The organism is Candidatus Nitrosopumilus sediminis (assembly GCF_000299395.1).
Lineage (GTDB): Archaea > Thermoproteota > Nitrososphaeria > Nitrososphaerales > Nitrosopumilaceae > Nitrosopumilus > Nitrosopumilus sediminis.
The window spans coordinates 57,672-169,802 of record NC_018656.1; the positions used below are offsets into that span (position 1 = coordinate 57,672).

Sequence of the window (112,131 nt, forward strand, 5' to 3'; positions counted from 1 at the left end):
AATTTTTAGATCTTTAAAGAATATTCGATTTAACTCTGGTGTGAAATTTTGATTGGTGTTAACCATAATATGTTCAAAATTAGTTTCTAATTTGGCAAAAATTCTACTTAATCTTATTATTTCAGGCCTAGTTCCAAAAATTGACATAACTTTCATATTTTTCTTTGATTCTGTAGATGAATTAAAACTTTCAATAGTTTTTACAGCCTAAATGCTGAAATAGATTCTAAAATAATTATTCGAATTGAATACGACTAATTTATTAATTCATAATTTTAAATCAGTTTGATTTGAAATATTCTAATGTTTTGAATAACAAAAATATCTTGATAACTGGAGGTACGGGTAGTTTTGGACATCAAATGATTAAAGAATTAATGCCTTACAAACCTAAAACTGTTAGAATTTTTAGTCGAGATGAAGATAAACAGCATTCAATGAAAATGGAATTAGAAAAGGAACCTATCTTTAAAAAAATAGAATTCGTTATTGGTGATGTTCGTGATTATGATAGAATGTATACTGTTACAAAAGATATTGATATAGTTTTTCATGCTGCTGCTCTTAAACAAGTACCTACTGTGGAATCACATCCATATGAAGCTGTAAAAACAAATATTTTTGGAGCATATAATGTTGTTAAAGCCTCTGTAGTAAGAAAAGTCAAAAATGTTATTGCGGTTAGTACTGACAAAGCAGTTAAACCAGTAAATGCTATGGGAATGACTAAAGCCTTACAAGAAAAAATTATTCTTTCTGATGATTTATCAAAAGATGGAACAAAATTTTGTTGTGTAAGATATGGAAATGTTCTTGGAAGTAGAGGAAGCGTAATCCCATTATGGAATTCAAAAATAGAAGCAAAACAACCTTTGCCAATAACTCATAAAGAAATGACTCGATTTTTACTTACATTATCTGATGCCATAGATTTAGTATTTTATTCTCTTAAACATGGAAAAGGTGGGGAAATTTTTGTTAAAAAAGCTCCAGCTGCAAAAATGACTGATCTTGCATTAGCATATGCTGAATTGAAAACAGGAAAGAAAGACTATCCTCTAGAATTTATTGGTGTAAGAGCTGGAGAAAAAATTGATGAAGTACTTGTTTCTCATGAAGAGATGAGACGTGCTCAAGAAAGGAAAGATCATTTTGTTATTAATCGAGAAAATGATTTTGATATAACATCTTTAAAGAAATCTCTAAAAAATATTGAATATGATTCAAGCAATGCAAATCATTTGAGTATAAAAGAACTAAAAGAAATTATGAAAAAACTCAATTGGGTTTTGTAAGTTTACATTTTTGATTATTTTTTAATTGTATTAAAATAAATTTTAAATATATTATCTGTGATTGATTTTGGCAATTTTTTTACTATTTTGTCTCTTATCAAATGTCTAATTTTAATTGATATTGGTTTTCTTCTTACCTTTTCTTTTAATGCATTTTGATATTTTTCTCGTTCTTTCAATTCTAATTTATCAAGAATCATTTTTCTAATACTATTTGCTTTATCTAACGATTCTCCAATTTTTGATTGGGTAAGTTGTTCCTCATGAACTCTGTATTTTGCTAGAATTTTTGGAATTAAATGCAATCTACATCCATAAATAACACAAAACCTTAACCACAATTCATAATCTTCAGCATAACCAATTGTTTCATTAAATCCTCCATATCGTTCTAATGCTGATTTGTGAATTAAACTTGTAATTCCATTACCAATATGATGATCTAATAAAATAATATTAAAATCAAATAGATCTAGATTATTGTAATTTGGCTCAATAAATTGTTTGATTGTTTTACTATTTGAATCAATTATGTCGTAATTAGAGTATAGTATCGTATTTTGTTTATTTTCAATTTTTTCAGACTCTGTTATTAATTCCTCAACTGCATTAGGATATAATACATCATCTGCACTCATCCATTTAAACCAGTCTCCTGTCATTTTTTCTATTGCTAAATTAAATGCAGATGCTGTCCCTCCATTTAATTTTGAAATTATTTTAATTCTATCCGAATACTCTTTTAGAATTTCTAAAGAGTTATCTGTTGAACCATCATTAACTGCAATTATTTCAATATTCTTGTATGTTTGATTTAAAACAGATTCAATACATTCTTTTAAATATTTTTCAGCATTATAAACTGGAATAATGATTGAAACTTTCATTTTTGATTATTTTTTTTCTGGAAAACTATGACCTTTAATTAATAGATCTAATTTCCTTTCAATTTCTTTGATTCTTTTAATATCCTCTTCTGATAATTTCTCATTTTGAAGAATTTTAACATTTGTTCTCAAAAGTTCTACATACAGTGGAGCAAACACTTCTTTCCAAAAGCCAGGAGGTAATCTATAGAAATATGGATTTATTTCTGTTTCAACTTCTATTTGAGATCTCTGAGCTCTACTTCGTTTAACATGCCAATATCCCATACTGATACTTAGAGGTACCGCAATCGCCATTACGACAATTATCCATTCTGTAAAACCAGGAAATATATTCTTTAGAGTAGGAATGTTTTGAACAGCTAAATAATATGTGGTAACCATCATGTTTGCAACTGCTATCACAAAAACAAGATACATCGAGTATCCCTGCCTTAAGTAATACCATACTCTAAAAGGATTAACCTTCTTTACATTCATGATCGATTTCTCCTAAACACTCTCATTTTACTCTTTTATCCTATTTATGTAAACTTAAATAACAATTATCTGTTTATGAAATTTCTTTAATTGCCAAAGTATTTTTATCTGGTTCTGGAAATGTGACATTATATCCTCGTTTTTCAAAAATTTCTGGCTTAATGAGAGATTTATGTAATTGATAAGGATTTTTGCCCATTCCCCATGCATCCTCTTCATTTTTCTCATTTAATTCAAATTGTTTAGGTGTGTATATAATCACTTTTCTTCTTGATATCCTTTCCATTTCATCAAGAAGCTTTAAACTTGTTTCTTCATTCATATGTTCTAAAACATCTAGAGAAATAACTATATCAAAACTATTATCTAAAAAAATCTCTGTATTTTCCACATTTGATTTTAAAACAATATATCGCTCTTTGTTTTTTTCTAGATATTTTTCCCAAATATCTACCCCTACTATCATTTTGCAATTAAGATTGGCAGGAATTGATTTTTTACCTTTTAATCTTTCTAATGTGGATAATTCTGGATGTTTTTCAATGGAATCTGTAGTTGCCTGCATAATTCCACATCCTAAATCTAAAACAATATCTGAACTATTAACATGATTCTGAATAATCTCTCCTAACCAATTCATCACATTTAGTTAATACTAGTAATAATAATTGTTTTCTCAAACATATTGAAATATTACAAGATATATTAAAATTAGTTTGAAAATGTCTATTGCAATTCTAGGTCAGAATTAAAAAGATTATTTCTTATATGATGATTAAGTAATCATAATCTCTTCAATAAATTCAAGTATATTTCTTTGAAATTTTTTGGTTTGAAATTTTTCTATATGTCTTTTTAATTCTGGCAGATATTTGTCAAAATCTCCTCTCAATGCTGCCTCAATTTTCATTTTAGCATCATTTTCATCATTTTCTTTATAACGTAATTCTTCAAATGGGACTGTCTCTTTATGTGCAGAATTATCAGGAACAATTGGTATGCATCCTGATGCTATACTTTCTACAACGGAAATCCCAAAAGTCTCTATGGATGGATGAAAGTATACCTTTGATGAAAACAATATTTCTATCAGACTTTTTTGTGAAATATTATTATAAAGATGGATGTTTTTATAATTTTCTAGTTGTTTTTTTAGATCATCATAAAATTCAATTTGTTTAAGCTTTGAATTTCCAATAACGCTAAAATCTACTTCACAGCATTTTAATATTTTACTAAAAAAAGTAAAATTCTTTTCAGGAGCATATCTTGTAATTGAAACCACTTTCTCTGTTTTCACTATCTTATTTGAAAATAATTCTAAATTGACTGGAGGATAAATAATCTTAGAATCTACACCAAATAATTTTTTAATACTATTTTTTGTAAACTCTGAATTTGATATTAAATGAATATTTTCTTCGTTAAAATGTTTGAGATTATTTTTTATGTCATTTTGTACAATCTTATATAATATACCGCGCCAACCTGGAATTTTTTGATCAATAAATTTTTTTTCATACTCAAATGTACTATGACAATAAAGAATAATTTTTTTTCTTGGTAAAAACCTGAACCCAAATCCTCCATCCATCACAATAATTAAATCTTGATCATTTACTTTTGAATAAATTTTTTTATTTTCAATCTGTTTTTTTAACTTCCATAGATATGGCATGGTAGAATTAATTTTCTTAATTTCAAATTTTTTTGATTTTTCAAATTCAGTGTCAGTAGAAGTGTATAAAGTGATATCATGATTTGTTTTTTTTAATGCATCAATTAATGCAGAAGTTGTCCTCTCAGCTCCCCCTAATAGATCTAGAAATTGATGAATTATCCCAATTTTCATTATATATCTTCAAAATTATCTAGAATATAATTTGAATATTGTTGAAAACAATTCAATTGGATAAAAACTAATTATTTTAAATATGGATGAAAAATTTCTAATTTATGGATGACAAAACCATAATAGATTCATCACTTCGAACAGTAGAATGGAAAGACAACAAAGTGATTATGATTGACCAGACCCAATTACCGAATGAACTAGTATTTGTAGAATATGACGATTTTAACCAAGTTGCAAATGCCATCAAAACTTTGATAGTCAGAGGTGCACCTGCAATTGGTGTATCTGGTGCATTTGGTTTAGCATTAGCCTCTTTACAAAGCAAAGCAACAACAAAAGAAGAATTACTATCTGATTTGAAGAATGCAAGAAAAATTCTCTTTGCAACAAGACCCACTGCAGTAAATCTGGGATGGGGATTGGAAAAAATTATGAATATCGCTAAAACTGGTGAAACAGTTGAACAAATTAAAGATCTAGTAATCTCTACTGCTAAAAAAATGGCAGATGAAGATATAGAAATAAACAAAGCTATGGGAAAGAATGGTTCTGTTTTATTTGATGATAATGATACAATAATGACTCACTGCAATGCTGGTGCTCTAGCTACTGTTGCATATGGAACAGCATTAGGTGTAATTAGAGCAGCCAGAGAAAGTGGAAAAAATGTCAAGGTTATAGCAACTGAGACCAGACCGATTCAACAAGGATCACGATTAACAGCATTTGAGTTAAAACATGATGGATTTGATGTTAGTTTGGTTCCTGACACTGCAGTAGGATATTCGATGGCAAATGGATTAGTAAACAAAGTTGTAGTCGGAGCTGATAGAATTGTAAAGACAGGCCATGTCTTTAACAAAATTGGCACATATCAGGTAGCAACAATGGCCAAACAACACGGAATTCCATTTTATGTTGCAGCCCCATTATCAACAATTGATCTAAAAACAAAGGCTGAAGATGTCATTATTGAAATGCGTAATGGGACAGAAGTTACAGGAATTGGTGAAAAAAAAACAGCCCCCGATGATATTGGAGTTATTAATCCTGCATTTGATATGACTCCCCCAGAATTAATTTCTGGAATAATTACTGAAAAAGGTGTGGCTACAGCCCCTTATGAGGAATCAATCCCAAAATTATTTGAAGCTAATAATTAGAAAGTTTTTATTGTTTTTCAAACTGCCCTATACAATATGAGTACTGTTTCTGCACAGGCAATTGAGGATTCACTAAAACAATGCATGGATCCTGAAGTTCCACTAAATATTGTAGAAATGGGATTGATCTATGGAATTGATGTTACTGAAAACAATGATGTTAATATCAAAATGACAATGACCACACAAGGATGTCCTTTACATGAGACTTTAATTCAAGATGCAACAAGATACGCAAAAAAAGTTCCAGGAGTAAATAATGTGAAAATAGACATTGTATGGGAGCCTGCATGGTCAATGGATAAAATGACTGAAGAGGGAAAATTAAAAATCAAAAACATGGGTGCTGCAATGAATACTCCTGCTCCAATTAATTATGAAACTGCATTACCTCAAGGAGTTGGAAAACTAGTACAACAAGAAGACGGCTCTATGGTTTTGGCAAATGAGCATGAACAAGGATTTATGGTTAATCAAGCAATTGTTGACTTTTGGAAGTCTTGTAATGGACAACGTAAAGTCACCGAACTGGTTGAAGTGTTTGCTCAACAGACAGGACTACAAAGAAAGCAAGTTGAAAAAGAAGTCATGCAGTTATTACAACAACTACGTGAGGGTGGATTGATTGCAATTGCAGGTCAGCCAGACTCACCAAATGTAGAGTTTAAAAAATAATTCTAAAAAATATAGTCTGAATTTGCACCATCAAAGTTTATTGTGACTCCTGAAAGATATTTGATCTTATTTTGAATAATTGATTTGACAAAATTACCTATCTCTTCTGGCTCACCTAGTCTTTTCATAGGCAATGTTTTTTCAAATTCTTTGACATTTTCAATTAATTCTTGAGTTCTGTCTGTGTTAATAGGGCCAGGTGCTATGTTGATGCAAGAAATATTTTTTCCTGCATATTCTTTACTTAATACTTTGAAAACTTCTGCAAATGCAGCACGATATGCTGATGATATTATCAACTTTGCATTTGGCTCTTTAATTACACTAGAACTAATCAAAAAAATGTATCCTCCATCATTAATTTTGATATTTTGTAAAATGGTGATAAATCCTAGAAATAATTGATTGTGATATAGTTTCCAATCCTCTTCAGTTATTGTAGGAAATGGTTTTGGAGCTGGTCCCCCTGTGTTTAAAACTAGAATGTCTGTTTGAGTATTTTTTTCTAAAAATCCTTTAACACTATCCATATTTGATGTGTCAATATCATTTTTGGATGTTGCAAAAACATCAATGTCTATTGATTTAAGTGAATCTGAAATGGCTTGACCTATTCCACGTGAACCTCCAAGAACGATTGCACTAGTCATAATATTTCAAAAAACATTTGATAATTAAATTTCTTTACTAAAATTTCTTAAAATGTTGTATGCTTGTATTAAAACAATCAGTATGATTTAATCTAATAATTTCTACGTATTCTTCTTAAGCATTTTTTTGTGTTTGTATGTAATGACAAAATTACTGTATGCCACAATCATTACTTCTATAATTATAATGTCTGTTTTCAATACTAACGCATTTGCACAGTCAGATTTTAAAAAAATCAATAATGATGAAATACAAAATAATCTGGTTGCACAAGATATTCTTGCAAAAATAGAGCTATCAAAAAAACAGTTCTTGCAAGCAAAAGAGATTGAAAACAAACGTAACGCACAACAAAAATTCATTGATGAGCAACGAACTATTGCACAAAAATCACTTCAACAAGAACTACAAAGAATGGAAAAAACATATGAAGAATTTACACCTCGAAATGCCTTTACAAAATATGTTTCAAATCTTAATGTCACAAACCATGAGATATTCTGGGATCAATTTGATTATCTCCATACAAAAATATCTCTGGCAAGAGACGCAAGGGATTCTGTTCTTAAACAGGGTGGAACATTTTCTGATGCCATGAAGCAATATGTTCAGTTTGCAAAGATGCCAAAAATTGAAATGCAAAATATTGTGAAAGAACTTAACATAAAACACAATCTTGCACAAAAAGACATTCAATCAAATTTTGATATCAATGGAAAATTACCAAGATACGAAAATGATCTTGAAGCTCCATGCTATGGTTGTACTGCAAAAATCTCTAAAGTCAAAATTGATTCTGAACAATCAGTTCCTATAACAAGAACTGTTTTGGAACCAAAGCCTACAGAGATCACTGAACTAAAAGACTCTCTTTCAGATCTCCAAAACCAGTTCTTGGAATCAAAAAATATTATAGCTCAGAAAAAAATGGTATTTGAGATGAATGAAATCCTAAAACGAATTCAAATTCTTGAATAACCCTTTTCTCTTATTTTTGTAGATAAATTTTAATTTAATTAGAATATTTTTACTATTTAGATTTCTTTAATTTCTGTTATGGTGCCTAACACTGAATCCATTTGAATAATTGCCTTTTTCTCATCCCATCCTAATGCAACATACCAATCTCCTGCATCATCATGATATTTCGTTTCCAGCGTTTTGAGAACTTCAGGCTTTACATCATATTTTTTTGCAATACCTGAAACTGCTAATGCAATTGCATCTTTTTCCTTTTCTAGGCGCCTTTTCATTAATCCTATACCTGGACTCATAATCAAACTTGGATTGTTTCATCTAATATAGTTAATTCATAAAATTACCCACAAGCTGAATTTTTCTAATTGAAATCTTTACAATATTTCAAATAGCCCTACTATTGTAGATACAAAATGAAACTAATTCAAAGATTTTCAAATTCCGCACTTGCAAAATCAAGCACTCTTGTATCACTAGTATCAATTTTGGCAGTTATTGGCCCTATAGTTATTGTTTCAGCAGGATTTTGGGATGCTATATCCCATCTCCAAAAAGAACCAGAGTTTTTCTGGAGCCCTTCTCATATTGTAGTATACTTTGGAGTTTCAATGACTAGTTGCGCTGCAATCATGGGATCTATTCTAATAGTTAGAAAATCAGTTCGCGGTTCTCTAAAATCTGGAATCAAATTAGTAATTGTAGGATCTGTTTTACAAATTGTTTCAGGATTTGGGGATTCTTTGTCTCATGATGTATTTGGAATTGATGGATTAATCTCATGGTCTCACCAACCACTAGAATTAGGGCTGGTACTTGCATCATTGGGAGCTGTTTTGATATTAAAAAATAGAGAACACACTAAACTCAAAATATTTCTTCCATTCTCAATTGTAGCATTTTTATTTTTTACAACTTGGCTGATTTTTAATCTTGTATTGTTTTTTGGTCATACAATACAATGCATTCAGATCTATGAGATATTCTCTTCTGGCTGTTCTATATTGTAATTTTTAATTTTCAAGTATGATATCATAATAATAACAACAGCACCAACAAGTATCATCATCCCAGATGGAAACATTTTCTGAGAATTTGTATTCCCAAATTCTATTTGAAGATTAATTGGATTTTTTGCAATATTTGTAATTTTCATTGTATACTCGCCATCTTCATTAAAATCAAAATATCCTACTGACATTTTTGTTTGTACCATTTGTTCTTGAATCACATTGTCTTTTGTATCTAAGATCTGAACAAATACTTCTTCTCCTGAAAATTCAGGCATGTATAGTTTGAAATACCCTATGTCTATTCCTGAGAATTCTGATTTTGCTTCAAATGAACTTGATTCTTTTAGTATGACTGAGTCATATTTTTTTTCAGTTTCATCAAAAATTAATGCTGTCCAAACCATTCCTATAATGACTATTATCAATCCAATCTTCAATGGTGATATCTTCATTTCACCATGCTGAGAAATTATTTACTTAATAAGATAATCTAAAGGGCTCGGAGGGCTTCGATCCCTCGACCTAGCGGTTCGAAGCCGCTCGCACTATCCAGACTGTGCAACGAGTCCAAACAAGTAAGATTTTAACAGGTGTAAATATCTGTCTAGATACTTTGAAGGTATCAAAAAAAGTAGTTGGAGTAGAATATGCAATTAGAGATATTGTTCTAGCTGCTAGAAAAGTAGAACAAAAAGGAATGCAAGTTGACTATCTGAACATTGGTGATCCTGTACAGTTTGGATTTCAGCCCCCTGAGAATGTAAAACAAGCTTTGATTGATGCAATTAACAGAGGTGATAATTTCTATTCTACATCTGAGGGACTATTGGAATTAAGGCAAGAAATTGCCAAAAAAGAAAATGCTAAAGGACTCTCAATTGGTGCAGATGAAATTCTAATCACAAATGGAGTTTCAGAAGGACTGGATATGGTAATCTCCTCAATTGTTGAAGAAGGTGATGAAGTGCTGCTCCCTGGCCCTTACTATCCTCCATATGCTTCATACGTCAGATTACACGGCGGAATTCCTGTAGAGTTTGCAGTAGACTTGAACAATTCAACTCCTGATATTGATGATATAAAATCTAAAATTACCTCAAAGACTGTGGCTATCTGTTTAATCAGCCCAAACAATCCTACAGGTGTTGTATTTAATGAAAAAGCACTCAAAGAACTAGTAGAGATTGCAAATCAACATAATCTTTACATCATCTGTGATGAAATTTATGATCAAATAATTTTTGATGAAAAATTTGTTGGAATTGGTAAAGTTGCAGGTGATTCTCCTGTAATTATTCTTAATGGATTCTCCAAAGTACATCTAATGTCTGGCTGGAGAATTGGATACATTGCATTTAATCAATCACCACAACTTGATGAATTACGTGAACATCTTCCTAAACTAGCTAGAGTTAGAATTGCAACCAGTCTTCCTGTTCAGTATGCTGCTTTGGAATCTCTTCGCGGTCCGCAAGATTACATTAGTGACTTTGTTTCAGAAATGAAAAAACATAGAGACTTTGTTGTCAAACGACTAAATGAAATGCCTGGATTGTCATGTCCTACTCCAAAAGGAGCATTTTATGCATTTCCAAAAATTGAAGATAAAAAATTTGGAACAGACAAAGAATTTGTTACAAAATTGTTAGAGCAAAAAGGTGTGCTTACTGTTCACGGTTCGGGATTTGGAGAGCAATATGGAAGTGGACATTTCAGACTTGTTTATCTTCCTGATCTGAAAATATTAGATTCAGCGATGAACAAAATTCAAAAGTTTGTCAGTTAGTAATTCCAAACTGTGACTTTGTCAGGAACTATCTCAATAATGCAGTCAGTATCATCTAACAATTCTTTTGCTGACTTGTTTTGTAATGTTTTAAAATATCTTAACAAAATCTTTTTTGCAATTGTTTTTACCTTGGAATTTTCTAAGATTAGATTGGCATTTCCTTGTCCCATCACTCCATAGATATTTGGAGCACTAATTCCTACATCTACACAAAATGAGACCCTGTTGTTTCTTTTGAGATTTTTTACTTTTTGCCTGCTGGTGTTTGTTCCAATATAGAATTTTTTACCGCTGTACCTATACCAAACAGGTGAAATATGTGGAGTCTTGTTTTTGCCTACTGTAGCTAAACGTAATACTTTCTGCTCTGTTAGAAATTCATCTCTTTTGTTCATTTTTTCTAAATCCTAACGCTATCATAAAAAGCCCAAAGCCTATCATTGCCACAGAAACTTTTTCATTTGTAAATTCAGCATTAAACAAAAAATCCTCTACAAAATCTATCCCCCATATCAGTAATTGTTGAATGAGAACTATTCCTCCCATTATGCAAAATAATACCCCGATGGCTGTAAACCAGTTCCTTCCCCGTCTATAGTACTCGTGACTCATGATAAATGAGACTTAGATGATCTTGATACCTGGATTCTTTATCTTGTTTCTAATCATTGCATTAAGTAGCAATGGAGTAGACATTTCTGCAAGATATGATAATTCAATTGGTCCCAAGTAGATTGATCTTAACCCCTTGATTTCATCAATTAGACTATTTACAACCTCGACTGATTCTTTATCATCTCCACAAACAAAGATGTCATAGTCTAGTTCTAGTGTTGGATTGATTAGTTTTTTTTCAGAAATTACATGAAATGCTGAAACAAGTTTTGATTTGTCTTTCATATGTTCTAAAACAAGTTTGTATGAGAATGGCTTGTTATCTTTAATTGAAACACACTCAAATCCAACATCTGTTTTTGTCATTGGGACAATTGGTGATACTACAACACAACTGTCTTTAACTTCTGATAAAATCCCTGAACATACAGAATCAATATTCTCATATGGTATTGATAAAATTAAAACATCACTTTCTTTTGCAACTGAAACATTATCGTTTCCCGTAATTGATCCTTTAATTTCACCAAATGCTTCTTTTGCAAGATTAGTATATTCTACAGCTGATTCAGATGCTCTTGCAGCATCTCTAGATCCAACAATTACGTCATTGTTTTGCGACCATCTTAATGCAAATCCTTTGCCCATTCCACCAGTTCCACCAATAATTCCTACTTTCATGATTACCTATCTGACAATGTTATTATTATCTCTATTTGAAAATCGATCAAATTGGGGCAGATAATCTTCCTTAGACACGGACAGGCAAAAAATAACACTGAGAGAATACTAGCTGGACGAACAGAAGGTGTTCCATTAACTGAAATTGGAGTAAAACAAGCAGAACATACTGCCGAACTACTTGAACACATGAATGTATCAGCAATCTATTCTAGTCCAATTCAAAGAGCAAAGCATACTGCTGAAATTGTTGGGAAACACAATTCAATTGATGTTACAATTGATGAGAGATTAATTGAACTTGACATGGGAAAATTTACTGGAATGCCATATGATGAGATTTTTAATAGTCATGGTAATGTCTTTATGAAATTCTACAATGGTGAATTGGAAATTGCTCACAACGGAGTAGAGACTTTTGATCAAGTCAAAAAACGAGTCTTAGGAATAGTAAATCATGTAACTGAAAAACATCCTGGTGAAAATGTCGTTTTGGTAACTCATATGGATCCTATCAAAGCAATGCTTTCAACTATTGTTGATCTGTCTCCTACAAACCTCTTTGAATTAATCATTGCAAATGCATCACTTAACATCTTTAGAGAAAAAGAACAAAAGTTTACTCTGTCAGGACTTAACGTAATGCATCCTTCTCGATTCGATCAAGGTTGGTAGTTAATAATCTTGAAAACCCTTAAATAGAAATTATAGGCCACGTCATTCAATCACTATGAAGAAATTCGTTGGATTATTCTTGGTATTGGGAGTTTTAATGATAATTCCTGCTGTGGACTTGGCGTTTGCTGCAGGTGATGAACCTGGAGAATATCTTGATCGTAGAGTGGTTATTTGGAATTTATTTTATAGATTGATGACAGTCGGATTTACTGTAGGTGCAGTAGTATCTGGAACAATTATTTGGCAATGCTGGAGATTCAGAGAATCTCACCCAAAAGCAAAACCAACTCCATATGAGGGCACGGACTGGTAATAATGGGCGGACATTCTAACTGGCCTGAATGGATTTACATTGGTGTGGTAGTAGCACTAATGGTTTGGGTAGGTGCAGAAGCTTGGGAAGCAGAAAGACTAGTTGAACATGTTCCAGAAGGTGCTGAAACAATTATTGTAACTGGTCAACAGTGGTTCTGGACTTTTGAACATGAAGATGGAACAAAAGAAATTGGTGAATTACATGTTGAAGTAGGAAAAGCTTACAAACTTGAAATAGTTTCTAAAGATGTCAATCATTCATTTAACATTCACGATTATGTTGTTTTGATGGATGCAATTCCTGGTAGAGTTAATACAGTATGGTTTGCTCCAACTGATGCAGGAGAACATGATATTCAATGTAGAGAATATTGTGGTCTGATACACTATAACATGAGAGGAAAATTAATTGTGGAGGATCCAACGGCTTGACAACGCTTTTATCACAACTTTCACTGGTTCAGACTGAGGAGACTATCTCATGGTTCTAGAATTACAAAAGCCACGTCCAATTTGGCAAATAATGTTTTCAACACATCACACTGATGTTGGTTTACTTTATCTAATTACATCGCTAGGATTCTTGTTCTTAGGTGGAGCCTTGGCTCTTGCAATCAGAGCAGAACTGTTCTTACCGGGAGCACAAATCATTGGCGATGCCATGACGTTTAACAGAATTTTTACAGTTCACGGTACAACATTAATTTTCTTGTTTATCATTCCATTTGCATCTTCAGTTGGTAACTACTATGTTCCAATTATGGTCAGATACAAAGACATGGCATATCCAAAACTAAACGCAATTGCATTTTGGATGATTCCTCCTGGTGGAGCACTCATCTGGCTAGGCTTTGCTGACTTTACTTGGTATGCAACCCCGCCATATTCTATCATTAGTGCTCCAGGACCAGCAGCTGACATGTGGATTTTTGGATTAAAGATTCTAGGTATTTCATCAGTGTTAGGTGCAATCAACTTTATCGTTACCATTCTAAAGTGTAAACATCCGGATATGTCAATTGGACAAGTTCCGCTGTTAGCATGGTCTTTCTTATCATCATCATTGATTATACTCGTTGCAATTCCAACATTTGCAGCAGCACTATTGATGTTGCTCACTGATAGACTCGGTGTAAGTGGATTCTTCAATCCTGCAATGGGAGGAGATCCAATAGCATATGCACACTTGTTCTGGTTTACATTCCATCCTGAAGTGTATGTATTGGTAATTCCAGCAATTGGTATGATGTATGAAATCATTCCAAGATTCTCAAGAAAACCAATCTACAGCTATAATTCTGGTGTCTTTGCATTTGTCTTGTTATCTATCGTCGGTTTCTCATCCTGGGCACATCACATGTATGCAACTGGAATGTCCTTTACTGAAAAAACCGTATTCATGGTAGGAACTCTTGCAGCAGTTCCGGCATCTGCCATGCACGTATTCAACTTTGTAGCAACCATGTGGAATGCAAGAATCAAATTCCTAACACCAATGATGTGGTCAGTAGGTGGAATTGCATTATTCTTCTCTGCAGGTGCAGGCGGTGTTGCAAATGCCGCTATGCCATTAGACTTTACAACACACGATACATACTGGGTAGTAGGACACTTCCATCTCTTCGTGATGGGAACAATCGCATTTGGCTCCATTGGTTTCCTATACTACATGTTCCCATATGTGACTGGAAGAATGTACAATGAGACAATGGGTAAAATTCACTTTATCATGTCCTTTGTAGGTACTGTACTCGTATTCTTTACACAACACGTACTTGGATTATATGGAATGCCAAGAAGAATTTTCGATTATCCGCCAATCCCAGAATGGATTGCTATGAACCAAATTGCAACAGTAGGAGCAATGATTATTGGTGTCAGTATGGCAATCTTCTTAGCAAATATGATTTACAGTTCCGGAAAAGGAAAACCTGCAAATACCGAAGATCCATTTGGAGTCGGTGGGAAATACTATTATCCATTTGAGGCAAAGAACCCATCACACTAGGAGATATATGAAATGAGTCACGATAATTCCCAAGTTTACAGAACAACTTCAGCTAGAACTGGAAAAATGATGGCAATCATGTTAGGTATCTGTATCGTAGGTGGGGCCATCTTCTTTGGAATGTGGGACTATTGGATATCTCAACCTGCTCCAGTTGTAGCAATGATGGCAGGTGGCGATGATCATGCTGCTCCTGCAACACAAACTGGAAAAACTATCACACAAGATCTTCGATTTATTGAGTCATCAGACTTTAGGACTTTGGCATTTAATGCACTTCCTGGGGAACCCGATAACAATCCAACAATTAATATGAACGTTGGAGACAAAGTAATCTTTAATGTCGAAAATGCAGGAAAATCATTCCATTCATTCGGTGTTACAAAAGATGCTGAAGGCTTTGGAGGAATTATTCCTGGCAGTGAAGTTGCATTAGCATCAAATCCATTAAAACCAGGTGAAGGTGGTACATCAGAATTTGTTGCAGGTGAGGAAGGAACTTACTACTACATTTGTACAGTTCCGGGTCATAGAGACCAAGGAATGGTAGGAGAAATTATTGTAGGACCTGCGCAAGCTGGTTCATCAGGAGTAGCAGCTGCCCCAACAGGAGTATCACATGACTTTACTTTGGACTTTGTAGAATCTGCAGATTTCAGAACTTTGGCATTTAACGCATTACCAGGAGAAGAAGGACACAATCCAGACATTCGTGTTAACTCAGGAGATAAAGTAACTGTAACTGCAAATAATTTGGGAAAATCATTTCATGCATTTGGAGTAGTCTCAAATCCTGAAGACTTTAACAGCATAGTAATGGATTCTGCAATTGCAGCTGCAACAAACCCATTAAAACCAGGTGAAGGTGGCAGTGTCACATTTACTGCTGGTGCACCAGGAACTTACTACTACATTTGTACAGTTCCAGGACATGCATTACAAGGCATGCAAGGTACTTTCATAGTAGAATAATTTTGGCAATTCAGTATCTTGCATTAGCAACAATGATTGTTTTGTATTCTCTGATGTTTATCGGTGGATATATTTCAGCTGCAGGACTTGGATTGACTTGTCCTGAATGGCCTCTGTGTCCTAACGGAGTAATGCCATCTGAAGAATATCTTATTGAGTGGATTCATAGAACAACTGCTGCAACTACTGGAGTACTGGTAGTTTCAACCATGATTGCAAGTCTAATTAACAAGAATTCTGATTTGAAAATAAAAATTACAAGCTCACTTGCAACAGGTTTGGTAATTACACAAATTACACTGGGCGCTCTAGTCATTGACACAAAACTACATGCAGTACTGGTTGCAATTCATTTGGGAATTGGAATATGGCTGTTTGCTATGGTGTTGTTGACTGTACTCTTTGCATTTAGAATTTCAAAGTCTTCTAAGGCAATCACTGCTTAGACTTTTTCAATAATTTTGGCAAATAGATGTATAGCATTACTCCTAGAAATACAAAAGCCCCTGTAGTAATTGCGCCGATAAACACTATCCCAAACGGACTCTGTGTTCCCATGTTAAATGTATAAGTTAAAACTCCATCTGTTCCTTCCATGTCATACAAATCTACTTTGACAATATGATTTCCTATATTCCTCCAAACATAATCAAAATCCCAATGAGAACTCTGTACAGATGTGGGAGGAATAGCATCTACTTGCTGATCGTTGTAGAATACTCTGATTCCCATTGTAAAACTATCTACTTCATCATAATCAAACCCTTTAGTGACTTTGATGAGAAATTGAGATGGTTCATCAATTTGTGGGAACTCTGGGGCTGTAGCAACTTGGACTCTGTAGCCACCATATGATTGCTCAGCAGAATTGAACATGGAATGGGCATAAGCTGAACTAAATCCTGAAAATGATGAAAACATCAAAACAAAGATCAAAAAACATGATCGCTTTATCGTCATTCAGTTTTATGTATGGAATAGATGAATATATTGTAAGTCAAATTTATGAGGAAAATCTTCAAAACCTTTAAATCCTTATTGGCAAGAAACTCAATCGTTGACCCTCGTTACAAAATCAATCGATATCAAAACACCTGTAGAGAATGTTTTCACCTACTTTGCAAGACCAGAACATGTTTCTGATCAAATCAAAAATGACACTGTAGGCATGACAGTCGTTCCTATGGACATTAAAGAAGGAATGGGTGTTGGTACAACCTTTAGAATTATCGGTGACTTTAGCGGAAAACGTTTAGAGTGGGATTGTGAAACAACTGAATTCATCAGAAATGAAAAAATCACTGCCAAACAAATTGAAGGTCCTTTCAAGAACTGGCAAATTACCAACGAATTCAAAGCACTAGGTAATAACCTCACAAGAGTAACCATGTCAGTAGACTATGAAATGCCATTTGGTCCCCTAGGAGCAATTTTGGATAAAGCAAAGTTTGCAAAATCTGCTGAGAAAGGAATGGAAACTGCTCTATACAACGTTAGAGGACTACTAGAAGGAAACGGTTCAATTCCAGTATACATTACACTAGATGCATACCAAAAACTTCTAGCCGAAAAGAAAAAGATGAACGATGTTCCAGTTTCAACTGCACTTACAGCAATCATTGAAAAGTACAATGAAATTGAAGCTAAAGCACAAAACTAAAAATTTTCATTTATTTTAAAACTTAAGATTAATAACAACTCTAGGCTTATCCATTTTGGTGGGTCTATGGCGCAGCCAGGTAGCGCACCGGACTCTTAATCCGGTTGTCAAGGGTCCGAATCCCTTTAGACCCGCTTTTTAATTTTAAAATAAACTTCTAAAATTGATATTTTTTCTAAATGAAATTATTTTTCCACTTTAATTTGATTGTATTTTTTCGCAAGGGCAAGCAATTCGTTAATTCCCAATGGTTTTGAAATCACTTTGATTAATCCCTGTTTAATTGCCTCTTTGTTTTTTAAATCAGATTCTGAGAATCCTGTAATGATTACAACATTTGCCTTATTGTCAATTTCTTTAATTTGTTTGAATGCTTGATATCCATCAAGTATTGGCATATCTCCGTCCATGATTGTCAGATGTGGTCTGAATTCTTTGAATTTCTTTACCCCTTCTTCTCCATTAAACGCCATTTCTACATCAAACTCATGCATCTCTAAAATCTCTCTGTAAATTTGAATTAAATCTTCATCATCCTCTACGATTAGAACTGTCCCACTCATGACCAGATAAGACTATCATATTTTGTTATTAAAGAATAAGTCAGTATTGATTATAACATATTCCTCATTATCTATTATTTTTATCTATAAATTTTGGGAAAAATGCTATTGATTTTATGTGAAAATGTATATTCATCAATTCTAGAATATATGTCAAATCAGGAGAGTTGAACTTTGAGTGAGTCTATTTTAAAAACAAATTTGATTGATAATAAACGGATCTTAATCTGGCTAATTGTAACTCTGGTAGGATTTACCATTCTTTATCAATTAAGACCATTTCTTGATGATGATCAATTTATGTGGATCTCAATTCCTGCATATGCGATCCTTCCTGCATTAATGGCATCTTTTGCTATGTTTATTGCAGTAAAATTACATAAGCAAAAAAATCCAAACGCAAAGGCTTTTGTATTTTTTGCTTTAGGTTCCGTATTTTGGTTTATTGCTGAACAATTATGGCAATTATATGATCATGTGTGGCAAGGTGATCCATTTCCATCAGAAGCTGATATTTTTTACATTGCATCATATCCATGTTATGTTATATTTTTACTCATTCATCTAAAACCTACACTAAAATCAGTTAACAGAAATGTTTGGTTATTTGCAATTGCACTTTCTTTTTCTTTTCTGATCCCCTCTATTATGGCAGCATATGAAGACATGCAAGGAGAGGATCTATTTTCTACATCTATAGCACTTGCATATCCAATATTATCATCAGTACAATTGGTTCCTGCCATTGTTGGTATCATGTATCTTGTCAAAAAATCATCTCATGTTTTCTGGGTGTTAATTATAATTGGATTTATTATGTATAATATTGCAGATACTTATTTTTTATTTGCTGAATTAGATGGAACATATTATGATGGTCATCCTGTAGATTTGATTTTTGTTTATGGTTTCATATTTTTCATTTTCTCATTGTATCACCGTTCAAAATTCATACCTATCTCTGATTACAGTGATGATCTTTTTTCTGAAAAAGTTAAATTTGAAACAATAACTAAATTTGGAATTCCACTTACTGTAGCAATTGTTTGCATGGTTGTCTTGACCATTCTTATCAATTCAACTTTTGACACTGTTGAGCAAGATATTTCTCATAATCTTTTCTTTGGAGTTGTGGCGATATTAGGTGTTGTAGCAGTTATTGTATTTACAATCAACAAGAATCTCTCTCGTCTGGTTAAAATGAGAACTGCTGAACTTACTGAGCAAAGAGACAACCTTGAAAATCTAGTTGAAGAAAAAACTCAACAAGTGCTAAAATCTGAACGATTATCTGCAATTGGAGAATTATCTGGACGACTTGCACATGACTTGAGAAATCCATTATCTGTAATGAAAATGTCTGTAGATTTGATTAAACAAAGTCCACAGGATTTAAAAATATCTGATCCTAATATTGTAAAACGAGTTGAGTTAATCGAAAAGAGTATTAATAGAATATCTCACCAAGTTAATGATGTTTTAGGCTATGTCAGGCTTTCTCCATTAAAATTATCAAATGTCTCTTTGTATGATGCTATTAGTGGGTCATTGAAAAAAATAAATATTCCATCTGACGTCCAAGTGGTTCTTCCTCAAAATGATATGCGTGTTGATTGTGATGTCATAAAACTTGACGCAGTTTTTATCAATCTAATTGTCAATGCAATACAGGAATTACCTCAAGGAGGAAAAATTACAATTCAAATCTCAGAAAAAGATAATGCAGCAATTTTAAAATTTATTGATTCAGGAAAAGGAATTCCTGATGAAGACATATCCAAAGTATTTGAGCCCCTATTCACTACTAAACAAAAGGGCACTGGACTAGGTCTGGCAAGTTGTAAAAATATTATTGAACAACACCATGGAGAAATTAGTGTCACAAATAATCCTACAACTTTTACTATAATTTTGCCAAAAATGTTGTCAATTAAACACAAAAAATCTAAATAAAATTACAACTTTTTTAATAAAGTAAATCTTGGCTTTTCAGGCTCTATGTCTTCATGCATATCTACATTACTGACAAATTTTACGTTATAATCTAGCCATCTTTGTTTCATGTTGCGAAACTTTTGATTTTCATCAATTTGTTTTTCTGTCTCTTCAAACTTTTCACAATTCATTATGTATTTGCATGCAACCCTGAACATTTCTGAAATTCCTTTTTCTAGCGTATCATCATCCAAATAGTTCATTAATCCATGAGTAAACACAAAATCTACTGAGCTGTCTTCAAACGGTAATTCCACAATTGAGCCTTTTTTGAAATCTGCAATAGATAATTTTTCTTTTGCTATGTTTAATGCATTATCATTTAGATCAACGCCATAAATTTGAAATGTATTTGGAAATAATCTTAGATCAATTCCTGTACCGCACCCGATTTCTAGAACACTTGTACATCTCAAAGAAATGGCTAAATCCCGAACAAATTTAGAAAATTCTTCATTATACCTTGTTTCATTCTCATTAGAGTATATGTTCCAAAATTCTTCGTTGTAACTCATAGAATTTTTTAAACAAAGCTGTATTTGATACTAATTGTTTAGTGATTGCATTTGCATGGGATAAGTTTCGTATCAAAAGTGCAATCATGGGGTCCATCTGATTTTCCTTGCGTTGGAATTTCTTTCATACAGTCATTATGGCGACCTTTTCTACAAAACCAGCATATTTCTTGCGTGTCACCAGTAGCGCATGAATCCATAATTTCTAGTCTCTCTTGTGGCTAAAAAACTTCATGGAATTTAGATAAATGTCAACCATGGCAAGAATCTCTCATCTTTTCCCATGACTACGTCTGTAAATGATTTTTGTAATGCTTTAGTGATACTGCCCATCTTTCCATTTCCAATCTTTACTTTGTCTACTTGAGTTACAGATTTTACTTCAGCTGCTGTACCTGTCATGAAAATTTCATCTGCATTATAGAGATCGTCTCGTTCTAGATCCCGCTCAATAACAAATCCTCCATTCTCTTCAATCATTTGAATAATGCTATCTCTAGTAATCCCTTCCAATCCTCCTGCTGAGAGTGGTGGAGTTTGAATAATGTCGTCTTTAATGATGAAAATATTTTCTGCACTGCCTTCTGCAACTTTGCCGTGATAGTTTAACATAATCGCTTCATCATATCCATTTTCTAATGCTTCCATTCTTGCAAGTGCAGCATTTGCATAGTTTGATGCAGCTTTTGCTTGCATTGGCTGAGATCTTGAATCAATCTTAGTCCAACTTGACACTTTACATTTTGCTCCTGAAAATTTACCTGCTTTTGACTCGCCCATCTTCCATTCCCAACATGAAATTGAGACATCTACTTTATTGGTAGTGGGAGTTAATCCCATTGTTCCATATCCATAATATGCTAATGGTCTAATGTATGACTCTTTGAGCCCTCCAGCTTTTACAGTTTGTACAATTGCATCTGAAATTACTTTTTTTGAAAATTGCATTTTCATTGAATAGAGTTTTGCTGATTTGAAAAATCTATCAACATGTTCAGGCAATCTAAAAATTGCAGATCCTTTTGGGGTGTCATAGCATCTAATTCCCTCAAAAATTGATGTTGAATAATGTAAGGCATGAGTCAATACGTGAACTTTGGCATCTTTGAATGGTACTAATTTTCCATTCATCCAAATTTTTCCAATCTCTTTCATAGGAGAGCAAAAAAACAATGCTAATTTAAAGAATTATCTTTTTACCTACTTTTGAAGCATCTCAAACTTCATATTCTATTTATTATTAGTTCAAGTATGGAGTGGGCTCTAGGATTTGCTGGAATTGCATGTCTTGTCGTAGGTTTAGTTGGTCAGGCATTTGAAATGAGAAAAATTCGTCTGACCACATACAAAGATGAGGATTTAGGCTCAGTCAATATTTTCATGAATAAGAAAAACTACAAGTGGTATGCCTTGCTAGGAATAGGAATTGTTTTGTGGTACGCAGCTGAACGTATGTGAATGGATCTATATAGATCAGGTCTAAATACTATGAATTGTAATGTATAATATCGCGTGTTTTGGGTAACGCCGGACTAACTCTAGATAAAGGTCCAAGAACAAACCCACGAATGGTGATTACAGGTGAAAGCCCGTAACGCCACTTTTACATTAAACAAAATTAATCTTTGAAATTTCTTGATGTACTGCTTTGATAGCTTTTGTAATGTTGTCATGTGAATCTTCTACAACAATAATTATTCGTGAAGTTTCTTCTTGTGCATCCATGTTCAAAATGTTTAATCCTGATTCACCAATCTTTGCACTAGTTCTAGAGGCTACTTGCTGAACTCTCCACATCTCATCACCGATTAATGTAATGACGCCCCGGTTGTATGTAATCGTGGCAAGTGAATCAAATGCTAAAAGATACTTTTCATTCCTCTTAACATACTCTCCATCTAAGAATAATATTCTGGAGAATTCTATTCCATCTTTTGTAAATGGTGATAATATGATGAATTCACTGTAATGCTTGTCCTTTTCCAAAGATGTCAATAATCTTTGAATTGAATTAGTTTCAATTCTAAATATCGCGCAATTCTTTTTTCCTGTTACTATTTTGATTGGATGTCCTTTCTGCTCTTGTAGACTTCTTTTAATCGTGGTAATTTTTTCGGGATTTTTCATATTTGTAATTATGATTGGCATATCTACACCATTCTCAACAATCTCTTTAATTGCAATTGGATCTAAAATTTTCATTCCAAACATTCCTGCCAGTCTTGCTTCGTTATATGACAATTGAATTACTTCTCTTAATTCGGAATCTACTATTTTTGGATCTGCAGAAACTACTGCACTGTCCTTCTCAAAGTCTATGCTAGTTTCATATTTTTTATGAAATAATATTCCTAAATCTGCTGCAGTTCTGTCTGATCCTCCACGCTCGTATGTTGTGGTAATTCCATCTATTGTTTTACCAATAAACCCGCCTATAGTAACTACTTGATTATTATCTACCAGTTCTGCAATCTTACCCATTTTCTCTTTGGATTCTGTTCTGAGAAAATTTGTAAATTCTATATTGTGATCAGTAATAATTGGCCAGTCATCAAATTTCACTGCCTCCGTCCTGATATCGTTACTTCTTAGAATATGGGTCATTACATGTGACATTAAAATTTCTCCTGAAAACGCCAATGCATTTGAACGCACTTCGTTGACAAATTCTTTACTGTCAAATGCCTGATCTAGTGCTTTTTGTGCTTTTTTTAAGTGAAAATCAATTGTTTTTTTACAATTTTCTTTATTATCTTCATCAACCATATCCAGGATTTTTTGATAAGTTGATTTTACAATATCTAGAGATGGTTTTATTCCATTTTCTGCGTTTTTACCCTGCTCTAAAATAATATCTGTCAACGAACGCTTTTTTTCATTGTAAATTGTTAATGGGGCTGAAAAAACTGCAATTACTTTGGAATCTGTTTTTAAATCAGAAATTCTTTGAATTATTTTTGGAATTGTCTCACCATTTTGACCTATGGCACTACCGCCGAATTTGGCAACTATTAGCTTAGTCATAGTACTTTATCAAAACCAAATGGCCTTCTATTAAGCATTTGATTGCTAATTCGTTAGTTTCTGAATAATTTTTGCTGCAACTTTTGCACCATCTGTATTTACTTGGTTTCTTTTGGCTTCTAATTTTTCTAAAATTAATTCTTCTAATCTATTAATATCTCCAGACTCAAATCCCTCTTCTTTTGCATTGTCTTCTTGTTCAAAATGTCCTTTGATTGGTATGAATATTGCAGGAGTTCCATATGCGTTAGCCTCGTCTATAGTTGATTTTCCTGCCAATGAAATAACCACATCTGCTGCAAAAATTAATTCATGCAGATTATCAACAAATCCCAAATTTTTTACATTCTCAAATTTTTTGTTTAGTGTTGGACCTGAAACCAAAATCACGTCTACATCTTGATTAATTTTTGCAATAGCCCCTAGTGCTTTTTCGATTAGAAATAATCCTGCACTAGTTCCACCTATGGATATGATTATGGTCTTTTTTCCAAAAGAGAATCTCTTTCTTAATTCTTCCCTAGTGTAATTAGTTTCTCTGACAATAGGCCCAACTCTTTTAATATTGTCATGATCGTCTCCTAGTTCAGGAATTATCACTGTATCGCATTTTTTAATTATCACTTGCATCGACTTGTTCATCTTTTTTTCTACAAATGATGCTATTCCTTTAGTAAAGTGGGTTTCTAAGACATCTGTAATTAACACTGTTGGAATTTTCATCTCCTGTGATACAGTTAGTGATGCAAAATCTTCATCACTAATAACCAAATTTGGTTTGTCATTTTGTAGAATTTTTTCTGAAATATTTTTACAATCTCTATAATATTGATAATAATTCCATAACCACTTTGCTGGATTCTTTAGAGTTCCGTTTTCGATAGTAAACAAAGGTGGATTGTATGCATCTTGTACACTATAATCTAATTTTTTTAGAATTCTTGCAGCACCGCTTCCAGTTACAAAATTTGTTGAAATATTTTCAAAATTGTTTACTATTGCAATATCGCGAGTCACATGACCCAATCCAATTGGACTGGAAAAAAAACTAAAATTCATGATTTTCTTGATTTTTGATCAAATTTCTAGATTCTCTCTTGTCTCAAAGTTTAAATGGATTTTAACAAGGTAGGTTTCTGGGCTCATAGTCCAGGTCGGTTATGACGTCGCCCTTACACGGCGAAGATCCGGGGTTCAAATCCCCGTGGGCCCATTTTACGCCTAATTTAATGACTGAAATGAACCATCCTAAAAAATAGATTTTTGAAGTCATTATCTCACAAACTACTTTAAATTAAAAACACAATAAATTTCATGATCAAAAAAAGTCCAAAAGATCTCGTTCCAATGTTTTTCAATGATACTTCTAATTCATATGATAAAATAGTAAATTATACTACTTTTGGAAAAGATAGTTTTTGGAAACATAAAATCCTAGAACAGTTATCTGCTGAAAAAACTGTATTGGATCTTGCTTGTGGTACTGGTATTCTTACAAAACAAATTGCAGAAAAACTCCCTCATGCAGAAATAATGGGTGTAGATGTTACCAAAAACTATCTTGAAAAAGCAAAAGAAAAGTTAATTTCATTTCAAAAAGTATCTTTTGTGAATCAAGATGCTGAAAAACTTGATCTAGGAAAAAAATTTGACTGTATTACTGCATCATACTTGCCAAAATATTGTATATCTGATGTTCTGGTCAAAAATTGTATAAATCATCTTAATGATGGTGGAAAAATGGTTTTACATGATTTTACATATCCAAAAAATAAATTAGTTCAAAAACTATGGGATTTTTATTTCAAAGTTCTTTATTTAATAGGATTCTTTATCCCTAATTGGAAACAAGTTTTCCTTGATCTACCTAATCTAATAAAAACCACAAATTGGGTAGAAGATTATAAAGAGACTATGAAAAATTATGGTCTAAAAATACATACACAAGATTTGACATGGGGATCTTCAACTATTATTGTTGGAACTAAGATTGTCTAATCTTATTTCTTCTATAATGTTAAACCAAATTATTCCATTATGAATAATCTCATATTCTCTTGTTACTTTGCTCTCATCATGATTACGATTCAAGGAAATTATCTTTCTAGTAGCATTGATCTTATTTGCATTAAGAATATCACCAATACCTTGTTTTTTCTTTAAAATCTCAGCCATAATTAATTCTGGTAAAACAGTAGAGTCAAATTCCACATTAGCTTTTATCACTGGAAATCCATCTGCAGTAATTGAGACTTTTCTCACAAATTGATTTGGGGTTATGGCATTTTGTTCAATTACTTCTAGTTTGATATTATTATCAAGAATCTCTCTAAGAATAGTAATTACATTGCCTACTGGAGCATCTAATATTTTATTTAACAGATTCTCAGAAAATTTATTCATACTATCTTATCTTATTTTAATAAATTAAAGGTACCTTAACATGAAAAATAAAATTGTACTAAATATTACACTCAAACTTATGCTTTTTAGAATTATTTCATTTTTGTAATATGTTTTCTGATTTTCTTTTTTTAGTTGTTTATATTTCCTAGATGTAACTATCAAAATATAACTTAGAAAACCAGCAATTATAGAAAACATAATTGTTTCAACAGTTATAGAATTAGATTGAATTACAGCTCCTGCAAAAACAGGTAAAATCCCCCAGGAAATTACAAATGATAAATTATTATGAAATTTACCACGAAATAATTCAAGATTATATGCAAAAAGAAAAAACCCTTCTGCTATTCCTATAGGAATTAGTAACCAAGAATCTAAAAATGCGTAATACAATCCAATAGAAAAAGATATGATTAAGAAAACTATTGCTGTTGACCATAACTTTGAGTGTGATATGTCTCCCCAAGGTTTTTTCTTACTTCCGACTGCATCAAGGCAATGTGCTGATATGCCAATTGCAAAAAAATAAAGTAAACTGATGGATGCTAACCTATCCAGACTAAATCCTGCTGAAAGAGAACCCCATATGGCAAAAGATACTACCATTCCAGTGTATGGTAGAAATAAAATCCCTATTGATAATCTAAAATTTCTAGAACCAAATTTTGGGACAAACCATTCAGACAATCTGTCTTCTTGCATTACTTTTTAATGATAATCTAACATTAAATGATTTGAAAAAATTAATTTCATTCCTAACTGCGTCTCATTTTATCCCCAAAACAGTAGTCAAATCCCCGTGGGCCCATTTTTGTTCCCAAAAATAGCATTTTGTTGTTGTATCATTTGAACACAATTTACTTTTTGAGGCGATATTCATGACTATGATTTGTGCCTAAAAACGATGATAAACTCACTATTGAATTAGAATGTGAAGAAAAAATTATTTCTGAAAAACACAGGTTTGGACGAGTTCGCTCAAAGATGATGTCTCAATTAAGATCAGAATATGGATCAGAAATAGCAAATCGATCATTAGCAAGAATTAACAAAAGGATTTCTCTTGGATCAAAGATGACAAAAATTCATTCTGATGAATTTTCAATCTGAAAATCATCTCATTTCATTTTAATTCAACTTTGTTCATTCAAGTTCCCTTTCAAGAAAATTTTTTGTTCAAATATACAGCGGTGATTTTATGACAAATTCAATTACTGTGTGATTAATGACAAAAAGATTAGCAATAACTGCAATCACAATGTTTGCAATTATGATGGGAATTTCCGCAATCGCTCCTGCAATGGCAGACAAAGCCACAGCACCAGGACACAACAAAATTGACATTTGTCATTTTGATGATGAGGAAATGCAATATGTTCTAATCAGTATTCCAGAAAAAGCAGTACAAGCTCATGAGAAAAACCATGACATGGATATCATTCCAGCACCTGAAGATGGTTGTCCAGTCATTGAACCAGAGCCAGTAGATACTGATGGAGATGGATTAACTGATGACGAAGAAATTGTTTTAGGAACTGATCCATTAGTTGCAGATACTGATGAAGGTGGTGTATCTGATGGTCAAGAAGTTCTTGATGGAACTGATCCATTAGATGGTTCAGATGATTTGGTGATTATTACACCATAATCTCTTTTTTATTTTTCAATACTTTCTATTTTCATCCCTAATTTGGCTGACGCTTAGATAGTAAGACACCTACACCCATTGCAAAGAACACTACTAAAGGTACAAACCTGTATGGCTGATTTGTCTGTGTAGTAAAGCCTGTGAGAATTGGTGCAACTAGCAGCATTCCTGAGATAAATACCATCATAGATTCTCCATGTTTGACTCCTTTTCTTGATACAATGAAGAGCCCCACCATTAATGGAATCATGAATAGCATTACTGCACCATCTGATCTTAACTGGTATGCAAAGGATGTCAAGCCCATCTGAAACTCTTTTGCATCAAATGCTTCCTCTGTGCCTTGTGTCGGAGATAGGCTTCCAGTAGCTGCCAGTCCTCCAGCTAGAATCATTCCTGCAGTAATACTCGATACTATGATCTTCTGCTTTCTTGGGATCTGACTGCGTAAAATAAAATAAATTGACATTGGCAGAAACGCTACAGTTAGTGCCTTTGATAGAATGGATAACATATATGCTACAGGTGAGAGCGGCCAGAATCTATACACTGCATACAGTGATGCCAAATAAAATAGAATCCAAAAGTTTGTGTAAGACACTGTCGTGTCATATGTTAGAAACACTGAACTCTGCAGTAAAATTATTGTAGATATGATGCCTGCAAATCTCTTATTGGTAATCTTTGTTGTAATAAGATATGTTGTGATTAGTAATGCTATGCTTGCAAGAAATGGAATTATCTTGTAGCTTCCAAATAGATTCATTGATGCAGACAATAGTGCATATCTTACATGCGGCTCAAATGATGTTATTTTGTCAACTGACCAAGTTTCTAGTCTATTTTTCACTCCAACATAGTCTTCCAAGTTTTCTTGAGTTGCCAACTCTCCAGCTGATGATATGATATAGATTGTAAGTAATATTACTAAAACTATCAAAGATGTCTTTTTTGATATCTCAAATGAGAATATCTTTTCAAATAGTTTGGATAGTGCTGGAATCTTTTTTTTGTGGTGGAGTATTGCCAGACTGAAAATTATGATGCTTGTAATAATTACACCACCAGACCAAACTCCAGTTTCAAACGGATCAGGCGTTATTGGCTGTATCCCTGGAATTCTTACAGTATCTGAAGCTAAAATTAGCGCTGGAAATATCACAGAGATGAAGCTAATCAGTACAATTGATATGGAAAATAAAAACACAATCCATGGAATTATGGTGCTATTTGTGCTCGAATCTGTGATTTTGCCTTCCATCAAGATCATATTCATGTAAAAATTGGTCCGTTATATCCTCAACGGTACAGTAAATGGGATATTCTAACTATTATTGTCTGTCAGTTCATGTGTCTGCAATTCGCACTATACTGCCTGAACAATGGAAAGCATGGGATAAGATCCGTGAAGCAAGATTCAAGCTGGTAAATATGCCACGAAATACAAGATACAATACAAGGCTTGCAAGATACAACGATCAGAAAATGTGGAATAAACTGATTGGAAAAGACTAATTGTTATATTGTTTCAATTTTTTTACAATTGTGTTGCTTGATGTAAAAACAATGGATGCGATTGACACTCAAGGAATGTACAAGGTCTATGATAGATGGCCTGAGATTGCCAGAGATGCATACCATACTGATTTAGAACCAGTCAATTACAGTGGAATAGATCACATTGTCTTTGCGGGAATGGGTGGCTCTGGAGCTATCGGAGATTTGTTTGCATCTATACTGTCCAAGAATGACATTCACGTAAACGTGGTAAAGGGATATCTTTTGCCAAAGACAGTAGATGCAAACACGCTTGTGGTATGTACTAGTATCTCTGGAAACACTGTAGAAACCCTCACAGTACTGGAATCCGCATCAAGACTTCCATGCAAAGTAACTGCCTTTTCATCTGGCGGCATAATGGAAACAATTTGTCATTCCAACAAAATCGTGTTTCGTAAAATTCCAATGACCCACTCCCCTAGAGCTTCCTTTGTTGCTTTTGTTTACTCAATGTTGCATGTGCTAGATTCTGTTCTGCCAATCCAGAAATCTGACATTTTGGAATCAATTGAAAATCTTGTAGAGCAGTCTGCAAAAATATCGTCTGCAAATCTATCCCAAAATAATATGTCATTGAACTTGGCAGAATTCCTAGAGGGTATGCCATGTATCTATTACCCGCATGGTCTGTATGCTGCAGCCATTCGTTTTAAGAACTCGCTGCAGGAAAACTCCAAGATGCATGCATTTACCGAAGACGTAATCGAGGCATGTCACAACGGTATAGTTGCGTGGGAAGGAAGCGTTAACACATGTCCAGTGCTGATTCGCGGAACACAAGACTATGCAAAAACACAGGAAAGATGGGGGATAATAAAGCAGTACTTTGATCAGAACAATACCAAATACATAGAAGTAAAATCAGTTGAGGGCAACATACTATCAAAGATTGTCTGTTTGATTTACCTGCTTGATTACTGTTCCATATACAGGGCAGTAATCACTGGTGTGGATCCATCCCCTGTCAAATCTATTGATTTTATCAAGGACAGATTATAGTTTATGTGTTAATTATCTTTAGCAACTCCTTAAAGTCATAAGGCTTGTACAGGACTGCAACAGGACCTATCTGTCTTAGCCTTTCAGCAGTATTTTCTGTCTTGTCTCCTGTGACCATAATCATTTTGGCAGAGTCATAGCGGTGTATTCTTTTAAGCGCATACACGCCGTCATATCCTGGTATGGATACGTCAAGAATCACAATGTCTGGTCTTAGCCTTTAAAAATATTCCACAGCTTCCTTTCCGTCTTTTGCAGGGCAAGTACGGCTATCCCTGATGCTCCAAGAATCTCTGATGTCATGTTTAAGACATACTCATCATCATCTGCAATTATTGCAGTCTTCATTCTTCGGGCTCTTCTTCTGGATATGCCCACTCTGACCACAAATTCTCTATGTGTTTTTGCAGAATTTTTCCGCGCTTCATTTTTCTTGGTCCGCTTGATGGTATGGACACCTTGGCCTGATTAGCACAAACATAATGGCTTTTTTTCCTGACATGAAAAATAATTCTACGAAAAATCATAATACTTGTTCTTTTAATTGCAGCTAAATTCTTTTCATGCAAGCTAACTAGAGACTATGAAGAAAATGCCATTCTGTCTTTGTATGAGTGATTCTAATTTGGGAATCGTGCTTTCTGATGAGCAGGTGCAACATGTAAAGTACATCCAGTCCATGCTTTCTGATTCATTAAAAGAAGATGTCAGTTTTGAGGATACAGTGAGTTACTTGCTGTTGTATGGCATTGATGCTCAGAGATTATCACATGATGTGTATGATGTGTTATCATGTATTGAATGTGTGGAGATAATACAACATATGATACAATGCTCTGTATGCCTTGAGGATTACACTTAGCCTGATTGCTAATTTCTCAAAATACCCTCATACATTTTGATTATGTTTTCATAAAATGATCTCGTACTATATTTTTTGTCTAAAATTCCATATGCTGTATTTCCCATAGATTGAGACAGGTCATGGTCTTTTATCATTATTTTTATTTTCTCTGCCCATGACTTTTCGTTGTCTGCATCTAAGAGGAATCCATTTTTACCATCCTGTATTATTTCTGACATTGGAGGTATGTCCGATGCAATGACTGCCTTTTTTTGCTGAAATGCCTCAAGCATAACTAGCCCAAACCCTTCAATTTTTGATGGAAACAGCATTGCATTTGATTCTGCAATCACTACTTCCTTTTCTTTTGGAGTTACGTATCCTCTAAACTCTATGTTCTCATTTACATCCAGTTCCTCTGCTAGTTTCTCAAGCATGTTTCTGTACGGGCCGTCTCCTGCAACTATTATCTTAAAGTCTGGAAATTCCTCTGAGACAATTGATGCGGCCCTGATCAGTACCTGGACATTCTTGTAAAAAACAAGCCTTCCTATGAAAACAAACTGTCTGGAATTTGTCTTTACAGAAATCGGGTTCTTGTGCAAAATGCAGTTTGGAATTATCTGTACTGGCTTTTTTGCACCAAGTTGTACTATGTCGTTTTTTGTAGCTTCGCTTACCGTATGGATGCACTCTGCCTTTAGACGTATCATTAATTTTTCAAAGAATGGGACTAACCTTGCATTGATTTGTGATGTCCCTGGTTGTTTTGCCCACTCTGTCCAGAAATTCTTTCCATATGATGAGAAAACATCATGTATGGTAGTAATATGTGGGATTCCTGCAAGCATGGACAGAAATGATCCTGCAAGGACTGGTGCAAAATTATTTGAATGTATTATCTCTATTTTTTCTTTTTTTGCAATTTTGTATCCTGCAAAAAGCGCATTTATTGAATACTTGATGTTGTCAAAAAACGAGGGGGGAATTCCTCCGGCATACTCTAGATGCGGTTTTACTCTGACTATTCTGAGATTCTCTGACTCTTCATATGACTCGTTTTTTACATCATTGGTGACTACCCATACTCTGTGACCATTCTCTGACAATACTTTTGCAATTGTCTTGAAAACGTATTCTCCTCCTCCTTTTGTTGTGGAAAAAAACTGGGAAAAAAGCAGGACATTCAACTAGAAACCAAGCTGTCACCTAAAATATAAAATCAGTGTAGAGCATTTCTTCTCAAAATAGAGTATACCGGATAACTGCTCTTTAATCCCGATGAAAAGCTGCAGATCTGTTTGAATTGGTATGATGAAATCGCCTTTACCATCTGGAACATGTCTCCGCCTATTACCATCCCGTTTGGATGTGCCTCCCGGTTTATCTTGGCGCAAACATTGACTGGCGGCCCAAATATGTCTACGGTATCATAAAGCGTAACTGCAATGAGTACTGTTCCATAATCGATGCTTACTCTGTAGCTAATTGATGGAAGCCTGCTTTCAAACATTATGTTGTTGATCATACATCGTGACTCTATCATGGAAAGACCGCACTCTATTGCATTCTGGAATCCTTTCATGTCTGCAGAGTTGACCGTACTTGGAAAGTAAAACAGCAAGCTGTCACCTATATTTTTTACAACACTTGCATCAAACCTTACTGCAATATCTGCCATCTTGTTGAGAAATATGGAATAATATATTCCCAAACTTACTGGTGGCATCTTTGCTGCAATCTTTGTGGAATTTACGATATCTACGATTCCGATGCAATAGTTTCTATACTCACCGTTAAACGAAATGAGACTTTCTTGAACCTTGTCTCTCATTTGGCTTTGCTTTCTGACAACCATCATTAGTATTAGTGCGCACAAATGATTGATAACAGATCATTAGCTTGCGTGCAAAAAGATTAGTTTGTATAGTAACTAATAATGTAGCAGTTTGATGGAATCATACGGTCTGCAGTAAGGCGACACGGTAATGGATTCTTAATAAGATCCTATTCCGGTATATTATTTGTGACCTCAAAAATTAATGTCATAGCTGAAATCCTTGGATTGATGGAGGAAAACAAACAGACAAAGGACTGGCTCTTAGATAAAACAAAAATTCATCATATCAAAGTTGATCCAACACTTACCAGCTTTAAAATTTTAAAAAAATGCCCGATCAAGTTTCTAAATTCACTGTTAAAATCGTTGCAAAGTAATGACTATACTTATGGAGATATTGAAAAATTCACCCGTACATATCATTGGTTTTTTACAGACATTGTTGCAAGCGCAACACCAAAAAATGTGACTATTGAGCAACTTCAAAAGATTATTGTTTTAAATAAATTGATTAGTCAAAGTGATGTATTTCAGAAAAACAAGGATTATGCAGCACTGGTCCCAACCGGTGATGGTATTGCAATAGGATTTCCATTTAGTGCAGAGCATCCATTGCAACTTGCAATTGATCTTCATAAAGGCATTACAAAATATAATCAAAATAGAAAAGGCAGAGATAGACTTTCAATAAGAGTTGGGATTGAAACTGGCTCAGTCTACATAATAAAATCATTTACTGGATATGATAATTACTGGGGCTCTGGAATTATCATGGCAAGACGAATAATGGACACTGCAGGAGACATGAATATTTTTACATCAAAAACATTTGCTGAGGATGCAAGAAAGTTATCAAGAGAATACAAAGAAATCTTTCATGACATTGGAGAATATGGAATTAAGCACGGTGAAAAAATCAAACTATGCAATGTATATGGAAAAGGTTTTGGAAATAGAAACAGCCCACGAAAGACAAAGATTGTAAATAGGCAAGAATCAATTGATGATTTTAGAGGACCTAGTTCATTTCGATTCAATGAAGTTGATATCGAGTTAGTTGTAAAAGATCCCAAAACCATGCTGACACATCATACGTGGACTTGGAAGATTGAAAGCATTGCAAAAGAAGTGCGTGATGTGATATTTTATACAATTGCAGGTGATTCTAAAAAAGACTTTGCAGATCTGAATGTCAAAGTAACAGATAGAGGCAAAAGACTAGCATTAGATAGAATAAAAAAAGACGAGCCTAAACTAAAAAAGTTTTACATAAAATTTGCAAAGCCAATAAAGCCCAAACAAAAACGCATCCTAAAACTTGAATATGATTGGGAAGAGCCTGATCGGGAATTTTCTTACAATCTTGCCAGCAACTGTAAAAAATTCTCGTACAAGTTTTCAATTCCAAAAGATCATCCTATTGAAAGCAGAATAATTCACTCTGTTCCAAATGTCGGGTATGAGGCTTATCCTTCTGAGCCTGCCAAGATATCATATGGCAAAAAAAATACTGTAGTTACGTGGAAATCTACAAACCTAAAGGCAAACGATGAAATCACACACAAATGGTAAGAACATAAGACTTTATTATTACCGAACCAATTCAATTTATTGTCTACTGAATCATACAAGGGTAGAACTATAGAATTTGATGAGAATAATTTGAGCATTGACGGTGACAAGATATCTGTAGAAAAAGATAATTCTGGAAAATTTGTAAGCGTGAAATTTCCATATTCATCATTTGACAATCTCTTAGATCTTGCAAAGGCAATAATTGATAATATGTAAAGGGAAAAGATATGGGAGAAAGAAAGAATCAGTCTGAACTATCGTCGCAAGAAAAACAAGACTTTGTTGATGCCGTTCTTGCGCTAAAGAGTTCTGGCAAGTATGATCAGTTTGTGCAGATGCATGTTGATGCAATGGCAAACCCGACACCGTCAACTGGCAGTCCAATGATGAGAAACTCTGCACACAGGGGACCTGCATTTCTTCCATGGCACAGGGAATATCTTCGGCTATTTGAGATAGAACTTCAAAAGATAAATCCGTCAGTTAATCTTCCGTACTGGGACTGGACAGTAGATAACAACCTCAACTCGTCAATCTTTTCTGATAATTTTATGGGAGGAAATGGCAATCCCTCAAACGGAAATCGCGTAGAGACTGGGCCGTTTGCATTTGATAACAACTGGGAGCTGACAATTGACGGGCCTGCGCTGCGAAGAACAATAGGTAGCAGCATATCCTCACTTCCGACTTCTGTTCAGGTGGATGATTGTCTTTCAATTGCAACCTATGATTCTGCACCATGGGATGCAACAAGTGATCCTGCAACAAGCTTTAGAAACAGACTGGAGGGATGGCTTGGGACTGGCAACATACACAACCGTGTCCATGTCTGGATTGGAGGATCCATGACGCTTGGCTCATCGCCTAATGATCCACTGTTTTTTCTTCATCACTGTTTTATTGACAAGATTTGGGCCGAGTGGCAGCAAAAGCCACAATCTTCAGGATATCTTCCTACGGGCGGAACAAACACGGGACACAACCTTCATGATCAAATGTTTCCGTGGAGTGCTGGAACTACACCAGAAAGCGTATTGGATATTTCTAAACTGGGATATACGTATGATACCATGTCAGGTGGAACGACTCATAGTGTCAACCTTACCGAATCCATCGATGTGTCCGATGATGCAAACGTAGAAAAAAAGCCACATTCTAGCACAAGCAAACCTGCCCCTTCTACTAGTAAGTGTTTTATTGCAACTGCTGCATACGGCTCAGAACTTGAACCTCCCGTCCAGTTTCTACGTGAGTTTCGTGATGATGTGGTGCTACAGTCGCGTTTCCAAAAATCGTTTTCAAGGATGCTAGATGGATACTACAAATTCAGTCCGCCAATTGCTGATCAGATGCGAAAACACGACTCACTAAAGTATCTCATAAAATACTCTGTCGTGTGGCCATTTGTTGCAATAACTGGTGCATGTGCATTGGTACTGCAAAAGCTTGGGCTTTCAAAATAGATTACCGTATCTTGCTTTCCTGAAAACTAGATGCACTATTCCAGCAGTGAATAAAATAGTCATGACACCACTCCAAAAACTCTGGAGAGTCGCCGTAAAACATTTTTGACATGTCTGCCTCTCCGTCCTTTGGAAAGACAACTCCTGCCTCTTTTTCATTTAGTACCAGGACTATTTTTACATCCTTTACCATTTTGCGTTTTACCTTCCCATCATCTACGAATTTTTTGAATCCCTTGTTCTTGAATATCTTCTTTCTATCGCTTGGAACTACTACTGATTCAGAAAATATGGTAGATACTGTAATTCCATTTTTTAGTCCTGTTACTAGTGGCCTTGTTATGTCTTCCGTGTATGGAACTTCAGATAATATGTTGCAGATGTATTTTTGTGCATTGGCATAGATGTCTTTGCATGTCTCCATGACCTTTACGTATCCTTTGATCTCTTTTCCACTTGACAACTCGCCTATTCTACTTTGAAATTTTTTTGGCAGTTCGTCTAGAGTATGGTCCTTAAAGTAGGTCTGGCTCTTTGTAATGAATTGTAATTGGGGGAAGATGTTGCATACTAGTTTGCCTTTTGTTGTAAGGCAATAACTTCCATCGGTTTCTTTTTTTATCGCCTCCATCTTTAATAGACGGGAAATGTTTCTGTGAATCTCAGGTGCCGTGGCATTTAGCTTTTTTGCCATCCCTGATAGCGAAGTCTGCTCTTTTTGCAGCTGCATCAGTATTGCTATTCTTTGCTCGCTTGCCATCTCAAATAACTCAGCTGAGACAATCTCTGATACATCTACCATACACAGACTAGACATGTCTGTTTCTAAACATTTTGTTAGGATTCTGGCCAATTCCCACCACATCTATTACAGCATCCACGCAAGCCGTTATACCTTGAATCAGAAATTATGATGATCTTTGTAGAGCCGCAACCCATGCATGAATAATTGCCCATGGCTATTCTTGTTTTAGTTTATATATTATTCTGGTTTAGCTACCCTGTAGAATCTTTAGCTGTGCTAATAATTCTTACATAAATCCTATCTACTATAATGTAGTATGAATATGGGAAAATATCAAATGAATAGGACACTTGTATTGCTCCTTGTAGTCTTAGGAACTGGCATAAATGCAGTTCCGTATTCTGATGCCTCAAGTCACAGCATTGCATTTGATAGTGCAACATACTTTCTTAGCAGCGGTCAGGTTGGAGGCAGTGCTGTTAAAATTACCGTAACTGACTCATCGGCTAATTTAGATTCGGGAGCAATTGACACAGTTACAATTAACGTTTCTTCTGATACTGACACTTTGGGGATTTCACTAGTACTTTCTGAAACTGGAGTAAACACCGGAATATTTGAGAACACCAATCTGATATTCATGGAAGCTAACTGGCAGTTTGCAATAGCTAACTCTGTAACGGTTACAGTTGATGATTCTTCTGCTGACACTACGGCAGGAATTGATTCCACATCAGTTACCGTAGTTTCTGAGTCAGATGGTACAGGAATTACTGTATCACTTCAAGAGACATCTGGTACTTCAGGAATATTTACTGGCACCTTGCAATTTACAACCGGAACATCTAGTGGAAACGCAATCAAAGTTGCACAGGGAGACATTGTAAGTATCTTTTATGCTCCAAGCTCTCAGATATCAAATGCGTTGATTATACCAAACCCTGATTCTGGAAAAGGCGCCTTGCAGGCATTGGTAGGTGATACCATTACTGCAACGTATGACTCTGTATCTGATACTGCAACCATTGGAAGCTCCGGTGGCGGTGGAGGCGGGGGCGGAATAGCCCGTGCAGGACTAGTAGTTGATGCAGTAGCTGGATTTGGCGGAGGATGCAGAAGTGACTGTACTCCACCAACGCTTGGAGTCACAAGTAATGGAATAAGATTAGTCACTGATGGTTTTTCATACAATGGAAATACAGTAGATGTACAACTTTACTATACGCCATATCCGCTAATTCCAGTAGAGGTAGGCCAGAAAAATACTGCAGTACTCAAAGTGTATGAGAATGGTGGCATTGAAAACATACGACACGTCGAGCTTGGATTTGGAATAGGAAAAGACAAGGTAATCAGCCAGAGCAAGGCAGTAATTAATTATGATATATTCTTTGATGGTACCGCATCAGTTGATGTCTTTGATCCAGAAGACGCACTAGATGAAGTGGATGTGTCATCTAGGCCTGTTCCATGTACGGACCAGTCCCTAGAGGAGAAATGTCTTGAGGTTACCATTAACCATATGTTTCGCACACCATTGGAGTTTAACATGGTTGGAACAAATACATGGGATGCAAAACGAAACAGCTGGCAAAACTATTACAACCACGGCATAGAAATAACTGGAGAATCACTCAATCCTCCAAAGACAGTAAATGTTTTGGATAGGGTTGGGCATCTACATACAATTACGCTGATTGACTCTGAACATGGAATAGACAAGTCTGGAAAGTTATGGTACAAAGAAAAGTTTTGGACGCAGGAGATTGACACGTCTCAAAGACATGACGTAATAACTTCACATGGAATTGACAGAAATCACATGCTGTTTTATGATTACATGCTTGACCAGACAAAGATTGCACAAAAAACACTTGATGAAATAGTTCGGGGAAAGATAATCCATAACTCTGACTATGGAAAAAACTACTATCTGCAAATCTATCCAGAATCTGTTTCCAGATCTGAAAATGAATTGTTGCAAAAACAAATCATACAAGAAATACTACAAGCTCAATCTGTTGTAAATGAAAAGTGGCCATATATTATGCTGACAAAAAATGATAAATAGTAACTGCATATTCATAATGACGGGGTGTGGGAATTGCCTAAAATAAAATTATCTTATAATATTATTTTACTTGCAATGGTGAGTTTATTTTTTGTTTTTGGAACTGATTCAGTTTATGCACAATCTTCATACCCTCAAATTATTTTTATGAATCAGCTTGAACCCGAAGATCCTATTGTTGAAAATTCTATTTTCATATCCCATGGATTACATATACGAATTTTAACGGATTCAAATTTTTCTGATGATACACTCCAAGTTGACATAGAATCAATTGTTGGTAATAACATCAGAGCAAAGTTTACTCCTAAACTAACGTTTGAACGAATACCTAATACCAATTGGTTTGATCTACCTACTACCTATGTTTACTTTAACCAAACTGAGACTGATAATGACAAACCTGCATTATTTGCAGAGATTGGTGATACAATCAAGGTAAGTTATGGAGGTGTTGAAAATACTGTCAAGGTAATTGACGATGAAATAGGAGAAATACCTTACATAGATCCTGACATTAATCCCTACTATGCTTTTCCACAATGTTCCGATGAACAAAAGGACCCTGATGGATTATGTACATCATGGAAAAAAAATAACGGATTGGAAATAACATATACAAATTCTGAATCTACTGGTGTGTTTTTTTGGCCCTGCTCTGATCTTGACTCTGATCCTCTAAATAATTGCCCAACCGTCGGAGGCAAAGATATCTACGTTGAGATTGATTACATGATAGGTCATGAACCTGATGTTACTGCATTAGAAAATATTGCTGAGGCCTTCTCCAAACAAGGAATAACACTACACGTCAATATTGATGATAGAATTCCATATCATAGTGATACGATGTCTCCTCCCTCCGAAGGTGGAATCATTGATCTTTCAAGCCCATTAATGCCTGACTTTGACAAACTAAAAAAATCATATTTTGGAACTACTGATGAACGCAACAATGCTTCTAGTGATGCAGAACTTCAAAATATTCTGACTGCAAAAAGAATGGCAGTTCATTATGTTATTTATGGTCATTCTATTCCTAGCGGTTCTTCTGGAATGGCAGAGATTCCTGGAAATGACTTTTTGATAACTCTTGGAAACTGGGCTGGAGGAGTTGGTTCTTCTGATGATCAGGCAGGAACATTCATGCATGAACTAGGACACAACCTTGGATTGTTTCATGGTGGACATGATGATGTAAACTGCAAGCCAAACTATCTTAGTGTCATGAGTTGGTCAAGACAGTTTTCAGATTTCTTTACTACCACCAGAACACTTGACTATTCATCTGAGTATTTGATATCTTCTACTACGTATCCTGTGGATGTTATTGATGAATCTAATCTTGATGAGCTTTTCGGACTTACTTCCATGCAATCAGATAAACCAATAGAGTTTGTGTATTCTGATGATATAGGAAACATTAAACGTGGATTTAGTGGATACTGGACTGGTCCTGACATTACTGAGAACAATTTTCTAAAGTTAAGGAGTTAGAAAAAGAAATTGAAAGACTTGAGGCTGTAGATATTGAACATGAAATTATACAAAAATTACGAAAGCAAAACAAAAAACTAGATGATATTGAAAATAATCTAAATTCTCAGAATAGTTCTAAATCAAAAATTTCAGAAATAGTTTCACAAGAAGCATATTGTGTAAAATGTAAAACTAAAAGACTTATCAAAGATCCTGAAGAGACTACAATGAAAAATGGCAAACCTGCTATTAGAGGATTTTGTTCAATATGTCAATGCAAAGTTTTTAGAATAGGAAAAATGAAAAAATAAAAATTTTAGCTAATATATGAAAATTACATTTGTCCAGATTGCCATGCCTGATTAAATTTTTTGATAGCCTCTTGATATGCTATTATTGAATCATCTCCAGATGTTTTGAGAAATTTTTCCCATTGGATATTGAATTTTTTTATTGATTCGATGTTAGTTTCTTTAAAGATATTCTCCATCATCTTTGTTTGTTGTTTAATGTATTCTGGACCAATTTCTTCCCAAGTATTTTCCCAACTTGAACTAACTTTTTTTAATAATTCAGCATCTGATTCTAATGCTTTTTGACAGGCATCATGATATGTCATCAAAGTTTCATTTGTAGCCTTTTGCCATTGTGCAAGAGATTCTTTCCAGCCATTCAAGGCAGAATTGTAGTCATTCCATGCTTTTTCAAATTCAGGTTTTTTTGATGTAGCTTTGCCTTGTTTTTTTGATTTAGATACCGTTTTTTTTACCGTTCTTTTTACTGTCTTTTTGGGATTTTTTTTCTTGGCTGCCATATTTTGCTTTAAAAATGGTAGATGTTAAATCTTTCAATGATTCTATAATTTAAAAAGGAATTTGATTCGCTAAGAATTTGATGCCTTAGAAAATTTTGGAACATGTTTTTTATCTTTATTAATAAATAATTTGTAATGCTCCTCACACAAATTTCGTGTTTCCCGAAAACTAATTTTTACTGTTTCTATTGATTTTTGTTTACATTCTGAGATACTACATCGCATAATCAAAAATTGATATTATTTGCTAATAAAACTTTGAAATAATGTAATTACCAATGCTAACTTTTTATCATTGTTTCATAACAAAAAATTATGAATGATGATGAAAAAGGAAAGCGGTTTTTAGAATTAATTGATGATCAAAATAATTTTCAATGGGAAATTGTTGCAAAATTAACTTCTTTAATCTCATCTGATTGGAACTCTGAACAATTAAAAAATGAATTAAAGACTTTGGTAGAAAACCATTCTAAAATAACCAAGGAACTTAATAGTCTAGATGATAAAGGCAGTATTTTATAATGCAGAATCAACCATTAATGCAATAAATAACACTGCCAAATATGGACTAGAAAATTTAAACAAAGTCCATGCAGCTTTTTCCATAGGTTTGATTATGACCCATATTGACAATCCTACCATTAATGCCCCTGACGCAATAGCTGTCCATAGATACACTGCACCAACCATTTCTTCACCACTTTGAGTTGTAATAAAAAATGGAGCAATAGAAAATAATACCATAACAACTGTTGAAAGTGCAATAGCTCTTGCAGAAGTTTTTTCTGATTGTACGGCAGTTAACATTGGAACATTTACTTTGTTATAGTCTTCTTTGAAATGTAAAGTGAGTGCCCAAATATGCATTGGAATCCAAATAAACACTAATCCAGCCATTGCAAGACCCATAGTCCATAAATCTGACATACTAACAGCTACCCAACCAATCATTGGTGGCGAACCTCCACATAATCCTCCCAAAATTATATTGGTTCTAGAATTTCGTTTCAGAACATATGAGTAAATCAGAATGTTGTTTACTAATCCAAACGCAATGAAGGCAGTTGCCCATGCACCTTGTTCTAATGTAGTAGTAAAAGAAATTCCAAATGCTAAAACTAATGAAATGCCTGCTAATGCTAATCCAAAATTCCTTGCTTTAACTGCCGGATAGATTCTTTTTGAAGGTAAAGGTCTGTCTTTTGTTCTCTCCATAATAGCATCAATGTCTCTATCATGATAATTTGTTAGAGTATTTGCGGCAGCTGAACCGGCTGCAACTGAAAATAACATCAGAAGCCATGTTGCTGGAGAAATCTCAATATCATAAATGTTAGATGCTGTTAGTGCTGCACCAAATGCTGTAAAAACTAGTAAATACCAAATTTTTGGCTTTGTTAATTCATAATAAACTGCTACTCTAGATTCAGATTTTTGTTTTTGCAATATTAGTCACTATCCTTTGATGGCATATATGGCATTGCTTTCATTCGTGATTTCATTTCAATAAATGATTCAGAAGATTGAATACCTTCAATCCTCCCAATCCTCTCAGAGACCATTTTATGCATTTGATCCAGTGATTTTGAATACATTGTTACGAGAATATCAAATCTACCTGTAACTTCAGCGACTTCTCTAACACCATCAATCTTGAATAATTCTTCAATAATATGATCTCGTTTTTTTGTATCCATATTAATTCCAGTCAATGCCTTGACATTATATCCAAGTTCTTCATCATTTACCACAATTGTAAAACGCTCTATCAGTTTTCTTTTAACTAATCTTTTGATTCTTGAATATACTACAGATGAATTAACGTTAATTTTTTTCGATAAACGAGGAACAGAAATTGAAGCATCATTGGATAACTCTGATAAAATTTGTAAATCTAAGTCATCTACTTTTGCCGTTTAAAACACCTGAGTCGATCTAGTTTTCTGGATCTTATAAAGTTATTATTGTAAAAATTGCAAAAAATTATCTAAATCTTGCCTTTTTTGTATAACATTTCTGCTAACAATACTGCACCTTTTGCTGAACCCATTTTCTTATTGTGAGAGAACAACATGTATTTCAGACCATTGTCAAATAATTCTTCCTTCTCTACTCTGCCAATAGTTGTAGTCATTCCATCTCCAACAGATCTTTCCATTCTTGGTTGAGGTCTTGTAGGATCTTCATGAAATGCATAATAATTCTCTGGAGCTGATGGTAGTCCTGCTACGGAGATATCTTTGTTATATTCATTATAGGTATCTTTTGCTTTTGCTGGATTAATTTCCTCTGTAGTTTCAACAAAAACAGACTCTGTATGTCCATCAATTACTGGTACTCTTGTACATGTACAACTAATTCTAATATCAGCATCCTCTATTTTTCCATCTCTTAGTTTACCAAGGATTTTTCTTGTTTCTAATCTTACTTTTCCTTCCTCTTTTGGAATGTATGGAATTATGTTATCTGTGATACCCATAGCAGATACTCCTGATTTTCCACCACCTGATATTGCTTGCATTGAAGTCATCATAACTTTTTTTGCTCCATATTTTTCAAGTAGTGGTTTTAATGTTATTGCTAAACCTGTAGTGGTACAATTTGGTAATGGTGCTACCCATCCTTTCCAATTCCTATTCTTTTTTTGTACTTCAAGTAATTCTGTCTGCTCATCATTGATTCCTGGAATTAAAATTGGGACATCTTCTTCATATCTATAAGCTGAACTTGTTGAAATTACTGGCAAATCTGCTGCCATTTTAGTTTCTATGGCTTTAGCAGCTTCTGATTCAACTGCTGAAAATACTAAATCCAATTGAGAAACATCTAATTCATCAATTGATCTTACTGTCATTTCTTTGATATATTCTGGAATTTCTCCGCCTACATCCCATGCAACTATTCCACTTGCATCTTTTATTGCATCGAGATACTTTTTTCCTGCAGAACGTGAAGACGCAGCAATTTGAGTCACTTCAAACCATGGATGATTATTTAATGATTGTACAAATTCCTGACCAACAGCACCTGTAACACCAATAATTGCGACTCTTTTCTTATCCATGTTAAGTCATCGATCGCTTTCACCTAATAATCGTTTTCTGGATTACCAAAACATACTAAATCGGCTAATTCTATTTGGAACTGTGAAAATAAGAACAAAATTATCTATTATCAGACATGTGCCTGTAATTCATGGAGGAAGACCTCTTTTAACCAATCCTCAAATCATTGATTTTAGTTCAAATATCTCTCCAATTGGTACTCCGTCATCAGTAAAAAAACCCTTAAAAAAATATTGATAATATCAAAAATTACCCTGATTTTAGCTCATCATCAGTAATTTCAAGCCTAAAAAAATACACGAAATTAGAGAAATCAAATATTTTGGTTGGAAATGGAGCAATCGAAATAATCTATAATTTTTGTTTTGCATTCTTATCTAAAAAAACAAAAGTATTGATTCCAATTCCAACTTTTCAAGAATATGAAACAGCAGCTAAACTCAATAATTGTATAATTTCATATTTTAAAACAATGAATATATCTGAAAATCTTAATTTGTTTATTTCACAAATTCCAAAAAATGGATGTGTGTTCATTTGTAACCCTAATAATCCTACAGGAAAACTTTTGCCAAAAAACCAATTACTTGAAATAATTAAAAAAGCAAAAAAACTTTCCACATTTGTATTTGTTGATGAATGTTTTATTGAAATGGTTCCAGAATCAAATGAATCTGTAATATCATATATTAAAAAATATGACAATCTTTTTGTTTTACGTTCGTTAACAAAATCTTTTGCATTACCAGGAATAAGAATTGGATATGCCATAGCATCAAAACAAATGATTGAAATTTTGCAAAAAATAAAAATTCCTTGGAGTGTTAATTCTTTAGCCCAAATTGCCGCAAATAAAGCTCTTGACAATAAATCACATCTTATTAGATCAAATTTAGTAATTAAAAAAGAGCTGAATTACTTGACAAATAAAATTAATAGATTGGATGGATTTGATTGTATTGATTCGTCTACAAATTTTATTCTGATAAAAACAAAAAAAGATTCAACAAAATTACAAAAAAAACTGCTTGAGCATAAAATCTTAATTCGTGATTGTAAAAATTTTAGAGGATTAAACAATCATTACATTCGAATCGCTGTTAAATCTCATAAAGATAATTTAGAACTTGTTAAAGCATTGGAGAATGTATCATGAAATCATTAATGATTCAGGGTACATCATCTGGTGCAGGTAAAACAACATTAGTAGCCGCACTTTGCAGAATTTTTTCTGATAAAGGTTACACTGTAGCTCCATTCAAATCTCAAAATATGTCAAATTTTGCATATATTACGCCTGAATTTGAGATATCCCGTGCTCAAGCAATTCAGGCTATTGGTGCAAGATGTAAAATCACCACTGATCTGAATCCAATTTTGCTTAAACCTATGGGAAATTACGATAGTATTGTGTATCTTAATGGAAAACGATACAAGAAAATGCATGCAAAAGAGTATTATGAAGAATTTGTAAATAGTGAAGGAATTCGTATGGCCACAAAATCGTTAAAAACATTACAAAAAAATTTTGATTTGGTTATTTTGGAGGGTGCTGGCTCTCCAGCTGAAATAAATCTACAAAAATTTGATATTGCAAATATGAAAATTGCACAAAAGGCTAATGCCTCTGTGTTATTAGTTTCAGATGTTGATAAGGGAGGTGCTTTTGCAAGTCTTGTTGGGACAATGGCTTTGATTGAAAAAAAATATCAAAAATTAGTCAAAGGTTTTATTTTTAACAAATTCCGAGGAGATTTAGATGTACTAAAACCAGGATTCCAAAAACTTAAAAAAATTACCAAGAAACCTGTTCTAGGAACAATTCCTTTGATGATTCTGGACTTACCCGAGGAAGATTCTCTTAATGCTAATCCTAAAGAGATTTTGTGGACTAAAAAAAACATTTCAAAAATTGATAATGAACTAGATAAATTAGCAAAAACTGTCAAATCAAACATTGCAATTAAAGATATTGAGAAAATGCTACAATGATCATTGAATCTCTATTAATAATTGGCATTGCTCTTTTACTTGATTTCAAGTTTGGTGATCCTAAAAATAAATATCATCCCACGGCTTGGATTGGTTCTTTTCTTGCAAAACTCATCCCAATTACAAAAAATAAAAATTCTACCATAGAAAAATTTGGAGGAGCCTGTGTTGTAATAATTACTTTGTTCATGGTAATTTTACTACTTTTAGCATTGAATATTGGAATTTCTTTAATTACGGTTGACTATGTCTCGTTAATCGTTTCTGTAATAGTTGGTGCATTATTATTAAAAAGTACAATTGCCATTCATGGAATGGAAAAACATGCAAGATCTGTAATTGAATCCATTGATGAGAAAAACCTCGATATGGCTAGAAACAATCTATCAATGATTGTAAAAAGAAATACCACTAATCTGGACAAAGATCACATACTTTCAGGCGTGCTTGAAAGTATTAGTGAAAATACAGTTGATGGAATAACAGGACCTATGTTTTATTATGCTCTTTTTGGATTACCTGGAGCATTTGCATATCGTGTAATAAACACTGCAGATTCGATGATTGGATACAAGACTGATATTTTCAAAAATGTTGGGTGGTTTGCAGCAACCTGTGACAGTATTTTAAATTACATTCCATCTCGACTCACAGGACTAATCATGATCATCTCTGCTGCTATTTTGCAAAACAATTGGAAAGAATCATACAAAATAATGATTAGAGATGGCAAAAAGACTGAAAGTCCTAATGCTGGATATCCTATGGCTGCATTAGCAGGAGCATTAGAAACAAAATTTGAAAAAATTAATCATTACAAATTAGGTGATGGTGAAACTATGCTGACAAAAGAACATGTCCATTCTGCAATTGCAATTATGAAGCTGACATCATTACTTTTCTTTGGAATAATAACTATTCCAATAATATGCGTTCTGACATTACTTGGATGGTGGGTACATGCTTAAAGAAATTGGATCTGTTTTTTCATTTTTAACAATTTTTCCATCATCAAATGCTACTTTAGATAACATTGCAAAATACATGTTTATGTTTCCCATTGTTGGAATCGCAATTGGACTTTTAGTTGGTTCATTAGGTTTTGGTTTATCTTTTTTCTTAGATCCTCTGTTAGTTAGTCTACTAGTTGTTGCTTCTCTAGCAATTGTTACTGGACTACATCATGCAGATGGCCTAGCTGATTTTGCAGATGGGCTCATGGTAAAAGGCACAAAAGATAAAAAACTAAAAGCTATGAAAGATCTTTCTACTGGGTCTGCAGGAATTGTTACGATTGTTTTATATCTGATTGGATTGATTATTACTATTTCTCTTACTAGTGGATTTGATTTGTTTAAGGCAATCTTGATTAGTGAAATATTGGCAAAATTTTCAATGGTGATGATGGCCAGTTTAGGTAAATCGGCATCATTAGGCTCAAATTCACCCTTTGTTGAATTCATGAAGGATAAGAAAAAACTTGCAGCAGCATTTTTGATAATGTTGATTCCTGTTATTGTGATTGGTGAAACAACCGGATTGGTAATGCTTGGCGTGACTGTTACATTAACTTTATTTCTTTTAGCTCTTTCTACTCGTAGTTTTGGTGGAATTACAGGTGATGTACTTGGTGCAACAAATGAATTTACACGATTAGCTTCATTGATGGTATTTGTTTCAATATGATTGGTATTGTTATGGCTGGTGGAAAAGGCACTAGGATGAATTTAGATAATGAAAAATTATTACTTGAATATAAAAAACCTATAATCCTTCATGTAGTTGATTCATTAAAAAATTCAAATTCATTTTCAAAAATATTGGCTATTACTAGTTGCAATTCTCCTAAAACAAAAAAATTCCTTGAAAAAAATAATGTAGAAACTTTTGATACTCCTGGAATTGGTTATGTGGAGGATCTTAATTTGGTATTAAAAACTATTCATGATAAAGTCTTAGTTACATCCGGTGATTTACCATTACTGGATAAAGAAATCATTCAACACATTATCAATAAATTTGATCCTAAAAAAATTTGGACTAGCATTCTTGTTACAAATGAATTTTTAACTTCCCTTGGTCTTGAATCTGATTACTCAGTTATTTTTGATGGTAAAAAATGTCATTATACTGGAATTTCTTTGGTAAATTCAGAAAAGATTTCTTCACTAGAAGATTTGGTTGAAAATTATATTGTTATTGATGATAAGAGGATTGCTTTTAATTTAAATTCAAAACAAGATTATGATTTACTCAGCACTACCTGAAATCTTTCCATTTATTTGAGCCTTTGATCCTGTTGGCTCTGAAATAGTATTTCCACAGGAATTACATGCTATTTGGGTTGATGCGTGAGAATAAATTATTTGTAATTCACCGCATTCATTACAATTAACTTTTTGAAACTTACTTGAAGGCTTTGGAATTTCAACGTGATCTTTTTTCATGCTGCAACCAACTCAAATTTCTTAATTCTAACACCTTTTTTATTGTATTTCTTTTTGCATACAGTACAAGTCATAAGTGGAGTAACTTTCTTTGTAACTTTAGCTGGTTTTGCTAATTTTGGGAATTTTTGTCCACCATATCCCTGTTTACGCTCTGCGTGTCTACGTTCACCCCTAGCAGAACCTCGTCTTTTTCCAGCCTTGTAAATGGAGACTTTTTGTTCAGTATGTGTTTTGCATTTTGCACAGTACTTTCGAATCACCTTAGGGATGTTCATATCAACAAAACCTCTTAATCCGTAATTTAAGCATTGAATCTATAATAGGCGCAAAACCCAATACAAAGACGTGACTTCGAGCCTAGCAAATTCGATCTCTAATCTTAATTCAGTAGCAATGGGTGACAAGAAAGCCGATCTAGTTTTAAAAAATTGCAATTTGTTATCAGTCTACACTAGAGAAATTATTTCAAATATTCAGATTGCAATTGTTAAAGAAAGAATTGCATATGTTGGTCCAGATGCGTCACATACAGTTGGTCCAAAAACTATTGTAATTGATGTAAAAGGAAAATATGTTGGTCCTGGTTTTGCAGATCCTCATTTACATATTGATCAATTCGTATTGCCGTCTGAATTTGCAAAAAAGGCTTTACTTTGTGGTGTCACATCTTTATTTTCTGATCCAATTGATATTGTTAGTGTTGCAGGATATCGTGGTTTTCAAGAATTTCTTAAACTTGGAGAAAATCTTCCAATTCGAATCTTCCAAGTGGTTCCAGGAGGTTTACCTGTAGATAAAAAATTTAGTAGTAGTAAATCATTAACTTTGTCACAAGAAAAATCTGCAATAAAACATCCTCATGTTCTTGGAATGGGAGAAGTTTTTTCATGGACTAAAGTTACACTGCGTGAACCAAAAACAATGAAATCACTTTCAACAATGCTTGAGTGTGATTGCATAATTAATGGACATACTGCTGGTGCAAGTGAAAAAAAACTTAACGCATATGTTTCATCTGGTGTACTATCTTGTCATGAGCCAATCAATTTTGATCAAGTTTTAGAAAGATTGCGCCTTGGAATGTGGATAATGATTAGAGAGGGCTCCATTAGACGTGATTTGAAAGAAATAATTCCACGGGTTTTATCTCATGGAACATACCAAAATCGCTTAATGTTTTGTTCTGATGGTCTTGATCCACTTGATATTTCTAAATTTGGACACATAGACCATTGTATACGTGAATCAGTCAAACTTGGTCTGAAGCCTATAGATGCAATTACGATGGCGTCAAAGAACAATTTTGATTATTACAATATGGCAAAAGATCTTGGTGGTATAGCACCTGGAAAATTAGCAGATATTCTAATTTTTGATGACATGAAATCATTCAAACCAAACAAAGTCTTTGTTGGTGGAAAACTTGTAGTATCCAATGGACAAATTGTTACTCCTATCAAAAAGAAAATTATTCCTACATGGATTAAAAATACTGTTAAACTAAAAAATTTCTCAAAAAATGATTTTCTGATAAAATCAAAGAAAAAAGATGTTGTTGCAAATACCATCTACATGCAAACTGAAATAATTACAAAGATTGGTTCGGCTGAACTTCATTCTAAAGATGGCTATGTATCTGCTTCTTTAGATTCTGATATATGGAAAGTTGCGGCCTTTGATAGAATACATGGAAAAAATAAACACGCGATTGGTTTTCTTGAAAATTTTGAGGCAGATATAGGAGCTTTTGCTTCAACTTGGAGTTTTCATGAAAATGATATGATTGTCATTGGTTCAAATGATTCTGATATGGCTGTTGCCTCTAACTATCTAATCAAGAATCAAGGCGGTTTAGTTGCAGTCAAATCTGGAAAAATTCTTGCATCTTTACCATTACAACTTGGAGGAATTATTTCCACTGATTCATTTGAAAATGTCTCTTCTAGTTTTGAAAAAATCAACAATGTAATTGTAGATTCAGGTTCTAAATTTTCTAGACCTCATTTGATTCCTTTATTCTTGCCTTTTCTTGCTCTACCATCGGTTAGAATTCTTTCTGGTGGTATTGTTGATGTGAAAAAACGAAGCTACATTTTACCGATCAACTAAGTAATGTTAAAAAGGGGGATTTAGTGGATTGAAGCTGAATCTAAATGGCATCAATTCAACAAGGACCAAATGGACCTGTTTTAGTTCTCAAAGAGAGTGCATTACAGCAAAAAGGTAAAGATGCTCAACAAAACAATATTGCTGCAGCAAAATTGGTTGCACAATTAGTTAGAAGTAGTCTCGGACCTAGAGGCCTTGATAAAATGTTAGTTGATTCCTTAGGTGATGTAACTATTACAAATGATGGTGCCACAATTTTGAAAGAAATTGATGTTCAACATCCAGCAGCCAAAATGATGGTTGAAATTTCTAAAACTGTTGATAACGAAGTAGGTGATGGTACAACTTCTTCTGTAATTTTTGGAGGTGCATTATTAGCAAAAGCTGAAGATCTTCTCAAAAAAGATGTACATTCTTCAACAATTATTGATGGATACCAAGCCGCTGCAGATAAGACCCTTGAAATTTTTTCTGACTTGGCAAAGAAAATCCAACCTGATGATAAGGCATCCCTTCTAAAAATTGCTACAACAAGTATGCAATCAAAATTAATTTCTGAAGATAGCTCATTACTTTCTAAAATTATAGTCGATGCAATTCTTAGTATTGCAATAAAGAAAGGCGATTCTTATTCTGTTGACCTTGAAAATATCAAAATAGAAAAGAAATCTGGCGGTTCAATTGATGATACCCAAATTATCAAAGGAATTGTTTTAGATAAAGAAATTGTTCATAGTGGAATGCCTACAAGAATCGAGAATGCAAAAATTGCATTACTTAACTCAGCATTAGAAATAGAAAAAACAGAACTAAGTTCAGAAATTAGAATTACTGACCCAACACAAATGCAGATGTTCTTAGAGGAAGAAAATAGAATGTTAAAGTCCATGGTTGACAAGTTGCATGATGTTGGAGTTAACGTATTAATTTGTCAAAAGGGAATTGATGATATTTCACAACACTATCTTGCAAAATATGGCATTATGGCAGTACGTCGTGTCAAAGAAAGTGATATGATTAAACTTTCTAAAGCAACAGGCGGACGTGTAATTAGTAATCTTGATGATCTTTCAGAGAATGATCTTGGGACTGCAGATTTGGCTCATCAAAAGAAAGTTGAATCTGACAAATGGGTCTTCATTGAAGGATGTAAACATCCACAATCTGTTACAATGTTAATTCGCGGTGGAACTCAAAGAGTAATCGATGAAGTTGATCGTTCAATACATGATTCTTTAATGGTCGTAAAAGACGTTATCGAAACACCAGCAATTGTTGCTGGCGGCGGTGCCCCTGAAGCATTTGCAGCTTCATTACTCAAAGATTGGGCTGATAATTTTGATGGAAGAGAACAACTTGCAATCAAAAAATATGCAGAAGCATTAGAAACAATTCCACTTACTATTGCTGAGAATGCTGGAATGGATCCTATTGATACTATGGCTAATCTTAGAGCAAAACAAAATCAAGGTCATAAATGGACTGGAATTGATGCTAGAAATATGAAGATTTCTGATATGATGGCAATTAATGTTATAGAACCAATTGTAGTTAAAGAACAAATTATCAAATCTGCAACTGAAGCTGCATGTATGATACTCAGAATTGATGATGTTATCTCTATATCTGGGGCTCCAGGCGGTGGCGGCGGCATGCCTCCAATGGGCTAAAATTTTAGCTAAAGCTTAAGCGTTTTCCTTTTTGATATTCATTGTTGTACAAACTTGGTGTTGATTTAGGTGGGACCAAAATTGAAGCCATTCTATTAGATGAAAACTTTGATGTCATCACAAGAAAAAGAATTTCCACCCCTCAAGATGACTATGAAAAGATTTTAGATTCAATTTCATCTTTGGTAAGAGAAATATCTGAAAATATATCTGATTTTTCATTAGGAATCTGTACTCCAGGAGCAATTTCAAAACAAACAGGATTAATCAAAAATAGTAATACTCAATGCTTGATTGGAAAATCACTAAAAGATGATTTAGAAAACAAGCTCAGAAAAAAAATCTCTATGGAAAATGATGCTAATTGTTTTACAATGGCAGAAGCAACATTAGGTGCTGCCATTGATTTTGATTTAGTTTTTGGTGTAATTATTGGCACTGGTGTGGGTGGTGGAATTGTAATTGATAAAAAACTATATCCTGGGCGGACAAATATTGGAGGCGAATGGGGGCATCATACATTACATCGTAATGGCAATCTTTGCTACTGCGGCAAAACTGGATGTGTTGAGACTTACATTAGCGGCCCTTCACTTGAAAATCAATGGACAAAATTAACTGGCAAATCTTCCTCTATACAAGAAATTCTTACTAATGTTGATAGTGAAATTGGAAAAAAATGGAAAGATGAATTTATAGAAAATTTTGGATTTGGTCTTGCAAATGTCATTGACATTTTAGATCCTGATGCAATTGTTTTAGGTGGAGGTTTATCTAATATCGATTTTTTATACACTGAGGGAAAAGAATCAGTTTACAACAAAGTTTTTTCAGATTTAGTTGACACTCCAATTCTGAAAAATAAACTAGGTGATTCTGCAGGTGTTTTTGGTGCCTGTATGCTCTAATTTGGACATCCTTCCATCTTTGAAATTGAATATCCATCTGTCATAATTTCAATTTCCATATCTTCTGGAACGGATTGTGTATGACAAAACTTACATTCTTCTGTAGTTACTATAGATGATTCTTCCCCAATTGATTTTAGCCATTCTTTTGCATATGAAATTGCTTTTTCTACGTCACTATTGTCAGTAACTACATCAAAATGCATTGTATGACCATCTTTTGCTTTTACATATGTATCAAAAACATGAAAATCCATACTAATCACAAATTATGAAGAATATTGGTTTTTAATTGTTATAATTTTTTCTACTATTGAATTTACATCTATATCCAATTCTGTGCTGATTAAAATCAATCCTGCACCTCCAATAGGAATCGTTATCCTGTAAATTTTCTCATATTTTGCTAGTGCAAAAATTGGCTTTCCAATTTTATCTGCAGTTTTTTTCCTAGTTGACCATCGATAAACTGCTTGTGATAAAGATATTTCAGTTTCTTCTTTTGTTAAATGACTCTTTAACCCTGGACGCATTTTCTCATAAAGTTCACCAAAATCATAAACTCCTACATATCGAATTTTTTTATCAGAATCTAATATCTGATCACACATTTTTTCATATTCCATTTTTATCATTATTGTGGTTCAATTGTTGCTGGTGGTTTACTTGATATTGTATAGGTGACCCACGTAACATCTTCAATCTCATTTGTTATTCTATTACTCATTTTTTCTAATAATCCATGTGGCAATCTTGTCCAATCTGCGGTCATTGCATCAACTGAATCTACAACTCTAATCATTACAATATTTCCATATCTGCGTTCATCTCCAACAACTCCCACTGCCCTATCATCACCTACTGCTGCATATGCCTGCCATACTTTTTCATACAAACCTGCTTCAATTAACTCCTCTTCGACTATTTTACTGGCTACTTTACAAATCTCTAGTTTTGTTGGAGTAACTTCTCCGATTATCCTTACTGACAAACCTGGACCTGGAAATGGGTGTCTCATGAAAAGTTTTTCTGGAACTTGAAGAATTTTGGCAATTTTCCTTACTTCATCTTTATACAAGTCCCTTAATGGCTCTAAAATTTCTAAATTCAGCCATTCTGGTAGTCCTCCTACATTATGATGTGATTTTATTACTGCAGCGGGTCCTTTTGATACTCCACTTTCAATCACATCTGGATACAATGTACCTTGAGCTAACCATTTGAATGGACCATTTCCTTTAGCAAATTCAGTAAATACCTGAATAAATTCTTCTCCAACAATCATTCTTTTCTTTTCAGGATCTTCTACTCCTTTGAGTTTTCCAAGAAATGCATCTGCAGCATTTACTGCTGTAAAATCTACTTTGAAATTATCTTTGAACATTTCCTCAATCTCTTTTTCTTCATTCAATCGTAGCAAGCCGTTATCAACAAAAACACACTTTAGTCTATCTCCGATTGCTTTGTGAATAAGCAATGCAACTACTGTAGAATCTATGCCACCACTAACTCCACAAAGCACATTTCCATCGATTTTTGAGATTTTTTCAATAGCTGTATCGATAAAACCTTCCATGGTCCAATCTTGTTTGGCACCACAAACTTTCAAAACAAAATTTTTTAGAATTTCTGTACCTTGCTCTGTATGTACCACCTCAGGATGAAATTGAATTCCATAGATTGATTTTTCTTTTAATGCAATTGCAGCTGCCTTTGCACTTTCAGTATGACCTATTACTTGGAAACCCTCTGGAATTTGCTCTGCCTCATCCCCATGACTCATCCATGCTCTGATTGATTCACCAATTCCGTTTAGAAGGTCTTCATTACTATCGATTGTTAGTAATGATGAACCATATTCTTTGTTTGCCCTTTTTACTTTTCCTCCATATTTGTTAACAATCAGTTGATGACCATAACAGATTCCAAGTAATGGTAAGTTCATATCAAAAATTTTATTTTCTGGAATAGGTGCATCTGAATTATAAACACTGGATGGGCCACCCGAAAAAATTATCCCTGTAGGATTTATTTTTTGTAATTCCTCATAACTGATATCATAAGGAACTAGTTCTGCATAGACAGAAAACTCTCGAATTCTCCTACAGATTAAATGGCTATACTGTGATCCAAAATCTAAAACTACAATTTTATCCATACTATCACTTGTTTACATTTTCTAGCATTCGGGTTAATGACCATCCTGCCGTATTGATTAACTCATTTACTCTTTCTTTTTGCCTGTAGTTTTTAATTATAATTTCTCTAATGTCTGCCCCATTTTTGTTAACGATGTAATCAATAACTGACTCTTTTTGGATTTTTCCACTCTCTGCTTCTACAACATCTTTCTTTTTCATTTCTCCAATTATTCTGTCTAAAAAGAATGATTTGAAAGGCGGTGTATCTGCATTAATTGCAATTTCATTATCTAAAACTATGGAAACTTGATCTGGTGTAACAAATGCCTTGGCAATAATTTTACCATCATTGACTCTTTTGATAGGAATTGAATTTTCTACAGGCTTTTCTTTGATCTCTGGTTTAGGCTTTTCATCTTTTCTTATTCCTAACTGAGAAGCTTTTGTAAAACTAGAGTCTTTTAAGAACAAGTCTAAAACACTGATGTTTTTTTCTAGCATTTCGATTCCCTCTTGATGTTTACTGATTTGCTCGATCAAACTCTCTTTCAAAGCAACAATCTCTTTTACTTGCTCCTCTGAAAATCTCATAATCTGATTAATGATGAATGGGTATTAAATGCATTCTAGGTAATTATAATATCCAGTTCTTTATATGATATTTTTTTAAATCCTTTGATTGACTTTGACGTAGTAAATAATTCCGATTTTGTAAATGTGGATAGCCATTCTAAAAGAGATTTTCCTCGTTTTAATTTCATTAGTTTAATTTTTCTCTCTGATTTTTTTGTTTTTGAATATTTACCTATCTGCTCTCCAAAATCCATCCCAAACAAAACAATTTTTTTTGCTTGAAAATAGCTTGCTAGAAAAATACCTCTGTCCCCATCTGTAAATCCTCCAAAGTTTTTAATTTTACTAAATGGAGTTGATTGTGTTGTACCAATACAATTTTTGAATTTTTTAGTCAATCCTAATTTTTCTATATTGTCTCCATGTGCATGTACAACAAAAATAGAATCTGTTTTTCCAATTTTTTTTAATGTATCTTCATCACCATCTAAATCTGTAACAACGATATCTGGAATGATCCCTTTTTCTACAAGTGGTTTAATTGAGCTGTCTGCAGCAATTTTAATAATTTTCTCATATTTTTTTAATTTTGGAATTGCAAATGACAAAGAAGGCCCTGAGCCGATAACAAACACTGTTCTACCTTTTAACATATTTGAAATTCTCTTGTTAGCATCAGATTTTTTTAAAATTGAATTCAAAATAATTGCCGATTCTGTATCTTTCTTTTCACTGTATCTGAATTCTCTTAAAATATCATGATATCTCTTTTTCCAACCTAAAATCATCATATCACTCAAATTGTATTAGATTTGATAAACCATGTGGCAAAAATTGCAAATGTGGGTGTGGGTGGAACGAATCCTGTCCGAATCATGGGAATTCTAAACACAAGCCCTGAATCATTTTACAAAAAATCTGTCAATACTAGTAAAACAAACATAAGAAATACTGTTAAACTAATGGAAAGTCAGGGAGCAGATTTTATTGATGTCGGTGGCATGTCTACTGCACCATATCTATCTACGATGATTTCAGAAAAAACTGAATCAAAAAGGATTCTTAACGCAATTAAGATTGTTCAAAATTCTACAAATCTTCCAGTATCTGTAGATACTTGTAGAGCATCTGTTGCAAGAGATGCTTTAGAATGTGGAGCTGAAATAATCAATGACATTTCTGGATTAAAATATGATAAAAAAATGCAAGATGTCATATCAGAATTTTCCCCATCTTTAATTTTATGTGCATTTGCCCCAAAAACTGTATTTGGAAATCCTGTCACATCAACTAAAAAATTACTTAGAGACAGCTTACAAATAGCAAAAAAATCCAACATTTCTTCTGAAAACATCGTTTTAGATCCTGCCATTGGCTTTTTTAGAAAATCTGGTAAAGGCCCATTTTTTACAAAAATCAAATCAGATTGGCTAGAAAGAGATCTATCTGTGTTAAAAAATCTGAGTTCTATTAAACAGACTTTCCCCATTCTGATCTCAGTTTCTAACAAATCATTCATAGGAAAAATATTGGGAAAAGAAAATCCAAAGGATCGAATATTTGGCTCCATTGCAGCAGAAACTATTTCTGTAATGAATGGAGCTGATGTCATTCGTACTCATAATGTGGAGGCTACCAAAGATGCAATAACGATCACTTCTAAACTGTACAAAAAACACAAAGGCTTATAATCAATATTTTACTTTCTTAACAAGGTTTCATTGGAATTCAAAGAAGGATTAACTTTTGACGATGTTCTTCTCGTACCCAAATATTCAGATATTACAAGTAGAAGTCAGACCGATCTAACTACAAAATTATCTCGAAATTTATCAATTAACATTCCATTTGTGAGCGCAAATATGGATACTGTAACTGAATCTATGATGGCAGGAACAATGGCTCGTGCTGGAGGAATTGGAATTATTCATAGATTTTTGACAATCAAAGAACAAGCAAACGAGGTTCTCAAAGTCAAACGATCAGGCAGTGTGATGATTGAAAATCCATACTCTATATCTCCCGACAAATCTGTTGCGGAAGCCATTGATTATGCAGAAGATAAAGAAATTTCTGGATTATTAGTTATTGATTCTAATTCTAAATTAATAGGAATTGTAACTGAACGAGATTTACTATTTGCAAATAAAGCAAATAAAATTCAAGATGTAATGACTAAAGATGTTGTAACAGCAAAACTTGGTGTCACATTAGATGAATCTAAAGAAATCTTACATAAACATAGAATTGAAAAACTACCAATAGTTGATGATTCTGGAACTGTAAAAGGTTTGATTACGAGTAAAGATATTACCAATAATGCCGATTTTCCAAATGCATCTAAAGATAAGAAAGGTAGACCATTAGTTGGTGCAGCAGTTGGAGTAAAAGGTGACTTTTTAGAAAGAAGTGAATCTCTTTTAGAGGCTGGTGCAGATGTCCTTGTAGTTGACATTGCTCATGGACATAGCGAAAATGCAATGAGCACAGTTCGTAATATCAAAAAGGCATTTCCAGATTGTGAACTAATTGCAGGAAACATTGCAACTGCTCAAGGAGCTGAAGATTTGATTAAAGCTGGAGTTGATGCGGTCAAAGTTGGTGTAGGTTCTGGATCAATTTGTATTACTAGAGTTATTACTGGATCTGGTGTTCCTCAATTAACTGCTGTAATGGATTGTGCAAAAGTTGGAAAAGATTACGGTATCCCAATAATTTCTGATGGTGGTACTAGAACTTCAGGTGATGCTACCAAAGCATTAGCTGCTGGTGCTTCAACTGTAATGGTTGGAAGTATGCTTGGAGGAACTGATGAATCTCCCGGTACAGTTTTGACTAAAAATGGAAAACGATTCAAAGTGTATAGAGGAATGGCATCATTAGCAGCATCGATTGGAAGAAAATCAAAAGAATCAGGCACAATATCACTTGATGATGATCTGAATGATTATGTTGCAGAAGGAGTAGAGGCAATGGTCCCATACAAAGGGACTGTAACTGATATTCTAAAACAATTGACAGGAGGAGTACGTTCTGGTTTGAGTTATTGTGGTGCACATACAATTCCACAAATGCAAGAAAATGCAGAATTTATCAAAATGTCAAGAGCTGGATTTGCAGAGAGTCAGCCTCATGATGTTTCTTTGATGTAGATAATTTTTTAAACAGTATCCAGACCCATACAATTATGCTTTCTAAAAGAACTATTATTGGATTAGTAGTTGGTACTACTATTATTGCAATTGGAGGATATTCTTTACTTTCACACATTGGAACAATTACAATTAATGAAAATTATGTATTGGGAGTAGGTGATGCAATACCTTACACGATTCCTGCCCCTGCTTCAACTCCACAACATATGAAAATAGTTGGAGATGCTTTTGATCTTAAATTACAAAGCCCTGCAGATGGATTACAAATTCCAAACACTTCTTACAAAAAGGAGCTAACTTTAGATTGGGTTCACTTCGAAGATGGTGAGACAAAAATTCTGATTCAAAATACAGGAAATACTGAATTAACTATCACTGGAAAATTAATTCGTAGTTCTGATCCTATTTGGTTTACCTTTGATCTTATGGTGATTACATCAGGAATGGTTATCATTGGATTTAGTATGGGTTTTACTCTTAGAAAACCAAAAGGGTTTTAGCTCAATTTAGCTGAAGGATAGGAACCTAAAACTTTCATAAACAGAGTTTCTTGTTTTATTTTTCCTAACATCTCAGAAATTTTAGGGTTGTTTTGATGTCCTTCAAAATCTACATAGAAATTGTATTCCCAAGTATTCGTTTTTGTTGGTCTTGATTCTATCTTTGTTAAATTGACATTATTTCTGTGAAAATTCTCTATTATTCTAAACAATGAGCCTGGTTCGTGCTTTATTGAAAAAATTATTGATGTCTTATCATTGCCTGATTCTGAGTTACTTGTTTTTGACAAAATCAAAAATCTGGTATAGTTATTTAGATTATTTGCAATATTCTCCAAAATTATTGGCATATGATATATCTCTGCAGCATCTTTGCTAGCAATACATGCACAATTTTCTTTGTTTATCTCTTTGATCATTTTTACACTTCCTGCAGTATCATATGCAGGAATTGTTTTCATATTGTGCTCTTCAATGAATTTCCTACATTGACCTAAAGCTTGTGGATGTGAATAGACTGTATCTATTTGATCAATTTTTCCAGTTCCAATCAAACAATGTTCTATTCTATGATATATTTCACCTGTTGCATTAAGAGAAGTAGAATATAACAAATCATAACTCTCGCCTACGCTACCTTCTATAGAATTCTCTACTGGCAAAATAGCAAATTGTGTTTTATCATTGCTAGTACTCTCTAATGCTTCAGCAAATGTGGTATGAGGAACTGTTTCAATTTCTTTGCTAAAAAATAATCTTGCTGCAGCTTCACTATAAGCTCCTCGTTCACCTTGGAACGAAACATGTATCATTTCTTACCCTCTTAAATTTACGAAATCACTATTTCCAAAATTTGAAGAAAGTTTTCTCTCATCAATCCACGCACAGTCTGTACATTTTATTGCATCACGCATTGGAACAACCTTTCCTCCACATTTTCTACATTTGGTAAATAAAACTCCTAAATTTGGTTCGCTAATTGATGCATGAATAGTACCATTGAGATGGCTGATAATTTTTAATGTAACAATATCGTTAACTAGTGCAACATTTCTGATTCTTAAATTTCGTGTTCCACAAATACATTCCACTTTTGATGTTGTTGGTTTTCCATTAATGTAATCAATTGAAACTGCAATCATAGATGACATTACAGCGGCAACTGTTCCAATTATGATATCGCCTGCTCTTGGGATTGATAGAAGTTTTGGATGCTTTACGTTGGCAGTTCGTGTTTCCTTGTCAATGTCCTTTTCTCCGACTGTTGCTGCTCTCACCATATCTCCGTCATCAAATGCATTATTTCCTGCCTCGTATTCTTCAATAGATGCTATTTTATCACCTGGAAATATTGCATTTTCAGACATATTGAGAATCTTGTTTTTATGATTATAATTGTTTGTGGTTTGATGGATCTTTGATAAATCATATATTTTCAAAAATTAGATGAAAATCATGAAAGCTCTAGTATACGATGAATATACTGTCGATGATGATTTTTCTAAAATCTTGAAAATTAAAGAAATTCCAATACCTGAACCAAAATCTAACGAAGTAATAATCAAAGTAAAAGCTGCTGCTCTAAACTATGATGATATTTGGGGAATGAGAGGTAAGCCATTGGCAATTCCATTACCTCATATTTCTGGTACAGATGCTGCTGGTGAAGTAACAGCAATTGGCACTGATGTAAAAAACATCAAAGTTGGAGATAGAGTTGTATCACATGGAAATATGTCTTGTAGAGTTTGTAAAGCATGTACTGATGGTAGAGAGTTTGATTGTAGAAAACGAACTATCTGGGGTTTTGAAACAGGTCCACTATGGGGTGGTTACTGTGAATTTACACATCTTCCAGAAGTTAATGTTGTAAAAATCCCAGAGGGTGTTTCATATGACGAAGCAGCTGCTGCATCCATGACTTTGTTGACATCATGGCATATGTTAGTCGGTAGAGCAAAAATCCAACCGGGACAAATAATTTTGATAATGGGTGGCAGTTCTGGAGTTGGCAATTATGGAATTCAAATTGCAAAACTTTTTGGATGTACTGTAATTGCTACTGCAAGTCCTGATAAATTAGATAAATTATTGGAATTGGGAGCTGATTTTGCAGTAGATCATAGAAAAGAAGATTGGCATAAGGAAGTGCGTTCAATTGCAAAAAAAATTCCAAAACCATTAGGTGATGTACCTGGAGTTGATGTAATTTTTGAACACATTGGTGGTTCTCATTGGAATAAAGAATTAACTTTGTTAAATTATGGTGGAACAATAGTTACGACTGGCGCAACAACTGGATATGATGCCAAGACTGACTTGCGACATATTTTCTTTAAAGGCATCAATATTTTAGGTTCTACTCAGGGAACCAGAGCAGAACTTGAACAAGGTATGTATTGGATGTCACAAGGTAAAATCAAATCCATAATTGATTCAGTATATACTCTAGAAGAGGCATCTGTTGCTCATACAAAGATGCTCAAAGGTAAAGGACTGTTTGGAAAAATCTTAATCAAACCTGGATCTTGATTGATGTGGAAGATCCAAAAACAAATTCAATTTTAGATGAAGGCAATAGGTTATTTTTGCAAGGAAAACTACGTGAAGCTATCATATATTATGATAAAATTTTAGATGTAAATCCTCAACATTTGAGTTCTCTTAACAATAAAGGGTATGCTTTGAGCAAATTGAAAGACTATGATAATGCATTAAGATGCTATGATGCTGCTCTGGAGGTTTCTCCAGATGATTTGTCTGTACTAGTTAACAAAATATCGTCATTTCGTAAACAAGGAAATTTTGATAATGCATTATCTATTTGTAATAATATCCTAAAGAATAATCCAAAATACAATATTGCCCTATATCATAAAGAACGAGTTTTATTTTCTATGGGTAATTTTGATGAATCTGTTTTATGTTGTAATCAAATTCTAAATGATTATCCTAACAATGGTGATGTATTATTTGATAAATCATGTAATTTTGCAATGTTGTCTAGAAATGACGAGGCACTAGATCTTCTTGAGCATGCAATTTCCCAAGGAATACAATACAAGATTAAAGCTAAAAAATCAAAATCATTTGAAAAACTATCAGATAATCCTAGATTCAAAAAATTAATTTTATGATTATAACCAATGTGGGATTTCCAAGTATTCATCAATGCTTTCTTTTCTTAAAATTTTTAGTAGTGCATTTGCCTGTGGTGTTGATAAAACAGGTTTATCAAATTGATTATCTGTAGAAATTCTTGGGCATGCAACTTGAATAAATGCATCAATTCCCCTAAGATTGTTTAATCTTTCATTTGTAATGTCTGTAAGTGCAAATAACTGAACCTTTTTTCCTTCCTTTTCTAGTTCTTTTTTAAATTTCAAGCCGAATACTTTTGATAGTTGCCCTTCTTTTAACCCGATAATTATTCCAAATGATTTTGCCTCTGCTGCTTTGAATATTGCTAGACTTGCTTTCTTTTTTAGCATACGTGCAAATTCTGTTACTTCTCTTACTTCATTAAAATAAGGATCTAAAACAAATGTCGGTAAATTTGTTGACAATGCTATTCCTGCAGCATGAAAATTACTTTGTCCTAAAAATACATAGGCATCAACTTCTTTTTTTAATTCTGTTGCAGGATAAAACTCACATCCAAACACTTGACCGTCATTTAATTGCCCTTTCCCCTTTCCAATTTTTACTTTAATGCCATTTTTTGTTAAAATTTTTTCAACTTTATCCATTTGATGCAAATGTTGACTGTCTGTAACTAGTGAAATTACTTTTCCTTTTAAGAGTTCTGTGCACTTTTCTGCAACAGTATCAAATTCAACATCATCAAATGCATCAATTAAAACTAAATTCTTTTCTAGTGATTCTGTATTAATTGTATGTCCTATGTTAAATTGAATTTCTGCTCCTAAAATTTTTGAACCTGTTGTGTTTAAGTCACAAGTTCCCCATGTTGTATCTGCTAAAACATATGCTGGTATTCCATATTTCGTTGAAATTTTAATTGCCATATCTTGAACTTGAGGTAACATACCATCTGGACCATTTAATGAAACTGATGCTGGTTTCTTTTTTTCTATTTCTTTGAAAATTCTTGCTTCATCTATTATAATCAATTCAGCTTGGAATAGCACATTATTAATTTAAATCAACTGTATAGTACAACAACTAAAAATGTCTGATTAGTTAAAACAAGTCATGGAAAAACCAACAATTCTCAATGTAGGATTTGATGATACTGATTCCCCTAAAGGAATGTGTACAACCTTTCTTGCTTACAAAATTGTTGATTTGTTACAAAAACAGAAAACAGAGTTTTTGGATTTTCCACGATTAATTCGATTTAATCCCAATATTCCGTGGAAAACAAGGGGAAACGGAGCAGTTTCTATGAGGATAAAGACAAAAAATCCATCTAAAATAAAAAACCAAATCAAAAATCTAGTTGCAAAATATTCTGATACCGAAAATGGAGCAAATCCTGGACTAGTATTTTTTGAAAATGATTTGATTCCGTCAGAATTTACCAAATTTAGTAAATTAGCTTTATGGCAACTGATTAACAGAAACAATGCAAAAAAATTTGCTAAAAAAAATAATCTTGAAATTTACTATCAAGGAAACGGTCAAGGATTAGTAGGTGCAATTGGTGCAATAGGTTATGATTTTGATGATCATACATTAGAGCTTTTGAGCTATCGTAAAAAGCCAAAGTTTGGAAAAGAAAGAAAAATTTCTACTGAAAGTGTTAAAGTCATGCAAGAAAAAACTTCTCCTAATACGTTTAACAGTTTTGATACTAAGAAAGGGAGGATCCTAATTACTCCTCATGGACCTGATCCTGTTTTCTATGGTGTTAGAGGTGAAAATGTAGATTCTTTAGTTTATGCTACTAAAATTCTAAAGACCACTGAAAAATTAGATGGCTATATGATCTTCAAATCAAATCAGGGAACAGGTGATCATTTGAAAAATGAGTTAAATTTTGAAAACATGAAACCATATGCATCTGGAAAAATTACTGGAATTGTATCTAACATGCCAAAAACTGTAAAGGGCGGACATGTATTTTTTAAAATTATTTCTAAAAATCATGAATTTTGGTGTGCTGTTTACAAACCAACCGGCATGACTACAATTGCATCTAATCTGTTAAAGGGTGATAAAATATGTGTGGGAGGCGGTGTTAGAAAGGCCTCAAAAAATTTCCCTCGTATAATTAATTTAGAATTTCTTGATGTGATTAATCTTGTAAAAAATACCCTCCTATCAAATCCTAAATGTAAAAAATGCAATAAAAAAATGAAATCTAAAGGTGTGAATCAAGGATTTCAATGCATTCGATGCGGAACAAAATCTTCTAAAAAAATAACCATTGAAAATTCAAGAAAAATAAAAAATCAACTATATCTTCCAGAAATATCTGCCCATAGGCATCTTAGTAGACCTTTGCAGAGAATTGGGATTGTCAACAAATCTGCAAAATTTGATAATTCTCTTTCGTGGTTTTGTGTATATGATAAGTAGCGGGGAGTAGATTTGAACTACTGAACTGCGGGTTATGAGCCCGCCGGGATGACCTGGCTTCCCCACCCCGCTGAACATAAATGAAGTTGAGCCGTATATACGCTTTATCAAATTCTTGAAAGTAATTAATAGGATTTGTAAAGATTGTTTTCTCATGGATAAGAAAATACAAATTGCTGCAATTGCTGTAGCAGCAGTATTTTCTATCTTGGTTTTAACATCTCCTACTGATCCAATTCCACTACCTGAACTAAATTCAAATTCTAAAGGTGACTTTGTAACTATTCTTGCTGAAAACCTTGACAAACCTCGTGCTATTGCTGTTTCAGATGATCGAATTTTTGTTACAGAAAAAGATGGAATGATCAGAGTAATTCAAAATAATACTTTGTTAGAATCCCCATTAGCTACACTACGTGCTGCTGATGTGTTTGATGGTGGATTACTAGGCATTACAGTACATCCAAATTTTTCAAACAATCATTATCTGTATGTGTTTTTGACATATGATGAGAATGGAAATTTATGGAATAAAATTTTAAGAATTACAGAATCTAAAAATAAATTAGTTGATGCAGAAACTATCTTCGATAAGATTCCTGGCTCTTCATTTACAAATGGTGGTTTTATTAAATTCGGTCCTGATGAAAAATTGTATGTAGGAACTGGAACCGTTTCTGATGCGTCACATCTTCCACAAGATCTTAACTCTTTGTCTGGAAAAATTTTGAGATTAAATGATGATGGTTCAATTCCAGATGATAACCCTTTTTCAAACTCACCCGTCTATTCATTGGGACACAGAAATCCTCAAGGGATGACTTGGGATAACGATGGAAATTTGTTTGTAGCAGAATTTGGACCCGAAAAAAATGATGAAATTAATCTGATCCAACCAGGAAAAAACTATGGGTGGCCTGAACAACAATGTTCTGGAAATGAAAATTTCCAAGATGCGATTCTCTGCTATGATCCAAGCATAGAACCTGGTGGCATATTGTTTTATTCTGGAGATACGCTAAATTTTGAATCTTCATTCATAATGGCGTCTATGAGGGCATCAAATCTATATCAATTGGATTTTGAGGAGGGATTGAGTTCGCAAAAATCAATTCTTAGTGGTATAGGACGTGTTCGTGATGTAGTTCAAGGTCAGGATGGAAGTCTTTATGTGATCACTTCAAATACTGATGGAAAAGGTTTTCCAGACAGTATGGATGATAAACTATTGAGGATATTGAAATAAGATGCCTGATTCATCAATTTCCAAATTCTTTGAAAAATCTAGAAAAGATAGACTAGACATCGTTGCAAACTTTGCCAATCTTTCAGATGAAGACATAGATGTTTTACAAAATGAAAATGGTGGAATTTCTTTTGATAAAGCAGATAAAATGGTAGAAAACGCCATTGGAACATTTTCACTTCCATTAGGAATTGCAACAAATTTCAAGATAAACGGCAAAGATTACATTGTTCCTATGGTCATTGAAGAACCATCCGTGATAGCCGCAGCATCAAAGGGAGCTAAAATTGCACGAATAAAGGGTGGATTTGAAGTTTCTGCAAATGAATCTTTTAGCATTGGGCAAATACAGATGTTAGATGTTGATATTCCTTTAGCTATTTCACAAATTAAAAATTCTTCAAATGAACTTCTCGAACTAGCAAATTCAAAAAGTAATACTTTGTCTAAAATGGGAAAAGGTGCCAAAGAAGTCTCATGTAAAGAAATTGATACTCCTTCTGGAAAAATGCTCATTGTTGAATTGTTAATTGATGTTGGTGATGCGATGGGTGCCAATGTAACCAATACCATGTGTGAAGCTATTTCTCCCTTAATCGAAAAGATTACTGACGGTAGAGCACTACTTCGTATTTTATCTAATTATTCTACTCGAAGAATAGCCAAAGCAAAAGCTGTATTTGAAAAAGAAGCAGTTGGAGGTGAGCAAGTAGTTGATAACATTATTTCTGCTTTTGAATTTGCTGACAATGATGTGTATAGAGCTGTCACTCATAACAAAGGTATCATGAATGGAACTATAGCTGTTGCAAATGCTGTAGGTCAGGATAGTAGAGCCATTGAAGCTGCCGCAAATGCATATGCCGCACAATCTGGAAGATATCGCTCTTTAAGTAAGTGGAGTAAAGACAAGGACGGAAATTTGGTTGGAATTTTGGAAATCCCACTTTCTGTAGGTATTGTAGGAGGGATTGCCAATGTTCATCCAGTAGCTAAAGTCTGTACAAAAATTCTAGGAGCTTCTTCGGCACAAGAACTAGCATGTATTATGACTGCTACTGGTCTGGCTCAAAATTATAGTGCAATTAGAGCACTTGCTACTGAAGGAATACAAAAAGGACACATGCGACTTCATGCAAGAAATTTGGCTGCTGCAGCAGGTGCCACACCTGATCAAATCGATGATATTGTTCAGAAAATGATTAAAGAAAAGAAAATTTCACTTGATAGAGCTAAAGAATTACTTGAGCAAATTTAAACATGCGATTATATACACTAAAAAGTGAAAAAATTAAAAATGTCTGAAGTAAAATTTGCTATTCCAAAAGGAAGTTTAGAAGAGGCTACATTCAAACTATTAGAAAAATCTTGGACTAGAGTAAATCGTAAGAGTAGAACTTATCGAGTTTATCTTGATGATCCTAGTATTGTTGTCAAAATGCTTCGCCCTCAAGAAATTCCAACATTGGTTGCAGAAGGATTGTATGATGTAGGAATAACTGGCAAGGATTGGGTGGGGGAAACAAATGCTGATGTTGAACCTATCTTAGATTTAGAATATGGTAAAATTAGATTAGTAATTGCTTTTCCTGACAAGTATCGCTACAAAAATCTTGACGAAATGATTGCAGATTATGGTAAAAAGAAAAAAACACTTAGAATTTCATCTGAATATCTTACAACAGCTTCAAAATTTCTAAAACAATCAAAATCTTACAAAAAATATTATGGTTCCAAAGATCCTCTCATTGTTACCCCTTGGGTAAGATTAGGCAATAACAAAAATGTACAAATTCATCTATCCTTTGGTGCAACTGAAGCAAAACCTCCTGAGGATGTAGATGCAATAATGGATGTAACAGAAACAGGTACAACTCTAAAACAAAATAAACTCAAAATTGTCGATGAGGTCCTAACTTCTACTGCACATTTGATTGTAAATAAAAAATCATTAAAGGATCCTAAAAAACGTGAAAAAATATTTGATATTGTAACTTTAATGCGAGGTGCAGTTCATGGCAGAAAATTCTTACACATTTACCTAAATGTTGAAGAAAAAAATCTGAAAAAACTTTTGACCCAAATGCCTTCTCTGAAAAAGCCTACAATAAGTCCATTGAGTGAGCAAGGATGGTTTGGTGTAAATACCGTCATTAAAAAAGAAGAATTTCACAAACTTATCCCTAAATTAAGGAAGATTGCTCAAGGTCTTGTAGTTCATGAACCCCGACAAATTCTTGAACTTGAGGAGATAAAGCGTGACGAAGAAAATTGATGAGAATAATCAAAATTACTAATGTAGAAAAGTTTGCAGCAAAAATTCTCCCAAAACAGCCTCAAAATAACAAAACTATAGTTGAATCAATCCTAAAAGATGTTAAAAAAAATGGCGATACTGCAATCAAAAAATATGAAAAAAAGTTCAGCAAGGCAAGCATTCCTTCATTACGCATATCCAAAAATGAAATTAAAAATGCATACTCTCAAGTATCAAAGACCGAACTTGATGCATTAAGATTAGCAAAAGCCAAGCTTGGAAAAACAGAATCAACTGTTAAATCATTACTAAAAAATACCACAATTAATCAAGATGGAATAAAAATCACAAAAAAATTTATTCCTATTCAAAGTGTAGGATGTTATATACCAGGCGGATTAGCAAAATATCCCAGTTCTGTAATCATGTCTGTGGTTCCAGCTAAAATTGCTGGAGTCAAAAGAATTGTAGTTGTATCTCCGCCAAACTCTGATGGAAAAATTGATCCATTAACTATCGTATCTGCTGATATTTGTGGAGCTGATGAGATTTACAAAACAGGAGGTGTACAATCAATTGCAGCATTATCTTATGGAACAAAATCAATTCCAAAAGTCGATAAAATTGTAGGTCCTGGAGGAGCATTTGTAACAGCAGCAAAATCTTTGATTAGTGATCAAACTGGAATTGATATGCTTGCAGGTCCTACTGAATTGGGAATAATAGCAGACAACTCGGCAAACCCAAAATTTGTTGCTTTGGATTTAATTTCTCAAGCAGAACACAGCAATGACACATTTTGCTATTTGATTACTACATCTCAAAAACTTGCAATATCTGTGAACAAAATTCTTTCTGAATTAATTCCAAAAATCCAGAGAGGAAAAATCACAAAATTCAGTCTTAAAAATAATGGATTTATTGGAATATGTAAAAACAATTCTGATATGATAAAACTTGCAAATATTTTGGCCCCTGAACACTTGCAAATAATGACTAAAAACCCAAAAGCCATATCTTCAAAAATTACTGCATCGGGTCTGGTTTTAATTGGAAACAACACTCCCTCCTCAGCAAGTGACTACATTTTAGGCTCAAATCACATTTTGCCTACAAACGGATTTGGAAAAATCAGAGGCCCACTTTCGGTCTTGGACTTTATCAAGGTAAATACACAGATTTCATCATCAAAGAAATCATTATCAAAAATATCAAAACATCTCCAAGTCTTGACAAAAGCTGAAGGATTGCCTAATCACTATAAAGCAGTTAGAGGTAGATTGAATTGAAAAAAAATTGGTTTGAAGAAAAAATCACAAAATTCAATTCTATTGGAGGCTATCAAAAACCAGAACTCATTCAAGATTCGGTGAAACTTGATTCAAATGAAAATTATGTAATTCCAAAACAATTCCAAAATGATATACTTTCTTCTGCAAGAAAAAATTCTGATGTTAGAGCATATCCCCTTGGTGGAGTTGAAAGACTGATTGATACATTATCAAAATTTATCAAAATACCCTCTTCTATGATTGGAGTTGGAAATGGTTCTGATCAAATATTAGATTTGATTCTATCCAATTTTGCATCAAAAGAAACCAAAGTTTTAACCTCTAATCCAACGTTTGGATTCTTTGAAGAGCGTTGTAAATTGTACGGTATACCATTAATTGCAATTCCTTTCTCTGACGATATGAAATTAGATATTACAGATTTTCTAAAACAATCTAAAAATGCAGATATTCTTTATCTTGACTCTCCAAACAACCCTACTGGCTTCCAATTTTCAAAAAATCAATTACAAAAACTGATCAAGTCTTTTAATGGACTTGTAATAATTGATGAGGCCTATGGAGAATTTGGTGAATACACTATTTCTGACATGGTTAAAACTCAAAGTAATCTCATTGTAGTGCAGACTCTTTCAAAGTCATTTGGTTTAGCAGGAATCCGATTAGGCTACTTCATAGCAAGTAAAAAATTCACTGAGGCCTTCATGAACGTTTTACAATACCCATACCCTCTAAGTACAATTACAATTGAATCTGGAATTGAGGCTTTGAAAAAATCAAATATTATGAAAGACACAATCGATAATATCAAAACTGAAAGAAAACGAATTATTGAGACTTTGCAGAAATATGATACATTTCAAGTATTTGATTCCAAGGCTAATTTTGTACTTTTTGATGCACATGGCTCCTACAAGCGGGTTTATTCCGCACTATCAGAACAAGGAATCTCAATTCGTAAATTGGGAAAAATTGGAAATCATGATGGATGCCTCAGGGTTACTATTGGCACAAAAGAAATGAATTCAAAATTCTTATTGGCAATTCGTGATTTATTGAGATGACTCTGAGAAAAAAATCTGATGGAATCTATGTAGATGATTCTAAAATTGAAATTCTAAATAAAATAGATGCTGTGGTTTTTGATTGTGATGGAGTGCTAATTGATATTACAAAGTCTTATGATTTGGCAATAATTAAAACAACTCAATATGTTCTAGAGCATTTTGCCAAAATTGATGACTCTATTCCTATTGATTTTAAAATTATTGACGGATTCAAATCTACAGGTGGATTTAACGATGAAGTTGATTTGACATATGCTGCAATAATTTCTATAGTAGCTGCAAAGAAATTAGAAAAAGATCAAACTAAATTCGTCTATGATGTTATAGAAAATTCTGACTCCACCGGTATTATTTCTGTAGAAAAATACATTGAAAATCTTGTTGATATTTCTGACATCAAAAAACAGCTGTCTTATCCTGGAACTCATCATGAAAATCCACTCTATCGTATTTTTGATCAGATTTTTTATGGTCCTGAACTTTATGAAAAATTATTTCATAATACATCTAATTTTTCTGATCCTGGATTGATTGAACAAGATGATGTGATTCTAAATGATATTTTGATTGAAAAATTGTTAAAAAAATTTAATTCAAAAATTGCTATGGTTACTGGCAGAGGAAAAGAATCTGTAAGTTATTCATTAAAATCATTATTGAATAAATTTGATTTGAATAATTCTGTGTTCCTTGAGGATGAATCTCGTGAACTTGCAAAACCAAACCCTCAACCTCTCTTAAATTCAATTAATGGAATGAATAGCACTTCTACTCTTTATGTTGGAGATTCTTTTGAGGATTTCATAATGGCAAAAAAGACGACTGGTTTGGGACATGAAACTACATTTTGTGGAATTATTGGTACCAGTAAAAACCCCCAAGAAAAATTAAGACTATTTGAGAAAAATGACGCTATTTTGGTATTGGATTCAATCCATCTGTTACCAAAGGTATTAAATTTAGAATAATACAATCACATAATCTGTGAGAAAAATGGCACCACGAAAGGCATCAATTAAACGAAATACAAAGGAAACTAGTGTCAATGTATCTGTAAATTTAGACGGTACTGGAAAAACATCCATTAAAACTGGAATAAACTTTCTTGATCATTTGATTGTATCATTTGGTACACATGGAATGATGGATCTAAAAGTTGTTGCAAAATCAAATGATGGCATTGAACACCATTTGATTGAAGATACTGCAATTACAATTGGACAAACAATTGACAAAGCATTAAGCACTAGACGTGGAATAACTAGATTTAGCTATGCTTCTGTTCCAATGGATGAATCACTTGCTGAGGCTTCAATTGATTTAGTAAAACGTCCATTTTCAAAGTTGACTTTATCTATTAAACGAAATAAAATTGAGGATGTGTCAAAAGAAGATCTTGAACACTTTTTTCAATCTTTACTGCAAAATCTGAATAGTTGCATTCACCTTACTGTAAAGTATGGAGATAATGATCACCACAAAGTTGAAGCTGCCATTAAATCACTTGCCGTCGCATTAAGAAATGCATCAACACAAGATAAAAAACAAAAAGGAATTCCAAGCACAAAAGGTTCAATGTAATGGTAAGTGTTGCAATTTTTGATTATGGTGCTGGAAATATTTTCAGTCTGAAAAACTCTCTTGAAAAAGTAGGTGCCACAGTTGATGTAATCACTACCTTTGATAATCAAAACACATATTCTGGATTGTTACTTCCAGGGGTTGGCAACTTTGATCCTGCCATGAATAGTGTAAGGAATTATTCAAAGGTTGAATTTAGAGACTATGTTGGTAGTATGCCTGTTCTCGGAATTTGTCTTGGCATGGAAATGTTTTTTGAAAAAAGTGAAGAAGGCAAGGAGAAAGGCTTGGATGTAATTGATGGTGAAGTAATTGTTCTTCCCCCATCTATGAAGGTGCCACACATGGGATGGAATGACCTTGAAATTAAGAAACCTGGAAAAATACTTGAAGGAGTCAAAGATGGCTCTTGGGCTTATTTTGTTCATTCGTATAGAGTAAAGCCCAAGTCAAATGATGTAATCACTGCTGAATCTGATTATGGAATCAAAGTGCCTGCAGTTGTTGAGTATGAAAATTTTTTTGGTACGCAATTCCATCCTGAAAAGTCCAGTATTGTTGGAAAAATTATGCTAGAAAATTTTCTCAAAGAGTGTAAGAAATGAAAATAATTCCTGCCATTGATCTGATGAATGGTCAAGTTGTAAGACTGTACAAAGGTGATCCTAAACAAAAGACTGTGTATAGCAATGATCCTGTAGATATTGCAAAACAGTGGGAATCTGCAGGCGCTGATATTCTTCATTTAGTAGATTTGGATGCTACCTTAGGAATTGGCTCCAATATTGAAATTATTAAAAAAATTCTTGACACTATATCCATTCCCATTGAAGTAGCTGGTGGTTTGCGAGATAAATCATTAGTGTTGGAAATGGCGAACCTATCAAAACGAATAGTGTTAGGAACATTGGCATTCAAAGATAAACCTCTTTTAAAATCACTATTGTCTGAATTGGGGCCTGAAAAAATAGTCATTTCAGTTGATCATAAAGATGGTGAAATTGTAATTCATGGTTGGCAAAAAGGCACCGGAATAGAATTGATTCCATCCATCAAAGAATTTCTTGAAATGGGATTTACTGAATTCCTATTAACTAATGTTAGTCGTGATGGTACACTTGAAGGGCCTGATTTAGAATTTCTAGAACAAGCTTGTAATTTACCAAATACGAACATCATTGCAAGTGGAGGCATTTCAAACATTAATGATGTTGCAGACGTTAAAGAAAAAAATGCATTTGGAGTAATTCTTGGAAAAGCACTATATGAGAAAAAAATTTCAATTGAAGAGGCAAAAAAACTATCATGACACTAACTAAACGAATCATTCCTTGTTTAGATGTAAAAAATGGACGAGTAGTTAAGGGATTGAACTTTGAATCAATCAAAGATGCAGGAGATCCCGTAGAACTAGCAGAAAAATATAGCAATGAAGGTGCAGATGAATTAGTATTCTTAGATATTACTGCATCTGATGAACAACGAAAAACAATCAAAGAATTGGTAAGAAAAGTTGCATCCGTTATTGATATTCCATTTACAGTAGGTGGTGGAGTAAAATCATTAGAAGATGCAAGGAATATCTTACTTAATGGGGCCGACAAGGTTGGTATCAATACCGGTGCTATAAAAAACCCCAAAATCATTACAGAATTGATGGAACTGTTTGGTAGACAGTGTGTTGTAGTAGCTGTAGATGCTAAAAGAAATTATGTCATTGATGATTCAAAAAATATCTTTTCTGAAAATGGTCAACAATTTTGGTTTGAAGTTTTCATTTACGGTGGAAAGGAAGGGACTGGAATTGATGTAATTGACTGGGTAAAAGAGGCAGAAAAATTGGGTGCAGGTGAAATTCTTCTTACTAGTATTGATAAAGATGGAACTAAAGACGGCTATGATATTTTGCTGACTAAAAATGTCGTTGATTCAGTAACTATTCCTGTTATTGCTTCAGGTGGATGTGGCAAACCTGATGATATGGTTGATGTTTTCAAGGAATCAAATGTAGATGCAGCATTGGCTGCTTCAATATTTCACTATGAGACACATGGAGTTAATGGTGTGAAATCATATTTGAAAGAAAAAGCAATTCCTGTAAGATTATAATACTGATTTTTATTTTATTTAATATGGAAAAAACCATTGATGATATAGATTTTGAGAAAAGTGGTGGTCTTGTACCTGTAATTGTTCAGGATGCTAATACAAAAGACGTTTTGACATTGGCATATACAAATAAAGAATCTTTGGAACTTGCAAAAAAATCTGGCAATTCCTGGTTTTGGAGTCGTTCTAGAAATAAACTTTGGATGAAAGGAGAAGAATCAGGCAACACACAAAAAATTAAAGAAATTTTAGTTGATTGTGATTCTGATGCAATTATCTATCTGGTTGAGCCTTCTGGACCTGCTTGTCATTTAGGTGATAAAGTCTGTTTTCACAATAATTTGAAATAAATTAACAGACTGGTTCATAAGAATCTTCATCACCTGGAAGAATTTTATCTGTTATTCTAAATTTTAGATTTTCATAATTTGTTCCTCTAAAAACTACCGTCCAATCTCCTACAAGATCATCAATTGAGCATATACCATTTTCCTTTGAGATTTGGGGTTGTATGTAATAGTTGAAAACATTTTTCTTTGAACCATCAAACGGAATCGTTTGATATACTTTGTAATGTGTATCGTTAAGTGGTCTTAGAAATGCAACTTGTCCTTTTTCATACTGTTGTAATCCACCAATAACGAGAAATATTTTCTCACCTAGTACATATTCACTACGATCAATCTGGAATGGTCCTGATGTAATCCACTCTCTTTCTTTAGGAGAATATTCATTTTCTAAATTAATTCTTTCAATCTCATCTAATTTTTTTTGTACTTCTGGTGATGTATCTTCTTCTGGCATTAACTCCCTATCTAGTATATCTTCGACCTCCATCTGATTTGATTCTTGATTTGTTATTGCAATAATTCCTATCATTACTATTATCGCCCCAACAACAATTGGAATTACAATCTTACCTTTCACAAAAATTCTCTTACAAAAATGTCTAAAAACCTTCCTCAGAATTTATTATTTTAAAAAATTTGATTTTTGATCGTTTTACCTATCATTCCCCTTATGATTACTATTAATCATTATATTTTTTAGTGATAAAATTAAGTAATACTTAACTTGATATTAGGATTTTTTATCTATATTATCAAAGGTGATAATGATCTTGACTAGAACTTCACTGCAATGTAGAGAATGTAAAAAAGAGTATGATACTGCTTTCAAGTATATTTGTGATGAGTGTTTTGGTCCCCTAGATGTAAAATACAATTTTCCTACTATAACTAAGGACACTTTTACAAATCGTGATCATACGTATTGGAGATATTTTGAATTATTGCCCATAGAACAAAAATCAAACATTGTAAGTATTGGGACAGGAATGACTCCTCTGATAAAAGCTGATAATCTTGGAAAAAAATTAGGACTAAACAATCTTTACATCAAAAATGATTCTGTAAATCCAACATTTTCATTCAAAGACAGACCAGCCGGGGTTGCAATATCCAAAGCTAAAGAATTTGGCTTGTCGGCAGTTGGTTGTGCATCCACTGGTAATTTAGCATCTGCTACTGCAGCACATGCAGCTAAAGCTGGATTGCCATGTCATGTATTTGCACCAAGTAATATTGAGATGGCAAAAATTGCTCAGGCATTATCGTATGGTGCAAACTATATCGCAGTTGATGGAACATATGATGATGCAAACACAATAGCTGCACAAATTGGTGATAGCAAAGGCATTGGTATAGTGAATATTAACATGCGCTCTCATTATGTGGAAGGCTCTAAAACATTTTCATTTGAAGTTGCAGAACAACTTGATTGGCAAGTCCCTGATCAACTGATAGTTCCAGTAGGAAGTGGTGCAATGCTTAACGCAATATGTAAAGGATTTGAAGAATTACAAACTGTATCATTACTTGATGATGTATCTAACATGCATATGGTTGCAGCTCAACCACATGGTTGTGCACCAATAGTAGATGCATTTAAGAAAAATAACAAAGAAGTAATTCCAGTTGAGAATCCTGATACTATTGCAAAAAGTTTAGCAATTGGTGATCCTGGAGATGGAAGGTATGTTTTGAAACGCTTACAACAATACAATGGATTTGCTGAAGAATCAAACAACAAAGAAATACTTGATGCCATTTTATTATTGGCACAAACTGAAGGAATATTTACAGAACCAGCTGGAGGAGTTTCAATATCTGTTTTACAAAAAATGGTTGAACAAGGAAAGATTGATGCAAACGACAAAGTAGTATGTTATGTTACTGGTAATGGTCTGAAGGCAACTGAATCAATCATGGAAGTTTTAGTAAAGCCTACAGTGATGAAGGCAGACGTGAATGAAATATCGGCGGTAGTAAACTAATGACAAATATCACATTTACAATCCCTTCTGTGCTTAATCAAAGTGGTGGCGAGAAGAAAATAGAGACTTCTGCTGACTCGTTACAAGATGCATTTATCAAAGTCTCTGAAATCATGGGTGATGATTTTAAGAGGCGCGTTTTGGAAGGTGACGGAACTCCACGCTCATTGATAAATATCTACATCAATGGAAAGAACGCAAAATTCTCTAGTGGCATGGAAACTGTTCTAAAAGACGGTGATGAGGTTTACATTTTACCTGCAGTAGCTGGTGGTTCAGAAGAACTTTCTCCAAAAGAACTAGACAAATTTTCCAGACAAGTAATGTTAGAAGAAATTGGTTATGGTGGACAATTAAAATTAAAAAATGCCAAAGTTTGTGTTGTAGGAACAGGTGGTTTGGGACATCCAATTATCTCTAGACTAGCTACAATGGGTATTGGAACTTTACGTATTGTTGACAGAGATGTAATAGAATTATCAAATCTGCATAGACAGATGATGTTTGATGAAGATGATGTTGGCCAAGTCAAAGTTGAAGTTGCTGCAAAAAAATTACAGAAATTAAATCCTGATTGCAAAATTGAAGCACTAGCTGTATCTGTCAATGATTACACTGCATTAGAAGTTGTTGAAGGTTGTGATGTTGTAGTTGATGCACTTGATAGTGTCAATGCAAGATACGCATTAAACAAAGCATGTGTGAAGTTTGAAATTCCTTTTGTTACAGGAGCTGCAGTTGGAACATCCGGACAAGTCTTTACTGTTATTCCAAAAAAATCTGCATGTTACTATTGCATGTTTCCATCCCTTGATGAGGATTCCATGCCAACATGTAGTATTGAAGGTGTTCATCCGCCTATACTTTCTATTGTTGGTGCAATCGAAGTTTCAGAAGCTGTTAAAATAATTCTTGGAAAACCCCCAAATCTCTCTCAAAGAATCTTGCATATTGATTTGGAAAACCTTGATTTTAACAGTACTAGAACATTCAGAGCTGATGAATGCCCCGTTTGTGGGACAGGCAAACTAGACGTTGTTACAAAAGAAGAATTGATTTTAGAAGAATTATGTGGACGCAATCGTGGTAAGAGGACTTATTCTATTACTCCTACTGAAACATTTGATGTTGATGTAGATGCTGTAACTAGAATCGCAAAGGAAAAAGGATTCATTGTAGAAAATCAGGGTAACTTGGGACTGTCTATGAGAACTAATGACTTGTCTGTAAGTTTCATGAAAAAAGGCTCTGCAGTTGTGGTGGGACCAAAAAATGAACAAGAAGCTGTTATTTTATACAAAGAATTATTAGGCCAAACCATCAAAACAGCAAATTAATTATCTACTATTTTTAATTGATTTTATGAATAAAATTATATTTTTTTATTTGTTTTATTTTTAATTCCTGCAAGTTGTTCTTTTGGTGAAATTCAACCTGAATTAGAAGATGATGTCTTTATCTTTGTACAAACTACCTTAAGAAATTCCGATGGAACACTTGTAGTATATCTGGAATCTGTGAAATTCTCAGATCTTAATCTACCTGCACTAAAATCATTTTTGGATTATGAGGCAACACGAGGAAATGATCCAATTATTACTGTAGATGGGCAGAATTTTCAGGTGATAAGAAGAGTGCAATCACAATCATTTGATTCAGAAGAATTAGTTGCAAGTACCATTCTATCTGATGCAGTTGATGGAAAAAACATCATTCTTGCAAGATTTGCTCATGATGGATATTCTACTATTCCTGGTGATACTTTGGAATCAATGTGGACATTTGTCCGATCTGTCGCTTAGATAATAAAACACCTACTCTCATTACAAAGAATATTACTAGAACAAACTCATATTTCAAATGATTTAGGTGTAATTGGCTGAACTCACTAACATTAACTTCTATTTTCATCCCTCATTTGGCGGCTGAATCCACATGAGCATATATTTTATTTTTACATTTCTTGAAAATGATTACTTTATGAAGTAGGATTCATCAAGGCTGCCCTCTCTTTGACTTTTTTGTCTATTAGAGCATTAACATACTCACCTTGTTGCACATTACAATCTCCAATATTTGCTGCAAAACCATCAAAAGTTTCTACAATACACCCAGATTCTGTAATTGCTATCACTTTCAATATATTCATCTGGAGAAACATACCACATCAGATATGCAAAAAGAGTCAACGCTCCTATAAGTATGACCCCTCCAATAATGAAAATAGATTTTTTATCTGATGTACTATTTGATTGATTATTTACTGCTGACATAATCTAATTGTGTCAGTTTTAAATAAAAATGAAAATGTATATTTTCAAAGATGGTTTTTAGTAAAGCAAATCATATCTAAATTCATTTTCTATCAGAATTATTTTTACAACAAAAATTTTAGACATTATGACAATTTTTCAAGAATTTCATGTTTTTTTGGTATGCCTGTAAATTCTAATTTGTCATCAATTACAATTCCTGGAGCAGTAAATATTGGATATTTCTCCAAATATTCTGGTTTTTCTGTAACATCTATGATTTCATATAAAATATTTAATTCATTTAGAATTTTTTCAACTAAATTACAATTTCCACAAGAAGGAGTTGTCAGAATTTCTACTTTATGACTCATTTTCAAATTGCTCTGGATTATTTTCAAATGCCCATCTACAGCTAGCACAACAGAATATGTATTCTCTACCTTTATGCAATAACTTTTCTCCTTTCTCCCCAAGTTCCATTCCGCAAACAGGATCTTTCATGCATTTATCCTCCTCAATTTACTAACCGAAAGCACAAAAATTGGACTCAAAATTAACACTGCAAATAAAGCAGGATAGAATATTTTAAAGTCTTTTCCAGAATCTCCATGTCCATGATCATGCTCTTCCATCTCAAATTCAGGAGGAATTGGAGTCATTTCAATTAAATTATTCCATCCTTGATGGATGAATGTTTCTTCATACCATTCATGACCGTCTGGAAAACCATTGATTATCAAGAAGGAACCGATGATTATCAACATCCATCCTGATGCTTTTTCTATGGATTCTCTTTTGACTGTAAGACTTTTTGTTGCATTAATTCCTATAACTGCAAGTACTGACATCAAAATCAAAGGAATTGCTCTGCCTACACCATGCACGACACCTAATGATGCCCCTACTTCAATACTTCCAGTTCCTGCAATGTAAATTAAAAGCCAATAGAACAAAGGATTAGGACAACCTACTCCTGCATTTCCCAATAATAATCCCATGAAAAATGATTTTGTATACTCTCCACGTTTTTGAATGAATTTAGGAGTTCCTGAATAAGATGGTAGTCTCAAAGAAATTATTTTCAATTGCGATAACCCAAAAACAAAAGCTGCAATTCCCGCTATCAAAAACATTATAGTAGAAGCTTGATCTAATGATGCGGTTTGTCCTATTGTAGCAATTCCAATACCATATGCTGTAATAGTCAAAGTTAAACCTAAACCAAAAAGCAGAGCCATTGTTAGTCCTTTCTTGTAACCGTGTCCCATACTCAATGGAACAATAATGAACACCAAAGGTAGAGTACAAGGCAAAACAATCATGGATAAACCTGCAACATATGCAATCATTATCCATGAAAGAAATGTGGTTTGCTCTTTTTCTTCAATTGCAAAAGTTGTCCCTAAAGAAAATATAATCCCGATAAAGATTAACGAAAATAAAAAAATACAATTAATATCATTGATTTTTTTGCAAGTATCTCTATCGACATATCCGATGTATCTATTCTTCATATTTAACAAGCTTTATGTTTGTAAATATTGTCGTCTTTTTTCTTTATAGTGTAAAGAAAGATTATTAGCCTTAATTCTCCCTACTAAAATATGACTGAATTCTCTTCTGAAGAAAAAACCATTCTAGTTCAATATGGGATTAAAAAATACGAGAATGAAGAAACGATCTTTGAAAAATTAAAGACAATATTACCTGAAAAAGATATTCAAAGAAATATTGACACTCTTCTTGGAACTCAAAGAGTTAGACGAATTGGCCCTGAAAATCTTCAAAATAATGAAAGTCATACTGAATTACCGGATCTTCCTGAACACCTCAAATCTATAATTGATAATCTTTAACTTGAAAAATTCTTAAACTACTATAACACATGATTTTGATATGAATAAAGTAATTTTATTTTCAGGCATTTTAGCTTTGACTTTTATTTTAGCATTCTCAATCGGTTCTGCCTTTGCACACCCACATTCAGGTCAAATCCTCATTAATGGTCATACTCATCAACCTCAAACTGAAATCATTTCATTAGGTGGAAATATCGCACTTGAAAAATCAACTATCTTTTTCCACTCTCCTGAAGAAAACTCATTGCCATGGGCATTTGTTGAAGGGAATATTGCAAATCATGTTGAAGGATATCCAGTAATTATTCAAATTTTCAAAGAAAATGATGCAGTTCACTTTGCACAAACAAGTGTTGAGCAAGATGGTGACTATGAGTATAGATTCAGAGTATTGAATTCTGAAAATGGTGTAACCAGTAAAATATTTGATGGGGATTATCTAGTCAAAATTTTCAAGGTTGTATACATCAATCAAGAAAATTTAATCTAGAATCCACGTAATCCTTGCGGGCGTACAATCTCTGGATGTTGCTTCATCCATTCTACTTTCTCTAACATTTCTTGCTTGTCTTGAGGGAATGTCCCTTTTACTGTATATGCATTAGAACCATGATTTACTCTAAATACAATTTCGTCTTTGGTTTCAATCTGATTTATCAAATCATAGAGTTCTTCTAATGATTCATCATCATTTATTCTGACAAATTCACCTTCATACTTGTCAATGAATTCTTGTTTGATCCCATTTTCTAAATACAGTGTTAATGCTCCAACATAATTTGGTGAACATGCACTAATCACCTCTGCAGTTCCTTTGATGTGCTCTTTTGAATATTTTTTTCCACCCAGTCCTAAAATTACCATACAAGACATTACATATCCTGCATCCTTTGCTTTGTTAACTGATTTGATAATTGTTTTTGCAACTGCACCTTTTGTTACTTTTTTCAGAACAATGTCTGAACCACTTTCAATTCCTAGATAGAACATATCCAAACCTGCCTCATTCATTTTCTTTAATTCTTCAGGTGTTTTCTTTAGGATATTCATAGGCATAGCATAACATGAAATTCTTTCAATATTTTGAAATTTTTCTCTAATGTACTTTACAATTTTAACCATATACTCTGAATCAATATTTAGTGCGTCACCATCTGCAAGAAACACACGTTTTGTTTCAGGCAGATAACCTGCCATCATGTCAATCTCTGCTTTAACATCATTCCACGGTCTCTCAGAATATTCTTTGGATCTATACATGTCACAAAATGAACATTCGTTAAATGAACAACCAAGAGTCACTTGAAAGATAAGTGATCTAGCTTCTGATGGTGGCCTATACAATGGTGCATCATAATTTAACATCATTTTCTAATTCATTCAAATTTGTCTGATTTGTTTTTTATACTTTCTACTTTTACCTATCTCAGAATACCTTTTAGTAGTAAATGAGAAGAACCTTCATAAATTATGGCCAACGATCCCGATGCAAAAAGACTGCTGTGGTTTGTATTTGCGGGCTCACGAGGGGGATTAAATCGGTTAAAAATAATTTCAAAATTAAAGGAAAATCCATTTAACACAAATCAATTAGCAAAGGAATTGGGTCTTGATTACAAGGCAATTCAACATCATATTAGAGTACTAGAAAAAAATAACATGATAAGCAAAGTTGGAGAAAAATACAATGTGAACTATTTTATCTCAACTTTTCTTGAAGTGAATATGGAGACATTTGAAGAAATTGAAGGAAAACTGGATAAAAGTAAATAAAAGATTGACAGGTGTTTTAGACTAAATGGAATCTACTTCTCTAGTATTATCTATTGTCTCGATTGCAAATATGAGTATACTTGGAATTCTAATCTGCATATTTGGAAAAATGTATGTCAAGACTAGAGCAGAACTTCCATTGGGTATGATAGTTGTTGCAGGAATGCTATTCTTACATAATGTAATTGGTGCATTTGCCTATTTTTCTATGGAAGAGATTTTCTCTCATGAAATTTTCCCATACATGTTAGGTGTAGGAATTGCTGAGCTTGCAGGGTTGATCATATTTTTGAAAATAACTTTGGATTAATCTTAGTTTATTTGTAACAAACAATGTTCTAATACGTGTTTCAAGAATATCTAAAACTAAACAAAAATGTCCTCATAGCATTTGCTGCATCAATAATAATTTCAGCAGTAATTGCTCAAATATTATCTGATCAAGCTGATTATCTTAACACAACATATACGACGATTGCAGATTATGTGATATATTTTTCAGTTTTTAGTTTCTTGTTTTATGTGGATAATAGAAAAAAGTATCAACTAAACTCTGGAAAAACTGATATTACAAAATTAAAAAATGATTTAAAAAAATTAATTACATCTCTTGGTATTGCTGAAATCATATACACTGCAGCTAGATGGGCATTGCAATATTATTTTCTAACAATAAACTATGATCCATATTTGGCATCAATTACATCTCAAGGAATCTCTACAATTATTTACATGATAGTGTTAAATCTAACTGTAAAGATAACAAGGTTGTATAAAGATGGAAATTAATATTTACGTTGACGGTTCTGGTGGAACCAATAGTGGATATGGTTATTTTATTAAAGAAACCGGAGAATCGTTCTATGAAAAAAAACCTGACCTTACTAACAATCAGGCGGAATATCTTGCAATAATTTCTGCATTGAACAAATACGTTGATTCAGATGAAGAAATTATCATTCACAGTGATTCCAAAAATACTGTGAATCAATTAAATCATGAATTTGCAATAAATAATGAAGAATTAAGAAATTTGGCTAGAGAAGCATGGGAACTTATGGGAAAATTTTCAAACTTGTCTATCGTATGGATTCCTAGGAAAGAGAATCTAGCTGGAAAAATGCTGGGAAGCTAAAACTAGAGATCAGAAATTTCTATGAATAACTTTATTATACAAAATCCTTTGATCAGTTTTACATGGCAGAATCTGTCTTTTTATCACCAAAATCAATTGCAGTAATTGGTGCATCTGACAAGAGAGGAAGTGTTGGAGCTACAATTACGTCAAATATTATGAACGGTTTCAAAGGAACTGTTTTTCCAATTAGTCCCTCAAGGGATACTGTCTTTTACAAAAAAGCATACAAGAGTGTTTTAGATGTTCCAAAATCAATTGATCTTGCAGTAATCGTCATTAAAAATACGTTAGTTGCACCAGTGTTAGAAGAATGTGGAAAGAAAAAAGTCAAAGGCGTTATCATTATCACAGCTGGCTTCAAAGAAGTTGATGAAGAAGGAGCTAGACGTGAACAAGAAATAAAAGATATTGCTAAAAAATACAAAATCCAAATCATCGGACCTAATTGTCTTGGTGTCATGAATCTTGATCCAAAGACAATGATGAATTCTACTTTTCTTAAAGTTACACCAAAGTCAGGAAAAATTGCATTGGTATCTCAGAGTGGCGCAATCTGTGCAGCACTAGTTGAAGATGCAAGTGCTCAAGGAATTGGTTTTTCTGCTGTTGTAAGTCTTGGAAATAAAGCTGCAATGAGTGAGGTTGACATCCTAAAAATTCTTGCAAATCATAAACAAACCAAAGTTATTGTGATGTATCTTGAAGACATGGGAGATGGTCAAGAATTCCTCAAAGTTTGTAAAAATATTACTAAAAAACTCAAAAAACCAGTACTTGTACTAAAATCTGGACGTAGTCCAGAGGGTGCAAAAGCTGCAATGTCTCATACTGGAGCTTTGATGGGTTCAGATGAAATCTATGATGCTCTTCTTAAACAATCAGGCGCAATCAGAGTTGATACTATGGAAGAATTATTTGATTATGCAACAGCATTTTCAAAACAACCACTTCCAACAGCAGGTGGTTTAGTTATTGTATCAAATGCTGGAGGGCCTGCAATAATTTCCACTGATGCATGTTCTAAAGCTGGAATTAGAATGGCAAAGATTGATAGTATTCGTTCAAAGATTGATGAAGTAATTCCTCCTTGGGGGAGCTCTAGAAACCCAGTTGACATTGTAGGTGATGCTGATTTTAACAGATTCCATAACGTGTTGGATCGTGTACTGAAACATCCGAAGGTAGGATCTGTGATTACTATGTGTACACCTTCTGGAACTCTGAATTATGATAAACTTGCTGAAGTTATTGTTGAAATGTCAAAGAAATACAAAAAAACAATGCTTGCAAGCTTGATGGGATTGGATGAAGGCATTACAAATAGAGAAATTTTATCCAAAGGAGATGTTCCTTATTACACATACGCTGAAGGAGCAATTAGAACTTTAGCTGCAATGATAAAGTTTGCAATTTGGGTAAATACCAAAGAAGGAAGAATCACAAAATTCAAAGTAAACAAAGCTAAAGCAAAGAAAATTTTTGACAAAGTCAAAAAAGAAAAAAGACCCAATCTGTTAGAAGAAGAAGGACAAGAAGTTCTCAAAGCATATGGCTTACCCTTGCCTCAAAGTGCACTTGCCAAAAATGAAACAGAAGCAATAAAAATTGCCAAAAAAATTGGTTATCCTGTTGTAATGAAAATTGCATCACCTCAAATTATTCACAAGTCTGATGCTGGTGGTGTTAAAGTAAACTTGAACAATGATGCTGAAATCAAAGATGCATTCAAAACCATTATCAAAAACGCCAAAAAATACAACAAAAATGCAGAGATCAAAGGAGTCTTGATTGTAGAGATGGTAAAAGGTGGCAAAGAACTCATTATTGGTTCAAAACTTGAACCAGGATTTGGTCCTGTAATTATGCTTGGAATGGGTGGAATCTATGTCGAAGTTCTTAAAGATGTAACATTCAAGCTTGCACCTGTAACTGATAAGGAGGCTGATGATATGATAGCCTCAATTAAAACTCAAAAACTACTACAAGGTGTGAGAGGAGAAAAACCATCTGATATCACAAAATTATCTGAGTGTATTCAAAGACTATCCCAATTAGTTTCTGACTTTAAAGAGATTAAAGAATTAGACATGAACCCTGTTCTAGTAATGGAGAAAGGAAAAGGCTGTAGAATTCTTGATGTCAGAATTGGACTTTGATCGCAATTCATACCTAAAATTTTACTTACACTACTCTAGAATATTTATACAACATAAAGATGAATAATGTTACATGGCTAATGTCTTGAAGACAATTAGAACAGGCGATGATTATATTGAAAGTCTTAGAGGGCGAGATCTCAAAATTTACCTCTTTGGAGAATTAATTAAAGAACCCGTGGATCATCCAATTATTAGACCATCCATTAATGCAGTTGCAGAAACTTATGATCTTGCAGTTCGTGAAGAAGCATTAGCTTCTGCTGATTCATCAATTACTGGGTTGAAAGTTAACAGATTTTTACACATTGCAGAAAGTGCACAAGATTTAGTATTACAAAATAAAATGCAGAGAAAGCTTGGGCAAAACACAGGAACATGTTTCCAAAGATGTGTTGGAATGGATGCATTGAACTCTTTACACTCTACTACATTTGAAATTGATGAAAAACATGGAACTGATTACCATAAGAGATTCTTAGAATTTGTAAAGATGGTGCAAAAAGAAAATCTTGTAATAGGTGGTGCCATGACTGATCCTAAAGGGGACAGAAGTAAAGGTCCTTCAGAACAAGAAGATCCTGATTTATTTACTAGAATTGTGGAAACTGATGAGAAAGGAATCTATGTTTCAGGTGCAAAAGCGCACCAAACTGGATGTATCAATTCACATTGGATTCTTTTGATGCCAACAATCAGATTAACAGAAGCTGATAAAGACTGGGCTTTTGTTGGAGCAATTCCAGCAGATGCAAAGGGAGTCACCTACATTTACGGTAGACAATCTTGTGATACGCGAAGTATGGAAGAAGGTGACATTGACGATGGTAACGCAAAGTTTGGCGGTCAAGAAGCCTTGATAATTTTAGATAAAGTGTTTATTCCATGGGACAAAGTATTCATGAACGGTGAATATGAATTTGCATCAATGCTTGTAGAACGATTCACATGTTATCATAGACGTAGTTACGTATGCAAAACTGGTTTAGGTGATGTGTTAATTGGAGCAGCAGCAACCATTGCAGATTATAATGGAATTCCCAAAGTATCTCACATTAAAGATAAAATTATTGAGATGACTCATCTAAATGAAACAATATTTGCTGCAGGTATTGCATCATCACATCAAGGACATAAAATGAAGTCTGGTGTATTTCTAAATGATGACATGCTTGCTCAAGTTTGCAAACATAATGTAACTCGATTCCCATATGAAATTAGCAGATTGGCACAAGACATTGCTGGTGGGCTAGTAGTTACACTGCCATCTGAAAAGGACTTTAGACACCCAGAAGCTGGACCATTGCTCAAAAAATATCTTGCCGGAAGAAAAGGTGTTGATGTTGAAAATAGAATGAGAATTTTAAGATTAATTGAAAATATGACCCTTGGAAGAAATGCAGTTGGATATCTTACAGAATCTATGCACGGTGCAGGCTCGCCCCAGGCACAAAGAATCCAAATTCAAAGACAAATGCAAGTTGGATACAAAAAGAACTTGGCAAAGAATTTGGCTGGAATTAAAAATGATATTCAAGAACCAAATGAACCCTCTGATTACTTTAAGCGTGTATTCAAAACAAAAGATTCCGTTCTTTAAGTTAAATAATTTTCAATTTTTCTAAAATTAGTTCTTTTTAATTTCATTATTAACATAGTTGGAATTGCAATATACATTCCTACATTCATCAAAATTACGCCAATTCCGTAACCAAATACTTCAGATTCTGATTCTGCATATGACATTACAGATAGTGTGGATAACAGTGGTGTAATTCCAATTTTTACCAATTCCTTGAATAGTGGGCTTTCTCTTTCCATGTCTGCTACATATGGTGAGAATGAATAGTAAACCTGGTTGAATCCTGCCATAAATAATGAGCCTGATTGTGTATCCATCAACTGATTATCTCTAATTTCTCTGAGGAATTGAACTTGTGGTGCCATTTCAGAACCATATGTTGCAGTAGCAATGAGACAACCTCCGCCCTCAGTAGTATCAACAATCCAACACTTTCCATCTATCAGTTCAGCACCTTCATCACATACCGTTTTTATTTCAATATTGTTTTCATTTGATTCTTTTACAATTAATCCCTCTAATTCTTTTTGTTGCTGTTCAATCTCTTGAGGGATTTCTTTGATATTGACAGGTTTTGTATCAATTTTTCCTTCTTCTGCCTCTTTGGTGCTTTCCTGGATTTCTAAACTATAATACATTCTACTAGCTTCAATTAATTTCTGATATCTGTCTGGCTCTGAATATAACCATAAATCATCATTATACAAATTCCCACACAATCTTGATTCAATAGAGTGATGATGATGTTCAAAAAAATCATTTCCCATAAAATAATACAATTGATAATTTTCTTCACACCACTCTATTCCATTTAATGTCAACCCTGCAGTATCACGAAATGGAGTTTGTGCGTATGCCGATCCAACCAAAAAAAATATTGAAAAAACAAGAAAATATTTCAATCAGGAGTTTTCTTTTCTACTACTTCATAAATGATACTACTATTGAAACTAATAATTTCTCAGTATCCTTTTTTAATAATTTTGACGTAATTATACTACCAAACAAACAGGACGATCTATTGCACTTGTCATACGTGCATAATGTGAACCTGTTTGTCTGAATATTGGTAAAAATTATTATTCTTTCTTCTTTGGATTTTCATCTCTTTCTTTAGAGTCATTTTGTTTACCTTCAATAGCTTCCTCAATGTGTTTCAATTTGTCTTCAATCTCAGATTTTTTTGCTAAATCCTCAGGACCTTCATTATCTTTTAATTTTCCTGCCTCTTCTGTTTTTTCAATATGTTCTGAATATTCAGAATCTTTTTCAATCTTGTCAATATCTGACAATTCTTCAATAGTATCTGGATTTTCTGAATTTAATGGATCTGTAAAGGAAAGTTCTTTTTCACTTTTCTTCTTAACTACCTGTTTGACCACCATGATTCCCACAACTATTGCAATTATGACATAGTTGATTGGAGGCTTTAGTAATTGTGTAACATATCCAACTTGTGGAAGCGTGTATGCTACTTTTCCTATGTACTCTTTTTCTGTAATTGGAAAATCTGTTCCTGGAATTGATGCTGGATTTGCATCTCCTTGTGTTCTGATTGTTTTAGGATCTTCTTGAATTATTGATGCAACTCTATGCACAATAACCCTGTTATGATCTGATGGCCGATTAAAAACAATAATGTCACCAACTTCAATATCTTCAAAAGGCTCATGACCTTGAACAATTAAAACATCATAAACTTGTAAGACTGGAACCATACTTCCACTTGCAACAACATAAAATGGATTTTGAGTTCCAAATGCAACTTGAAGACCTATCCATATTACTAAAACTCCGACACCGACAATTATGATATCTTTGATAACTCCTTTAGGTACTGATCTTTTTGCCAATTATAATATCGCCTTTAGCATCATTGATTAAATTTACCAACTATCAGATCTTGGTTCCACATTCTTCGCAGAATTTGGAGCCTTCTTTGTTTCCAAATCCACAGTTAGAGCATTTTCCTGGCTGAGTATCTTCTTGCGGATTTCCTAAAAGAACCACTTCGCCAATTTTTTTGATATTGCTCCAAGGCACGCTGCCTTCTGTACCATCTTCTTTAGTAATAACAAGAACCATTGATTGAGTAGAATCAATTCCAACTTGTTTTGCAGTTCCTATTTTGTTTGCATTCTCATCAAATACAATTTTCCCTTCAATTGAAGTGACTGAAGTTGCAGGACCTGGCTTAGTAACTGATTCTTGTGTAACCGTTGTAGGTTGTACTACTTGTTGTGGTGTAATTTCAGATTGCGGTGCACTTTGAACTTGAGGTTCTAATGGTTTTGCACTTCCAACTTCGCCTGCTTCATCTTCTTTTTTGAAGTCTCTGTATTCTGCAATTGAAGCATTACATGAATTACAAATGTATTGACCTCTTTCTGCAAGAATTAGATTTTCAGCAACTTCTTCATTTGGATTCTCAAATTCAATTTTTGGAGGACCTTCAAATTCTTTTTCACAAGTATTGCAAAAATGTTTAGTAATTTTTTCAGGATCTAATCTTCCAATTGGTGCTAAAAATAGATCTGGACCTCCTAGATTGCCTTTCATTTGTTGCTCATCTGTAACGGTGGCCATAACATAACCCCCAGATCCTCGTAATTTTTTAAGTCTAAGTTCTGAACTCATATCTGAGATTTGGCAAAACGTCATTTAAGTATATATCAAAATTAATTTTCCAACAAAAAATACGGTGCTGATTCTGGTGAACGTTTTTAGGTATGTGCAATGAAATAATGATAGAATGGCTGTAACACAAATTTCAGATGCAAAATCATGGGAAGTAGATGTGATAAATTCTGACATTCCTGTATTTGTAGACTTTTGGGCCGAATGGTGTGGCCCATGTAGAATGGTAGGTCCAGTAGTTGAAGAACTGGCAGCTGACTATGAAGGCAAAGTAAAATTTGTCAAGGTTAACGTTGATGAGGCCAATGAATTGGCATCAAAATACAATGTCTTTAGCATTCCAACTTTAATCATCTTAAATAAAGGTGAAATAGTTAGTCAGCAAGTAGGTGCTGCATCTAAAGAATCATACCAAGGTATGATTGATAGAGCACTTGCATAATTTCAAACACACGTTTTTCCTCTTTTTTGATCCTAAAGTAATTAATATTCCAAAAATCGAGTGAGAATATGTCATTTGGTGAAGTAGATACCCTGAACATGCTCTTTGATAAACTACAGAGTTTGTTTGATGAATCTCAGGGATACTATGAATCATTTCTAGACACAAATAACATGTACAAAAAAGGACAAATCAGTGATAAAGAATTCTTCCAAAAATTAGGTGATTATACTGTTGCGTACTCTGCATTAGAATTTCTAGCAATCAAAGTAATCTTTGAATTAAAAAAATCTATAGGATCTGGCTCTGGAAATACACAGTCTCCAGGTTTGATGCCAGGAATGGGTCAACCAGGGATGATGGCAGGTGGAATGGGACAACCACCAAGAGCCGGAACTGCACAAAATCCAGTAGGTGGGGGTCCACCTGGAATTGTTTCTGCACAGGAATCATTTGGAGATGTTGGAACTTTACCATCACCTGATCCAGCTTTGATGCCAAGACAAACAACGCAATCACAAGGTGGAAATGGATGTTCTTCATGTGGAGCATCACTTAGAGCAGGTGCAAAGTTTTGCACAAAGTGTGGCACTAAAACATAAAATTAGTAATCAATTTTTTTTATTCTTGTGTCGTTCCACATTCAGGACAGAATTTTGCAGTCGCAGAAAGACTAGTACCACATTCAGAACAAAACTTTCCACTTGAAATTTGCTCATTGTATGCATTTCCAACAATAGCTGAACTTTTTACTGCACCAGATGGTACGTATGTTTCATCATCAATTAAGACTGGTTCAAAGTCTTGCTCTACCAAATATGTCATCATTCTTGGAATTCCTTTTCCTTCATTTTTTGGATCTGGAACAGAGTCTCCTAACCAAAATGCAAATCTCATTAAAGTTAATTCAGGTGTAGAGAATGCTAGAGTATGCTTTGACATGTAATCTTGTGCAGCTTTTTTGCCGTCAAAAACTTCCATAATGATGATATTTTTTATTTATGTATAATAGTTTCTAGAAAAGTGGACCGGGAGGGAATCGCACCCTCGACATCCTCGTTGCGAACGAGGCATTATACTCCTAAACCACCGGCCCTCAGAGTATCTCTTTTCAGTTGTTCTTTTATTCATTTTCTCAACGCATAATAGCCTCAATCTCATAAAATTTACAGATGACGTATGACACTGTAATTACTGATTCACACGTTATCCTTCCTCAAGGGATGATTGACAAAAATATCATAATTGATGAGGGAAAAATTGTTGGATTTGCAACTGATATACCTGCATGTGATCATAAAATCAATGGTGCAGGACTAGTTTCAGTTCCCGGACCAATTGATACTCATGTTCACTATGGAGTCTATTCTCCAATTAATGAAGCTGCAAAAACTGAATCTCATGCTGCAGCAATAGGTGGTATTACTACAATGATGCGTATGCTTAGACTAGTTGATCCTTTTTCAAGATCTTTACAACCTCAACTTGATTCTGCATCTGAAAATCATTACGTTGATTATACAATACATGCTTCTATTTTCACACCACAGCAAATCAACGAGATGAATCTGTGTGTTGAAAAAGGAATTACATCTTTTAAAATTTACATGAATCTTGGTGGTGAAGTTGGACATGTTTACATGGATATGCCACCAAATTCTCAAAACCTTGTTGCTGCTCAAGTAGATGTTACTGATGAAATTGTAGAGCAAACAGTAAAGACTGCAGCTGAGCTTGGTTGCCCTGTATTGGTTCATGCTGAAGACTATGAATCATGTGGATGTGGAATTAAAACCGCAAAAGAAAAACATCAAGATGGATTGTCTGCATGGTCTTCTAGTCGTTCTCCAGAGTTTGAAGCTAAAGCAATCAAAACAGTATCAAAATTTGGTAGAGACTATGATTGTGTAATTTACTTTGTTCACATTGGCTCTCAGCGTGCATTAAAACAAATTGAAGAAGAGAAAAAACTTGGAACCAAAATATTTGTAGAAACATGTCCTCATTATCTGACACTATCTTATGAGAAGCAATCTGGTTATCTTGCAAAAGTAATGCCGCCAATTAGAACGGAAGATGATCGTAAGGCTGTATGGAGTGCACTGATGAATAACCAAATTGATACGATAGGTACTGATCATGTTGCAAATCAACTCAAACTCAAACTAGGTGGAGATGATGTTTGGAGTGCTCTTGCTGGATTCCCTGGAATAGGCACAGTAATCCCAATTTTACTCAATGATGGCGTTAATCAAAACAAAATAACCTTAGAACAGTTTGTACGATTTACTAGTCAAAACGCTGCTCAAATCTTTGGAATGTATCCTCAAAAAGGAACCTTGGAGAAAAATTCTGATGCAGATATTGTAATGTTAGATTTGAAAAAAGAAAAAACAGTAACTTCTGATCTTTTTGGCGGGTTCTCTGATTATATTGTATATGAGGGAAGAAATCTCAAAGGCTGGCCTGTTAAAACAATTGTTCGTGGAGAAACTGTTGCTGATAACTTTGAAGTAATAGGTAAACTTGGTCATGGTAAACTAGTAGACAGAAAAATTAACTTGTTTTCAAAATAACTGATTAGTAAATTTGGTTTTTTACGATTGCTTTTTAAGAGAAAAACACAAATTGTTTTTATTGAAATCTCATTTTGTATTTTTTCTGGCTTTGTTGCTAACTCTTATTATCAGTCCATCGTTCTTTGACAATTCTTTTGCCCAACAAATGACTCCTCCTCAACAGTGGAAAAAATTTGCTGATATTGATATGATAACTTGTAAATCTGGATATTTATTATTACAAAAAAGTAATGGCAATCCCGTATGTGTAATGCCTTCTACATATTTGAAATTAGTTGATAGGGGATATGGTTCACATAATCAATCCATGATGGAGAAAAATCCTGAAATGATGAATCATTTGATGAACAGCATGGCAACAAATGAGAACCTTATGTATCACTGGCATGAAATGATGCAGAAAAATCCTACCATGATGATGCAAACTATGAATGATTGGGTGTCTCAAATCAAAGCAAATCCTGAATTGCTCAAAAACATGCTAGGACCAATGACTAGTGATCCTGAATTACGTGAAAAAATGATTCATACAATGAAGAATCATACTCAAATGGAAAATCATCTAAAGTCTCATTCTGCATGGATGGATTCAGTTCATCAACCTATGATGGGTTCTGGAATGGGACAAGGAATGCATCAATCAGGATGTATGTGGTGTTCTGATTATGAACACTATCAAATTAACTCTCATGGAATGATGATGCATAATTCTGATAAAATGATGGATATGATTCATCATGTATGGATTAATTCTGATATAACTAAAGATATGCATACTATGATGCTTGAAGATCCTTCTCATATGGCTATGATGTCAAACCAAATGATGGAACCTATGCTTAATGCTATAATGGATGATGCGGATTTGCGAGAACAGATGATAGAGTTAATGTTAGAACACAAGGATTTTATGAATTCTATTAGACATGAAAATCCTCAAACAGATCACTAGTGTTTGAGTTCAAAAAATTACCGAGTGTTTTTAATTGTAAAAAATCTAAATAACTATAATTGTCAAAAATTGAAAAAAAATATCGCACTGCAATAAATGATTTAATCATTCATCTAAAAAATTCAAAATTTCTAACTGATGACAATGTAGAATCTGCATTAAGAAATATTCCAAGACATGAATTTGTTCCAGAGTCCGAATTAGATTATGCGTATAACAATGAACCTCTGCAGATCATGAAAAATCAAACCATTTCCCAACCTGGAGTTGTTACAAGAATGACAGAATGGTTAGATGTTAGAGATGGACAAAAAATTCTAGAAATTGGTACAGGTTCAGGTTGGCAAAGTGCAATTCTTGCTTACTTGGTAGGAAAGGGAGATGTTTATTCTGTCGAACGACATCCAGAACTTGTAAAATTTGCACAAGAAAATCTGAAAAAATTAAACATTGACAATGTTCATGTAATTTTAGGTGATGGCAGTGTTGGATATACTGACAAATCACCTTACGATAGAATAATAATTACTGCAGCATGTTCTGAAATCCCCTTGCCATTGTTTGATCAACTAAAAGAAAATGGGCTCATAATTGCACCTGTTGGTGATTCATCACAATCATTGATTCTTCTGCAAAAGACACCCAAAGGAATTGTTGAGATTAAAAATCAACCAAAATATGTTTTTGTTCCATTACATGGAAAATTTGGAAAAAATAATTGTTTTTGTATCACTATTAAACGAATTTTATTGCGCCATAACCTACTACTGATTCTGTATCTCCTGACACATCTCCACTTGTTGCATAGCTTAGTAATTCTCCTTTTGTAGCACCCATCTTTTTACATGCAATCATTGCTGATGCCATTGCTCCATAACCACATGCAGTAACTCTTCTTTCATACAATACCTGATAGAATCTTTCTACATTCATCTCCAAGATTGGTTCTATCAATGCTTTGTCTTGTTGATGTGCAAAAGAATTTTCTTCATAATGTGTAAAATCAGATGAGGCAACAATTATTGCATTTTTTCTTTTTGCAATTTCATATACTGCATTTCCAACATCCATAGCAGTCTTCATATCTTGCGCACGCAAAATTATAGGAAGAATTTGAAATTCATTTGAAAGCATTTCCTGTAGCATTGGGATCTGTACTTCTAGGCTGTGATCTTGAGAATGAGAATATTCATCAATTTCAATAAACTCTGATATTTCTGCCACTTGTTTTGCTGACTCTGAATCTATACTGACCATTCCTAAAGGGGTCTGCCACTGGGAATCAATCATTGTAGCAGCATCTTTTCCTACACCAAAATGATTTGGTCCAATAATTATTGCAAGTTCTGGATTCTGAGATGAAATGGCCTTGTAAGAGTGACATGCAGTGGGTCCTGAGTACACATATCCTGCATGGGGACAAATAATTCCATATATTTTATCATTTGAGGTTTTAGGATTATTCCCTGGTCCATATTCGTGATCAATACAATACCTGATCATGTTTTTCAAATCCTCTTCCTTTTCAGGATAAAACTGACCTGCAACTACCGGCTCTCTGATCATTGTTTTGTTTAGTTTGTTATTTTATAAAAAATCATCAGATGATTCTCTGATGATTGTTCCATTGGGGGTCTCTTCTTTGAAAATTACTCCTTGGAATCTTGAGATTTTAGTGTCTTTATCTTTCCATACATACTTCTCTAGTCCTGCTTTCTGACATGTATGTTCAAGAAATTCCTCTACGTCCCATCCATATTCGGTTGGAACTTGTGGTAATAACAAACCTGATGAATATGAATTCTCTACAATCAATCCATCTCTACCAACTTTGATCTCTTTGAGGTATTCTGTGGATTTCTCTACTTTGATTTCAACAGGTGGAGTGAGAACTGTAATCTCAAAAGTAATCTTGTCTAATTCATCAGCATTTACAGGACTGAATCGTGTATCTTGCGTTGCAGCAGATATTGCTGCATCAATTAGTCCTTCTGATAGTTTCTTTACAGGAAGAGGATATCCGATGCACCCTCTCAGTGAATCCTGTTTATTTAATGTTACAAAAACCCCAGAACTAAAATCAAATTTAGCATCAAATGCTGTATCATGAATTTTTGAATTATTTCTTAAAAATTCAGTGACTGCTTTTCTTGCCATTTTTACCAATTCTTTTCCATCAGAATCGGAAAACTCCTTTGATTCTTTCATATTTGTTAAATATGTTAAAACATAATAAAAAACATTGACGACTATACTTGGAAAAGAAGCCGAACTTTATGAAACACTTCCTAATGATAAGGTAAAGTGTACAGCTTGTGCACGATATTGTGAGATTGGCAAAGGCCAAATTGGTTTATGTGGAATTCGAGGAAATGAAAATGGTAAACTGCAGTTATACGCCTATGGTAAGGTGATCTCAGGTCATGTTGATCCAATTGAGAAAAAACCATTAATTCACTATTATCCTGGCAGTAAAGTATACTCTATTGCTACAACAGGGTGTAATTGGCTCTGTAGATACTGTCAAAATTCTGATATTAGTCAGCGCAGAACTGTTGAGGGCATTGATATGACCCCCGATGAAGTTGCAAATACTGCAGTAAAATATGGTGCACATGGAATCGCATATACCTATAATGAACCATCTATCTTCATTGAATTTGCACGTGACTGTGGAATTGCTGCAAGAAAGAAAGGATTGTTCAATGTTTTTGTCTCAAATGGATATGATACTCCTGAATCAGTTTCAATGATGAATGAATTCCTTGATGGAATTACTGTTGATTTTAAAGGAAGCGCAGAAAAAGAGTTCACTAGAAAATTCATAGGAGTGCCTGATCCCCAACCTATCTTTGACACTCTCTTAGAAATTAGAGATAAAACAAAAATCCATGTAGAGATTACTGACTTGATTGTTCCCAAAGTAGGAGATGATTTGGAGCATGCAAGAAAACTTTCAAAATTCATTTATGATGAATTTGGACCAGAAATGCCAATCCACTTCTTGAGATTTCATCCTGATTACAAAATGATGGAGTATCCTAGCACACCTGTAGAGACTTTGGAAAAGCATTATCAAGTTGCAAAAGATGTAGGATTAAAGTATGTGTACCTTGGAAATGTTCCTGGCCATAAATGGGAACACACCTACTGCTCTGAATGCAACAAAATAGTTGTAAATCGTTACGGATTCAGTATTAGGGAGTGGCATCTTGACAAGAACAATTGCTGTGAATTTTGTGGAAATACTATTCCTATAGAGGGTAAGTTACAAGAAGGCTACAAGCAAGATCGTTTTCAGTTTGTGTCTTAGATTAGTAATTACAAAAACAAAAAAAAAATAAAGTTACTGAACAGTTATGGATTTTTTCTTTTGAGGAGATGTTGGTTTGTTTTTTGGAAGAGTTACATCTAAAACTCCATCAGTTAGTTTTGCCTTTACTTTTCCAGGAATGACTTTTTCAGATAGTGGTATGGTCTGATAATATGACATACTGTGTCTTTCCTTTCTCAAATAGTTCTTCTTTTTCTCTTCCTCTTTATGCTCTCCTGTTACTTCAATTGAATTGTCTGTAACATTGAGTTTGATCTCATTTTTCTTCAATCCAGGCATGTTCATCTTCATACGAAGTTGGTTTCCTTCGTCAATCACATCGCATCCAGTTTCATGCAATTTTGGAAATGATGAAAAATCTATTCTTGGAAATGAAGAAAATGATTTTTCTAAATCTCTCCTAAAATTGTCAAAAATCCTGTCAAATTCTGAAACACCCGATTTTGCTGGTGTTGATGCTAGTTTTTTTACAGGTTTTTTTGCCATGAAATGTAAAATGATACATTGTTTATCAATAGATTCCACAATTCTCAAAAATGAAAATTAGTAATTTTGATGATTTACAGTAGTTGAAATTTTAATCATTATATGCTAATTTGAGGATTAAAGATCTGTTCTACTAATTTTTGCAAGTTCTTTATCCTTTTTTGAGAAATTCCTGTTATTCTGGAAATTCTTTTTTCATCATATCTCAAAATGTCTTTTGCAACCATCATGTTACTTTCAGAAAAAATTCTCAATTCATTTTTCGATAAATTAAGAATTGTAATGGGATACAAATTGTATTTTTCTATAATTTTTTCAAGACCATTTGCTCCTGGATATCTCCAAGAAAAAATCTGCTGTCCTATGCATTTTGCATATTTTTTTGCATGATTTGAGACTTGAGTATTGCAGAAAATTACTTCTCCTGAAAATTTTGGTTGCAAATCAAGAAACCTTGCATGTGTGTATAATGATTCTTTTAACCCAACATATGCTCCACGAATAGAATGATATTTACATTCAATTAGGAATTTCTTGTCGTTTTTTCTTCCTATTAGATCAATTTCATGCATTGCACATTTTCCTGAAATTTTCGATCTTACTCCTAATACATGATAATCATAATATTCTAAAATTGATGCAATATAATTTTCAAATGCAAATCCTGCAGGACCCATTTTCATTATTGCGTTTTTTAATTGATATCTCTGGTGTAAAGCTTTGAGACCTTTTTCCTCAGAAATAGCACGAAGAACTTTTTTGTAAACGTCATTTGAGGTCATATCTCGATATACTTCAGATTTGACTTTTTTTAGAATTCTTTTTGCAGTGTGTCTACTAGCTCCTGCTCTGATACATGTACTAAGAATCTTATTTTCATTAAATCGAACTCTGCTTCCATTTGCTTTATAGATGAAGAATTTTCTAGGAGCTATGTTTTAGTTAAATTCCAAGTAAATTAATCCTTTACTTTAGGGTTATTTTTTATGACTTTGATTGCGTTTAATCTTAGTTTTATATGAAAAGTAAATTTTAAGTCTAAAGAAATTTCTAAATAATTTGTGAGTGAGTCAAGATATCTTTCATCATTAAAAAATAAAGAATTCTTAATACTGAATAAATTATGTTCTAATTCAATTTCTTCTACGGATAAAGAACTATTGGAGAAGGAACTAAAAGAACTTCGTTCAGAGATTGAAAAATTAAGGTAGTATTTTGACAGAATGGATGTGCCATATTTGTCTTAAAAGAGGAAAAATGAAAAAAATGGATAGATTGTATTTGTGTAAAACATGTTTTGATAAAGTTACAGAGATGCTAAAAACAAAATCTTCAAAAAATAAATAAAAAATTATTTTACAATGACTGAAGCATTAGCCCAAGGGTGTATCATACAAAAATAGTCATATTCTCCCAATTCTTCAAATTTGAACGAGAAAGTCTCATCTGACAATATGAGTCCACTATCAAATTGTTTGTCTGGACCACTGACAATATTTCCACTTGTAACAGTATGTGCAGAAGAATCATCATTTCTCCAAATCACCTCTCCTCCTTTGAAAATTATTAGTGTTGAAGGATCATAACACTTGTCTCCATCTTCACAGCCAGGAACACTGGTACCTGTTGGGATAATGACTAGTCTTGATGGAAGTTTTGATGTCGTAAATTCTTTGGCCTCTTCTCCAATCTCTTTTGCCTCCTTTACCACTTGTTTTGTCTTTTCAGTAACTTTGTCCATTACCTGAGAGCCTGATTTTGCAAGTTCTTGGATTTTTTCGCTAGTTTCCTTTGTAGCCTCTTTTATTGGTACTGCTGTCTTTTCTATGGTGACAGGAATATCTGCAGGACTCCCAGTTGCTAAAAAACCCAAGGCAATAGATACTATTACAATTGTAACTATGATTCCAGCCTTGTCTATAGATGTCATAGTATTGATTATTGATTTGAATAAAAAAACAAGTATCTAATTGTCAGAAATGATAATGTCTGACTAGTTTAACTACCAAGAATATGATCTAAAATCATGGTGTCCGATAATTTCTGTCATTGTGGTTCATGTGGGCATGAAAAAATTGATGAATGTTACACAAAACAATGTGCCTGCTGTCTAACAGACCATCAAGGTCCATTTAGCAAGAACAGATGATCAAAAATTTTCATCCGATAAAATAATATGTAAAAATTATTTGTATTATTCTGAAAAAACTTTAGTTCTAAATAATGTCAAATTTACCATTTTCTTTGGCTTTGTAAATGATATCTGGTTTTCTCAAAAATATCCCTGATTCTAAAACCCCTGCAGTCTGTTTGATTTTTTGAGTTAATGCTTTGGGATTCTTTATCGTTCCAAAATCACAATCTAAAACTATATTTCCATTTTCTGTAAAGAATGGATAACCTCTATCAAGTGAACGGATTTCTGCATCTCCTCCGAGTTTTTTAATCGAATTAGTAACAGAGTTTCTTGCTAAAGGATGAATTTCAACTGGAACAGTTCTAGTAAAGTTTTTTACAAATTTTGTTTTGTCTGCCATTACCACCACTTTTTTTGCAAGACTAAACAAAATATTTTCTCTTAGTAATGCTCCTCCACCACCTTTGATTACGTATTTTTGAGAATCAATTTGGTCTGCACCATCAAACACTACATCGATATATTCCACTTGATCAGCTTCTACAAGCGGAATTCTTCCTTTTTCAGCAATTAATTTAATTTGTAATGACGTTGGCACACCTCTAACGTTGTAGCCTTTTAGTTTGATTAGTTTTGCAAGTGATTTTACAAGTGCAGTTGCTGCACGTCCACTGCCTAACCCAATAACATAATCATCTTTTACAAATTTTAACGCGTCACTTGATAATGCCTTAATGGCATCATCATATGTCAATTATTCTACCTCTGCTTGATCCAGTTTTGATAATACTTTCATGATGTCACCTTTGATTTTGTCCAAATCATCTGCATCATCATCAAAGTCATCATCTGATGTAACTGGTTTCTCCTTAATTGGTTCTGGAAGTGCCTTGTGCTCATTAATTTTTGCGACTTCTTTGTTAATGTCAGGTTTAGTCTCAAGTTTGGTTTCAGGTTTTGCTGTTACAGATTGGATGATCTCAATTTTATCTTCAATTTTTGGCTTTGGTTGTATAATTTCTTGAACAATGTCTTCTTTTGGTTTGATTGCTTCTGTTGGGGCTATTCTTGCTTGTGGCATTGGTTTTACAATCTGTTTTGCCTCTTCAAATAATGGGAATTTTGGTTCTTTTCTTGAAATGTTTGTAAGAGTAGTTAATTCAAATGATTGTCTTGATTTTGTTGGAGGGATCTCAATTGGCTCCATCTTGTCTTCTTTTGGTTTGTCAAAGTTGAATGCATTGGATTTTTTCTGCTTTGTTTCTTGTTTTACTTCTGGAACTTTTACGTTTGGCGTTTCAACCTTGGCACTTAACATCTTTGATGATAATTCATATAATCTGTCATCTAATTTTGATAATTTTTGATCCATCAATGTAATCAAGCCATCTCCAACTGGGCCCAAATCTGGATGATTACTTGCTTGCTCAAGTTTCTCTAACTTAGCTAGTACAATTCCTAACTGGTGTTGATACTTTAGCAGTAACTTATCTTTTTGAATTTTAGAAAATTCAGAATCTGCTTGATATAATCTTGAAATGGTTTTAGTTAGAATATCTTTTTCAATTTTTAATGAACTGATTTGACTTTTGATGTGTGAACTTGCTCCTAGACTGAGCAACTGATTTTTGTCTCTTGGCATTTTACGGACGGCAGCAGCTGTAGCAACACCTGCTAATGAACTAAGAATTAAAACAATTTCTTGCATCTATGTATACCATTTAATCCAGGAATACTTTCTGCGTTTAGCCTCTGGGAATCCACAACTTGCACATTCATGGTGACGTTTGTGAAGGGAGTTCTTACCACATCGTCTACATCTGATGTGAACTTTCTTCTTTGTAAAACCACCCATAGAAGTTGTACCTTTAGTCATTGCAAATCACCTAATTCTGTGCTGGTGGAGGAGATATCATTACTACATTGTCTCCTCTAACTACAATGCTTCCGAGGCTTTTAGAATCGCCTTCAGCAGGAATTTCCTCTGAAGAATCGAGTAGCAGGTTCATGTGTTGATCAAAACCAAGAAGATTGCCTCTAATGGTCTTGTTTCCTTTGAGTTTTATCAATACGACTTGATTAATACTCTCATCCAATACTTTTACTGCCATATCAACGGACATCAATAATCACTTATTGACTAGGATATCGAGGCGTTATATTAAATTTCCATTGGTGAAACTATGAGCTATGCTCAGTAAGGCAAGTTTGACACTTTTTTCCGAGATTTTTGACGATTTCAGCTAAAATTACTTGTCCTTCTCTCTTTGTAGCTTTTGTAGGATCCCCCCAAATTCCATTTTTGGTAGCTTTTGGAAATGATTGATTTGCTAGTTTTCCAATCTTTGCTATTTGTTGCTTTGTCATTCCATCTGTGATTAGTCCTTTCTTTGCTAAATTCATTTTTACATTTTTTGAAATTGCCAACATTAGAGATGTTTCGACAAACCCTGCATGGTCAAACTCTCTTTGCATAAAATGCCAATATGATAGTGAAAATACCTTTAGTTTATTTTTTGAGATTTTCTTGAGTTTTACATCTAAATTCTTAATTGGTTTTAGATTCCCATGATGTCCATTAATAATGAAAACTTTTTTGATGTTGTTTGATAACAATGATGAACACAAATCTGTAAGAACTGTACGCAGAGTTGATTCTCTAATACTCAAATTAAAAAATGGTGCATGTTCGTATGAAACACCGTAATTTAATGTAGGAAGTAAAAGATAGCCATTTTTTTCAGAGATTTTCTTTGCAACCTCAGTTACAATATCTGAATCAGTTGATACTGGTAAATGTGGACCATGCTGTTCTATTGAGCCTACAGGAATTACTGCCACTTGTTTTTTTGCTGATATTGTTTTTCTAAGAATCGGATCAAACTGAGTTTTGATATCTGTCATTTAATTCACTTATTTGATGTGAACTTTTCTCCAGCGAACTTCAAGTTTGTTTTCTAAATGCATTTTCATTGCTTTGAGTAACGTATCTGCCTCTAGCTTTTGTCCCTTTGCCTTTATTTTTTCTAATGTATCATTTGGATCTACCTTGAACGAATCTTGAAAAATTATTGGTCCTTGATCAAGGTTTTCTGTTACATAGTGAGATGTAACACCGACAATCTTTGTACCTCTTTCATAAGCTTGTGCATAGGCTAAAGCTCCTGGAAATGCAGGAAGCAATGATGGGTGAATGTTAATTATTCTGTTTGGGTATCTCCAAACAAAGTTAGGGCTAAGAATTCGCATGTATCTTGCAAGTGAGATCAAATCAATATCATACTTCTTGCAAATTTGGATAATTTTTTCTTCTGCTTTATCTTGAATTTTATCTTCTATTGCAACAAAAGGAATCTTTGCTTTTTTTGCTAGTGGTGCTAATGTTTTTTCAGTACCTATAATTACTGAAATTTTTCCTTTTAGCGATTTTGCATTTGCAAGAATTGTTTCAAGACATAGTGGTTCCTTAGTTACTAGCACTGCAATATTTTTCTGCGAATTTGTTTCGTGGTGTGTACTGACATCCATTTTCTCTTTTTTGGCAAGACTCTGAATGTCTAAATCAAATTTTTTGACATCTATTGTTTTTGAAAAAGATACTTCTAGATACATACCGAAAAGACCTTTGATTACATTTTGATTTACTTTCTCGATGTTTCCGCCTTTGGAGAATGCAAAATTGGTAAAAGTAGCTACAATTCCCTCTCTATCTTTACCTACTACTGTAATACCAACTACTGTCTTTTTCATGACTTTGTTTGCTGAAGATTTTCTCATTATTAATCATTCACAGAAATTCAAATGGTGCGGGAGGTGGGATTTGAACCCACGAAATCCTAAGATATAGGGTCCTAAGCCCTACGCCTTTGACCAGGCTGGGCGACTCCCGCAACGGATTTGCCATTAAACACAAATTTATCTATTATTGCACAGTATTGTGGCGAAATTTTTTGGAACAAATGGAATTCGTGGAGTCTTCGATGAAGATTTTACATTAGAATTCGTTCATGATATGACACTTGCAATTGGAACATATTTTGAAAAAGGATCTGTATTGATAGGATATGATGGACGAGAATCTAGTCCTGTTATTTGTAAAGTTGTAAGTTCTGCTTTAAATTCAATAGGAATTGATTGTAATGTTGCAGGACTTGTACCAACTCCTTGTTTAGAATATGCAGTGAAGAGCTTAGGATATTCTGGAGGAATAATGATTACAGCATCCCACAATCCACCACAATACAATGGTATCAAGCCTTGTGCCAAAGACGGTGTAGAGATTTCACGTGAAGATGAATTAATTATTGAGGAAATTTATTTACAAAAAAGCTGGCTCAAAAAACCTGATTCATGGGGAAAAACTGGAACTGAAAACAGAGCAATTGAAACATATCTACAAGGAATTATTTCACATATTGATTCTAAACTAGTAGAATCTAAACATTTCAAAGTTGTTTTAGATTTAGGTAATGGTGCACAAGCAGTAACTGCTCCTAACTTTTGTGAAATACTTGGATGTGAAACATTTTTAGTAAATCCTAAAATTGATGGGACATTTCCAGGACGTGGATCAGAACCAACGCCACAAAATCTTTCTGAACTTTCAAAAACTGTACAAGAAAATAATGCAGATGTAGGAATTGCATTTGACGGAGATGGAGACCGAAGTATTTTTTGTGATAACAATGGTGATATCTTGACTGGAGATAAATCTGCACTAGTACTTAGCCAACACATTCTAAAGAAAAATCCAAACTCTCTAGTTGTAACTTGTTTGAATTCTAGTTCTAACATTGAAGTTTTAGCTAAAAAATTTAATTCCAAAGTTATTAGAACCAAAGTAGGAAGCGTTGAAGTCTCAAGAAAAATGGTTCCAACTGGGGCACTGATTGGGTTTGAAGAAAATGGTGGCTACATGTTTGGAAAACACAATCAAGTCAGAGATGGCTGTATGACTTTGGCATTGATGCTTGACTTGCTAGCAACATCTGGAAAAACTCTTGCTGAAGAGATTGATGATCTACCTCCTTCTTTTACTACCAAAGACAAGGTCTCATGTCCTGCCCAAAAAGTTCCAAAACTAATTTCTGCTCTAAAGGAGGAATTTCCAAACGCTGACACTTCTGATGGAATCAAAATAACAATTGATCCCAGAAACTGGGTAATGATTAGACCCAGCGGAACAGAACCTATTGTTAGAGTATATGCAGAAGCTGAAAGTCAGGAGAAATTGGATACTTTGATGTCTGAATATCTTGAAAAAGTCAGCTCAACAATTTCCAGATAACACTTTTAAAACCAAACTCAACGAAGGATAGAATGGAGAATGAACCCCTAGGGTGACGAAGTATGGGAAAATCATATTATGTTAAATTTGAGACGCCAGAAGACCTCGTAAATCCAATCTTAGAGGCTGTTAGAGTAGCATCAACTAGCGGTAAAGTCAAGAAAGGAACCAACGAAGCAACAAAGGCAATTGAACGTGGTACTAGTAAACTAATTGTAATCGCTGAAGATGTTGAACCACCAGAGGTAGTTGCCCATCTTCCAATTTTATGTGAAGAACAAGGTGCAGCATATGCATTTGTTCCAAGCAAACAGGAATTAGGCAAATCTTTAGGTATTGATATTACTTCAGCCGCTGCAGCAATTTTGGATGCAGGTGATGCACAACACATTGTAGACCAAGTTGTATCATCCATAGCTAAAATTAAAGGCGGTAAGACCGAAGAATGAGTCAAAACGCTGAAGAAGTAGTTCAATCTGAAATTATTCAAATTGTTGGTAGGACCGGCATTGCTGGTGAAGTAATTCAAGTTAGAGTTAAAGTTCTTACTGGTAAGGATAAAGGAAGAATTCTTACAAGAAACGTTAAAGGTTCTGTTAGATCAGGAGAAATTCTAATGCTAAGAGAAACTGAAAGGGAAGCAAAGAAGATCAAATAGGTGTTTAGATGAGTCTTTTAGTTAAACCATGTAATTTCTGTGATAGACCAGTAGCAAAAGGATCTGGTACTATGCTTGCAAAAAACGATGGAACTGTACTATGGTTCTGTTCTGCAAAATGTAAAAAGAATGCACTAGTCCTAAAACGTGATCCAAGAAAACTAAAATGGACAAAAAAATACGTTAAAGGCGGAATTAGAAAGAAATAGAATTGACTGAACAATCATTATTCATTGTAAAACCAGATGCCGTAGCTAGAAATCTAGTAGGTGAAGTAATTACAAGATTTGAGAAAAAAGGATTCAAACTTTTGAAACTAAAGATGTTTACATTTACTCAAGCACAAGCTGAAAATTTCTATGGTGTACACAAAGACAAACCATTCTTTGGAGAACTAACATCATTTATCACATCAGGACCTGTTGTAGCTGCAATCATTGAAGGAAACAATGCAATTGCAACTACCAGAATTATGATTGGCGCAACAAAATCATTTGAGGCAGAGCCCGGCTCCATTAGAGGAGACTTTGGATTAGGATTTAGCGAAAATATTATTCACGCATCAGATTCACAAGAAAGTTTTGATCACGAATCGAGGGTAGCATTTGAGTGATCTGATTTGCAAATTCGTCAGCCCATAGTGGCAGTTCTTGGTCACGTAGACTCTGGAAAAACATCTCTTTTAGATAGAATTCGCGGAACGGGTGTTCAAGGCAGAGAAGCAGGTGGAATTACTCAACATATTGGTGCAAGTTTTCTTCCAACTGAGACGATTAAAGAAATGTGTGGACCCCTATACAAAAAACTCGAGCAGGCTGAAAACAAAGTTCCTGGAATTTTAGTTATTGATACACCAGGACACGAGGTCTTTACAAATCTGCGTTCTAGAGGTGGCTCTGCAGCAGACATTGCAATTTTAGTAGTTGATGTTAATCGTGGATTCCAACCGCAAACAAACGAAAGTTTGAAAATCTTGCAAAGCAGAAAGGTGCCATTTGTTGTTGCATTAAACAAATGTGATCAAATATCTGGATGGAGAAAGTCTGAAACCCAATTCATTTCTCAGGCAATCAAAGAACAAGATGCATCAATTCAAGCCGATTTAGATCAAAAAATCTATGATGTTGTTGGAACTCTTTCTATTCTAGGATACAAGTCTGAAGCATTTTATCGTGTAGAAGATTTCAAATCAGAAATTGCAATAGTTCCAATCTCTGCTCGCTCTGGAGTTGGAATTCCTGAATTGCTCAGTGTTTTGGTTGGTTTAACTCAACAGTATCTTCAAAAAAGACTCAACCAAGATGAAAAAGAACCACGCGGTATAGTACTTGAGGTAAAAGACGAAGTAGGACTCGGACAGACTGCAAATATAATTTTAATTGATGGAATAATAAGAAAAGAAGACAGTATTGTTGTTGCAAAACGCGATGCTGTAATTGTTACAAAACCTAAAGCGTTACTTTTACCAAAACCTCTTGATGAAATGCGTGATCCACGTGACAAATTCAAACCAGTTCCTCAAGTAGAGGCAGCGGCTGGTTTGAAAATTGCATCCCCAGATCTTGAAGGTGTTCTTCCAGGAAGTACTCTTTATGTTGCAAGAAATAATGAAGAGATTGAAAAATATACCAAACTGATCGAATCTGAAATGAAATCAGTATTTGTTGATACTGAAACAAATGGAGTTATTCTAAAATGTGATACTATAGGCTCACTTGAGGCCATAATGGAGATGCTAAAGCGCTCACAAGTTCCTGTCTCTAAAGCAGACATTGGTCCTGTAACAAGACGAGATGTGATTGAAGCTAAAGCTATAAAAGAAAAAGATAGACATCTTGGAGTTGTTCTGGCATTTAATGTCAAGATATTACCTGATGCAAAAGAGGAATCAGAAACAAACCACATCAAATTATTTGAAGATAAAGTAATCTACAGCTTAATTGACAACTATAATGCTTGGGTGGAAGAAGATTCTGCAAATGAAGAAGATGCAATGTTTGCAGAGCTTACACCAATATCAAAATTTACCTTTATGAAAGGAATGGTATTTCGTAACAACAATCCTGCAGTGTTTGGTGTACGGGTTGATGTTGGAAACCTCAAACACAAAATCCCATTTATGAATATGAAAGGACACAAAGTAGGATATATTCACCAACTGCAACTAGACAAAAAGACTGTATCTTCTGCAAAAGCAGGAGATGAGGTTGCATGTTCTGTAAAAGATGTTACAATAGGGAGACAAATCTTTGAAGAAGAAGTATACTATACGTTTCCACCATCACATGAGGCAAAACAAATCTTGAAAAAATTCATGCACAAGCTTAGTCCTGAAGAACAAGAAGTATTCAACGATATAGTTAGAATTCAACGAGAGATAGAACCTGTGTATGCTTACTAATGTTACTTGAAAATTACAAATATCTTTTTTAATTACTGTGAATGCTTTTTACAAATCATATGAATTCCAGGAGCTCCTACTGCCCCCATCATTTTATCAACTATTTGTCCAGACTTGAACATGATAAATGTTGGAATTGATTGTACTGCAAATCTCATTGAGATGTTTTGATTTTGATCAACATTAACTCTTGCAAATTTCACATTTGGGTATTTCTTTGAGAGGCTCTCAAATACAGGATGCATTGATTTGCATGGTCCACACCACTCTGCCCAAAAATCTACCAATGTTGGATTCTCAGCAGATACTATTTGGTCAAAATTAGACTCGTTCAAATCTATTATTCCAGGCTCGATTTTGGGCTCATTTTTTGGTTTGAGCATCTCCTCCATCTTTCTCTGCATAATTTTGGCAATTTCTGGGTCTTCAGACAATATGTATTGACTATATTTTCTACTAAAAAATCTATGTTGAGGGTGATGATGGTTGTTGTTCATCAGCTGATTTTACAGGAATCGATTCAAATCTTCGCGAATTGCAAATGGGACATTGATCAATGTATTTTGTAAAACTAACAGACGTATATGCAATTCCACAATCTCCGCAAATTCTGAGATTTCTACTTAATTTCCCCATTTATTGTACTCAAAATGTATTGTGATTAAAACTTAACTTTGCAATCGTTACCAAAATTGCCACCATGGCTTTTCTTTTACTTTTGTTTTGCCAATGATTTCACAAACTTTACCAATCAATTCTGTCCCTTCACCACATTGACCATATTCTATTTCATCAAAAATTGTACATACATTTCCAATCAATCTTGTCCCTTCACCGCATTGACCAAAATCTGGCTCTTTGATTTCTGGCTCATCTAATCCGACTGCCTCATAAATTGTCATTTTGGGATAGTTTTCATCAAACCATTTCTTGTATGTTGTTTCCTTGTTGTATCTATCAACATAATACTGTGGATCCAAATTTGGATCAACAAATGGGGCTAATGTTTTTGGCTCATCTAATCCGACTGCCTCATAAATTGAAGAATATTGTGAATAGTTTTCATCAAACCATTTCTTGTAACTTGCCTCGTTGTTGTATCTATCAACATAACTCTGTGGATCTTTAGTTTCATCTACAAATGCAGCTGGAATAAGTAATGGCTCATCTAATCCGACTGCCTCATAAATTGAAGAATATTGTGAATAGTTTTCATCAAACCATTTCTTGTAACTTGCCTCGTTGTTGTATCTATCAACATAACTCTGTGGATCTTTAGTTTCATCTACAAATGATGCAACTTTTAATTCGTTAGAATCCACGACTGGTTTATCTGGGCATTTCCCATTTACCGGTTCAAAACCTTGAGGACAAACAATTTCTTTTGGCTCTGGTTCAACATATGCCTGTTTCACAGTAATGGTGATGTTTTCTCTGTCTTCCTGACTTCCTTTCTTAACTATGATGTCAAAATTATAATGCACGTCTTGAATATTTCCATGCGATTTTGATGGAGTCCATACAAATTTTCCAGTTTTAGGATCTATGGTAGCCCCTGCAGGTTCATTATCCAAACTAAAAATTGCGTCTTTTATTGAATCATCTGTAAGACTAGCAGTAAATGTTATGGTTTTTTCAACTTCAACTATTTTATCTGAAATTCCTTTTAGTTGTAACACAACACTAGGAACTTCAAATACTTTCTTTCCATCAAATTCTAGTAGTATAGATGTTCCATTGACTTCTCTCTGACTGTCTGTAAATGCTGTGGCATTGTAAATCCCTTCATTATCAAAGAATAATGAAACAGCTCTTGGAATTACATCAAATTCGCCATCAGTTGTTGTAGGATCTGATAACATTCCTCGATAATCCCCAGTTTGATCACGAATTATCACATAAACAATTTCTCGCCCATCCTGGGTTCCAATAATCTTAAAATTTTCATCAATTGTGTAAAAACTCTTTTCCAACGAAAGTGATGTGACATCTGCATGTACAGGAATAATCATTAAAAGAATTAATGAAAATATAGACCACAATCCTAATTTTGTTTTCACAATATTGTTTTTGATCTTATGTCTTTTAAAAAACACGTATAATTTGTTCTATGGAATGACTAAGAATTATTTACAATCTTTACAGATCAAGTAAAAATCGCATATAGACACCGTTATTTTGCCTAATTTCCATATCGTAAAATGTGGGGGCTTTGATTTCCACTTTAAAATTGTGTTTTTTCACATCTAATGGCTCTCCGAATGCTGTTGCCTCAATTTTATATTCGCCATTCTTTTTAATCTCAAATTCTATTCTTTTGATTGCAAACCCTTCAGTAATTAGTATGAATGGGATCTCTTCTAGCCAACTAAACAAAAGATAACGAACATCTTTTCCATTTGCAGAGAATTTTTTTTGGTCCTTTTCTTCTACTTTATCTTGGTCTAATGTTAAATTGATTTCCGCATCAGCAGCCACTGCAAATGCTTCTTTGAGGTCTTTTGCTATGACTTCAATTATTGCGTCAGTTGCATGATCTAAAAACTTGTAACTCAATTGAAAATTTGTAATCTTTCTGATTATTAATTTAGGTGGTACTACTCTGCCTTTTCATCCATCTCTATAATTCCAAACATGTTTCCTTCGGTATCTGTACATTGTGCAAACCATCCGACTTTTGATATTGCCATTTTGGGAATGATCAAATGTCCTCCATTTCCAGTAATCTTTTTTACAAATTCATCAATTGATGGAACGTTTATCGTATTGGTCATTCCAATCTGCCCTGGTATTCTCTTTGACATTCCTCCATCAATTCCGGGCTCTTTTGTTCCTGTCTTTGCTATCCAGTAATCCATAGGACCATCCCATTTTTCAAATTTCCAATCAAACACATCTCTGTAGAATTTTTGTGCTCTTTCTGGATTGTCTACTGGAATATCAAAATGAGAAATTCTTGGCATGTATTTTTGATTAAACTAAATTATTTAAAACAATCTTTATCTTTTTTAGAATTTCACTATTTTAAAATTAGAAAACAATATTGTTCTTTTCATGAAAGCCACATGTTTTGATGGAAAAAACATGAGATATGAAGAGAACTACCCTGAACCAAATACTGGGGAAGTAATAGTTAGAGTCAATTTGGCAGGAATTTGTGGAACTGACTTGGAAATTCTAGATGGCTATATGACATATGACGGAA

The 112,131-nt window shown here is 33.8% G+C and carries 143 protein-coding genes, 6 tRNA genes and 1 pseudogene (2 of these 150 running past the window's edge); 80 read left to right on the forward strand and 70 right to left on the reverse strand.

The features are described 5' to 3' along the window. Window positions 1–156 carry the start of a non-hydrolyzing UDP-N-acetylglucosamine 2-epimerase gene (wecB, locus tag NSED_RS00290; protein ID WP_016940152.1) on the reverse strand. Its footprint begins 927 nt before the window's first position, so the window shows 156 of its 1,083 coding nt (coding positions 1–156); it begins with the start codon at window positions 154–156; its stop codon lies off the left edge, out of view. Between the two features lie 134 nt (window positions 157–290). Here wecB and NSED_RS00295 point away from each other — a divergent pair, with 134 nt between their 5' ends. Continuing rightward, entirely contained in the window at window positions 291–1,295 is a 1,005-nt protein-coding gene (locus NSED_RS00295) for an SDR family NAD(P)-dependent oxidoreductase (RefSeq protein ID WP_156800694.1), read from the forward strand. 14 nt (window positions 1,296–1,309) lie between these two features. On the opposite strand, the gene NSED_RS00300 is transcribed toward NSED_RS00295, so the two are convergent. The 4 genes from NSED_RS00300 to NSED_RS00315 form a co-directional block, all read right to left on the reverse strand. Then, entirely contained in the window at window positions 1,310–2,182 is an 873-nt protein-coding gene (locus tag NSED_RS00300) for a glycosyltransferase family 2 protein (protein WP_014964245.1), read from the reverse strand. A 6-nt stretch (window positions 2,183–2,188) separates the two neighbouring features. Then, a complete protein-coding gene (locus tag NSED_RS00305; RefSeq protein WP_014964246.1) occupies window positions 2,189–2,662 on the reverse strand; it encodes a hypothetical protein in 474 nt (157 codons plus the stop codon). Window positions 2,663–2,735: 73 nt separating this feature from the next. Continuing rightward, a complete protein-coding gene (locus tag NSED_RS00310) occupies window positions 2,736–3,302 on the reverse strand; it encodes a class I SAM-dependent methyltransferase (protein ID WP_014964247.1) in 567 nt (188 codons plus the stop codon). A 135-nt stretch (window positions 3,303–3,437) separates the two neighbouring features. Then, window positions 3,438–4,514 carry a glycosyltransferase family 4 protein gene (locus NSED_RS00315; RefSeq protein ID WP_014964248.1) on the reverse strand — a complete coding sequence of 359 codons (1,077 nt, stop codon included), beginning with the start codon at window positions 4,512–4,514 and terminating at the stop codon, window positions 3,438–3,440. 104 nt (window positions 4,515–4,618) lie between these two features. Between NSED_RS00315 and mtnA the strand changes: the two genes are divergently transcribed. Both mtnA and NSED_RS00325 read left to right on the forward strand, forming a co-directional pair. Then, window positions 4,619–5,680, forward strand: coding sequence for an S-methyl-5-thioribose-1-phosphate isomerase (gene mtnA, locus NSED_RS00320; RefSeq protein ID WP_014964249.1), 1,062 nt, complete (start codon window positions 4,619–4,621; stop codon window positions 5,678–5,680). A 36-nt stretch (window positions 5,681–5,716) separates the two neighbouring features. Then, complete coding sequence (locus tag NSED_RS00325) at window positions 5,717–6,355, forward strand: PqqD family peptide modification chaperone (RefSeq protein WP_014964250.1); 639 nt, start codon at window positions 5,717–5,719, stop codon at window positions 6,353–6,355. A gap of 2 nt (window positions 6,356–6,357) precedes the next feature. Here the strand turns inward: NSED_RS00325 and NSED_RS00330 are convergent, their stop codons facing one another. After that, window positions 6,358–7,005 carry an SDR family oxidoreductase gene (locus NSED_RS00330; RefSeq protein ID WP_014964251.1) on the reverse strand — a complete coding sequence of 216 codons (648 nt, stop codon included), beginning with the start codon at window positions 7,003–7,005 and terminating at the stop codon, window positions 6,358–6,360. A gap of 142 nt (window positions 7,006–7,147) precedes the next feature. On the opposite strand from NSED_RS00330, the gene NSED_RS00335 reads away from it, so the two are divergent. Further along, complete coding sequence (locus NSED_RS00335) at window positions 7,148–7,984, forward strand: hypothetical protein (RefSeq protein ID WP_232212344.1); 837 nt, start codon at window positions 7,148–7,150, stop codon at window positions 7,982–7,984. A 56-nt stretch (window positions 7,985–8,040) separates the two neighbouring features. On the opposite strand, the gene NSED_RS00340 is transcribed toward NSED_RS00335, so the two are convergent. Next, a complete protein-coding gene (locus tag NSED_RS00340; RefSeq protein WP_014964253.1) occupies window positions 8,041–8,280 on the reverse strand; it encodes a hypothetical protein in 240 nt (79 codons plus the stop codon). Between the two features lie 117 nt (window positions 8,281–8,397). Here NSED_RS00340 and NSED_RS00345 point away from each other — a divergent pair, with 117 nt between their 5' ends. After that, window positions 8,398–8,991: a hypothetical protein gene (locus NSED_RS00345; RefSeq protein ID WP_014964254.1), complete on the forward strand. Its 594-nt coding sequence runs from the start codon at window positions 8,398–8,400 to the stop codon at window positions 8,989–8,991. On the opposite strand, the gene NSED_RS00350 is transcribed toward NSED_RS00345, so the two are convergent. Beyond that, window positions 8,955–9,446, reverse strand: coding sequence for a hypothetical protein (locus NSED_RS00350; RefSeq protein ID WP_026090068.1), 492 nt, complete (start codon window positions 9,444–9,446; stop codon window positions 8,955–8,957). The two genes, NSED_RS00345 and NSED_RS00350, sit on opposite strands and share 37 nt — an antisense overlap. A 42-nt stretch (window positions 9,447–9,488) precedes the next feature. Next, a tRNA-Arg gene (locus NSED_RS00355) sits at window positions 9,489–9,563 on the reverse strand. 44 nt (window positions 9,564–9,607) lie between these two features. Between NSED_RS00355 and NSED_RS00360 the strand changes: the two genes are divergently transcribed. Further along, the gene (locus NSED_RS00360; RefSeq protein ID WP_026090069.1) at window positions 9,608–10,780 is read left to right on the forward strand and encodes an aminotransferase class I/II-fold pyridoxal phosphate-dependent enzyme; all 1,173 of its coding nucleotides are present in this window, start codon (window positions 9,608–9,610) and stop codon (window positions 10,778–10,780) included. Here the strand turns inward: NSED_RS00360 and NSED_RS00365 are convergent. Next, entirely contained in the window at window positions 10,777–11,178 is a 402-nt protein-coding gene (locus NSED_RS00365; RefSeq protein ID WP_014964257.1) for a pyridoxamine 5'-phosphate oxidase family protein, read from the reverse strand. The genes NSED_RS00360 and NSED_RS00365 overlap by 4 nt on opposite strands. A gap of 229 nt (window positions 11,179–11,407) precedes the next feature. Then, a complete protein-coding gene (npdG, locus tag NSED_RS00375; protein WP_014964259.1) occupies window positions 11,408–12,079 on the reverse strand; it encodes an NADPH-dependent F420 reductase in 672 nt (223 codons plus the stop codon). 51 nt (window positions 12,080–12,130) lie between these two features. Between npdG and NSED_RS00380 the strand changes: the two genes are divergently transcribed. The 6 genes from NSED_RS00380 to NSED_RS00405 are packed head-to-tail and all read left to right on the forward strand — an operon-like array spanning window position 12,131 to window position 16,498. Continuing rightward, window positions 12,131–12,754, forward strand: coding sequence for a histidine phosphatase family protein (locus tag NSED_RS00380; protein ID WP_014964260.1), 624 nt, complete (start codon window positions 12,131–12,133; stop codon window positions 12,752–12,754). A 55-nt stretch (window positions 12,755–12,809) separates the two neighbouring features. Further along, window positions 12,810–13,070: a cytochrome c oxidase subunit II gene (locus tag NSED_RS00385; protein WP_014964261.1), complete on the forward strand. Its 261-nt coding sequence runs from the start codon at window positions 12,810–12,812 to the stop codon at window positions 13,068–13,070. A gap of 2 nt (window positions 13,071–13,072) precedes the next feature. Then, entirely contained in the window at window positions 13,073–13,504 is a 432-nt protein-coding gene (locus NSED_RS00390) for a cupredoxin domain-containing protein (RefSeq protein ID WP_014964262.1), read from the forward strand. 49 nt (window positions 13,505–13,553) lie between these two features. After that, the gene (locus NSED_RS00395) at window positions 13,554–15,080 is read left to right on the forward strand and encodes a cytochrome c oxidase subunit I (RefSeq protein ID WP_014964263.1); all 1,527 of its coding nucleotides are present in this window, start codon (window positions 13,554–13,556) and stop codon (window positions 15,078–15,080) included. Window positions 15,081–15,092: 12 nt separating this feature from the next. After that, window positions 15,093–16,052, forward strand: a complete 960-nt coding sequence (locus NSED_RS00400) for a plastocyanin/azurin family copper-binding protein (RefSeq protein WP_014964264.1) — start codon at window positions 15,093–15,095, stop codon at window positions 16,050–16,052. 2 nt (window positions 16,053–16,054) lie between these two features. Beyond that, window positions 16,055–16,498, forward strand: a complete 444-nt coding sequence (locus tag NSED_RS00405) for a COX15/CtaA family protein (RefSeq protein ID WP_014964265.1) — start codon at window positions 16,055–16,057, stop codon at window positions 16,496–16,498. Here NSED_RS00405 and NSED_RS00410 read toward each other — a convergent pair. Further along, window positions 16,488–17,012: a hypothetical protein gene (locus NSED_RS00410; protein WP_026090070.1), complete on the reverse strand. Its 525-nt coding sequence runs from the start codon at window positions 17,010–17,012 to the stop codon at window positions 16,488–16,490. The genes NSED_RS00405 and NSED_RS00410 overlap by 11 nt on opposite strands. 97 nt (window positions 17,013–17,109) lie before the next feature. Between NSED_RS00410 and NSED_RS00415 the strand changes: the two genes are divergently transcribed. Beyond that, complete coding sequence (locus NSED_RS00415; protein WP_014964267.1) at window positions 17,110–17,712, forward strand: SRPBCC family protein; 603 nt, start codon at window positions 17,110–17,112, stop codon at window positions 17,710–17,712. Window positions 17,713–17,772: 60 nt separating this feature from the next. Beyond that, window positions 17,773–17,846: transfer RNA gene (locus NSED_RS00420), tRNA-Lys, on the forward strand. A 51-nt stretch (window positions 17,847–17,897) separates the two neighbouring features. Here the strand turns inward: NSED_RS00420 and NSED_RS00425 are convergent. Next, window positions 17,898–18,275, reverse strand: a complete 378-nt coding sequence (locus tag NSED_RS00425; protein ID WP_014964268.1) for a response regulator — start codon at window positions 18,273–18,275, stop codon at window positions 17,898–17,900. Between the two features lie 174 nt (window positions 18,276–18,449). Here NSED_RS00425 and NSED_RS00430 point away from each other — a divergent pair, with 174 nt between their 5' ends. Next, the gene (locus NSED_RS00430; protein ID WP_014964269.1) at window positions 18,450–20,228 is read left to right on the forward strand and encodes a sensor histidine kinase; all 1,779 of its coding nucleotides are present in this window, start codon (window positions 18,450–18,452) and stop codon (window positions 20,226–20,228) included. A 2-nt stretch (window positions 20,229–20,230) separates the two neighbouring features. On the opposite strand, the gene NSED_RS00435 is transcribed toward NSED_RS00430, so the two are convergent. Then, window positions 20,231–20,785 (reverse strand): class I SAM-dependent methyltransferase, encoded by a 555-nt coding sequence (locus tag NSED_RS00435; RefSeq protein WP_014964270.1) that lies wholly within the window; start codon window positions 20,783–20,785, stop codon window positions 20,231–20,233. A 240-nt stretch (window positions 20,786–21,025) separates the two neighbouring features. Next, window positions 21,026–21,940 (reverse strand): branched-chain amino acid transaminase, encoded by a 915-nt coding sequence (locus NSED_RS00440; protein ID WP_014964271.1) that lies wholly within the window; start codon window positions 21,938–21,940, stop codon window positions 21,026–21,028. Between the two features lie 96 nt (window positions 21,941–22,036). Here NSED_RS00440 and NSED_RS00445 point away from each other — a divergent pair, with 96 nt between their 5' ends. After that, the gene (locus NSED_RS00445) at window positions 22,037–22,243 is read left to right on the forward strand and encodes a hypothetical protein (protein ID WP_014964272.1); all 207 of its coding nucleotides are present in this window, start codon (window positions 22,037–22,039) and stop codon (window positions 22,241–22,243) included. A 150-nt stretch (window positions 22,244–22,393) separates the two neighbouring features. Here NSED_RS00445 and NSED_RS00450 read toward each other — a convergent pair whose 3' ends face one another. Both NSED_RS00450 and NSED_RS00455 read right to left on the reverse strand, forming a co-directional pair. Continuing rightward, on the reverse strand, window positions 22,394–23,809 hold the full coding sequence (locus NSED_RS00450; protein WP_014964273.1) for an amino acid kinase family protein: 1,416 nt from the start codon (window positions 23,807–23,809) through the stop codon (window positions 22,394–22,396). A 45-nt stretch (window positions 23,810–23,854) separates the two neighbouring features. Next, the gene (locus tag NSED_RS00455; RefSeq protein WP_014964274.1) at window positions 23,855–24,868 is read right to left on the reverse strand and encodes a glycosyltransferase; all 1,014 of its coding nucleotides are present in this window, start codon (window positions 24,866–24,868) and stop codon (window positions 23,855–23,857) included. Window positions 24,869–24,947: 79 nt separating this feature from the next. On the opposite strand from NSED_RS00455, the gene NSED_RS00460 reads away from it, so the two are divergent. Further along, window positions 24,948–25,022 (forward strand) — tRNA-Val (locus NSED_RS00460). Between the two features lie 101 nt (window positions 25,023–25,123). Further along, window positions 25,124–25,807 carry a class I SAM-dependent methyltransferase gene (locus tag NSED_RS00465; protein ID WP_014964275.1) on the forward strand — a complete coding sequence of 228 codons (684 nt, stop codon included), beginning with the start codon at window positions 25,124–25,126 and terminating at the stop codon, window positions 25,805–25,807. Here NSED_RS00465 and NSED_RS00470 read toward each other — a convergent pair. Both NSED_RS00470 and NSED_RS00475 read right to left on the reverse strand, forming a co-directional pair. Then, the gene (locus NSED_RS00470; RefSeq protein ID WP_014964276.1) at window positions 25,775–26,212 is read right to left on the reverse strand and encodes a hypothetical protein; all 438 of its coding nucleotides are present in this window, start codon (window positions 26,210–26,212) and stop codon (window positions 25,775–25,777) included. The two genes, NSED_RS00465 and NSED_RS00470, sit on opposite strands and share 33 nt — an antisense overlap. Before the next feature lie 24 nt (window positions 26,213–26,236). Then, entirely contained in the window at window positions 26,237–26,917 is a 681-nt protein-coding gene (locus NSED_RS00475; protein WP_014964277.1) for a UbiA prenyltransferase family protein, read from the reverse strand. A gap of 189 nt (window positions 26,918–27,106) precedes the next feature. Here NSED_RS00475 and NSED_RS00480 point away from each other — a divergent pair, with 189 nt between their 5' ends. Then, window positions 27,107–27,325, forward strand: coding sequence for a hypothetical protein (locus NSED_RS00480; protein ID WP_014964278.1), 219 nt, complete (start codon window positions 27,107–27,109; stop codon window positions 27,323–27,325). A 115-nt stretch (window positions 27,326–27,440) separates the two neighbouring features. Next, complete coding sequence (locus tag NSED_RS00485) at window positions 27,441–27,863, forward strand: thrombospondin type 3 repeat-containing protein (RefSeq protein WP_014964279.1); 423 nt, start codon at window positions 27,441–27,443, stop codon at window positions 27,861–27,863. 37 nt (window positions 27,864–27,900) lie between these two features. Here the strand turns inward: NSED_RS00485 and NSED_RS00490 are convergent, their stop codons facing one another. After that, window positions 27,901–29,124 (reverse strand): glycosyltransferase family protein, encoded by a 1,224-nt coding sequence (locus tag NSED_RS00490; RefSeq protein ID WP_016940155.1) that lies wholly within the window; start codon window positions 29,122–29,124, stop codon window positions 27,901–27,903. A gap of 53 nt (window positions 29,125–29,177) precedes the next feature. On the opposite strand from NSED_RS00490, the gene NSED_RS00495 reads away from it, so the two are divergent. Continuing rightward, complete coding sequence (locus NSED_RS00495) at window positions 29,178–29,378, forward strand: hypothetical protein (protein WP_014964281.1); 201 nt, start codon at window positions 29,178–29,180, stop codon at window positions 29,376–29,378. Further along, the gene (locus NSED_RS00500; RefSeq protein WP_014964282.1) at window positions 29,379–30,422 is read left to right on the forward strand and encodes an SIS domain-containing protein; all 1,044 of its coding nucleotides are present in this window, start codon (window positions 29,379–29,381) and stop codon (window positions 30,420–30,422) included. It begins immediately after the preceding gene. 1 nt (window position 30,423) lies between these two features. On the opposite strand, the gene NSED_RS10180 is transcribed toward NSED_RS00500, so the two are convergent. From NSED_RS10180 to NSED_RS00510, 3 genes are read right to left on the reverse strand one after another with little or no spacing between them, the layout of a single operon-like run. Continuing rightward, window positions 30,424–30,624, reverse strand: coding sequence for a response regulator (locus tag NSED_RS10180; RefSeq protein WP_014964283.1), 201 nt, complete (start codon window positions 30,622–30,624; stop codon window positions 30,424–30,426). An 11-nt stretch (window positions 30,625–30,635) separates the two neighbouring features. Next, window positions 30,636–30,770, reverse strand: a complete 135-nt coding sequence (locus tag NSED_RS10885; RefSeq protein ID WP_016940157.1) for a hypothetical protein — start codon at window positions 30,768–30,770, stop codon at window positions 30,636–30,638. Next, a complete protein-coding gene (locus NSED_RS00510; protein WP_232212346.1) occupies window positions 30,767–30,949 on the reverse strand; it encodes a hypothetical protein in 183 nt (60 codons plus the stop codon). Before NSED_RS00510 ends, NSED_RS10885 begins: the two co-directional genes overlap by 4 nt. 83 nt (window positions 30,950–31,032) lie before the next feature. Between NSED_RS00510 and NSED_RS00515 the strand changes: the two genes are divergently transcribed. Beyond that, on the forward strand, window positions 31,033–31,284 hold the full coding sequence (locus tag NSED_RS00515; protein ID WP_014964285.1) for a hypothetical protein: 252 nt from the start codon (window positions 31,033–31,035) through the stop codon (window positions 31,282–31,284). A gap of 8 nt (window positions 31,285–31,292) precedes the next feature. Here NSED_RS00515 and NSED_RS00520 read toward each other — a convergent pair whose 3' ends face one another. Both NSED_RS00520 and NSED_RS00525 read right to left on the reverse strand, forming a co-directional pair. Beyond that, the gene (locus NSED_RS00520) at window positions 31,293–32,456 is read right to left on the reverse strand and encodes a glycosyltransferase family 4 protein (RefSeq protein ID WP_014964286.1); all 1,164 of its coding nucleotides are present in this window, start codon (window positions 32,454–32,456) and stop codon (window positions 31,293–31,295) included. A gap of 32 nt (window positions 32,457–32,488) precedes the next feature. Continuing rightward, a complete protein-coding gene (locus NSED_RS00525; RefSeq protein WP_014964287.1) occupies window positions 32,489–33,127 on the reverse strand; it encodes an adenylate/guanylate cyclase domain-containing protein in 639 nt (212 codons plus the stop codon). A 165-nt stretch (window positions 33,128–33,292) separates the two neighbouring features. On the opposite strand from NSED_RS00525, the gene NSED_RS00530 reads away from it, so the two are divergent. The 3 genes from NSED_RS00530 to NSED_RS00540 are packed head-to-tail and all read left to right on the forward strand — an operon-like array spanning window position 33,293 to window position 36,144. Continuing rightward, window positions 33,293–34,678 carry an adenylate/guanylate cyclase domain-containing protein gene (locus NSED_RS00530; RefSeq protein ID WP_232212347.1) on the forward strand — a complete coding sequence of 462 codons (1,386 nt, stop codon included), beginning with the start codon at window positions 33,293–33,295 and terminating at the stop codon, window positions 34,676–34,678. A gap of 39 nt (window positions 34,679–34,717) precedes the next feature. Further along, window positions 34,718–34,897 carry a hypothetical protein gene (locus NSED_RS00535; RefSeq protein WP_016940159.1) on the forward strand — a complete coding sequence of 60 codons (180 nt, stop codon included), beginning with the start codon at window positions 34,718–34,720 and terminating at the stop codon, window positions 34,895–34,897. A gap of 11 nt (window positions 34,898–34,908) precedes the next feature. Continuing rightward, the gene (locus NSED_RS00540) at window positions 34,909–36,144 is read left to right on the forward strand and encodes a tyrosinase family protein (RefSeq protein ID WP_014964289.1); all 1,236 of its coding nucleotides are present in this window, start codon (window positions 34,909–34,911) and stop codon (window positions 36,142–36,144) included. A 1-nt stretch (window position 36,145) separates the two neighbouring features. Here NSED_RS00540 and NSED_RS00545 read toward each other — a convergent pair whose 3' ends face one another. Then, window positions 36,146–36,997 carry a helix-turn-helix transcriptional regulator gene (locus NSED_RS00545; RefSeq protein WP_232212348.1) on the reverse strand — a complete coding sequence of 284 codons (852 nt, stop codon included), beginning with the start codon at window positions 36,995–36,997 and terminating at the stop codon, window positions 36,146–36,148. Between the two features lie 229 nt (window positions 36,998–37,226). Here NSED_RS00545 and NSED_RS00550 point away from each other — a divergent pair, with 229 nt between their 5' ends. The 3 genes from NSED_RS00550 (at window position 37,227) to NSED_RS10890 (ending at window position 40,750) form a co-directional block, all read left to right on the forward strand. Further along, the gene (locus NSED_RS00550; protein ID WP_232212349.1) at window positions 37,227–38,960 is read left to right on the forward strand and encodes a hypothetical protein; all 1,734 of its coding nucleotides are present in this window, start codon (window positions 37,227–37,229) and stop codon (window positions 38,958–38,960) included. 33 nt (window positions 38,961–38,993) lie between these two features. Continuing rightward, window positions 38,994–40,457 (forward strand): zinc-dependent metalloprotease family protein, encoded by a 1,464-nt coding sequence (locus NSED_RS00555; protein WP_202802527.1) that lies wholly within the window; start codon window positions 38,994–38,996, stop codon window positions 40,455–40,457. Between the two features lie 137 nt (window positions 40,458–40,594). Further along, window positions 40,595–40,750, forward strand: a complete 156-nt coding sequence (locus NSED_RS10890; RefSeq protein ID WP_049800839.1) for a DUF5679 domain-containing protein — start codon at window positions 40,595–40,597, stop codon at window positions 40,748–40,750. Window positions 40,751–40,773: 23 nt separating this feature from the next. On the opposite strand, the gene NSED_RS00560 is transcribed toward NSED_RS10890, so the two are convergent. After that, window positions 40,774–41,253, reverse strand: a complete 480-nt coding sequence (locus tag NSED_RS00560; RefSeq protein ID WP_014964294.1) for a hypothetical protein — start codon at window positions 41,251–41,253, stop codon at window positions 40,774–40,776. Window positions 41,254–41,568: 315 nt separating this feature from the next. On the opposite strand from NSED_RS00560, the gene NSED_RS00565 reads away from it, so the two are divergent. Then, on the forward strand, window positions 41,569–41,778 hold the full coding sequence (locus NSED_RS00565; protein WP_014964295.1) for a hypothetical protein: 210 nt from the start codon (window positions 41,569–41,571) through the stop codon (window positions 41,776–41,778). On the opposite strand, the gene cyoE is transcribed toward NSED_RS00565, so the two are convergent. From cyoE to asd, 4 genes and pseudogenes are all read right to left on the reverse strand, one after another. Further along, a complete protein-coding gene (cyoE, locus tag NSED_RS00570; protein ID WP_014964296.1) occupies window positions 41,773–42,702 on the reverse strand; it encodes a heme o synthase in 930 nt (309 codons plus the stop codon). The genes NSED_RS00565 and cyoE overlap by 6 nt on opposite strands. 2 nt (window positions 42,703–42,704) lie before the next feature. After that, window positions 42,705–43,007, reverse strand: a complete 303-nt coding sequence (locus NSED_RS00575; RefSeq protein WP_014964297.1) for an Lrp/AsnC family transcriptional regulator — start codon at window positions 43,005–43,007, stop codon at window positions 42,705–42,707. Between the two features lie 72 nt (window positions 43,008–43,079). Beyond that, window positions 43,080–43,142: pseudogene (locus NSED_RS11050) on the reverse strand (Lrp/AsnC family transcriptional regulator); the annotation flags it as partial. A 101-nt stretch (window positions 43,143–43,243) separates the two neighbouring features. Continuing rightward, window positions 43,244–44,320, reverse strand: coding sequence for an aspartate-semialdehyde dehydrogenase (asd, locus tag NSED_RS00580; protein WP_014964298.1), 1,077 nt, complete (start codon window positions 44,318–44,320; stop codon window positions 43,244–43,246). An 82-nt stretch (window positions 44,321–44,402) separates the two neighbouring features. On the opposite strand from asd, the gene NSED_RS10675 reads away from it, so the two are divergent. Genes NSED_RS10675 through NSED_RS00610 form a run of 6 tightly spaced genes read left to right on the forward strand, consistent with a single transcriptional unit; the run spans window position 44,403 to window position 48,580 of the window. Further along, the gene (locus tag NSED_RS10675; RefSeq protein WP_014964299.1) at window positions 44,403–44,558 is read left to right on the forward strand and encodes a class III aminotransferase; all 156 of its coding nucleotides are present in this window, start codon (window positions 44,403–44,405) and stop codon (window positions 44,556–44,558) included. A 40-nt stretch (window positions 44,559–44,598) separates the two neighbouring features. Next, complete coding sequence (locus tag NSED_RS00590) at window positions 44,599–45,477, forward strand: pyridoxal phosphate-dependent aminotransferase (RefSeq protein WP_232212315.1); 879 nt, start codon at window positions 44,599–44,601, stop codon at window positions 45,475–45,477. Then, complete coding sequence (locus NSED_RS00595; RefSeq protein ID WP_014964301.1) at window positions 45,474–46,313, forward strand: cobyric acid synthase; 840 nt, start codon at window positions 45,474–45,476, stop codon at window positions 46,311–46,313. The genes NSED_RS00590 and NSED_RS00595 overlap by 4 nt, the downstream gene beginning before the upstream one ends. Next, a complete protein-coding gene (locus NSED_RS00600) occupies window positions 46,310–47,281 on the forward strand; it encodes a cobalamin biosynthesis protein (RefSeq protein WP_014964302.1) in 972 nt (323 codons plus the stop codon). Before NSED_RS00595 ends, NSED_RS00600 begins: the two co-directional genes overlap by 4 nt. Beyond that, window positions 47,274–47,999: an adenosylcobinamide-GDP ribazoletransferase gene (cobS, locus tag NSED_RS00605; RefSeq protein ID WP_014964303.1), complete on the forward strand. Its 726-nt coding sequence runs from the start codon at window positions 47,274–47,276 to the stop codon at window positions 47,997–47,999. Before NSED_RS00600 ends, cobS begins: the two co-directional genes overlap by 8 nt. Continuing rightward, on the forward strand, window positions 47,996–48,580 hold the full coding sequence (locus NSED_RS00610) for an NTP transferase domain-containing protein (RefSeq protein WP_014964304.1): 585 nt from the start codon (window positions 47,996–47,998) through the stop codon (window positions 48,578–48,580). The genes cobS and NSED_RS00610 overlap by 4 nt, the downstream gene beginning before the upstream one ends. Here NSED_RS00610 and NSED_RS00615 read toward each other — a convergent pair. Then, window positions 48,563–48,760: a 30S ribosomal protein S27e gene (locus NSED_RS00615; protein ID WP_014964305.1), complete on the reverse strand. Its 198-nt coding sequence runs from the start codon at window positions 48,758–48,760 to the stop codon at window positions 48,563–48,565. The genes NSED_RS00610 and NSED_RS00615 overlap by 18 nt on opposite strands. Further along, a complete protein-coding gene (locus NSED_RS00620; RefSeq protein WP_014964306.1) occupies window positions 48,757–49,038 on the reverse strand; it encodes a 50S ribosomal protein L44e in 282 nt (93 codons plus the stop codon). The genes NSED_RS00615 and NSED_RS00620 overlap by 4 nt, the downstream gene beginning before the upstream one ends. Window positions 49,039–49,156: 118 nt before the next feature. Between NSED_RS00620 and NSED_RS00625 the strand changes: the two genes are divergently transcribed. The 3 genes from NSED_RS00625 to NSED_RS00635 are packed head-to-tail and all read left to right on the forward strand — an operon-like array spanning window position 49,157 to window position 53,450. After that, window positions 49,157–50,872: an adenine deaminase gene (locus tag NSED_RS00625; RefSeq protein ID WP_014964307.1), complete on the forward strand. Its 1,716-nt coding sequence runs from the start codon at window positions 49,157–49,159 to the stop codon at window positions 50,870–50,872. A gap of 44 nt (window positions 50,873–50,916) precedes the next feature. Continuing rightward, window positions 50,917–52,542: a thermosome subunit beta gene (thsB, locus tag NSED_RS00630; protein ID WP_014964308.1), complete on the forward strand. Its 1,626-nt coding sequence runs from the start codon at window positions 50,917–50,919 to the stop codon at window positions 52,540–52,542. 41 nt (window positions 52,543–52,583) lie between these two features. Next, complete coding sequence (locus tag NSED_RS00635) at window positions 52,584–53,450, forward strand: ROK family protein (protein ID WP_014964309.1); 867 nt, start codon at window positions 52,584–52,586, stop codon at window positions 53,448–53,450. Here the strand turns inward: NSED_RS00635 and NSED_RS00640 are convergent. The 5 genes from NSED_RS00640 to NSED_RS00660 are packed head-to-tail and all read right to left on the reverse strand — an operon-like array spanning window position 53,447 to window position 56,955. Further along, the gene (locus NSED_RS00640; RefSeq protein ID WP_014964310.1) at window positions 53,447–53,707 is read right to left on the reverse strand and encodes a DUF2024 family protein; all 261 of its coding nucleotides are present in this window, start codon (window positions 53,705–53,707) and stop codon (window positions 53,447–53,449) included. The genes NSED_RS00635 and NSED_RS00640 overlap by 4 nt on opposite strands. Window positions 53,708–53,719: 12 nt before the next feature. Beyond that, window positions 53,720–54,076 carry a hypothetical protein gene (locus NSED_RS00645; RefSeq protein ID WP_237737697.1) on the reverse strand — a complete coding sequence of 119 codons (357 nt, stop codon included), beginning with the start codon at window positions 54,074–54,076 and terminating at the stop codon, window positions 53,720–53,722. Window positions 54,077–54,084: 8 nt separating this feature from the next. Then, entirely contained in the window at window positions 54,085–55,608 is a 1,524-nt protein-coding gene (guaA, locus tag NSED_RS00650; protein WP_014964312.1) for a glutamine-hydrolyzing GMP synthase, read from the reverse strand. A gap of 4 nt (window positions 55,609–55,612) precedes the next feature. Beyond that, on the reverse strand, window positions 55,613–56,182 hold the full coding sequence (locus tag NSED_RS00655) for a hypothetical protein (RefSeq protein WP_014964313.1): 570 nt from the start codon (window positions 56,180–56,182) through the stop codon (window positions 55,613–55,615). A 35-nt stretch (window positions 56,183–56,217) separates the two neighbouring features. After that, window positions 56,218–56,955, reverse strand: a complete 738-nt coding sequence (locus NSED_RS00660) for a 6-hydroxymethylpterin diphosphokinase MptE-like protein (RefSeq protein WP_014964314.1) — start codon at window positions 56,953–56,955, stop codon at window positions 56,218–56,220. 33 nt (window positions 56,956–56,988) lie between these two features. On the opposite strand from NSED_RS00660, the gene folP reads away from it, so the two are divergent. The 3 genes from folP to NSED_RS00675 are packed head-to-tail and all read left to right on the forward strand — an operon-like array spanning window position 56,989 to window position 59,819. Next, window positions 56,989–57,855, forward strand: coding sequence for a dihydropteroate synthase (folP, locus tag NSED_RS00665; RefSeq protein ID WP_014964315.1), 867 nt, complete (start codon window positions 56,989–56,991; stop codon window positions 57,853–57,855). A gap of 30 nt (window positions 57,856–57,885) precedes the next feature. Next, window positions 57,886–59,316, forward strand: coding sequence for an IMP dehydrogenase (gene guaB / locus NSED_RS00670; RefSeq protein WP_014964316.1), 1,431 nt, complete (start codon window positions 57,886–57,888; stop codon window positions 59,314–59,316). Window positions 59,317–59,351: 35 nt separating this feature from the next. After that, a complete protein-coding gene (locus tag NSED_RS00675) occupies window positions 59,352–59,819 on the forward strand; it encodes a hypothetical protein (RefSeq protein WP_014964317.1) in 468 nt (155 codons plus the stop codon). Here the strand turns inward: NSED_RS00675 and pheA are convergent. After that, window positions 59,816–60,631 carry a prephenate dehydratase gene (pheA, locus tag NSED_RS00680; RefSeq protein WP_014964318.1) on the reverse strand — a complete coding sequence of 272 codons (816 nt, stop codon included), beginning with the start codon at window positions 60,629–60,631 and terminating at the stop codon, window positions 59,816–59,818. The genes NSED_RS00675 and pheA overlap by 4 nt on opposite strands. Window positions 60,632–60,634: 3 nt before the next feature. Then, window positions 60,635–61,186: an exosome complex RNA-binding protein Csl4 gene (locus NSED_RS00685; RefSeq protein WP_014964319.1), complete on the reverse strand. Its 552-nt coding sequence runs from the start codon at window positions 61,184–61,186 to the stop codon at window positions 60,635–60,637. 88 nt (window positions 61,187–61,274) lie between these two features. Between NSED_RS00685 and NSED_RS00690 the strand changes: the two genes are divergently transcribed. Beyond that, entirely contained in the window at window positions 61,275–62,351 is a 1,077-nt protein-coding gene (locus tag NSED_RS00690; protein ID WP_026090002.1) for a zinc-binding dehydrogenase, read from the forward strand. Between the two features lie 5 nt (window positions 62,352–62,356). Continuing rightward, window positions 62,357–62,956, forward strand: coding sequence for a tetratricopeptide repeat protein (locus NSED_RS00695; protein WP_026090003.1), 600 nt, complete (start codon window positions 62,357–62,359; stop codon window positions 62,954–62,956). On the opposite strand, the gene dph2 is transcribed toward NSED_RS00695, so the two are convergent. Further along, the gene (dph2, locus tag NSED_RS00700; RefSeq protein ID WP_016940014.1) at window positions 62,957–63,952 is read right to left on the reverse strand and encodes a diphthamide biosynthesis enzyme Dph2; all 996 of its coding nucleotides are present in this window, start codon (window positions 63,950–63,952) and stop codon (window positions 62,957–62,959) included. 82 nt (window positions 63,953–64,034) lie between these two features. On the opposite strand from dph2, the gene NSED_RS00705 reads away from it, so the two are divergent. Continuing rightward, window positions 64,035–65,363: a tRNA(Ile)(2)-agmatinylcytidine synthase gene (locus NSED_RS00705; protein WP_014964323.1), complete on the forward strand. Its 1,329-nt coding sequence runs from the start codon at window positions 64,035–64,037 to the stop codon at window positions 65,361–65,363. Here the strand turns inward: NSED_RS00705 and NSED_RS00710 are convergent. After that, window positions 65,361–65,435, reverse strand: a tRNA-Met gene (locus NSED_RS00710). The genes NSED_RS00705 and NSED_RS00710 overlap by 3 nt on opposite strands. An 82-nt stretch (window positions 65,436–65,517) precedes the next feature. On the opposite strand from NSED_RS00710, the gene NSED_RS00715 reads away from it, so the two are divergent. From NSED_RS00715 to hisI, 11 genes are read left to right on the forward strand one after another with little or no spacing between them, the layout of a single operon-like run. Then, window positions 65,518–66,609: a PQQ-dependent sugar dehydrogenase gene (locus NSED_RS00715; protein WP_016940015.1), complete on the forward strand. Its 1,092-nt coding sequence runs from the start codon at window positions 65,518–65,520 to the stop codon at window positions 66,607–66,609. Window position 66,610: 1 nt separating this feature from the next. Further along, on the forward strand, window positions 66,611–67,867 hold the full coding sequence (locus NSED_RS00720) for a hydroxymethylglutaryl-CoA reductase, degradative (RefSeq protein WP_014964325.1): 1,257 nt from the start codon (window positions 66,611–66,613) through the stop codon (window positions 67,865–67,867). Window positions 67,868–67,906: 39 nt separating this feature from the next. Beyond that, a complete protein-coding gene (gene hisG, locus NSED_RS00725; protein WP_014964326.1) occupies window positions 67,907–68,884 on the forward strand; it encodes an ATP phosphoribosyltransferase in 978 nt (325 codons plus the stop codon). Next, complete coding sequence (gene hisD / locus NSED_RS00730) at window positions 68,884–70,155, forward strand: histidinol dehydrogenase (RefSeq protein WP_014964327.1); 1,272 nt, start codon at window positions 68,884–68,886, stop codon at window positions 70,153–70,155. Before hisG ends, hisD begins: the two co-directional genes overlap by 1 nt. After that, complete coding sequence (hisC, locus tag NSED_RS00735; RefSeq protein ID WP_014964328.1) at window positions 70,152–71,222, forward strand: histidinol-phosphate transaminase; 1,071 nt, start codon at window positions 70,152–70,154, stop codon at window positions 71,220–71,222. Before hisD ends, hisC begins: the two co-directional genes overlap by 4 nt. Next, window positions 71,219–72,193 carry an HAD family hydrolase gene (locus NSED_RS00740; protein WP_014964329.1) on the forward strand — a complete coding sequence of 325 codons (975 nt, stop codon included), beginning with the start codon at window positions 71,219–71,221 and terminating at the stop codon, window positions 72,191–72,193. Before hisC ends, NSED_RS00740 begins: the two co-directional genes overlap by 4 nt. 25 nt (window positions 72,194–72,218) lie before the next feature. After that, window positions 72,219–72,806, forward strand: a complete 588-nt coding sequence (locus NSED_RS00745) for an imidazoleglycerol-phosphate dehydratase (protein ID WP_014964330.1) — start codon at window positions 72,219–72,221, stop codon at window positions 72,804–72,806. Beyond that, complete coding sequence (gene hisH / locus NSED_RS00750; protein ID WP_014964331.1) at window positions 72,806–73,411, forward strand: imidazole glycerol phosphate synthase subunit HisH; 606 nt, start codon at window positions 72,806–72,808, stop codon at window positions 73,409–73,411. Before NSED_RS00745 ends, hisH begins: the two co-directional genes overlap by 1 nt. Beyond that, window positions 73,408–74,115 carry a 1-(5-phosphoribosyl)-5-[(5-phosphoribosylamino)methylideneamino]imidazole-4-carboxamide isomerase gene (hisA, locus tag NSED_RS00755; protein WP_014964332.1) on the forward strand — a complete coding sequence of 236 codons (708 nt, stop codon included), beginning with the start codon at window positions 73,408–73,410 and terminating at the stop codon, window positions 74,113–74,115. Before hisH ends, hisA begins: the two co-directional genes overlap by 4 nt. Continuing rightward, window positions 74,112–74,915, forward strand: coding sequence for an imidazole glycerol phosphate synthase subunit HisF (hisF, locus tag NSED_RS00760; RefSeq protein ID WP_014964333.1), 804 nt, complete (start codon window positions 74,112–74,114; stop codon window positions 74,913–74,915). Before hisA ends, hisF begins: the two co-directional genes overlap by 4 nt. A gap of 23 nt (window positions 74,916–74,938) precedes the next feature. Then, entirely contained in the window at window positions 74,939–75,265 is a 327-nt protein-coding gene (gene hisI / locus NSED_RS00765; RefSeq protein WP_014964334.1) for a phosphoribosyl-AMP cyclohydrolase, read from the forward strand. Between the two features lies 1 nt (window position 75,266). Here the strand turns inward: hisI and NSED_RS00770 are convergent, their stop codons facing one another. Next, window positions 75,267–75,842 carry a hypothetical protein gene (locus NSED_RS00770; protein WP_014964335.1) on the reverse strand — a complete coding sequence of 192 codons (576 nt, stop codon included), beginning with the start codon at window positions 75,840–75,842 and terminating at the stop codon, window positions 75,267–75,269. A gap of 193 nt (window positions 75,843–76,035) precedes the next feature. On the opposite strand from NSED_RS00770, the gene NSED_RS00775 reads away from it, so the two are divergent. The 3 genes from NSED_RS00775 (at window position 76,036) to NSED_RS00785 (ending at window position 79,052) form a co-directional block, all read left to right on the forward strand. Beyond that, window positions 76,036–77,250, forward strand: coding sequence for a threonine synthase (locus NSED_RS00775; protein WP_026090004.1), 1,215 nt, complete (start codon window positions 76,036–76,038; stop codon window positions 77,248–77,250). Further along, entirely contained in the window at window positions 77,250–78,587 is a 1,338-nt protein-coding gene (locus NSED_RS00780) for a ThiF family adenylyltransferase (protein ID WP_014964337.1), read from the forward strand. The genes NSED_RS00775 and NSED_RS00780 overlap by 1 nt, the downstream gene beginning before the upstream one ends. 180 nt (window positions 78,588–78,767) lie before the next feature. Next, window positions 78,768–79,052: a hypothetical protein gene (locus tag NSED_RS00785; RefSeq protein ID WP_014964338.1), complete on the forward strand. Its 285-nt coding sequence runs from the start codon at window positions 78,768–78,770 to the stop codon at window positions 79,050–79,052. 176 nt (window positions 79,053–79,228) lie between these two features. On the opposite strand, the gene NSED_RS10200 is transcribed toward NSED_RS00785, so the two are convergent. From NSED_RS10200 to NSED_RS00795, 4 genes are all read right to left on the reverse strand, one after another. After that, window positions 79,229–79,399, reverse strand: coding sequence for a hypothetical protein (locus NSED_RS10200; protein ID WP_156800664.1), 171 nt, complete (start codon window positions 79,397–79,399; stop codon window positions 79,229–79,231). A gap of 249 nt (window positions 79,400–79,648) precedes the next feature. Continuing rightward, window positions 79,649–79,876, reverse strand: coding sequence for a thioredoxin family protein (locus NSED_RS00790; protein ID WP_014964340.1), 228 nt, complete (start codon window positions 79,874–79,876; stop codon window positions 79,649–79,651). Beyond that, window positions 79,866–80,006 (reverse strand): YHS domain-containing protein, encoded by a 141-nt coding sequence (locus NSED_RS10085; RefSeq protein WP_014964341.1) that lies wholly within the window; start codon window positions 80,004–80,006, stop codon window positions 79,866–79,868. Before NSED_RS10085 ends, NSED_RS00790 begins: the two co-directional genes overlap by 11 nt. Continuing rightward, window positions 80,003–81,019: a cytochrome c biogenesis CcdA family protein gene (locus NSED_RS00795; protein ID WP_014964342.1), complete on the reverse strand. Its 1,017-nt coding sequence runs from the start codon at window positions 81,017–81,019 to the stop codon at window positions 80,003–80,005. The genes NSED_RS10085 and NSED_RS00795 overlap by 4 nt, the downstream gene beginning before the upstream one ends. A 90-nt stretch (window positions 81,020–81,109) precedes the next feature. Here NSED_RS00795 and NSED_RS00800 point away from each other — a divergent pair, with 90 nt between their 5' ends. Next, window positions 81,110–81,361, forward strand: a complete 252-nt coding sequence (locus NSED_RS00800) for a hypothetical protein (protein ID WP_014964343.1) — start codon at window positions 81,110–81,112, stop codon at window positions 81,359–81,361. 40 nt (window positions 81,362–81,401) lie between these two features. Then, window positions 81,402–81,854 carry a hypothetical protein gene (locus NSED_RS00805; protein WP_014964344.1) on the forward strand — a complete coding sequence of 151 codons (453 nt, stop codon included), beginning with the start codon at window positions 81,402–81,404 and terminating at the stop codon, window positions 81,852–81,854. Here NSED_RS00805 and NSED_RS00810 read toward each other — a convergent pair. Further along, entirely contained in the window at window positions 81,851–82,732 is an 882-nt protein-coding gene (locus tag NSED_RS00810; protein WP_016940017.1) for a radical SAM protein, read from the reverse strand. The two genes, NSED_RS00805 and NSED_RS00810, sit on opposite strands and share 4 nt — an antisense overlap. Before the next feature lie 102 nt (window positions 82,733–82,834). Here NSED_RS00810 and NSED_RS00815 point away from each other — a divergent pair, with 102 nt between their 5' ends. From NSED_RS00815 to NSED_RS00840, 6 genes are all read left to right on the forward strand, one after another. Then, window positions 82,835–83,137 (forward strand): ArsR/SmtB family transcription factor, encoded by a 303-nt coding sequence (locus NSED_RS00815; RefSeq protein WP_014964346.1) that lies wholly within the window; start codon window positions 82,835–82,837, stop codon window positions 83,135–83,137. A 25-nt stretch (window positions 83,138–83,162) separates the two neighbouring features. Then, a complete protein-coding gene (locus tag NSED_RS00820; RefSeq protein ID WP_014964347.1) occupies window positions 83,163–83,447 on the forward strand; it encodes a DUF8036 family membrane protein in 285 nt (94 codons plus the stop codon). Window positions 83,448–83,482: 35 nt separating this feature from the next. Further along, a complete protein-coding gene (locus tag NSED_RS00825) occupies window positions 83,483–83,926 on the forward strand; it encodes a hypothetical protein (RefSeq protein ID WP_014964348.1) in 444 nt (147 codons plus the stop codon). Continuing rightward, the gene (locus NSED_RS00830; protein ID WP_014964349.1) at window positions 83,916–84,272 is read left to right on the forward strand and encodes a reverse transcriptase-like protein; all 357 of its coding nucleotides are present in this window, start codon (window positions 83,916–83,918) and stop codon (window positions 84,270–84,272) included. Before NSED_RS00825 ends, NSED_RS00830 begins: the two co-directional genes overlap by 11 nt. A gap of 62 nt (window positions 84,273–84,334) precedes the next feature. Next, on the forward strand, window positions 84,335–86,431 hold the full coding sequence (locus tag NSED_RS00835; RefSeq protein WP_014964350.1) for a 4-hydroxybutyrate--CoA ligase: 2,097 nt from the start codon (window positions 84,335–84,337) through the stop codon (window positions 86,429–86,431). A 73-nt stretch (window positions 86,432–86,504) separates the two neighbouring features. Then, window positions 86,505–88,031: a 4-hydroxyphenylacetate 3-hydroxylase family protein gene (locus NSED_RS00840; RefSeq protein ID WP_014964351.1), complete on the forward strand. Its 1,527-nt coding sequence runs from the start codon at window positions 86,505–86,507 to the stop codon at window positions 88,029–88,031. On the opposite strand, the gene NSED_RS00845 is transcribed toward NSED_RS00840, so the two are convergent. From NSED_RS00845 to NSED_RS00855, 3 genes are all read right to left on the reverse strand, one after another. Further along, window positions 88,028–88,882 carry a CFI-box-CTERM domain-containing protein gene (locus NSED_RS00845; RefSeq protein ID WP_420804857.1) on the reverse strand — a complete coding sequence of 285 codons (855 nt, stop codon included), beginning with the start codon at window positions 88,880–88,882 and terminating at the stop codon, window positions 88,028–88,030. The two genes, NSED_RS00840 and NSED_RS00845, sit on opposite strands and share 4 nt — an antisense overlap. A 210-nt stretch (window positions 88,883–89,092) precedes the next feature. Next, on the reverse strand, window positions 89,093–89,866 hold the full coding sequence (locus tag NSED_RS00850; protein WP_014964353.1) for a signal peptidase I: 774 nt from the start codon (window positions 89,864–89,866) through the stop codon (window positions 89,093–89,095). Between the two features lie 43 nt (window positions 89,867–89,909). After that, the gene (locus NSED_RS00855; protein ID WP_014964354.1) at window positions 89,910–90,650 is read right to left on the reverse strand and encodes a zinc-ribbon domain-containing protein; all 741 of its coding nucleotides are present in this window, start codon (window positions 90,648–90,650) and stop codon (window positions 89,910–89,912) included. Between the two features lie 115 nt (window positions 90,651–90,765). Here NSED_RS00855 and trxA (NSED_RS00860) point away from each other — a divergent pair, with 115 nt between their 5' ends. After that, complete coding sequence (trxA, locus tag NSED_RS00860) at window positions 90,766–91,092, forward strand: thioredoxin (RefSeq protein ID WP_014964355.1); 327 nt, start codon at window positions 90,766–90,768, stop codon at window positions 91,090–91,092. 68 nt (window positions 91,093–91,160) lie between these two features. Then, window positions 91,161–91,694: a zinc ribbon domain-containing protein gene (locus tag NSED_RS00865; RefSeq protein WP_014964356.1), complete on the forward strand. Its 534-nt coding sequence runs from the start codon at window positions 91,161–91,163 to the stop codon at window positions 91,692–91,694. 19 nt (window positions 91,695–91,713) lie between these two features. On the opposite strand, the gene NSED_RS00870 is transcribed toward NSED_RS00865, so the two are convergent. After that, window positions 91,714–92,073, reverse strand: a complete 360-nt coding sequence (locus NSED_RS00870; RefSeq protein ID WP_014964357.1) for a zinc ribbon domain-containing protein — start codon at window positions 92,071–92,073, stop codon at window positions 91,714–91,716. Window positions 92,074–92,116: 43 nt separating this feature from the next. Beyond that, a tRNA-Ala gene (locus tag NSED_RS00875) sits at window positions 92,117–92,188 on the reverse strand. Window positions 92,189–92,264: 76 nt separating this feature from the next. Between NSED_RS00875 and NSED_RS00880 the strand changes: the two genes are divergently transcribed. From NSED_RS00880 to NSED_RS00890, 3 genes are all read left to right on the forward strand, one after another. Further along, entirely contained in the window at window positions 92,265–93,668 is a 1,404-nt protein-coding gene (locus tag NSED_RS00880; RefSeq protein ID WP_014964358.1) for a dihydroorotase, read from the forward strand. A 91-nt stretch (window positions 93,669–93,759) separates the two neighbouring features. Further along, the gene (locus NSED_RS00885) at window positions 93,760–94,623 is read left to right on the forward strand and encodes a hypothetical protein (RefSeq protein WP_232212300.1); all 864 of its coding nucleotides are present in this window, start codon (window positions 93,760–93,762) and stop codon (window positions 94,621–94,623) included. A 59-nt stretch (window positions 94,624–94,682) separates the two neighbouring features. Beyond that, window positions 94,683–95,453, forward strand: coding sequence for a protein-L-isoaspartate(D-aspartate) O-methyltransferase (locus tag NSED_RS00890; protein ID WP_016940018.1), 771 nt, complete (start codon window positions 94,683–94,685; stop codon window positions 95,451–95,453). Here NSED_RS00890 and NSED_RS00895 read toward each other — a convergent pair. Both NSED_RS00895 and NSED_RS00900 read right to left on the reverse strand, forming a co-directional pair. Continuing rightward, window positions 95,359–96,189, reverse strand: coding sequence for an MEMO1 family protein (locus tag NSED_RS00895; RefSeq protein ID WP_014964361.1), 831 nt, complete (start codon window positions 96,187–96,189; stop codon window positions 95,359–95,361). The genes NSED_RS00890 and NSED_RS00895 overlap by 95 nt on opposite strands. A 21-nt stretch (window positions 96,190–96,210) precedes the next feature. Next, window positions 96,211–96,831, reverse strand: coding sequence for a TIGR00296 family protein (locus NSED_RS00900; RefSeq protein ID WP_014964362.1), 621 nt, complete (start codon window positions 96,829–96,831; stop codon window positions 96,211–96,213). A 34-nt stretch (window positions 96,832–96,865) separates the two neighbouring features. Here NSED_RS00900 and amrS point away from each other — a divergent pair, with 34 nt between their 5' ends. Further along, window positions 96,866–97,936, forward strand: a complete 1,071-nt coding sequence (amrS, locus tag NSED_RS00905; RefSeq protein WP_014964363.1) for an AmmeMemoRadiSam system radical SAM enzyme — start codon at window positions 96,866–96,868, stop codon at window positions 97,934–97,936. Between the two features lie 33 nt (window positions 97,937–97,969). Here amrS and NSED_RS00910 read toward each other — a convergent pair whose 3' ends face one another. From NSED_RS00910 to NSED_RS00950, 10 genes are all read right to left on the reverse strand, one after another. Then, complete coding sequence (locus tag NSED_RS00910) at window positions 97,970–98,443, reverse strand: Hsp20/alpha crystallin family protein (protein ID WP_026090005.1); 474 nt, start codon at window positions 98,441–98,443, stop codon at window positions 97,970–97,972. Between the two features lie 98 nt (window positions 98,444–98,541). After that, complete coding sequence (locus NSED_RS00915) at window positions 98,542–99,225, reverse strand: PDDEXK family nuclease (protein WP_014964365.1); 684 nt, start codon at window positions 99,223–99,225, stop codon at window positions 98,542–98,544. A gap of 569 nt (window positions 99,226–99,794) precedes the next feature. Next, window positions 99,795–100,373, reverse strand: coding sequence for a cupredoxin domain-containing protein (locus tag NSED_RS00920; protein WP_014964366.1), 579 nt, complete (start codon window positions 100,371–100,373; stop codon window positions 99,795–99,797). 286 nt (window positions 100,374–100,659) lie between these two features. After that, window positions 100,660–101,334 carry a ribose-5-phosphate isomerase RpiA gene (gene rpiA, locus NSED_RS00925; RefSeq protein ID WP_014964367.1) on the reverse strand — a complete coding sequence of 225 codons (675 nt, stop codon included), beginning with the start codon at window positions 101,332–101,334 and terminating at the stop codon, window positions 100,660–100,662. Then, complete coding sequence (locus NSED_RS00930) at window positions 101,335–102,288, reverse strand: hypothetical protein (RefSeq protein WP_014964368.1); 954 nt, start codon at window positions 102,286–102,288, stop codon at window positions 101,335–101,337. Further along, window positions 102,289–102,456 (reverse strand): 50S ribosomal protein L37e, encoded by a 168-nt coding sequence (locus tag NSED_RS10090; RefSeq protein WP_014964369.1) that lies wholly within the window; start codon window positions 102,454–102,456, stop codon window positions 102,289–102,291. Between the two features lie 10 nt (window positions 102,457–102,466). Continuing rightward, window positions 102,467–102,703 (reverse strand): LSm family protein, encoded by a 237-nt coding sequence (locus NSED_RS00935; RefSeq protein WP_014964370.1) that lies wholly within the window; start codon window positions 102,701–102,703, stop codon window positions 102,467–102,469. A gap of 58 nt (window positions 102,704–102,761) precedes the next feature. Beyond that, window positions 102,762–103,484 (reverse strand): creatininase family protein, encoded by a 723-nt coding sequence (locus NSED_RS00940; RefSeq protein ID WP_014964371.1) that lies wholly within the window; start codon window positions 103,482–103,484, stop codon window positions 102,762–102,764. A gap of 9 nt (window positions 103,485–103,493) precedes the next feature. Beyond that, window positions 103,494–104,330 (reverse strand): formyltetrahydrofolate deformylase, encoded by an 837-nt coding sequence (locus NSED_RS00945; protein ID WP_026090006.1) that lies wholly within the window; start codon window positions 104,328–104,330, stop codon window positions 103,494–103,496. Window positions 104,331–104,382: 52 nt separating this feature from the next. Next, window positions 104,383–104,470, reverse strand: a tRNA-Leu gene (locus NSED_RS00950). Between the two features lie 47 nt (window positions 104,471–104,517). Between NSED_RS00950 and glmM the strand changes: the two genes are divergently transcribed. The 6 genes from glmM to infB all read left to right on the forward strand — a co-directional run bounded on the left by glmM (window position 104,518) and on the right by infB (window position 108,926). After that, window positions 104,518–105,867 carry a phosphoglucosamine mutase gene (gene glmM / locus NSED_RS00955; RefSeq protein WP_026090007.1) on the forward strand — a complete coding sequence of 450 codons (1,350 nt, stop codon included), beginning with the start codon at window positions 104,518–104,520 and terminating at the stop codon, window positions 105,865–105,867. Window positions 105,868–105,929: 62 nt separating this feature from the next. Next, window positions 105,930–106,316 (forward strand): 50S ribosomal protein L7Ae, encoded by a 387-nt coding sequence (gene rpl7ae, locus NSED_RS00960; RefSeq protein ID WP_014964374.1) that lies wholly within the window; start codon window positions 105,930–105,932, stop codon window positions 106,314–106,316. Further along, complete coding sequence (locus NSED_RS00965; RefSeq protein WP_014964375.1) at window positions 106,313–106,525, forward strand: 30S ribosomal protein S28e; 213 nt, start codon at window positions 106,313–106,315, stop codon at window positions 106,523–106,525. The genes rpl7ae and NSED_RS00965 overlap by 4 nt, the downstream gene beginning before the upstream one ends. 8 nt (window positions 106,526–106,533) lie before the next feature. Continuing rightward, window positions 106,534–106,734: a 50S ribosomal protein L24e gene (locus NSED_RS00970; RefSeq protein WP_014964376.1), complete on the forward strand. Its 201-nt coding sequence runs from the start codon at window positions 106,534–106,536 to the stop codon at window positions 106,732–106,734. A 2-nt stretch (window positions 106,735–106,736) separates the two neighbouring features. Then, complete coding sequence (gene ndk, locus NSED_RS00975; RefSeq protein WP_014964377.1) at window positions 106,737–107,138, forward strand: nucleoside-diphosphate kinase; 402 nt, start codon at window positions 106,737–106,739, stop codon at window positions 107,136–107,138. 6 nt (window positions 107,139–107,144) lie between these two features. Further along, on the forward strand, window positions 107,145–108,926 hold the full coding sequence (gene infB, locus NSED_RS00980) for a translation initiation factor IF-2 (RefSeq protein ID WP_076797498.1): 1,782 nt from the start codon (window positions 107,145–107,147) through the stop codon (window positions 108,924–108,926). Window positions 108,927–108,958: 32 nt separating this feature from the next. Here the strand turns inward: infB and trxA (NSED_RS00985) are convergent, their stop codons facing one another. From trxA (NSED_RS00985) to NSED_RS01000, 5 genes are all read right to left on the reverse strand, one after another. After that, window positions 108,959–109,360 (reverse strand): thioredoxin, encoded by a 402-nt coding sequence (trxA, locus tag NSED_RS00985; protein ID WP_014964379.1) that lies wholly within the window; start codon window positions 109,358–109,360, stop codon window positions 108,959–108,961. Window positions 109,361–109,391: 31 nt separating this feature from the next. Further along, window positions 109,392–109,562: a hypothetical protein gene (locus tag NSED_RS10390; protein ID WP_014964380.1), complete on the reverse strand. Its 171-nt coding sequence runs from the start codon at window positions 109,560–109,562 to the stop codon at window positions 109,392–109,394. Window positions 109,563–109,609: 47 nt separating this feature from the next. Further along, a complete protein-coding gene (locus tag NSED_RS00990) occupies window positions 109,610–110,986 on the reverse strand; it encodes a putative Ig domain-containing protein (RefSeq protein ID WP_014964381.1) in 1,377 nt (458 codons plus the stop codon). A gap of 79 nt (window positions 110,987–111,065) precedes the next feature. After that, entirely contained in the window at window positions 111,066–111,482 is a 417-nt protein-coding gene (locus NSED_RS00995; protein WP_014964382.1) for an archease, read from the reverse strand. Window positions 111,483–111,523: 41 nt separating this feature from the next. Further along, a complete protein-coding gene (locus tag NSED_RS01000) occupies window positions 111,524–111,889 on the reverse strand; it encodes a VOC family protein (RefSeq protein ID WP_014964383.1) in 366 nt (121 codons plus the stop codon). Between the two features lie 91 nt (window positions 111,890–111,980). Here NSED_RS01000 and NSED_RS01005 point away from each other — a divergent pair, with 91 nt between their 5' ends. Then, window positions 111,981–112,131: the beginning of an MDR/zinc-dependent alcohol dehydrogenase-like family protein gene (locus NSED_RS01005; RefSeq protein WP_014964384.1), read on the forward strand. It continues 800 nt past the right edge of the window; only the first 151 of its 951 coding nucleotides appear in the window; its start codon is at window positions 111,981–111,983; its stop codon lies off the right edge, out of view.

What these genes read in the sequence shown, in the direction of transcription:
- NSED_RS00450 (WP_014964273.1), bottom strand. Translation starts at nt 23,809, where the DNA reads ATGACTAAGCTAATAGTTGCCAAATTCGGCGGTAGTGCCATAGGTCAA.
- hisI (WP_014964334.1), top strand. Translation starts at nt 74,939, where the DNA reads ATGGAAAAAACCATTGATGATATAGATTTTGAGAAAAGTGGTGGTCTT.
- thsB (WP_014964308.1), top strand. Translation starts at nt 50,917, where the DNA reads ATGGCATCAATTCAACAAGGACCAAATGGACCTGTTTTAGTTCTCAAA.
- NSED_RS00690 (WP_026090002.1), top strand. Translation starts at nt 61,275, where the DNA reads ATGAAAGCTCTAGTATACGATGAATATACTGTCGATGATGATTTTTCT.
- NSED_RS00895 (WP_014964361.1), bottom strand. Translation starts at nt 96,189, where the DNA reads ATGATCAGAGAGCCGGTAGTTGCAGGTCAGTTTTATCCTGAAAAGGAA.
- NSED_RS00425 (WP_014964268.1), bottom strand. Translation starts at nt 18,275, where the DNA reads ATGAGTGGGACAGTTCTAATCGTAGAGGATGATGAAGATTTAATTCAA.
- asd (WP_014964298.1), bottom strand. Translation starts at nt 44,320, where the DNA reads ATGGATAAGAAAAGAGTCGCAATTATTGGTGTTACAGGTGCTGTTGGT.
- NSED_RS00720 (WP_014964325.1), top strand. Translation starts at nt 66,611, where the DNA reads ATGCCTGATTCATCAATTTCCAAATTCTTTGAAAAATCTAGAAAAGAT.
- NSED_RS00565 (WP_014964295.1), top strand. Translation starts at nt 41,569, where the DNA reads ATGAATGATGATGAAAAAGGAAAGCGGTTTTTAGAATTAATTGATGAT.
- NSED_RS00465 (WP_014964275.1), top strand. Translation starts at nt 25,124, where the DNA reads ATGATCAAAAAAAGTCCAAAAGATCTCGTTCCAATGTTTTTCAATGAT.
- NSED_RS00510 (WP_232212346.1), bottom strand. Translation starts at nt 30,949, where the DNA reads ATGATTTTTCGTAGAATTATTTTTCATGTCAGGAAAAAAAGCCATTAT.
- NSED_RS00455 (WP_014964274.1), bottom strand. Translation starts at nt 24,868, where the DNA reads ATGAATTTTAGTTTTTTTTCCAGTCCAATTGGATTGGGTCATGTGACT.
- NSED_RS00865 (WP_014964356.1), top strand. Translation starts at nt 91,161, where the DNA reads ATGTCATTTGGTGAAGTAGATACCCTGAACATGCTCTTTGATAAACTA.
- NSED_RS00490 (WP_016940155.1), bottom strand. Translation starts at nt 29,124, where the DNA reads ATGGAAGGCAAAATCACAGATTCGAGCACAAATAGCACCATAATTCCA.
- NSED_RS00900 (WP_014964362.1), bottom strand. Translation starts at nt 96,831, where the DNA reads ATGAAAGAATCAAAGGAGTTTTCCGATTCTGATGGAAAAGAATTGGTA.
- NSED_RS00550 (WP_232212349.1), top strand. Translation starts at nt 37,227, where the DNA reads ATGAATAGGACACTTGTATTGCTCCTTGTAGTCTTAGGAACTGGCATA.
- NSED_RS00300 (WP_014964245.1), bottom strand. Translation starts at nt 2,182, where the DNA reads ATGAAAGTTTCAATCATTATTCCAGTTTATAATGCTGAAAAATATTTA.
- NSED_RS00780 (WP_014964337.1), top strand. Translation starts at nt 77,250, where the DNA reads ATGACAAATATCACATTTACAATCCCTTCTGTGCTTAATCAAAGTGGT.
- NSED_RS00790 (WP_014964340.1), bottom strand. Translation starts at nt 79,876, where the DNA reads ATGAGTCATAAAGTAGAAATTCTGACAACTCCTTCTTGTGGAAATTGT.
- NSED_RS00965 (WP_014964375.1), top strand. Translation starts at nt 106,313, where the DNA reads ATGAGTCAAAACGCTGAAGAAGTAGTTCAATCTGAAATTATTCAAATT.
- NSED_RS00410 (WP_026090070.1), bottom strand. Translation starts at nt 17,012, where the DNA reads ATGACGATAAAGCGATCATGTTTTTTGATCTTTGTTTTGATGTTTTCA.
- NSED_RS00495 (WP_014964281.1), top strand. Translation starts at nt 29,178, where the DNA reads ATGGGATATTCTAACTATTATTGTCTGTCAGTTCATGTGTCTGCAATT.
- NSED_RS00625 (WP_014964307.1), top strand. Translation starts at nt 49,157, where the DNA reads ATGGGTGACAAGAAAGCCGATCTAGTTTTAAAAAATTGCAATTTGTTA.
- NSED_RS00935 (WP_014964370.1), bottom strand. Translation starts at nt 102,703, where the DNA reads ATGTCCGTTGATATGGCAGTAAAAGTATTGGATGAGAGTATTAATCAA.
- NSED_RS00940 (WP_014964371.1), bottom strand. Translation starts at nt 103,484, where the DNA reads ATGACAGATATCAAAACTCAGTTTGATCCGATTCTTAGAAAAACAATA.
- NSED_RS00560 (WP_014964294.1), bottom strand. Translation starts at nt 41,253, where the DNA reads ATGGCAGCCAAGAAAAAAAATCCCAAAAAGACAGTAAAAAGAACGGTA.
- NSED_RS01000 (WP_014964383.1), bottom strand. Translation starts at nt 111,889, where the DNA reads ATGCCAAGAATTTCTCATTTTGATATTCCAGTAGACAATCCAGAAAGA.
- NSED_RS00835 (WP_014964350.1), top strand. Translation starts at nt 84,335, where the DNA reads ATGGCAGAATCTGTCTTTTTATCACCAAAATCAATTGCAGTAATTGGT.
- NSED_RS00390 (WP_014964262.1), top strand. Translation starts at nt 13,073, where the DNA reads ATGGGCGGACATTCTAACTGGCCTGAATGGATTTACATTGGTGTGGTA.
- NSED_RS00800 (WP_014964343.1), top strand. Translation starts at nt 81,110, where the DNA reads ATGACTGAATTCTCTTCTGAAGAAAAAACCATTCTAGTTCAATATGGG.
- NSED_RS00330 (WP_014964251.1), bottom strand. Translation starts at nt 7,005, where the DNA reads ATGACTAGTGCAATCGTTCTTGGAGGTTCACGTGGAATAGGTCAAGCC.
- NSED_RS00805 (WP_014964344.1), top strand. Translation starts at nt 81,402, where the DNA reads ATGAATAAAGTAATTTTATTTTCAGGCATTTTAGCTTTGACTTTTATT.
- NSED_RS00840 (WP_014964351.1), top strand. Translation starts at nt 86,505, where the DNA reads ATGGCTAATGTCTTGAAGACAATTAGAACAGGCGATGATTATATTGAA.
- NSED_RS00385 (WP_014964261.1), top strand. Translation starts at nt 12,810, where the DNA reads ATGAAGAAATTCGTTGGATTATTCTTGGTATTGGGAGTTTTAATGATA.
- hisF (WP_014964333.1), top strand. Translation starts at nt 74,112, where the DNA reads ATGACACTAACTAAACGAATCATTCCTTGTTTAGATGTAAAAAATGGA.
- NSED_RS00855 (WP_014964354.1), bottom strand. Translation starts at nt 90,650, where the DNA reads ATGAGTTCAGAACTTAGACTTAAAAAATTACGAGGATCTGGGGGTTAT.
- NSED_RS00640 (WP_014964310.1), bottom strand. Translation starts at nt 53,707, where the DNA reads ATGGATTTTCATGTTTTTGATACATATGTAAAAGCAAAAGATGGTCAT.
- hisA (WP_014964332.1), top strand. Translation starts at nt 73,408, where the DNA reads ATGAAAATAATTCCTGCCATTGATCTGATGAATGGTCAAGTTGTAAGA.
- NSED_RS00350 (WP_026090068.1), bottom strand. Translation starts at nt 9,446, where the DNA reads ATGAAGATATCACCATTGAAGATTGGATTGATAATAGTCATTATAGGA.
- NSED_RS00315 (WP_014964248.1), bottom strand. Translation starts at nt 4,514, where the DNA reads ATGAAAATTGGGATAATTCATCAATTTCTAGATCTATTAGGGGGAGCT.
- NSED_RS00705 (WP_014964323.1), top strand. Translation starts at nt 64,035, where the DNA reads ATGGAAAAACCAACAATTCTCAATGTAGGATTTGATGATACTGATTCC.
- NSED_RS00600 (WP_014964302.1), top strand. Translation starts at nt 46,310, where the DNA reads ATGATCATTGAATCTCTATTAATAATTGGCATTGCTCTTTTACTTGAT.
- NSED_RS00525 (WP_014964287.1), bottom strand. Translation starts at nt 33,127, where the DNA reads ATGATGGTTGTCAGAAAGCAAAGCCAAATGAGAGACAAGGTTCAAGAA.
- NSED_RS00675 (WP_014964317.1), top strand. Translation starts at nt 59,352, where the DNA reads ATGCTTTCTAAAAGAACTATTATTGGATTAGTAGTTGGTACTACTATT.
- hisH (WP_014964331.1), top strand. Translation starts at nt 72,806, where the DNA reads ATGGTAAGTGTTGCAATTTTTGATTATGGTGCTGGAAATATTTTCAGT.
- rpl7ae (WP_014964374.1), top strand. Translation starts at nt 105,930, where the DNA reads ATGGGAAAATCATATTATGTTAAATTTGAGACGCCAGAAGACCTCGTA.
- NSED_RS00815 (WP_014964346.1), top strand. Translation starts at nt 82,835, where the DNA reads ATGGCCAACGATCCCGATGCAAAAAGACTGCTGTGGTTTGTATTTGCG.
- NSED_RS00620 (WP_014964306.1), bottom strand. Translation starts at nt 49,038, where the DNA reads ATGAACATCCCTAAGGTGATTCGAAAGTACTGTGCAAAATGCAAAACA.
- NSED_RS00470 (WP_014964276.1), bottom strand. Translation starts at nt 26,212, where the DNA reads ATGAATAAATTTTCTGAGAATCTGTTAAATAAAATATTAGATGCTCCA.
- NSED_RS00810 (WP_016940017.1), bottom strand. Translation starts at nt 82,732, where the DNA reads ATGATGTTAAATTATGATGCACCATTGTATAGGCCACCATCAGAAGCT.
- NSED_RS00970 (WP_014964376.1), top strand. Translation starts at nt 106,534, where the DNA reads ATGAGTCTTTTAGTTAAACCATGTAATTTCTGTGATAGACCAGTAGCA.
- npdG (WP_014964259.1), bottom strand. Translation starts at nt 12,079, where the DNA reads ATGAAAGTAGGAATTATTGGTGGAACTGGTGGAATGGGCAAAGGATTT.
- NSED_RS00365 (WP_014964257.1), bottom strand. Translation starts at nt 11,178, where the DNA reads ATGAACAAAAGAGATGAATTTCTAACAGAGCAGAAAGTATTACGTTTA.
- NSED_RS00515 (WP_014964285.1), top strand. Translation starts at nt 31,033, where the DNA reads ATGAGTGATTCTAATTTGGGAATCGTGCTTTCTGATGAGCAGGTGCAA.
- NSED_RS00915 (WP_014964365.1), bottom strand. Translation starts at nt 99,225, where the DNA reads ATGACCTCAAATGACGTTTACAAAAAAGTTCTTCGTGCTATTTCTGAG.
- NSED_RS00920 (WP_014964366.1), bottom strand. Translation starts at nt 100,373, where the DNA reads ATGACATCTATAGACAAGGCTGGAATCATAGTTACAATTGTAATAGTA.
- cobS (WP_014964303.1), top strand. Translation starts at nt 47,274, where the DNA reads ATGCTTAAAGAAATTGGATCTGTTTTTTCATTTTTAACAATTTTTCCA.
- pheA (WP_014964318.1), bottom strand. Translation starts at nt 60,631, where the DNA reads ATGATACATGTTTCGTTCCAAGGTGAACGAGGAGCTTATAGTGAAGCT.
- NSED_RS00715 (WP_016940015.1), top strand. Translation starts at nt 65,518, where the DNA reads ATGGATAAGAAAATACAAATTGCTGCAATTGCTGTAGCAGCAGTATTT.
- NSED_RS00475 (WP_014964277.1), bottom strand. Translation starts at nt 26,917, where the DNA reads ATGCAAGAAGACAGATTGTCTGAATGGTTTGTCCCAAAATTTGGTTCT.
- mtnA (WP_014964249.1), top strand. Translation starts at nt 4,619, where the DNA reads ATGGATGACAAAACCATAATAGATTCATCACTTCGAACAGTAGAATGG.
- NSED_RS00645 (WP_237737697.1), bottom strand. Translation starts at nt 54,076, where the DNA reads ATGGAATATGAAAAAATGTGTGATCAGATATTAGATTCTGATAAAAAA.
- NSED_RS10085 (WP_014964341.1), bottom strand. Translation starts at nt 80,006, where the DNA reads ATGAAAGATCCTGTTTGCGGAATGGAACTTGGGGAGAAAGGAGAAAAG.
- trxA (WP_014964355.1), top strand. Translation starts at nt 90,766, where the DNA reads ATGGCTGTAACACAAATTTCAGATGCAAAATCATGGGAAGTAGATGTG.
- NSED_RS00395 (WP_014964263.1), top strand. Translation starts at nt 13,554, where the DNA reads ATGGTTCTAGAATTACAAAAGCCACGTCCAATTTGGCAAATAATGTTT.
- NSED_RS00335 (WP_232212344.1), top strand. Translation starts at nt 7,148, where the DNA reads ATGACAAAATTACTGTATGCCACAATCATTACTTCTATAATTATAATG.
- NSED_RS00820 (WP_014964347.1), top strand. Translation starts at nt 83,163, where the DNA reads ATGGAATCTACTTCTCTAGTATTATCTATTGTCTCGATTGCAAATATG.
- NSED_RS00485 (WP_014964279.1), top strand. Translation starts at nt 27,441, where the DNA reads ATGACAAAAAGATTAGCAATAACTGCAATCACAATGTTTGCAATTATG.
- NSED_RS10200 (WP_156800664.1), bottom strand. Translation starts at nt 79,399, where the DNA reads ATGAATATATTGAAAGTGATAGCAATTACAGAATCTGGGTGTATTGTA.
- NSED_RS00445 (WP_014964272.1), top strand. Translation starts at nt 22,037, where the DNA reads ATGGAGTGGGCTCTAGGATTTGCTGGAATTGCATGTCTTGTCGTAGGT.
- NSED_RS00440 (WP_014964271.1), bottom strand. Translation starts at nt 21,940, where the DNA reads ATGAAAGAGATTGGAAAAATTTGGATGAATGGAAAATTAGTACCATTC.
- NSED_RS00325 (WP_014964250.1), top strand. Translation starts at nt 5,717, where the DNA reads ATGAGTACTGTTTCTGCACAGGCAATTGAGGATTCACTAAAACAATGC.
- NSED_RS00870 (WP_014964357.1), bottom strand. Translation starts at nt 92,073, where the DNA reads ATGGAAGTTTTTGACGGCAAAAAAGCTGCACAAGATTACATGTCAAAG.
- NSED_RS00740 (WP_014964329.1), top strand. Translation starts at nt 71,219, where the DNA reads ATGACTCTGAGAAAAAAATCTGATGGAATCTATGTAGATGATTCTAAA.
- hisD (WP_014964327.1), top strand. Translation starts at nt 68,884, where the DNA reads ATGAGAATAATCAAAATTACTAATGTAGAAAAGTTTGCAGCAAAAATT.
- NSED_RS00945 (WP_026090006.1), bottom strand. Translation starts at nt 104,330, where the DNA reads ATGAAAAAGACAGTAGTTGGTATTACAGTAGTAGGTAAAGATAGAGAG.
- NSED_RS00655 (WP_014964313.1), bottom strand. Translation starts at nt 56,182, where the DNA reads ATGAGATTTTCAGAGGAGCAAGTAAAAGAGATTGTTGCTTTGAAAGAG.
- NSED_RS00685 (WP_014964319.1), bottom strand. Translation starts at nt 61,186, where the DNA reads ATGTCTGAAAATGCAATATTTCCAGGTGATAAAATAGCATCTATTGAA.
- guaA (WP_014964312.1), bottom strand. Translation starts at nt 55,608, where the DNA reads ATGGATAAAATTGTAGTTTTAGATTTTGGATCACAGTATAGCCATTTA.
- NSED_RS00615 (WP_014964305.1), bottom strand. Translation starts at nt 48,760, where the DNA reads ATGAAAAAAGATCACGTTGAAATTCCAAAGCCTTCAAGTAAGTTTCAA.
- NSED_RS00910 (WP_026090005.1), bottom strand. Translation starts at nt 98,443, where the DNA reads ATGGCAAAAAAACCTGTAAAAAAACTAGCATCAACACCAGCAAAATCG.
- NSED_RS00595 (WP_014964301.1), top strand. Translation starts at nt 45,474, where the DNA reads ATGAAATCATTAATGATTCAGGGTACATCATCTGGTGCAGGTAAAACA.
- NSED_RS00610 (WP_014964304.1), top strand. Translation starts at nt 47,996, where the DNA reads ATGATTGGTATTGTTATGGCTGGTGGAAAAGGCACTAGGATGAATTTA.
- NSED_RS00660 (WP_014964314.1), bottom strand. Translation starts at nt 56,955, where the DNA reads ATGATGATTTTAGGTTGGAAAAAGAGATATCATGATATTTTAAGAGAA.
- NSED_RS00795 (WP_014964342.1), bottom strand. Translation starts at nt 81,019, where the DNA reads ATGAAGAATAGATACATCGGATATGTCGATAGAGATACTTGCAAAAAA.
- hisG (WP_014964326.1), top strand. Translation starts at nt 67,907, where the DNA reads ATGTCTGAAGTAAAATTTGCTATTCCAAAAGGAAGTTTAGAAGAGGCT.
- NSED_RS10885 (WP_016940157.1), bottom strand. Translation starts at nt 30,770, where the DNA reads ATGAAGACTGCAATAATTGCAGATGATGATGAGTATGTCTTAAACATG.
- NSED_RS00305 (WP_014964246.1), bottom strand. Translation starts at nt 2,662, where the DNA reads ATGAATGTAAAGAAGGTTAATCCTTTTAGAGTATGGTATTACTTAAGG.
- NSED_RS00880 (WP_014964358.1), top strand. Translation starts at nt 92,265, where the DNA reads ATGACGTATGACACTGTAATTACTGATTCACACGTTATCCTTCCTCAA.
- NSED_RS00340 (WP_014964253.1), bottom strand. Translation starts at nt 8,280, where the DNA reads ATGAGTCCAGGTATAGGATTAATGAAAAGGCGCCTAGAAAAGGAAAAA.
- NSED_RS00540 (WP_014964289.1), top strand. Translation starts at nt 34,909, where the DNA reads ATGGGAGAAAGAAAGAATCAGTCTGAACTATCGTCGCAAGAAAAACAA.
- NSED_RS10090 (WP_014964369.1), bottom strand. Translation starts at nt 102,456, where the DNA reads ATGACTAAAGGTACAACTTCTATGGGTGGTTTTACAAAGAAGAAAGTT.
- NSED_RS00345 (WP_014964254.1), top strand. Translation starts at nt 8,398, where the DNA reads ATGAAACTAATTCAAAGATTTTCAAATTCCGCACTTGCAAAATCAAGC.
- NSED_RS00310 (WP_014964247.1), bottom strand. Translation starts at nt 3,302, where the DNA reads ATGAATTGGTTAGGAGAGATTATTCAGAATCATGTTAATAGTTCAGAT.
- NSED_RS00745 (WP_014964330.1), top strand. Translation starts at nt 72,219, where the DNA reads ATGGCACCACGAAAGGCATCAATTAAACGAAATACAAAGGAAACTAGT.
- NSED_RS00830 (WP_014964349.1), top strand. Translation starts at nt 83,916, where the DNA reads ATGGAAATTAATATTTACGTTGACGGTTCTGGTGGAACCAATAGTGGA.
- NSED_RS10390 (WP_014964380.1), bottom strand. Translation starts at nt 109,562, where the DNA reads ATGGGGAAATTAAGTAGAAATCTCAGAATTTGCGGAGATTGTGGAATT.
- NSED_RS00930 (WP_014964368.1), bottom strand. Translation starts at nt 102,288, where the DNA reads ATGCAAGAAATTGTTTTAATTCTTAGTTCATTAGCAGGTGTTGCTACA.
- NSED_RS00400 (WP_014964264.1), top strand. Translation starts at nt 15,093, where the DNA reads ATGAGTCACGATAATTCCCAAGTTTACAGAACAACTTCAGCTAGAACT.
- NSED_RS00435 (WP_014964270.1), bottom strand. Translation starts at nt 20,785, where the DNA reads ATGAGTTACAACGAAGAATTTTGGAACATATACTCTAATGAGAATGAA.